General features: G+C 73.3%; 103 protein-coding genes and 1 pseudogene (2 of these 104 only partly in view). 53 read left to right on the top strand and 51 right to left on the bottom strand.

What is annotated here, in order from left to right:
• A protein-coding gene (gene valS, locus FB554_RS03775) for a valine--tRNA ligase (protein WP_142004698.1) crosses the window boundary here: on the bottom strand, positions 1-1598 show its 5' portion. Its footprint begins 1048 nt before the window's first position; only the first 1598 of its 2646 coding nucleotides appear in the window; its start codon is at positions 1596-1598; its stop codon lies off the left edge, out of view.
• 112 nt (positions 1599-1710) lie between these two features.
• Between valS and FB554_RS03780 the strand changes: the two genes are divergently transcribed.
• On the top strand, positions 1711-2442 hold the full coding sequence (locus FB554_RS03780; protein ID WP_170206770.1) for a GAD-like domain-containing protein: 732 nt from the start codon (positions 1711-1713) through the stop codon (positions 2440-2442).
• 53 nt (positions 2443-2495) lie between these two features.
• Here the strand turns inward: FB554_RS03780 and FB554_RS03785 are convergent, their stop codons facing one another.
• Entirely contained in the window at positions 2496-3857 is a 1362-nt protein-coding gene (locus FB554_RS03785; RefSeq protein WP_142004700.1) for an FAD-binding oxidoreductase, read from the bottom strand.
• Between the two features lie 386 nt (positions 3858-4243).
• On the opposite strand from FB554_RS03785, the gene ileS reads away from it, so the two are divergent.
• The 6 genes from ileS to ndk are packed head-to-tail and all read left to right on the top strand — an operon-like array spanning position 4244 to position 11127.
• Positions 4244-7531: an isoleucine--tRNA ligase gene (ileS, locus tag FB554_RS03790; protein ID WP_142004701.1), complete on the top strand. Its 3288-nt coding sequence runs from the start codon at positions 4244-4246 to the stop codon at positions 7529-7531.
• A complete protein-coding gene (locus FB554_RS03795) occupies positions 7528-8040 on the top strand; it encodes a GNAT family N-acetyltransferase (RefSeq protein ID WP_142004702.1) in 513 nt (170 codons plus the stop codon). The genes ileS and FB554_RS03795 overlap by 4 nt, the downstream gene beginning before the upstream one ends.
• A complete protein-coding gene (locus tag FB554_RS03800) occupies positions 8037-9440 on the top strand; it encodes a bifunctional folylpolyglutamate synthase/dihydrofolate synthase (RefSeq protein ID WP_142004703.1) in 1404 nt (467 codons plus the stop codon). Before FB554_RS03795 ends, FB554_RS03800 begins: the two co-directional genes overlap by 4 nt.
• Positions 9437-9835: a DUF4233 domain-containing protein gene (locus FB554_RS03805; protein WP_236022254.1), complete on the top strand. Its 399-nt coding sequence runs from the start codon at positions 9437-9439 to the stop codon at positions 9833-9835. Before FB554_RS03800 ends, FB554_RS03805 begins: the two co-directional genes overlap by 4 nt.
• Positions 9832-10671 (top strand): undecaprenyl-diphosphate phosphatase, encoded by an 840-nt coding sequence (locus tag FB554_RS03810; RefSeq protein WP_142004704.1) that lies wholly within the window; start codon positions 9832-9834, stop codon positions 10669-10671. The genes FB554_RS03805 and FB554_RS03810 overlap by 4 nt, the downstream gene beginning before the upstream one ends.
• 27 nt (positions 10672-10698) lie before the next feature.
• On the top strand, positions 10699-11127 hold the full coding sequence (gene ndk, locus FB554_RS03815) for a nucleoside-diphosphate kinase (protein WP_142004705.1): 429 nt from the start codon (positions 10699-10701) through the stop codon (positions 11125-11127).
• Between the two features lie 49 nt (positions 11128-11176).
• On the opposite strand, the gene FB554_RS03820 is transcribed toward ndk, so the two are convergent.
• Positions 11177-11728: a MarR family winged helix-turn-helix transcriptional regulator gene (locus tag FB554_RS03820; protein WP_142004706.1), complete on the bottom strand. Its 552-nt coding sequence runs from the start codon at positions 11726-11728 to the stop codon at positions 11177-11179.
• Positions 11729-11814: 86 nt separating this feature from the next.
• On the opposite strand from FB554_RS03820, the gene mreB reads away from it, so the two are divergent.
• The 4 genes from mreB to mrdA are packed head-to-tail and all read left to right on the top strand — an operon-like array spanning position 11815 to position 16222.
• Positions 11815-12843, top strand: a complete 1029-nt coding sequence (gene mreB, locus FB554_RS03825) for a rod shape-determining protein (RefSeq protein ID WP_142004707.1) — start codon at positions 11815-11817, stop codon at positions 12841-12843.
• Between the two features lie 3 nt (positions 12844-12846).
• The gene (gene mreC / locus FB554_RS03830; RefSeq protein ID WP_142004708.1) at positions 12847-13689 is read left to right on the top strand and encodes a rod shape-determining protein MreC; all 843 of its coding nucleotides are present in this window, start codon (positions 12847-12849) and stop codon (positions 13687-13689) included.
• Positions 13686-14186, top strand: coding sequence for a rod shape-determining protein MreD (locus FB554_RS03835; protein ID WP_142004709.1), 501 nt, complete (start codon positions 13686-13688; stop codon positions 14184-14186). Before mreC ends, FB554_RS03835 begins: the two co-directional genes overlap by 4 nt.
• On the top strand, positions 14183-16222 hold the full coding sequence (mrdA, locus tag FB554_RS03840) for a penicillin-binding protein 2 (protein WP_142004710.1): 2040 nt from the start codon (positions 14183-14185) through the stop codon (positions 16220-16222). Before FB554_RS03835 ends, mrdA begins: the two co-directional genes overlap by 4 nt.
• A 70-nt stretch (positions 16223-16292) precedes the next feature.
• On the opposite strand, the gene FB554_RS03845 is transcribed toward mrdA, so the two are convergent.
• From FB554_RS03845 to FB554_RS03855, 4 genes are read right to left on the bottom strand one after another with little or no spacing between them, the layout of a single operon-like run.
• The gene (locus FB554_RS03845) at positions 16293-17009 is read right to left on the bottom strand and encodes a nitroreductase family protein (protein WP_142004711.1); all 717 of its coding nucleotides are present in this window, start codon (positions 17007-17009) and stop codon (positions 16293-16295) included.
• A 7-nt stretch (positions 17010-17016) separates the two neighbouring features.
• On the bottom strand, positions 17017-18234 hold the full coding sequence (locus FB554_RS17045) for a YcaO-like family protein (protein ID WP_211344524.1): 1218 nt from the start codon (positions 18232-18234) through the stop codon (positions 17017-17019).
• Between the two features lie 35 nt (positions 18235-18269).
• Complete coding sequence (locus tag FB554_RS17050; protein ID WP_170206772.1) at positions 18270-19151, bottom strand: hypothetical protein; 882 nt, start codon at positions 19149-19151, stop codon at positions 18270-18272.
• Positions 19148-19825, bottom strand: a complete 678-nt coding sequence (locus FB554_RS03855) for a hypothetical protein (RefSeq protein ID WP_142004713.1) — start codon at positions 19823-19825, stop codon at positions 19148-19150. The genes FB554_RS17050 and FB554_RS03855 overlap by 4 nt, the downstream gene beginning before the upstream one ends.
• A gap of 183 nt (positions 19826-20008) precedes the next feature.
• Between FB554_RS03855 and rpsO the strand changes: the two genes are divergently transcribed.
• The 5 genes from rpsO to FB554_RS03880 all read left to right on the top strand — a co-directional run bounded on the left by rpsO (position 20009) and on the right by FB554_RS03880 (position 27403).
• A complete protein-coding gene (rpsO, locus tag FB554_RS03860) occupies positions 20009-20278 on the top strand; it encodes a 30S ribosomal protein S15 (protein ID WP_142004714.1) in 270 nt (89 codons plus the stop codon).
• A 146-nt stretch (positions 20279-20424) separates the two neighbouring features.
• Positions 20425-22980: a polyribonucleotide nucleotidyltransferase gene (locus tag FB554_RS03865; protein ID WP_142004715.1), complete on the top strand. Its 2556-nt coding sequence runs from the start codon at positions 20425-20427 to the stop codon at positions 22978-22980.
• A gap of 349 nt (positions 22981-23329) precedes the next feature.
• Complete coding sequence (locus FB554_RS03870; RefSeq protein ID WP_142004716.1) at positions 23330-24400, top strand: hypothetical protein; 1071 nt, start codon at positions 23330-23332, stop codon at positions 24398-24400.
• 99 nt (positions 24401-24499) lie between these two features.
• Positions 24500-25489: a YihY/virulence factor BrkB family protein gene (locus FB554_RS03875; RefSeq protein WP_142004717.1), complete on the top strand. Its 990-nt coding sequence runs from the start codon at positions 24500-24502 to the stop codon at positions 25487-25489.
• A gap of 162 nt (positions 25490-25651) precedes the next feature.
• On the top strand, positions 25652-27403 hold the full coding sequence (locus FB554_RS03880; protein ID WP_142004718.1) for an alkaline phosphatase D family protein: 1752 nt from the start codon (positions 25652-25654) through the stop codon (positions 27401-27403).
• On the opposite strand, the gene FB554_RS03885 is transcribed toward FB554_RS03880, so the two are convergent.
• The 3 genes from FB554_RS03885 to FB554_RS03895 all read right to left on the bottom strand — a co-directional run bounded on the left by FB554_RS03885 (position 27329) and on the right by FB554_RS03895 (position 29452).
• Positions 27329-27826: a DUF2306 domain-containing protein gene (locus FB554_RS03885; RefSeq protein ID WP_142004719.1), complete on the bottom strand. Its 498-nt coding sequence runs from the start codon at positions 27824-27826 to the stop codon at positions 27329-27331. The two genes, FB554_RS03880 and FB554_RS03885, sit on opposite strands and share 75 nt — an antisense overlap.
• A gap of 1 nt (position 27827) precedes the next feature.
• Positions 27828-28241, bottom strand: a complete 414-nt coding sequence (locus FB554_RS03890; protein ID WP_142004720.1) for a MarR family winged helix-turn-helix transcriptional regulator — start codon at positions 28239-28241, stop codon at positions 27828-27830.
• A gap of 164 nt (positions 28242-28405) precedes the next feature.
• Complete coding sequence (locus FB554_RS03895) at positions 28406-29452, bottom strand: M14 family zinc carboxypeptidase (RefSeq protein ID WP_142004721.1); 1047 nt, start codon at positions 29450-29452, stop codon at positions 28406-28408.
• Positions 29453-29543: 91 nt separating this feature from the next.
• Here FB554_RS03895 and dapB point away from each other — a divergent pair, with 91 nt between their 5' ends.
• Positions 29544-30290, top strand: a complete 747-nt coding sequence (dapB, locus tag FB554_RS03900) for a 4-hydroxy-tetrahydrodipicolinate reductase (protein WP_142004722.1) — start codon at positions 29544-29546, stop codon at positions 30288-30290.
• Positions 30291-30475: 185 nt separating this feature from the next.
• Positions 30476-31264, top strand: a complete 789-nt coding sequence (locus tag FB554_RS17790) for a DedA family protein (RefSeq protein WP_211344525.1) — start codon at positions 30476-30478, stop codon at positions 31262-31264.
• 92 nt (positions 31265-31356) lie between these two features.
• On the opposite strand, the gene FB554_RS03915 is transcribed toward FB554_RS17790, so the two are convergent.
• The gene (locus FB554_RS03915) at positions 31357-33402 is read right to left on the bottom strand and encodes a DUF222 domain-containing protein (RefSeq protein ID WP_142004723.1); all 2046 of its coding nucleotides are present in this window, start codon (positions 33400-33402) and stop codon (positions 31357-31359) included.
• A gap of 478 nt (positions 33403-33880) precedes the next feature.
• On the opposite strand from FB554_RS03915, the gene FB554_RS03920 reads away from it, so the two are divergent.
• Positions 33881-34447, top strand: coding sequence for a P-loop nucleotide/nucleoside kinase family protein (locus FB554_RS03920; RefSeq protein ID WP_170206773.1), 567 nt, complete (start codon positions 33881-33883; stop codon positions 34445-34447).
• A 112-nt stretch (positions 34448-34559) separates the two neighbouring features.
• On the opposite strand, the gene FB554_RS03925 is transcribed toward FB554_RS03920, so the two are convergent.
• The 4 genes from FB554_RS03925 to FB554_RS03940 are packed head-to-tail and all read right to left on the bottom strand — an operon-like array spanning position 34560 to position 39263.
• A complete protein-coding gene (locus FB554_RS03925) occupies positions 34560-35192 on the bottom strand; it encodes a LutC/YkgG family protein (protein ID WP_142004725.1) in 633 nt (210 codons plus the stop codon).
• Complete coding sequence (locus FB554_RS03930) at positions 35189-36736, bottom strand: LutB/LldF family L-lactate oxidation iron-sulfur protein (protein ID WP_211344642.1); 1548 nt, start codon at positions 36734-36736, stop codon at positions 35189-35191. The genes FB554_RS03925 and FB554_RS03930 overlap by 4 nt, the downstream gene beginning before the upstream one ends.
• Positions 36737-36750: 14 nt before the next feature.
• A complete protein-coding gene (locus tag FB554_RS03935) occupies positions 36751-37536 on the bottom strand; it encodes a (Fe-S)-binding protein (protein ID WP_268885474.1) in 786 nt (261 codons plus the stop codon).
• Complete coding sequence (locus FB554_RS03940; protein WP_142004727.1) at positions 37521-39263, bottom strand: L-lactate permease; 1743 nt, start codon at positions 39261-39263, stop codon at positions 37521-37523. The genes FB554_RS03935 and FB554_RS03940 overlap by 16 nt, the downstream gene beginning before the upstream one ends.
• A 128-nt stretch (positions 39264-39391) precedes the next feature.
• On the opposite strand from FB554_RS03940, the gene FB554_RS03945 reads away from it, so the two are divergent.
• Positions 39392-40183 (top strand): FadR/GntR family transcriptional regulator, encoded by a 792-nt coding sequence (locus tag FB554_RS03945; RefSeq protein WP_142004728.1) that lies wholly within the window; start codon positions 39392-39394, stop codon positions 40181-40183.
• A gap of 15 nt (positions 40184-40198) precedes the next feature.
• Here the strand turns inward: FB554_RS03945 and FB554_RS03950 are convergent, their stop codons facing one another.
• Genes FB554_RS03950 through FB554_RS03960 form a run of 3 tightly spaced genes read right to left on the bottom strand, consistent with a single transcriptional unit; the run spans position 40199 to position 41741 of the window.
• Positions 40199-40513, bottom strand: a complete 315-nt coding sequence (locus FB554_RS03950) for an AzlD domain-containing protein (protein WP_142004729.1) — start codon at positions 40511-40513, stop codon at positions 40199-40201.
• Positions 40510-41202 carry an AzlC family ABC transporter permease gene (locus tag FB554_RS03955; protein WP_142004730.1) on the bottom strand — a complete coding sequence of 231 codons (693 nt, stop codon included), beginning with the start codon at positions 41200-41202 and terminating at the stop codon, positions 40510-40512. The genes FB554_RS03950 and FB554_RS03955 overlap by 4 nt, the downstream gene beginning before the upstream one ends.
• Positions 41199-41741, bottom strand: a complete 543-nt coding sequence (locus FB554_RS03960; RefSeq protein ID WP_142004731.1) for a GNAT family N-acetyltransferase — start codon at positions 41739-41741, stop codon at positions 41199-41201. Before FB554_RS03960 ends, FB554_RS03955 begins: the two co-directional genes overlap by 4 nt.
• 83 nt (positions 41742-41824) lie before the next feature.
• Here FB554_RS03960 and paaA point away from each other — a divergent pair, with 83 nt between their 5' ends.
• The 6 genes from paaA (at position 41825) to FB554_RS03990 (ending at position 46716) form a co-directional block, all read left to right on the top strand.
• Positions 41825-42868, top strand: coding sequence for a 1,2-phenylacetyl-CoA epoxidase subunit PaaA (paaA, locus tag FB554_RS03965; protein ID WP_142004732.1), 1044 nt, complete (start codon positions 41825-41827; stop codon positions 42866-42868).
• Positions 42869-42912: 44 nt separating this feature from the next.
• Positions 42913-43200 carry a 1,2-phenylacetyl-CoA epoxidase subunit PaaB gene (gene paaB / locus FB554_RS03970; RefSeq protein WP_142007413.1) on the top strand — a complete coding sequence of 96 codons (288 nt, stop codon included), beginning with the start codon at positions 42913-42915 and terminating at the stop codon, positions 43198-43200.
• Between the two features lie 209 nt (positions 43201-43409).
• A complete protein-coding gene (gene paaC / locus FB554_RS03975; RefSeq protein WP_236022255.1) occupies positions 43410-44153 on the top strand; it encodes a 1,2-phenylacetyl-CoA epoxidase subunit PaaC in 744 nt (247 codons plus the stop codon).
• Positions 44147-44638 (top strand): 1,2-phenylacetyl-CoA epoxidase subunit PaaD, encoded by a 492-nt coding sequence (gene paaD / locus FB554_RS03980; protein ID WP_420809459.1) that lies wholly within the window; start codon positions 44147-44149, stop codon positions 44636-44638. The genes paaC and paaD overlap by 7 nt, the downstream gene beginning before the upstream one ends.
• Positions 44638-45759: a 1,2-phenylacetyl-CoA epoxidase subunit PaaE gene (gene paaE, locus FB554_RS03985; protein WP_142004734.1), complete on the top strand. Its 1122-nt coding sequence runs from the start codon at positions 44638-44640 to the stop codon at positions 45757-45759. The genes paaD and paaE overlap by 1 nt, the downstream gene beginning before the upstream one ends.
• Positions 45760-45774: 15 nt before the next feature.
• Entirely contained in the window at positions 45775-46716 is a 942-nt protein-coding gene (locus FB554_RS03990) for a DUF3626 domain-containing protein (protein WP_142004735.1), read from the top strand.
• Between the two features lie 83 nt (positions 46717-46799).
• Here the strand turns inward: FB554_RS03990 and FB554_RS03995 are convergent, their stop codons facing one another.
• Positions 46800-47189 (bottom strand): VOC family protein, encoded by a 390-nt coding sequence (locus FB554_RS03995; protein ID WP_142004736.1) that lies wholly within the window; start codon positions 47187-47189, stop codon positions 46800-46802.
• A gap of 114 nt (positions 47190-47303) precedes the next feature.
• Here FB554_RS03995 and FB554_RS04000 point away from each other — a divergent pair, with 114 nt between their 5' ends.
• Positions 47304-48353, top strand: coding sequence for a YdcF family protein (locus tag FB554_RS04000; protein ID WP_142004737.1), 1050 nt, complete (start codon positions 47304-47306; stop codon positions 48351-48353).
• Between the two features lie 6 nt (positions 48354-48359).
• Here the strand turns inward: FB554_RS04000 and FB554_RS04005 are convergent, their stop codons facing one another.
• Positions 48360-49448, bottom strand: a complete 1089-nt coding sequence (locus FB554_RS04005; RefSeq protein WP_142004738.1) for a dihydrofolate reductase — start codon at positions 49446-49448, stop codon at positions 48360-48362.
• Positions 49445-50257, bottom strand: coding sequence for a thymidylate synthase (locus FB554_RS04010; RefSeq protein WP_142004739.1), 813 nt, complete (start codon positions 50255-50257; stop codon positions 49445-49447). Before FB554_RS04010 ends, FB554_RS04005 begins: the two co-directional genes overlap by 4 nt.
• A gap of 107 nt (positions 50258-50364) precedes the next feature.
• Between FB554_RS04010 and dapA the strand changes: the two genes are divergently transcribed.
• The gene (gene dapA, locus FB554_RS04015; protein ID WP_142004740.1) at positions 50365-51252 is read left to right on the top strand and encodes a 4-hydroxy-tetrahydrodipicolinate synthase; all 888 of its coding nucleotides are present in this window, start codon (positions 50365-50367) and stop codon (positions 51250-51252) included.
• Complete coding sequence (locus FB554_RS04020; RefSeq protein WP_142004741.1) at positions 51249-52931, top strand: ribonuclease J; 1683 nt, start codon at positions 51249-51251, stop codon at positions 52929-52931. Before dapA ends, FB554_RS04020 begins: the two co-directional genes overlap by 4 nt.
• Before the next feature lie 228 nt (positions 52932-53159).
• Here FB554_RS04020 and FB554_RS04025 read toward each other — a convergent pair whose 3' ends face one another.
• From FB554_RS04025 to FB554_RS04035, 3 genes are all read right to left on the bottom strand, one after another.
• Entirely contained in the window at positions 53160-54137 is a 978-nt protein-coding gene (locus FB554_RS04025) for a helix-turn-helix domain-containing protein (RefSeq protein WP_142004742.1), read from the bottom strand.
• A gap of 181 nt (positions 54138-54318) precedes the next feature.
• Positions 54319-54723, bottom strand: coding sequence for a hypothetical protein (locus FB554_RS17055; protein WP_170206774.1), 405 nt, complete (start codon positions 54721-54723; stop codon positions 54319-54321).
• Positions 54724-54771: 48 nt separating this feature from the next.
• A complete protein-coding gene (locus tag FB554_RS04035; protein WP_170206775.1) occupies positions 54772-55419 on the bottom strand; it encodes a SatD family protein in 648 nt (215 codons plus the stop codon).
• A 213-nt stretch (positions 55420-55632) separates the two neighbouring features.
• Between FB554_RS04035 and FB554_RS04045 the strand changes: the two genes are divergently transcribed.
• From FB554_RS04045 to FB554_RS04065, 5 genes are all read left to right on the top strand, one after another.
• Positions 55633-56604, top strand: coding sequence for an endonuclease/exonuclease/phosphatase family protein (locus FB554_RS04045; RefSeq protein ID WP_170206776.1), 972 nt, complete (start codon positions 55633-55635; stop codon positions 56602-56604).
• 82 nt (positions 56605-56686) lie between these two features.
• A complete protein-coding gene (locus tag FB554_RS04050; RefSeq protein WP_142004747.1) occupies positions 56687-57421 on the top strand; it encodes a CPBP family intramembrane glutamic endopeptidase in 735 nt (244 codons plus the stop codon).
• Between the two features lies 1 nt (position 57422).
• On the top strand, positions 57423-58478 hold the full coding sequence (locus FB554_RS04055; protein WP_142004748.1) for an NAD(P)H-binding protein: 1056 nt from the start codon (positions 57423-57425) through the stop codon (positions 58476-58478).
• A gap of 337 nt (positions 58479-58815) precedes the next feature.
• Entirely contained in the window at positions 58816-61413 is a 2598-nt protein-coding gene (locus tag FB554_RS04060; protein WP_236022442.1) for a DNA translocase FtsK, read from the top strand.
• A complete protein-coding gene (locus FB554_RS04065; RefSeq protein WP_236022257.1) occupies positions 61386-62207 on the top strand; it encodes an ion channel in 822 nt (273 codons plus the stop codon). Before FB554_RS04060 ends, FB554_RS04065 begins: the two co-directional genes overlap by 28 nt.
• Before the next feature lie 160 nt (positions 62208-62367).
• Here FB554_RS04065 and FB554_RS04070 read toward each other — a convergent pair whose 3' ends face one another.
• From FB554_RS04070 to FB554_RS04105, 8 genes are read right to left on the bottom strand one after another with little or no spacing between them, the layout of a single operon-like run.
• On the bottom strand, positions 62368-63063 hold the full coding sequence (locus FB554_RS04070; RefSeq protein ID WP_142004750.1) for a response regulator: 696 nt from the start codon (positions 63061-63063) through the stop codon (positions 62368-62370).
• Positions 63060-65561, bottom strand: a complete 2502-nt coding sequence (locus tag FB554_RS04075) for a DUF4118 domain-containing protein (protein WP_142004751.1) — start codon at positions 65559-65561, stop codon at positions 63060-63062. Before FB554_RS04075 ends, FB554_RS04070 begins: the two co-directional genes overlap by 4 nt.
• A gap of 25 nt (positions 65562-65586) precedes the next feature.
• Positions 65587-66171 carry a potassium-transporting ATPase subunit KdpC gene (gene kdpC / locus FB554_RS04080; protein ID WP_142004752.1) on the bottom strand — a complete coding sequence of 195 codons (585 nt, stop codon included), beginning with the start codon at positions 66169-66171 and terminating at the stop codon, positions 65587-65589.
• 5 nt (positions 66172-66176) lie between these two features.
• Positions 66177-68189 (bottom strand): potassium-transporting ATPase subunit KdpB, encoded by a 2013-nt coding sequence (gene kdpB, locus FB554_RS04085; protein WP_142004753.1) that lies wholly within the window; start codon positions 68187-68189, stop codon positions 66177-66179.
• Positions 68186-69823, bottom strand: a complete 1638-nt coding sequence (kdpA, locus tag FB554_RS04090) for a potassium-transporting ATPase subunit KdpA (protein ID WP_142004754.1) — start codon at positions 69821-69823, stop codon at positions 68186-68188. Before kdpA ends, kdpB begins: the two co-directional genes overlap by 4 nt.
• Complete coding sequence (gene kdpF / locus FB554_RS17920; protein WP_142007416.1) at positions 69823-69909, bottom strand: K(+)-transporting ATPase subunit F; 87 nt, start codon at positions 69907-69909, stop codon at positions 69823-69825. The genes kdpA and kdpF overlap by 1 nt, the downstream gene beginning before the upstream one ends.
• 52 nt (positions 69910-69961) lie before the next feature.
• Entirely contained in the window at positions 69962-71005 is a 1044-nt protein-coding gene (locus FB554_RS04100) for a MauE/DoxX family redox-associated membrane protein (protein ID WP_142004755.1), read from the bottom strand.
• Between the two features lie 48 nt (positions 71006-71053).
• The gene (locus FB554_RS04105) at positions 71054-72244 is read right to left on the bottom strand and encodes a dipeptidase (protein ID WP_142004756.1); all 1191 of its coding nucleotides are present in this window, start codon (positions 72242-72244) and stop codon (positions 71054-71056) included.
• A 35-nt stretch (positions 72245-72279) separates the two neighbouring features.
• Here FB554_RS04105 and rimO point away from each other — a divergent pair, with 35 nt between their 5' ends.
• From rimO to FB554_RS04120, 3 genes are read left to right on the top strand one after another with little or no spacing between them, the layout of a single operon-like run.
• The gene (gene rimO / locus FB554_RS04110) at positions 72280-73755 is read left to right on the top strand and encodes a 30S ribosomal protein S12 methylthiotransferase RimO (RefSeq protein WP_142004757.1); all 1476 of its coding nucleotides are present in this window, start codon (positions 72280-72282) and stop codon (positions 73753-73755) included.
• Positions 73755-74390, top strand: a complete 636-nt coding sequence (pgsA, locus tag FB554_RS04115) for a CDP-diacylglycerol--glycerol-3-phosphate 3-phosphatidyltransferase (protein ID WP_236022258.1) — start codon at positions 73755-73757, stop codon at positions 74388-74390. The genes rimO and pgsA overlap by 1 nt, the downstream gene beginning before the upstream one ends.
• 36 nt (positions 74391-74426) lie before the next feature.
• A complete protein-coding gene (locus FB554_RS04120; protein ID WP_142004758.1) occupies positions 74427-74897 on the top strand; it encodes a CinA family protein in 471 nt (156 codons plus the stop codon).
• A gap of 20 nt (positions 74898-74917) precedes the next feature.
• On the opposite strand, the gene FB554_RS04125 is transcribed toward FB554_RS04120, so the two are convergent.
• Positions 74918-75199: a type II toxin-antitoxin system antitoxin gene (locus FB554_RS04125; RefSeq protein ID WP_236022259.1), complete on the bottom strand. Its 282-nt coding sequence runs from the start codon at positions 75197-75199 to the stop codon at positions 74918-74920.
• On the bottom strand, positions 75145-76386 hold the full coding sequence (locus FB554_RS04130) for an SPFH domain-containing protein (RefSeq protein ID WP_338070552.1): 1242 nt from the start codon (positions 76384-76386) through the stop codon (positions 75145-75147). Before FB554_RS04130 ends, FB554_RS04125 begins: the two co-directional genes overlap by 55 nt.
• 256 nt (positions 76387-76642) lie before the next feature.
• Here FB554_RS04130 and FB554_RS04140 point away from each other — a divergent pair, with 256 nt between their 5' ends.
• Positions 76643-76945, top strand: a complete 303-nt coding sequence (locus FB554_RS04140) for a helix-turn-helix domain-containing protein (RefSeq protein ID WP_142004761.1) — start codon at positions 76643-76645, stop codon at positions 76943-76945.
• 136 nt (positions 76946-77081) lie between these two features.
• Here the strand turns inward: FB554_RS04140 and FB554_RS04145 are convergent, their stop codons facing one another.
• From FB554_RS04145 to FB554_RS04155, 3 genes and pseudogenes are all read right to left on the bottom strand, one after another.
• Positions 77082-77936, bottom strand: a complete 855-nt coding sequence (locus FB554_RS04145; protein WP_142004762.1) for a DNA-formamidopyrimidine glycosylase family protein — start codon at positions 77934-77936, stop codon at positions 77082-77084.
• A 175-nt stretch (positions 77937-78111) separates the two neighbouring features.
• A pseudogene (locus FB554_RS04150) lies at positions 78112-82920 on the bottom strand (ATP-dependent helicase); the annotation flags it as partial.
• 65 nt (positions 82921-82985) lie between these two features.
• The gene (locus tag FB554_RS04155) at positions 82986-83951 is read right to left on the bottom strand and encodes a M20/M25/M40 family metallo-hydrolase (RefSeq protein ID WP_142004764.1); all 966 of its coding nucleotides are present in this window, start codon (positions 83949-83951) and stop codon (positions 82986-82988) included.
• A gap of 110 nt (positions 83952-84061) precedes the next feature.
• On the opposite strand from FB554_RS04155, the gene FB554_RS04160 reads away from it, so the two are divergent.
• Positions 84062-86449 (top strand): glycoside hydrolase family 3 C-terminal domain-containing protein, encoded by a 2388-nt coding sequence (locus FB554_RS04160; protein ID WP_142004765.1) that lies wholly within the window; start codon positions 84062-84064, stop codon positions 86447-86449.
• Here the strand turns inward: FB554_RS04160 and FB554_RS04165 are convergent.
• The 4 genes from FB554_RS04165 to FB554_RS04180 all read right to left on the bottom strand — a co-directional run bounded on the left by FB554_RS04165 (position 86446) and on the right by FB554_RS04180 (position 90023).
• Positions 86446-87105 (bottom strand): carboxymuconolactone decarboxylase family protein, encoded by a 660-nt coding sequence (locus FB554_RS04165; protein WP_211344527.1) that lies wholly within the window; start codon positions 87103-87105, stop codon positions 86446-86448. The two genes, FB554_RS04160 and FB554_RS04165, sit on opposite strands and share 4 nt — an antisense overlap.
• A complete protein-coding gene (locus tag FB554_RS04170; protein ID WP_142004766.1) occupies positions 87102-87959 on the bottom strand; it encodes an SDR family NAD(P)-dependent oxidoreductase in 858 nt (285 codons plus the stop codon). Before FB554_RS04170 ends, FB554_RS04165 begins: the two co-directional genes overlap by 4 nt.
• A 64-nt stretch (positions 87960-88023) precedes the next feature.
• Positions 88024-89064 carry an agmatine deiminase family protein gene (locus FB554_RS04175; RefSeq protein WP_236022260.1) on the bottom strand — a complete coding sequence of 347 codons (1041 nt, stop codon included), beginning with the start codon at positions 89062-89064 and terminating at the stop codon, positions 88024-88026.
• A complete protein-coding gene (locus FB554_RS04180) occupies positions 89061-90023 on the bottom strand; it encodes a nitrilase-related carbon-nitrogen hydrolase (protein ID WP_142004767.1) in 963 nt (320 codons plus the stop codon). The genes FB554_RS04175 and FB554_RS04180 overlap by 4 nt, the downstream gene beginning before the upstream one ends.
• Before the next feature lie 48 nt (positions 90024-90071).
• Between FB554_RS04180 and FB554_RS04185 the strand changes: the two genes are divergently transcribed.
• The 3 genes from FB554_RS04185 (at position 90072) to FB554_RS04195 (ending at position 92233) form a co-directional block, all read left to right on the top strand.
• Positions 90072-90302: a DUF3046 domain-containing protein gene (locus FB554_RS04185; protein WP_142004768.1), complete on the top strand. Its 231-nt coding sequence runs from the start codon at positions 90072-90074 to the stop codon at positions 90300-90302.
• Positions 90303-90546: 244 nt separating this feature from the next.
• On the top strand, positions 90547-91635 hold the full coding sequence (gene recA, locus FB554_RS04190; protein ID WP_142004769.1) for a recombinase RecA: 1089 nt from the start codon (positions 90547-90549) through the stop codon (positions 91633-91635).
• 4 nt (positions 91636-91639) lie between these two features.
• The gene (locus FB554_RS04195) at positions 91640-92233 is read left to right on the top strand and encodes a regulatory protein RecX (RefSeq protein ID WP_142004770.1); all 594 of its coding nucleotides are present in this window, start codon (positions 91640-91642) and stop codon (positions 92231-92233) included.
• A gap of 9 nt (positions 92234-92242) precedes the next feature.
• Here the strand turns inward: FB554_RS04195 and FB554_RS04200 are convergent, their stop codons facing one another.
• Both FB554_RS04200 and FB554_RS04205 read right to left on the bottom strand, forming a co-directional pair.
• Positions 92243-94774, bottom strand: coding sequence for a bifunctional FO biosynthesis protein CofGH (locus FB554_RS04200; protein WP_142004771.1), 2532 nt, complete (start codon positions 94772-94774; stop codon positions 92243-92245).
• Positions 94775-94899: 125 nt separating this feature from the next.
• A complete protein-coding gene (locus FB554_RS04205) occupies positions 94900-95769 on the bottom strand; it encodes a LysR family transcriptional regulator (protein WP_142004772.1) in 870 nt (289 codons plus the stop codon).
• A 72-nt stretch (positions 95770-95841) separates the two neighbouring features.
• On the opposite strand from FB554_RS04205, the gene FB554_RS04210 reads away from it, so the two are divergent.
• The 4 genes from FB554_RS04210 to FB554_RS04225 all read left to right on the top strand — a co-directional run bounded on the left by FB554_RS04210 (position 95842) and on the right by FB554_RS04225 (position 99829).
• Positions 95842-96654, top strand: coding sequence for a class I SAM-dependent methyltransferase (locus tag FB554_RS04210; RefSeq protein ID WP_142004773.1), 813 nt, complete (start codon positions 95842-95844; stop codon positions 96652-96654).
• 75 nt (positions 96655-96729) lie between these two features.
• A complete protein-coding gene (locus FB554_RS04215) occupies positions 96730-97143 on the top strand; it encodes a VOC family protein (protein ID WP_142004774.1) in 414 nt (137 codons plus the stop codon).
• A gap of 5 nt (positions 97144-97148) precedes the next feature.
• Positions 97149-97574 carry a VOC family protein gene (locus FB554_RS04220; protein ID WP_142004775.1) on the top strand — a complete coding sequence of 142 codons (426 nt, stop codon included), beginning with the start codon at positions 97149-97151 and terminating at the stop codon, positions 97572-97574.
• 251 nt (positions 97575-97825) lie between these two features.
• The gene (locus FB554_RS04225; RefSeq protein ID WP_142004776.1) at positions 97826-99829 is read left to right on the top strand and encodes an HNH endonuclease signature motif containing protein; all 2004 of its coding nucleotides are present in this window, start codon (positions 97826-97828) and stop codon (positions 99827-99829) included.
• Positions 99830-99892: 63 nt separating this feature from the next.
• On the opposite strand, the gene FB554_RS04230 is transcribed toward FB554_RS04225, so the two are convergent.
• Entirely contained in the window at positions 99893-100246 is a 354-nt protein-coding gene (locus FB554_RS04230) for an antibiotic biosynthesis monooxygenase family protein (RefSeq protein ID WP_142004777.1), read from the bottom strand.
• A 65-nt stretch (positions 100247-100311) separates the two neighbouring features.
• Here FB554_RS04230 and miaB point away from each other — a divergent pair, with 65 nt between their 5' ends.
• The 3 genes from miaB (at position 100312) to FB554_RS04245 (ending at position 104023) form a co-directional block, all read left to right on the top strand.
• The gene (miaB, locus tag FB554_RS04235) at positions 100312-101844 is read left to right on the top strand and encodes a tRNA (N6-isopentenyl adenosine(37)-C2)-methylthiotransferase MiaB (RefSeq protein WP_142004778.1); all 1533 of its coding nucleotides are present in this window, start codon (positions 100312-100314) and stop codon (positions 101842-101844) included.
• Between the two features lie 190 nt (positions 101845-102034).
• Positions 102035-103132: a tryptophan--tRNA ligase gene (trpS, locus tag FB554_RS04240; protein ID WP_142004779.1), complete on the top strand. Its 1098-nt coding sequence runs from the start codon at positions 102035-102037 to the stop codon at positions 103130-103132.
• Positions 103133-103198: 66 nt separating this feature from the next.
• The gene (locus FB554_RS04245) at positions 103199-104023 is read left to right on the top strand and encodes an aminoglycoside phosphotransferase (protein WP_142004780.1); all 825 of its coding nucleotides are present in this window, start codon (positions 103199-103201) and stop codon (positions 104021-104023) included.
• Here FB554_RS04245 and FB554_RS04250 read toward each other — a convergent pair.
• The 5 genes from FB554_RS04250 to FB554_RS17065 form a co-directional block, all read right to left on the bottom strand.
• Entirely contained in the window at positions 104010-105182 is a 1173-nt protein-coding gene (locus FB554_RS04250; RefSeq protein ID WP_142004781.1) for an RtcB family protein, read from the bottom strand. The two genes, FB554_RS04245 and FB554_RS04250, sit on opposite strands and share 14 nt — an antisense overlap.
• 161 nt (positions 105183-105343) lie before the next feature.
• The gene (locus FB554_RS04255; protein WP_142004782.1) at positions 105344-105700 is read right to left on the bottom strand and encodes an ArsC/Spx/MgsR family protein; all 357 of its coding nucleotides are present in this window, start codon (positions 105698-105700) and stop codon (positions 105344-105346) included.
• Positions 105701-105746: 46 nt separating this feature from the next.
• On the bottom strand, positions 105747-106037 hold the full coding sequence (locus FB554_RS04260; protein ID WP_142004783.1) for a hypothetical protein: 291 nt from the start codon (positions 106035-106037) through the stop codon (positions 105747-105749).
• The gene (locus FB554_RS04265) at positions 106034-107077 is read right to left on the bottom strand and encodes a DNA polymerase III subunit beta family protein (RefSeq protein ID WP_142004784.1); all 1044 of its coding nucleotides are present in this window, start codon (positions 107075-107077) and stop codon (positions 106034-106036) included. Before FB554_RS04265 ends, FB554_RS04260 begins: the two co-directional genes overlap by 4 nt.
• Positions 107078-107261: 184 nt before the next feature.
• The gene (locus FB554_RS17065) at positions 107262-107408 is read right to left on the bottom strand and encodes a hypothetical protein (protein ID WP_170206777.1); all 147 of its coding nucleotides are present in this window, start codon (positions 107406-107408) and stop codon (positions 107262-107264) included.
• Between the two features lie 79 nt (positions 107409-107487).
• On the opposite strand from FB554_RS17065, the gene miaA reads away from it, so the two are divergent.
• A complete protein-coding gene (gene miaA / locus FB554_RS04270; protein ID WP_142004785.1) occupies positions 107488-108447 on the top strand; it encodes a tRNA (adenosine(37)-N6)-dimethylallyltransferase MiaA in 960 nt (319 codons plus the stop codon).
• The gene (gene dapF, locus FB554_RS04275; RefSeq protein WP_142004786.1) at positions 108444-109313 is read left to right on the top strand and encodes a diaminopimelate epimerase; all 870 of its coding nucleotides are present in this window, start codon (positions 108444-108446) and stop codon (positions 109311-109313) included. The genes miaA and dapF overlap by 4 nt, the downstream gene beginning before the upstream one ends.
• Here dapF and FB554_RS04280 read toward each other — a convergent pair.
• Positions 109288-109932 (bottom strand): class I SAM-dependent methyltransferase, encoded by a 645-nt coding sequence (locus tag FB554_RS04280; RefSeq protein ID WP_142004787.1) that lies wholly within the window; start codon positions 109930-109932, stop codon positions 109288-109290. The two genes, dapF and FB554_RS04280, sit on opposite strands and share 26 nt — an antisense overlap.
• A gap of 11 nt (positions 109933-109943) precedes the next feature.
• On the bottom strand, positions 109944-110918 hold the full coding sequence (gene ligD / locus FB554_RS04285; RefSeq protein ID WP_142007421.1) for a non-homologous end-joining DNA ligase: 975 nt from the start codon (positions 110916-110918) through the stop codon (positions 109944-109946).
• Between the two features lie 122 nt (positions 110919-111040).
• Between ligD and hflX the strand changes: the two genes are divergently transcribed.
• Both hflX and FB554_RS04295 read left to right on the top strand, forming a co-directional pair.
• Entirely contained in the window at positions 111041-112510 is a 1470-nt protein-coding gene (hflX, locus tag FB554_RS04290; protein ID WP_142004788.1) for a GTPase HflX, read from the top strand.
• Positions 112511-112543: 33 nt separating this feature from the next.
• Positions 112544-113326, top strand: partial view of an MGH1-like glycoside hydrolase domain-containing protein gene (locus FB554_RS04295; protein WP_211344528.1) — the 5' portion only. The gene runs 1851 nt beyond the window's last position; 783 of the gene's 2634 nt are visible here — the first part of the coding sequence; its start codon is at positions 112544-112546; its stop codon lies beyond the right edge, outside the window.

Raw genomic sequence — 113326 nt, forward strand, 5'->3', positions numbered from 1 at the left:
TGCGGCGTCAGCGACGAGGTCGCCCAGGTGTCCATCACGTCGGGGTCGGCGACGAATCCGCCTGGTACGCCTCGCTGCTCGGCGGTGTAACTCTCCGGCACGTCGGTGGTCGGGTCGACCGGGAGCGACTCCTCGGCCGCGAAGATCGGGTTCTCGTGGTCGGGCTCGCCCTCGGCGTCGAGGGGGTACCAGACCGGGAAGGGCACGCCGAAGAACCGCTGCCGCGAGATCAACCAGTCGCCGTTCAGGCCGGCGATCCAGTTGGCGTAGCGGCTGCGCATGAACGAGGGGTGGAAGTCGATGTCGTCACCGCGCGCGATGAGTTGCTCGCGCAGCTGCTCGTCGCGGCCGCCGTTCTTGATGTACCACTGGCGGCTGGTGACGATCTCGAGCGGCTTGTCGCCCTTCTCGAAGAAGTTCGCCTTGCGCTGGGTCGGCCTGGGGTCGCCGACCAGGTCGCCCGACTCGCGCAGCGCCTGCACCGTGCCCTCGCGCGCGGAGTGCACCGTCTTGGTGGCGAGCTGGTCGGCGTACAGGCCGGCGCCGGGGCCACCGGCGATCCACTCGGGCGTCTCCTCCTGGAACCGCCCGTTGCGGGTGATGACCGAGCGGGTCGGCAGCTGCAGCTCGCGCCACCACATCACGTCGGTCAGGTCGCCGAAGGTGCAGCACATCGCGATGCCCTTGCCCTTGTCGGGCTCCGCCGCGGGGTGCGCCAGCACCGGCACCTCGACGCCGAACAGCGGTGTGGTCACAGTGGATCCGAACAACGACTGGTATCGCTCGTCGTCGGGGTGAGCGATCAGCGCGACGCACGAGACGACCAGCTCGGGGCGGGTGGTCTCGATCTCGACGACCTCGCCGCCGGGGCGGTGGAAGGTCAGCGTGTGGAACGCGCCGGGGTAGTCGCGGGCCTCGAGCTCGGCCTGCGCGACGGCCGTCTGGAACGTGACGTCCCACAGCCCCGGCGCGTCGGCCTGGTAGGCCTCGCCGCGGCGCACGTTGCGCAGGAACGCCTGCTGCGACACCGCCCGGGAGCGGTCGTCGACGGTGCGGTAGGTCTGGGTGAAGTCCACGGACGCGCCGAGCGTGCGGAAGAGCGACTCGAACGAGACCTCGTCGGCCTCGGTCAGCTCCTCGCACAGCTCCACGAAGTTCGCGCGCGAGATCGGCTGCTGCGCGGACGCCTTGCTGGACTTGCCCTCTCCGCCGCGCTGCGGCGGGGAGTAGTCACGGACGTACGGCTGGCTGTTGTCGCCGCGCACGCCGTAGTAGTTCTGCACGCGGCGCTCGGTCGGCAGGCCGTTGTCGTCCCAGCCGATCGGGTAGAACACCTCCTTGCCGCGCATGCGCATGTAGCGGGCGAGGCAGTCGGTGTGCGTGTAGGAGTAGACGTGACCCACGTGCAGGCTGCCGCTCGCGGTCGGCGGGGGAGTGTCGATCGCGAACACCTGCTCGCGCGGCAGCGACAGCGCCCGCTCGCGGTCGAAGCGGTAGGTGCCCTCGTCGTGCCATACCTGTCCCCACTTGTCCTCGAGCCCGTCGACGGTCGGCTTGTCGGGGACCCGCGCGGAGCGCGGTTCGGGGGTCGCAGTCATAGGCGTCATGGTCCCAGACGTGGCGGGGCGGACCGAACCGGGTTTCGCACCCGTCGAGTACCGTCTTACCTCGGCATCGACGACCATCGGCGTGCAGCGCGCAGGAGGAACCATGAGCGACCAGTTCGGCGGATACCCCCAGCAGGGGCAGCAGCCGGGCTACGCGCCCGCCCAGGGTGGCTACGGCCAGCCGGGCAGCTACCAGCCGCAGCCGGCGTACGGCCAGCAGCAGGGCGGGTGGGGCGAGCAGCCCGCGCAGCGCGGCGGGGCCTCCGGCGGCCAGCTCGCGGCCTTCGTCCAGCAGTACGCCCCCGACCAGGGCACCGAGGTCCCGGGCGAGGAGTTCCTGCGCTACGCCGAGGGCAAGGCGCCGGCCGCGCTCGTCGAGCTGTGGCGGACGTACGGCATCGGCTTCTACGGCGAGCAGCGGCTCGCCGTCGTCGACCCGGGCGAGTGGATCGACGTCCTGCAGACCTGGCTCGGCGAGGACGTCACGTCGTTCCCGATCGCGGTGACGAGCTTCGGGCACGTCTACCACTACGACAACCAGGGCGGCCGCGAGCGGATCCAGTGCCTCGACCCGCACTTCCAGACCAACACCGTGGTCGGCGACGACCTGGTGGCCTTCTTCAACCAGCACCTGCCCTCGCCGCAGTCGCACGTGTCGGACCTGGAGGGGCCGCGCGGCGGCGCCCGCGCCAAGCTCGGCCCGCTCGCTGAGGGGGAGCTGTACTACTTCGAGCCGATCCTGGCGCTCGGCGGCACGGTCAGCCCCGACACGCTGGCCAAGGGCGACGGCCCCACCCACCTGAAGCTGATCCACGAGCGGGTCCTCGCGGCCTGAGGGAGGGGCGCAGGGCCGGCTCGGCGACGACGGAGGAGCTGAGCCCAAAGGGATCAGTACGGGCGGCCGGGGTTGAGGATGCCCAGCGGGTCGAAGAGCTGCTTGATCGCCCGCTGCCGCGCCATCTCTGTCTCGCCGAGCTCCTGCGGCAGCCAGCGGCGCTTGAGCGACCCGACCCCGTGCTCGCCGGTGACGGTGCCGCCCATGTCGAGCGCGGTGCGCACGATCTCGGCGAACGCCTCCTCGGCGACCTCGCGGCTGTCGTCGCCCTCGGTGAAGAACAGGCACGGGTGCAGGTTGCCGTCGCCGCCGTGCCCGGACAGCACGATCGGCACGTCGCGCCGCGCGCAGATGTCGCGTGCGGTGGCGATCAGGTCGCCGAGCCGCGTCACCGGCACGCAGACGTCCTCGATGAAGTGCGGCCCCTTCAGCTCCAGCGCCGGGGCGAGCGCCCGGCGGCCGGCCATGAGCGCGTCGGCCTCCTGCGCGTCGTCGGCGACGGCGACCTCTCCGGCGCCGCAGGCCTCGAGCAGCTCGGCATACCGCTGTACGTCCTCGCCGGCGTGACCAGGCCGGTCGGACTGGACGAGCAGCACCGCCTCGGCCTCCTCCGGGAAGCCGAAGTCCTCCATCGCCTGGATCGCCTGCAGCGACGTGCGGTCGAGCACCTCGATCAGGTTGGGGCCGTTGCGCTCGGCCCGCAGCTGCACCATCGCGCGCGTGGCGTCGTCGAGCGAGTCGAACGTCGCGAGCACGGTGAGCGCCGGGTCGGGCGCCGGCACCAGCCGCGCCACCACCTCGGTCACGACCCCGAGCTGCCCCTCGGACCCGACGAACAGCCCGGTCAGGTCGAGGCCGGCGACGCCCTTGGCGGTGCGGTGCCCGGTGCGGACGACCTCGCCGCCGGCGAGCACCACCTCCAGGCCGCGCACGTAGTCGCCGGTGACGCCGTACTTCACGCAGCACAGGCCGCCGGCGTTGGTGGCGACGTTGCCGCCGATGGTGCTCATCGGGCCTGACGCCGGGTCGGGCGGGTAGTACAGGCCCTCGGCCGCAGCTGCCCGCTTCAGGTCCGCGTTGATCACGCCGGGGCCGACGACGGCGTACTTCTCGGCGGTGTTGATCTCCAGCGCCTTCAGCGCCTCGACGTTGAGCACGATGCTGCCCTCGAGCGCGCTCGCGGCGCCGCACAGCGACGTGCGCGCGCCCTGCGGCACGACCGGGATGCGGTGCGCCTGCGCGTGCTCCAGCACCGCCACCACGTCGTCGCGGTCGCGGGCGCGCACCACCACGAACTCCTCGGGTGCGGCGGAGCCGAGCGAGGCGTCGGTGGCGTACGACGTCGCGACGTCGGGGTCGGTGACCACCCGGCCGTCGGGCAGGGCGGGCAGCGGGACGGCTGCGGTGGTGCTCATGGAGTCATCTTGCCTCCGACGACCCGGGGCATTCGTACATTCGGACAGGACGAAGCCCCGCCTGCCGGCGCCGTTGCGCGCGATGCGGGGGTGCCGATCTCGTTCGTCCTGTCCAGATGCACGCCGGCTGGGCCATGACGGCTGGGGCATAACCGGGTGGCGCCGCGGTGGCGTCCGGCGCGTAGAATCGGCGTACAGGCGCCTGAGCCGTCATCAGCGGCGAGCCTCCGGAAGAACGGTGCGTCAGCACTCACTAGACCCGGACGGGACGAGCCCGTCACAGCTCACGATCGAGCGGTCGCGCGAGCGGCAAGCGAGGTGGTACCGCGGTGCATCCCGGAGCGGGGGCACCGTCCTCGTGGCAGGCACGAGACAGGAAGCCACCGATGCCCTACCCCCAGGTCGACACCAGCGCAGGAGACGAGCGCGCCCACGGCGTGCCGCAGACCCCTGACCTGCCGCGCATCGAGCAGGGCGTCCTGGACTACTGGGACCGCGACGACACCTTCCGCGCCTCGGTCGAGCAGCGCGCCGCCGGCACCGACGGGGACAACGAGTTCGTCTTCTACGACGGCCCGCCCTTCGCGAACGGGCTGCCGCACTACGGCCACCTGCTGACCGGCTACGTCAAGGACCTCATCCCGCGCTACATGACGATGCGCGGCAAGCGGGTCGAGCGCCGCTTCGGCTGGGACACCCACGGGCTGCCGGCCGAGCTCGAGGCGATGCGCCAGCTCGGCCTGAAGACCAAGGACGAGATCCTCGAGATGGGCGTCGACCGGTTCAACGCGGCCGCCCGCGAGTCGGTGCTGCGCTACACCCAGGAGTGGGAGGCCTACGTCCGGCGGATGGGGCGCTGGGTCGACTTCGAGAACGACTACAAGACGCTCAACCCCGACTTCATGGAGTCGGTCCTTTGGGTGTTCAAGAGCCTCTACGACAAGGGCCTGGTCTACGAGGGCTTCCGCGTCCTGCCCTACTGCTGGAACGACGAGACCCCGCTGTCCAACCACGAGCTGCGGATGGACGAGGACGTCTACCAGATGCGGCAGGACCCGGCGGTCACCGTCGGGCTGCGCGCGACCGACGGCGACCTGGCGGGGGCGTTGCTGCTGATCTGGACCACGACCCCGTGGACCCTGCCGAGCAACCTCGCGATCGTCGTCGGCCCCGACATCGACTACGTCGTCGTGGAGTCGGACCTGCCGACCGGCACCACCGAGCGGTACGTCCTCGCGGAGTCGCGCGTGCCGGCGTACGCCCGCGAGCTGTTCGGCGACCCGAAGGCCGACTGGTCCGGCCGGGTCGTCAAGCGGCTCAAGGGCGCTGAGCTCATGGGCACGCACTACGACCCGCCGTTCTCCTACTACGCCGGGCGCGAGAACGCCTTCCGCGTCGTCGACGGCGACTTCGTCACGACCACCGACGGAACGGGTCTGGTGCACACCGCGGGCGCATTCGGTGAGGACGACCTCGTCGTGACCAACCGCGAGGGCATCGAGGCCGTGATGCCGGTCGGGCCCGACGGGCGGTTCACCGAGCCGGTCGTGGAGTACGAAGGCATGCAGGTGTTCGACGCCAACCTGCACATCATCGACCACCTCAAGGCCGCCACGAAGGGCGAGCCGGCGGGGTCGGTCACGCCCGGCACGGTGCTGCTCAAGCGGGAGAGCTACGACCACTCCTACCCGCACTGCTGGCGGTGCCGGAACCCGTTGATCTACAAGGGCGTCAGCTCCTGGTTCGTCGCGGTCACCCGGATCAAGGACGCGATGCTGCGCACCAACCAGGAGATCACCTGGGTGCCCGACAACGTCAAGGAAGGGCAGTTCGGACGCTGGCTGGAGAACGCCCGCGACTGGTCGATCACGCGAAACCGCTTCTGGGGCAGCCCGGTTCCCGTGTGGGTGTCCGACGACCCGGCCTTCCCGCGGGTCGACGTCTACGGCTCGTTCGCCGAGCTGGAGCGCGACTTCGGCCGCCTGCCGCGCGGCGAGGACGGCGAGCCGAACCTGCACCGGCCGTACGTCGACGAGCTGACCCGGCCGAACCCCGACGACCCGTCGGGGAAGGCGACCATGCGTCGCGTCGAGGACGTGCTCGACGTGTGGTTCGACTCCGGGTCGATGCCCTACGGCCAGGTGCACTACCCGTTCGAGAACGCCGACTGGTTCGAGCACCACTTCCCGGCCGACTTCATCGTCGAGTACATCGGGCAGACCCGCGGCTGGTTCTACACGCTGCACGTGCTCGCGGCGGCGCTGTTCGACAAGCCGGCGTTCGGCTCGGTGATCTGTCACGGCATCGTGCTGGGCTCGGACGGGCAGAAGATGAGCAAGTCGCTGCGCAACTACCCCGACGTGTCGGAGGTCTTCCAGCGCGACGGCGCCGACGCGATGCGCTGGTTCCTCATGCAGAGCCCGATCCTGCGCGGCGGCAACCTGGCCGTGACCGAGGAGGGCATCCGGCAGGGCGTGCGCCAGGTCGTGATCCCGCTGTGGAGCAGCTGGTACTTCTTCAGCCTGTACGCCAACGCCGAGGGATACGAGGCGAACTGGTCGACCCGTTCGACGGATCCGCTCGACCGGTACGTCCTCGCCAAGCTTCGTGACCTCGTCGTCGACGTCGAGGGCCGGCTCGACCGGTACGACATCGCCGGCGCGTGCGACAGCGTGCAGGGCTTCGTCGAGGTGCTCACGAACTGGTACATCCGTCGCTCCCGCGAGCGGTTCTGGTCGACGGGCGGCGACGGCGCGGCGGAGGGCGCCTTCGACACGCTCTACACCGTGCTGGAGGTGCTGAGCCGGGTCGCGGCGCCGCTGCTGCCATTCACCACCGAGCAGATCTGGCGCGGGCTGACCGGCGCCCGGTCGGTGCACCTGACCGACTGGCCCGACGCCACCGACCTGCCGGCCGACGCCGAGCTGGTCGCGGCGATGGACCAGGTTCGCGCGGTCTGCTCGGCCACCCTCGCGCTGCGCAAGGCGGAGCGCCTGCGGGTGCGTCTGCCGCTCGCCGACCTGACGGTGGTGACGACGGATCCCGTTGCGCTGCAGCCGTTCTCGGACCTCATCGCCGACGAGGTCAACGTGCGTCAGGTGCGGTTGCTCGACGTCAACGACCCCGACGCCGACGAGTTCGGGGTGCAGCAGCGACTGACCGTCAACGCGCGCGCGGCCGGCCCGCGGCTCGGCAAGGACGTGCAGCAGGCCATCAAGGGCTCCAAGTCCGGCGACTGGGCGGTCGACGCCGAGGGCGTGGTGACCTCCGGCGGGCTGACGCTCGAGCCCGGCGAATTCACCCTCGAGACGGTCGTGGGGGAGCAGGCCAGCGCGGGACGCGCGGTGCAGATGCTGCCCGGCGGCGGGTTCGTCGTGCTCGACACCCGGGTCACCGAGGAGCTGGCCCGCGAGGGTCTGGCGCGCGACATCGTGCGCGCCGTGCAGGACGCGCGCCGCGGCGCCGGGCTCAGCGTGGGCGACCGCATCTCGCTCAGCCTGGTCGGCGACGACGAGGTGTGGCAGGCCGCGGTGACCCACCAGGCGCTGATCATGACCGAGACCCTCGCGGTGCAGTTCGGCGCGGGCGGCGAGGGCCACCAGCTGGAGGGCGTGACCACGGCGCTGGGCGACGGCCGGAAGGTGACGATCGCGATCAGCAAGGTGGGCTCATGAGCGGCGAGCCGGACGTGGTCGTACGCCGGGCGGACGGGGACGATCTGGTCGCCGTCGTCGACATCGGGCGGCGCACCTGGCCGGTGACGTTCGGGCCGATCGCGGGGGAGGACTACGTCGCGATGGGCCTGGCGAAGTGGTGGACGCAGGAGGCGACGATCCCGGCGATCCGGCAGGGGCGGGTGAGCGTGGCCGAGCTCGGTGGCGAGGTCGTCGGGATGAGCAGCGTCGGGATGAACGACCACAAGCTGTGGATGTGGAAGCTGTACGTGCTGCCCGAGCACCAGGGGGCCGGTGTCGGGGGCGCGCTGATGCGCGCCGCGGTGCACAAGGCGGCCGCCGACGGCTACGACGAGCTGTGGCTGTCCTACCTCAAGGGCAACGACCAGGCCGCAGCGTTCTATCGTCACCACGGCTTCACCGAGGTCGAGGAAGAGCACGGTGGGTCGGGTCTGCCCGACAGCATCGTGGCCCGCCGCCCCATCACACCGGAGGACGCGACCGCATGACCCCCCGCCCCGACGCCGCCCAGCAGGAGGCGGCGCGCCAGCTCGAGCTGCGTCAGCGGATGCGCGAGATCGAGGAGGCCATCCTCGCCCGCACGCCGGAGAGCAACCCCGAGCCGACGCTGCACCGGGTGGCCCGCTGCATGGAGCTGCTCGGCGACCCGCAGCGCAGCTTCCCGCTGGTGCACCTCACCGGCACGAACGGCAAGACCACGACGGCGCGCATCATCGAGCAGGTGCTGCGCGAGACCGGCCTGTCGACCGGTCGGTTCACCAGCCCGCACCTGCACGACATGCGCGAGCGAATCTCGTTGAACGGCAACGCGATCAGCCGCGAACGGTTCATCGACACGTGGGAGGACGTGCTCCCGTTCATCGAGATGGTCGACGCGGAGTCGGTCGCCGACGGCGGCCCGCGGATGACGTACTTCGAGGTGCTGGTGGTGGTGGCCTACGCCGCGTTCGCCGACGCCCCGATCGACGTCGCGATCGTCGAGGTCGGGCTCGGTGGGGTCTGGGACGCCACCAACGTGGCCGACGCCGCCGTCGCCGTCATCACGCCGGTCGCGATCGACCACGAGCGGCTACTCGGTGACTCCCTCGAGCTCATCGCGACCGAGAAGCGGGGCATCATCAAGCCCGGCAGCATCGCCGTCGTGGCGCGGCAGGAGCCCGAGGTCGAGGAGCTCGTTCTGGAGCGCGCCGAGGAGGTCTCCGCGGTCGTACGCCGGGAGGACCGGGAGTTCGGCGTCACCGAGCGCGAGCCGGCCGTGGGCGGCCAGCAGATCACGGTGCAGGGGCTCGCGGCGACGTATCCCGACCTGTTCCTGCCGCTGTTCGGCGAGCACCAGGCGCACAACGCGGCCCTGGCCGTCGCGGCGGTCGAGGCCTTCCTCGGCGGGGGAGAGCAGCCGCTCGACGACGAGGTGCTGCGCGCCGGCCTGGAGGCGGTGACCTCGCCCGGGCGTCTGGAGATCGTGCGGCGGTCGCCGACGGTGCTGGTCGACGCCGCGCACAACCCGGCGGGCGCACGAGCCCTGCGCGACGCGATCAACGACTCGTTCACCTTCAACCGGCTGGTCGGTGTGCTCGCGGTGCTGCAGGACAAGGACGCCGTGGCCATGCTCGAGATCCTCGAGCCGGTGCTCGACCACGTGGTGGTCAGCCGCACGACCTCGCCGCGGGCGCTCGACCCGCAGGTGCTCGGCCGCGAGGCCGAGGAGATCTTCGGCGAGGACCGGGTCACGGTCGTGCGCGACCTGCCCGACGCGCTGGACCGGGCCGCCGAGCTCGCCGACGAGGGCGGCGTCGGCGGCGGTGTGCTGGCGACCGGGTCGGTGGTCACCGCGGCCGAGGTGCGGATGCTGCTCGGGGCCGACCCCGAGCGCGGGGCCGACGCGTGATCGGTCGGCTGCGCCTGGTCGGCGTCGGCGAGAAGATGACGCGGCGGCTCGCCGCCGTCGTGCTCGCCGGTCAGGCGTTCGCGCTGTTCTTCGGAGCGCTGTCCGCGTGGGGGATGAGCCGCACCCAGGAGGGGGAGCCCGCGACGGCGTACCTGCTCGTGGGGCTGGGCCTCGCGATGCTGTGCGTCGCGGTGGCCGGGATGCAGCGCCGGCCGTACGGCGTGACGCTCGGCTGGCTGCTGCAGGCAGCCACCCTCGCGAGCTCGTTCGTGGTGCCTGCCATGCTGTTCGTCGCTCTGATCTTTCTCGCCCTGTGGGTGACCGCCCTGTTCCAGGGGCACAAGATGGACGAGCTCACCCGACGTCACACCCCCTCTGACAGGAGTACTGCATGAGCTGGCTGGAGGCCGTCGTCCTCGGCATCGTCCAAGGACTCACCGAGTTCCTCCCGATCTCCTCGTCGGCGCACCAGCTGCTCGTCGCCCGGTTGTTCTTCGGCAACGACGGCGGTGGTTCGGCGTTCACGGCGATCAACCAGCTCGGCACCGAGGCCGCGGTGCTGGTCTACTTCCGGCACGACATCGTGCGGATCATCAAGCAGTGGTCGCTGTCGCTGGTCGGGCGGACCGACCGCAACGACCCCGACGCCCGGATGGGCTGGCTGGTCATCATCGGCACCATCCCGATCGGCCTGCTCGGCCTGCTGTTCCAGGACGCCATCGACTCCACGCTGCGCAACATGTGGATCACCGCGTCGATGCTGCTGCTGTTCGCGCTGGTCATCGCCGTCGCCGACTCCACCGCCAAGCAGCGCAAGGAGCTGGACCGCCTCGACGTGAAGACCGGTGTGGCCTTCGGTTTCTGGCAGGCGCTCGCGCTGATCCCCGGCGTCTCCCGCTCCGGCGGCACCATCGCCGGTGGTCTGTTCATGGGCTTCACCCGCGAGGCAGCCGCCCGCTACTCCTTCCTGCTGGCCATCCCGGCCGTGCTGGCGTCCGGGCTGTTCAAGGTCGCGACGATCTCCGAGACCGACCCCAACCCGCCGTGGGGCCAGATCCTGGTGGCGACGGTGCTGGCGTTCGTCATCGGCTACGCCGTGATCGCGTGGCTGATGCGCTACATCTCCACCCACGACTTCAAGCCGTTCGTGATCTATCGCATCGTGCTGGCGCTGGTGATCTTCGCGCTGCTGGCGTTCGGCGTGGTCGACGCGGCAGCCCCGCCGGTCTGATCTGCACCCCTGGATACAGTTGGCGCCGTGACCGACCAGATCGAGCGTTCCCTCGTCATCGTCAAGCCCGACGGCTACCGCCGTGGACTCACCGGGGAGGTGCTGCGGCGCATCGAGGCCAAGGGCTACACCCTGGTCGCGCTGCAGGTGCGGACCCCCGACCGTGAGCGCCTGGCCCAGCACTACGCCGAGCACGAGGGCAAGCCGTTCTACGAGCCGCTGGTGGAGTTCATGTCCTCCGGCCCGGCGACCTTCGCGATCATCGAGGGCCAGGGCTGCATCCCCGGCTTCCGCTCGCTCGCCGGCGCCACCAACCCGACCGAGGCCGCGCCCGGCTCCATCCGCGGCGACCTCGGCCGTGACTGGGGCCTGAAGGTGCAGCAGAACATCGTGCACGGGTCCGACTCGCCCGAGTCGGCCGCGCGCGAGATCGGGATCTGGTTCCCCGAGGCCTGAGCGGCGAGCGGGCTTGCGAGCCCCGCCCCCGACGTACGTCCGCGCGGGCTCAGCCCGCCTGCGCGGGCTCCGCGCGCTCGGCCATCGCGTCGTCGAGCCCGGCGATCGCGAGCTCCAGCAGCGAGGCGAGCTGAGCCTGCTGGTCGCGGCTGAGCCGGTCGAGCACGTTGCTCTCCATGACGTCGCTGCCGCGGATGACCCGGCGGAAGACCTGCCAGCCCTCCTCGGTGAGAGCGACCAGCACGCGGGTTCGGTTCTCCTCGTCGGGGGTGCGCGTCACCAGCTCGCGCTCGGTCATCCGGTCGAGCCGGTGGGTCATCGACGACGGCGCCACCGACAGCGCGTTCGCGAGCTGGCTCGGCGTGACCGACTGACCCGCCGGCGCGATCGCCAGGTGGGCGATGACGCCCCACTCGCCGGCGCTGAGGCCGACGTCGGTGAGCTGGTCGGTGTACCACTGCGACAGCCGCCGGGCGAGCGCGTTGACCGCGGTCACGACGCGCTGCACCGACTCGCTGCCGCCCGCTGAGACGTACGCCGCCACCTCGGCGTCGTAGCGGTCGCGGGAGCTTTCTCGGTCGGCCTTCGGGGCGCGGCTCATCCCCCTAGCGTGCCAGTGCGCGCGGTCGAGCTCCCGTGCACCCCCGCCTGCCCGCCGCAGCGCGGCCACGCCGTTACCATCGCCGGGTGGCGGGCACAGCGAGCTTCACCGGGCGGGACCTGGCGATCGATCTCGGCACCGCCAACACCCTCATCTACGAGCGCGGCAAGGGCGTCGTGCTCGACGAGCCGTCGGTCGTGGCGCTCGAGGTCGGCACTGGGCGGTTGCTGGCCGCCGGGAGCCGCGCCAAGGAGATGCTCGGCCGCACGCCCGGGCACGTGCACGTCGTGCGCCCGCTGCGCGACGGCGTGATCGACGACGCCGAGACGGCCGAGCGGATGCTGCGCTACTTCATCGCGCAGGTACGCCCGTCGCGGCTCGTGCGCCCGCGCATGGTCGTGTGCGTGCCGAGCGAGGTGACCGGCGTCGAGCGCCGGGCCCTGGAGGACGCCGCGACGCGGGCGGGTGCCCGCAAGGTCTACGTCGTCGAGGAGGCGATGGCGGCCGCGCTCGGCGCCGAGCTTCCCGTCGAGGCGGCGGCCGGCTGCATGGTGGTCGACGTGGGCGGCGGCACCAGCGACGTCGCGGTGCTCAGCCTCGGCGGCATCGTCAACGCTCGCTCGGTGCGCATCGGCGGCGACGAGATCGACGAGGCGATCGTGTCGCACGTCAAGAGCGAGTACGCCCTGCTGCTCGGCGAGCGCAGCGCCGAGGACATCAAGACCACCGTCGGCTCGGCGTTCCCGATGCGCGAGGAGCTGTCGATGCGGGTGCGCGGCCGCGACCTGATCAGCGGCCTGCCCAAGACGGTCACCATCACCTCCCAGGAGGTGCGGCGGGCCATCGAGGGACCGCTGCTGCAGATCTGCGAGCTGGTGCGCGCCACCCTCGACGTGTGCCCGCCCGAGCTCGCCGGCGACGTGCTCGACAGCGGCATCGTGCTGACCGGTGGCGGCGCCCAGCTGCGCGGCCTGGCCGAGCGGATGGGCCACGAGCTCGGTGTGCCGGTGCGGGTCACCGACGACCCGCAGCGCTCGGTCGCCCTCGGCGCGGGCCGCTGCGTCGAGGACTTCGCCGAGCTGCAGCGGGTGCTCGTCGACTCCAAGCGGTACTGACCCATGGCCCTGACCCCGCGCACCCGGCGGCGCCTGGTCGTCGGCGGAGTGGTGGCCTCGCTCGCCGTCCTCGCGGTCGACACCGCGGCGCCCACGGTCACCGACCCCGTGCGCTCCGCCGTCGCCCGGGCCGTGACGCCGGTGCAGGAGCGGCTCACCCTGCCCGCCGACAACGAGGCCGGCCGGCTGCGCCGGCAGCGCGACGAGGCGCGGCGCGCCCTGGCCCGGCGCGGCGACGACGAGCAGCTGCGCCGCGGGCTCGGCGACCTGCTCGGCTCGTCCGCGGCGGCCGACCGTCGGGTGGTCCCGGCGCGGGTCGTGGGCTTCACCCCGGCGACCGCTGCCGGGGAGCGCCAGCTGGTGACGATCGACGCGGGGTCCCGCGACGGCATACGGGCTCATCAGACGGTGATCGCGACGCAGGGCCTCGTGGGCCGCACCGTCACCGTGCGCCCGACCAGCGCCGACGTGGAGCTGGTGACCTCGCCCGGCGCCGTCGTGGGTGCCCGGGTGACGCGCAGCCGCGCCATCGGGTCGGTCGCGGCGACGCCCGGGCCGGCGGTGCCGGCGCGGCGGCCGGGGGAGGTGACGCTCACGCTGGTCGAGCTCGGCGACGTGCGCACCGGCGACCAGGTGCGCACGCTCGGCAGCGTCGACGACCGGCCGTACGTGCGTGACGTCGTGATCGGCCGGGTCGTCGGCGTCGACCCCGACCGCGGGCAGCTGGGGCGCACCGCCCGGGTCGAGCCGGCGGTCGACGTGGGGAGCCTCGACGTGGTGGGCGTCGTGCAGCCCGCGCCCGCCGACGGGCCGCGGCCGGCGGCGACCGGGACGGGGCCGTCGTGACGCTTCGGCTGCCGTCGCGGCTGGCCACGGTGCAGGCCCTGCTGCTGGTGCTCGCCGCGCTGCTCGCGGCGGTCGTGCTGCCGCGGCTCGGCCCGGTGCAGCCCGACCTGCTGGTGCCGTTCGTCGTGGCCGGGGGACTGCGCGGGGGTCGCACCACCGGGCTGCTGCTCGGTCTCGCGGCCGGCTGGCTGGTCGACCTCGTCCCGCCCGGCACCGGTGCGCTGGGCCTCAGCCCGCTGACCTACGCCGGTGCCGGCCTGGTCGCCGGCGCCGCCCACCGCTCGTCGCGCCACTCGGCCGCCCTGCCCGCCGCGACGGTGCTCGCGGCCGCCGCGGTGGTGCTCGGGGTGCGGCTGGTGGTCACCCTGCTCGACGGGCGGCCGCTGGACCTGGTGGGGGCCGGCCTCAGCCTGCTCGCGACCACGGTGATCGGCGCGGCCCTCGTGCCGCCGCTCGTGCACCACCAGCGGCGGCTCGTCCACCGGGGGCGGGCATGATCGCCCGCTGGCGGCTGCGGCGGCGCTATCGGCGTCGTGACCGGCCCTCGCGACCGGCCCGGGTGACCCGGCTCGCGGTGCTGCTCGGGCTCAGCGTGGTCATGGTGCTGGCGATGCTCGGCCGCCTCGTGCAGCTGCAGGTCGTGCAGGGCGACGACTTCGCCGACCGGGCAGCGGCGCTCGGCACGCGCACGATCTCCACCCCGGCCATCCGCGGGCGCATCTTGGCCGCTGACGGAAAAGCGTTGGTGGCCAACGGTTCTCGTGCTGTGCTCACGCTGGACCCGACGACGCTCGCCGACCAGGACGACGACGGTGCGGGGCTGCTGCGCCGCGTGGCGCCGCTGGTCGGCCGCACCCCGGAGCAGCTGCTCGAGCGCACCCGGCCGTGCGGCACCGCGGGTGCGCCCCGCCCGCCGGTGTGCTTCAGCGGCGCGCCGTACGAGCCCATCCCCATCGCCGACGACGTGCCCGTCGAGCGCGCGCTCACCCTGCTCGAACGACCCGAGGAGTTCCCGGGGCTGGGGGTGGTGGCCGAGCCGACGCGGACGTACCCCGCGCTGGGGCAGCTCAACGCCGCGCAGGTGCTGGGCTACCTGGGGCGCACCAACGCCGACGACATCCGGCGCGACCCCACGCTGACCGCCCGCGACGGCCTCGGCCGGGCCGGGCTCGAGAAGCAGTACGACGCCGCGCTGCGCGGCACGCCCGGTCGCACGGTGGTGGCGGTGGACGCGCGCGGGCTGCCGCAGCGCACGCTGCAGAACGTCGCGCCGGTCCCGGGTCAGGACGTCGTCACCAACCTCGACCCCACCGTGCAGACGGCGGCCGAGCGCGCACTCGGCTCGGCCATGAGCTCCGCTCAGGCGCAAGGGAATCCGGCCACCGCCGGCGCGATGGTGGTGCTCGACGCGAGCGACGGTTCGGTCGTCGCGATGGCGTCCGCGCCGACGTACGACCCGAACGTGTGGAGCGGCGGGATCAACAGCCTGGAGTACGCCCGGCTCACCGACCCCGCGTCCGGTGCCCCGCTGCTCAACCGGGGGACGACGTTCGCGACGGCGCCGGCGTCGACGTTCAAGGCGGTGTCGGTGCCGGCGGCCATCGCGATGGGCAACGACCCGGACGCGAGCTACGACTGCGGCCCGTCGGTGCGCATCGGCGACCGCACCTTCCGCAACTTCGAGTCGGTCGCCTTCGGGCAGATCGACATGCGCAGGGCGCTGGAGGTCTCGTGCGACACCGTCTTCTACCGCTGGGCCTACAACGCCTGGCAGCAGTCGGGCGGGCTGCGCGCGCCGGTGACCGCCACCGACCCGTTCGTCGACACGGCCCGCTCGTTCGGCCTGGGCCGGCGCACCGGCATCGACCTGCCCGACGAGGCGGCCGGGCGCATCCCCGACCGGCAGTGGAAGCGGCAGCGCTGGCTCGACACCCGCGCCACCAGCTGCCAGCGGGCGCGCACGGGCTATCCGGAGGAGACCGACCAGGCGCGCGCGAGCTATCTGCAGCGCATCGCGCAGGAGAACTGCCGCAGCGGCTACGTCTACCGCGCCGGTGACGCGGTGAACTTCTCGATCGGGCAGGGCGACGTGGCGGTCACGCCGCTGCAGCTGGCCGTGGCCTACTCCGCCGTCGCCAACGGCGGCACGCTGTGGGCCCCGCAGGTGGCGGCGGCCACCCAGCGGCCGGGCGGCGGCGCCCGGCAGGACCTCGCGCCGCGGCGGATGGGGACGGTCGACTTCCCGGGCGACTCGCTGGCCGTCGACCGGGAGGGGATGGCCGCGGTGACCCGCACCGGCACGGCCGCCGCCGCCTTCCGGGGCTTCCCGCTGGACAGCTACGGCGTCTCGGGGAAGACGGGCACCGCCGAGATCTTCGGCAAGGAGGCGACCAGCTGGTTCGCGTCCTACGGCCCGCGCACGGCCTCGGGCAAGCAGTACGTCGTCGTCGCCATGATCACCGAGTCCGGCACCGGCGCGACCTACGCTGCTCCCGCCGCCCGCAAGGTGTGGGACGTGCTGCGCACCCGGTGATGCACCGGCCGGCCCGCGATGGCGTACGGGCTCGGCTGGGTCAGCGGCTCCTGGGGCGCTGGGTCTCGGCTCAGCGGCCGCCGAGCAGCAGCACGGCCAGCGGGAGCGCGCCGGTGCGCGCGTGACCGCAGACCGCCCGCAGCCGGGAGTCGAAGGCGCCCCCGGTGGCGTACGCCGGCAGCCGGCGCTCGGCGGCCGCGAGGGACAGGCTCTGCAGCGCCGCCCCGGCCTCGAGCAGCAGGAAGCGGCCGCCGCGCTCGCCGTACTTCTCGACCACGGCGGCCGGGTCGCCGAGCAGCACCACGGCCGCCGCGGGCGGGGTGGTCGTGTCCAGGCCGCCGAGCGCCTGCTGCTCCGCCTGCCAGTCGGGGGCGGGCCCGACGTCGGTCAGCGTGTGCCGCTCGGGGTCGTGCTGGGCGACGCGGCCCGCGAGCGGGTGGTCGGTGCGCCACAGGATCACGCTGCCGCGCACCGCTCGCAGGTCTCCGGCCGACGGGTGACCCCAGCCGGAGTCGGTGCGGGCGAGGGTGCCGAGGAGGGCGGACAGGTCGCCGCGGCGCAGCGGCCGGGCGCCGAGGTCGCGGTCGGAGCGGCGCCGCCGCAGCAGCGACGTGAGCCGGCCGCGGGGGTGGCCGAGCGGGTGAGCGGGGCCGGTGCGCTGCCAGGGGTGGACGGCGGGCGGGGCGGGGTCGAACCGGCCCAGCCGCTCGGCGAACCGGCCGACGGTGAGCGGGCCGAGCTCGGAGGCCCGCCAGAAGTCGTCGAAGTGCTCGGCGGGGTCGCTCATCGCGGCATCATCCCAGCGGGTGCGGGAACGGGCTGGGGAACGCCGTCGACGGCTCCGCCCCCGGGAATCGCTCGGCGACGGGCACGCAGGCGGCGGCCAGGTGCGGCCACCGGTGGTGCCCGTGGATCGGGACCAGGTCGGGGGAGAGCACGCGCACGACCCGCACGCCGCACGCCGCGACGTCGAGCGTCGTCAGGTCGCGGTAGAACAGACGAATCCCGTTGCGGTGCAACGACATCACCAGCTCGTGCAACTGCCCGGCCGCGCCGGTGGCGGTGCTGCTCGCGGGTGGTTCGGCGGGCGTGCCGCGGTGGATCGGGAGGGCGTCCCAAAGGTCCGGCCGCAGCGAGTAGAACCGGGCGTGCTCGTCGAAGGAGACCACGTCGTGCGGCTCGGGGCGAGGGCGTCCGCCCGCCGTGACTCCGACGTACGTCATTGCCTGGGCCCACTCGAGCGTCGCCTTCTCGACGGCCCCGGCCCAGGTGGCCCGGCAGGCGATGCCGGCGCCGTGCCGCGGCCGGTCGGGCAGGGGTGCCGACCCGACGACCATCGCCACGGGGTGCGGGCTGTGCCGCGGGGTGAGGTCGAGCACCGTTGCGCCGCCGTCGATCTCGCCGACCAGCTCGGAGACGCGCGCCGGGGCCGGGGTGGTGCGCGGCCGCAGCCCGTGCAGCCAGGTGACCATCAGCGCGTCCCGCTCGACCAGCTCCTGGGTGGCGCGCAGCAGCGCCGTGGTGACTGAGGCGCCGGCGGCGAGCCCGCTGGAGGTCGCGATGGCCCCGAAGCCCGGGTCGTTGCTGACGAGCGCCGCCGGCACCCACGCCGGCCGCTGGTCGATCAGCGAGAACGTGCGGGTGAACCGGTCCTGGGCGTAGGTCGACGCGGCGGGGAAGCCGGGGTCGGCGCGCTGCTCGGGAGAGTGCAGCAGGAAGTCGTCGAACCCCAGCACCGTTGCGGTGGAAGGGATCCCCGCAGTGGAAGGGATCTCGTCGCGTGGGACGGTCAAAAGCGGGCAGTGGACGGCGGCGTAGCGCTCCAGCAGCTCGCCGACGGCGGCGCCTCGCGCAGCGTCCCGTTCCCAGCCGGCACCGCCGGCCACCGCACTCTCACCGACCGGGCGGTCCGACGCCGCGGCCTGGTGCACCGGCGGGTCGGCGGTGGTGAGGGGAGGCTCGGACAGGGTCACGCCGACCCCGGTGCGCCAGCCGATCGCCTTGTCCAGCAACGCTTCTCGTGACGGGATCCGCGCCGGTCCCGCTGTCACCACGGGAGCTCGACCCGGCCGTCGGTGACCAGCTCGCTGCACGGGCACCGAGGCGTGCGCAGGCACGGGCTCGTCGTCGGGCTCGCCGTGCGCAGGTCGACGGCGGCCGTGCGGTCGACCAGCGGGAAGTCGCCCCGGGTCGCCTGCTCGAGCTGGCTCGCGACGAGCCCGGCCGCGACGCTCAGCCCGGCGGGCCGGGTCGCGCCCGGGCGGGCAGGAGGCTCGGGATCGCCCCAGCGGGCCATCACCCGGGCGGCGAGGCAGCCGGCGCAGGCGGTGTGGCCGGGAACGCAGAACGGGCCGACCGCGACCGTGTGCGCCGCGGCGAGGTCGACGACCAGGTGCAGCCGCCCGGTGCGCACCCAGGCGGCGGCAGCCTCGGCCACCTGCGCCCAGCGGGCGGTGGTGCGCACGGCCACGAGCACGTCGGCTGCGTCGGCCCCTCCGGCGGCGCCGGGTTCGTCTGTGGGGCCGGGTCCGCCGACGGCGCCGGGCTCGCCCGAACCTGCGCCGCCCGCTCCGGGTTCCGTTGTGCGCCAACCGGTCTCGCGCAACGCCGCCTCCAGGGCGGCGTCCCAGCCAGGTGCCGGTGCGCCGAGCACGACGGTCGCGACCTGGGCCTCGGCCGGCAGCTCGACGCGCGGAGCGAGCGCGCCCACGGACCGCAGCTGCTCGACCGCGAGGCGCGCCTGCGGCGACAGCTGATCGGGCAGCGGCGGGGTCGGACCCCAGCAGGCCGCGAGCTCGGTGAGCACGGTGCCCGGGGCGTCGTCGACGACCCACACCTCGTCGCTCCCGGCGGTCGCGACGAGCCGTCCGTCCTGCTCCAGCAACCGCCAGGCCGGGTCGCCCACGACCGGACGGGAGGGGCCGCTCACGGGGTCCCCGCCGGCCCGCCCGTCGCGCCCGGACCGCTCGGTCCGTTCGGCCCGTTCGGTCCGTCAGGCTCGCGCACCGGGCTCGGCCCGCCCGGACCCCCGGCCCCATCCGGCGGCACCCGGGGCGAACGGTCCCAGGACAGCAGCCAGCCCAGCGTGACCATGGTGACGAAGCAGGCCGCGGCGGCGAGGACGTACCTGCCCGTGCCGGTCGCCTCGTCGGAGTCGAACAGCGGCCCGCTCAGGTTCAGCTCGACGACGGCGACCAGCGCGGCCAGCACGAGCAGCAGGATCGCCACGCCCACCGCGCGCGGCCGGGCGCGGCACAGGCGCAGTCCCGCGGCGAGGCAGCCCACCCAGACCGCACCGCCGAGGAGCAGGGCGATCCGTCCCGCGACGGTCAGGACGTCGGAGAGCAGCTCTTGCGCGGTGATCGCGACGAGCGCGCCGAGCAGCGGCGCCAGCGCTACCAGCCCGAGGCCCCACGGGCGCCCAGCCCGCGTCGGTGCGGGCCTGGCCGGGTCGGGGCTCAGCCGGGCGACCGCGAGCGGCACCGCCACCGTGAAGCCGACCGCGGTGCCGACGCAGCAGCAGCAACAGCTGCAGCAGGTCGGGGTGGCGACGCCGTGGGTGACGCCAGGTCGGAACTGGTCGGGTGCCCGGGTGATCGCCACCTGCGTCATCGTAGGGAGGCGCGGGCCAGGCCCAGGGCGACTTGCGCCAACCTGGCGATTAGGCCCGGACTGACGGGCGCTGCTAGCCTGTGGGGTGCCGTGAACCGGCCGCGGATCCAGAGCGCCCTGGTGAACATGCCCAGGAGCACCGCGCAACGACCATCAGGATGGAGTCGCCCCCGTATGCCTCTCGACACTGCCACCAAGCAGAAGATCATGACCGAGTACGCCACCCACGAGGGCGACACCGGCTCGCCCGAGGTGCAGATCGCGATGCTGACGCAGCGCATCAAGGACCTCACCGAGCACTCGCGGCAGCACCCGCACGACCACCACAGCCGTCGCGGCCTGCTGCTCCTGGTCGGCCAGCGCAAGCGGATGCTGCGCTACCTGGAGTCCGTGGACATCGAGCGCTACCGCGCGCTGATCAAGCGGCTCGGTCTGCGGCGATAAGACTTGCGACCATCGAGGCGGTCACCTCATCGGAGGTGACCGCCTCGTGGCGTAGGAGGGGTGCGCCAGGCGTACCCCGCCAGAAGAAACCGCGCACGGGCAACGACGATCCGGGCGCGACAGATGAGACAGAACAGGAGGGCCCGATGGAGGGTCCAGAGATCACTTTCGCCGAAGCCGTCATCGACAACGGCAGCTTCGGCAAGCGCACCGTCCGCTTCGAGACGGGCCGGCTGGCCAAGCAGGCCGCCGGCGCTGTCGTCTGCTACCTCGACGACGACACGACGCTGCTGTCCACCACGGCCGCGGGCAAGTCGCCCAAGGACCACTTCGACTTCTTCCCGCTGACGGTGGACGTCGAGGAGCGGATGTACGCCGCGGGCAAGATCCCCGGCAGCTTCTTCCGTCGCGAGGGTCGCCCCTCGACCGACGCGATCCTCACCTGCCGACTGATCGACCGTCCGCTGCGCCCGGCCTTCGTCAAGGGGCTGCGCAACGAGGTCCAGGTCGTCATCACGGTGCTGTCGCTCAACCCCGACCACCAGTACGACGTGCTCGCCATCAACGGCGCGTCGGCCTCGACCCAGATCTCGGGCCTGCCGTTCAGCGGCCCGATCGGCGCCACCCGCATGTCGCTGATCGACGGTCAGTGGGTCGCGTTCCCCAACTTCTCCGACATCGAGCGCTCGACGTTCGACATGGTCGTCGCCGGCCGCATCGTGGGTGACGACGTCGCCATCATGATGGTCGAGGCGGAGTCGACCGAGTCCACCTGGGACCTGGTGACCAACCAGGGCAAGCAGGCGCCGACCGAGGAGGTCGTCGCCCAGGGGCTCGAGGAGTCCAAGAAGTTCATCCGGGTGCTCTGCGAGGCGCAGCAGGAGCTCGCCGGGCAGGCCGCCAAGGAGGTCCAGGAGTTCCCGCTGTTCCTCGACTACGAGGACGACGCCTACCAGGCGGTCGAGCAGGCCTCCGAGGGCAAGCTGCGCGAGCTGCTGTCGATCGCCGACAAGCAGGACCGCGAGAGCCAGCTCGACGCGTACAAGGACGAGCTCAAGGCCGACCTGGCCGGCGAGGGCACCTCGTTCGAGGGTCGCGAGAAGGAGATCTCGGCGGCCTACCGCGCGGTGCAGAAGAAGCTCGTGCGTGAGCGGATCCTGCGCGAGCAGGTGCGCATCGACGGCCGCGGCCCCAAGGACATCCGGGCGCTGTCGGCCGAGGTCGAGGTGCTCCCGCGGGTGCACGGCTCGGCGATCTTCGAGCGCGGCGAGACCCAGATCCTCGGCGTGACCACGCTGAACATGCTCCGCATGGAGCAGCAGCTCGACACGCTGTCGCCGGTCACCCGCAAGCGCTACATGCACAACTACAACTTCCCGCCCTACTCCACCGGTGAGACCGGTCGGGTCGGGTCGCCGAAGCGGCGCGAGGTCGGTCACGGGGCGCTCGCCGAGCGCGCGCTCGTGCCGGTGCTGCCGACGCGCGAGGAGTTCCCGTACGCCATCCGCCAGGTCTCCGAGGCGCTCAGCTCCAACGGGTCGACCTCGATGGGTTCGGTCTGCGCCTCGACCCTGTCGCTGCTCAACGCCGGTGTGCCGCTGCGCGCGCCGGTCGCCGGCATCGCGATGGGTCTGGTGTCCGCCGAGATCGACGGTGCGACGCAGTACCTCGCGCTCACCGACATCCTCGGTGCCGAGGACGCGTTCGGCGACATGGACTTCAAGGTCGCCGGCACCCGCGAGTTCGTCACGGCGATCCAGCTCGACACCAAGCTCGACGGCATCCCCGCCACCGAGCTGGCGACGGCGCTGACCCAGGCCCACGACGCGCGGATGCACATCCTCGACGTCATGAACGAGGCCATCGACGCGCCCGACGAGATGAGCCCGTACGCCCCGCGCGTCATCGCGGTGAAGGTGCCGGTCGACAAGATCGGCGAGGTCATCGGCCCCAAGGGCAAGATGATCAACCAGATCCAGGAGGACACCGGCGCCGACATCTCGATCGAGGACGACGGCACCGTCTACATCGGCGCCACCGACGGCCCGTCGGCCGAGGCCGCGCGTGCGGCGATCAACGCGATCGCCAACCCGCAGATGCCCGAGGTCGGCGAGCGCTTCCTCGGCACCGTGGTGAAGACGACGACCTTCGGGGCGTTCGTCTCGCTGCTGCCGGGCAAGGACGGCCTGCTGCACATCTCCGAGGTGCGCAAGCTGGTCGGTGGCAAGCGGATCGACGCGGTCGAGGACGTCCTCGGCGTCGGCCAGAAGGTCCAGGTCGAGCTCAAGGAGATCGACCCCCGCGGCAAGCTCTCGCTCGCCGTGGTGCAGGACGAGTCGGCCGCGCAGGGTGAGGGCGACGCCGCCGCTCCCGCGCAGGACCAGGCCCCGGCCGGGGACGCGCAGGAGTCCGGCGAGTCCGACGACTCCGACGGCTCCGGGGCGTCGGCTGACTCCGGCGAGTCCGGCGAGTCCGGCGACAAGCCGCGCCGCGAGCGCTCGCGCGACGACGAGGGCGGCGAGCGTCCGCGCCGTCGTCGCCGCGGTGGCCGTGGCCGTGGCCGCGGTGAGGGCAACGGCGAAGGCAACGTCTCCGCCGACGACTCCGCGGACGACAGCGACCGCCCGGCGGTCAGCTCCGACGACGTCGAGCCCGGCTCCGAGCCGGCCAACGTCGGCGGCGCCTCGTCCGAGGACGCCTGAGCCACCGGCACAGCGCACACCGGCGACCCGGTCCTTCCTTCGGGAGGGGCCGGGTCGTCGGCGTTCTCGGGGCGGGCGTGATCGGTCACGGTTCGGCGGTGGTCCGGCGGAGGGTGCGCTGGGGCGCACGGTTCGGCGGTGGTCCGCGAGGGCGTACGGCGTCGGGGGGCTTGTTCACGGTGCGGCGGTGGTCCGGCGGAGGGTGCGCTGGGGCGCACGGTTCGGCGGTGGTCCGCGAGGGCGTACGGCGTGACATTCGGCGAATTCGTGCCTGTGGACAACGTTTTCGACCCCTTCGGGCGTGCCACGGTGAAGCTGCGTCACCCCGTCACCGACCCGAGGAGTCACCGTGCCCCGCGCCGTACGCCTGCTGTCCGTCCCCCTCGTCCTCACCCTGGCCGCGTGCTCGGCCGGCGGGGGAGACCCGACCGCGCCCGCCGAGAGCTCGACCACCGTCGCGACGACGACGACGCCGGCCGGGCCAGGGCTGACCGTCCCGCAGGCGGCGGCGATGATGCGCGACTACGACGCGCGCAACAACCCCGCGATCGCGGCTGCGGGCGCGCCGAGGTTCGACGAGCGGCCGTGGGCGCGGGCCGACGTGGGTCCGGTGCTGGAGCAGGACGTGTTCCTCACCCGGGTGAGCCGGGCCGACCCGCCGAAGTCGGCCGAGGACGACCGCGCCCTCACCAGCCGCGCCACGGCCGTGGTCGGCGCAGCCCGGCACCGGTCGGGCACGGTCGCGGTGATCGACTCGCCGGTGCAGGAGCAGGCCGGCACCTCGTCCGCGTCCGGCTCGTCGACCACCTCCCCGTCCACCACCTCCCCGTCCGGTGACCAGGCGTCGCGCACCGTGCTGCGGGTGATGCGCCGCGAGGGCACCGGCCCGTGGAAGCAGTGGGGCGCCGTCGACGCCCCGCGCGGCGCGCTCCCCGCACCGCTGCCGGCGACGACCGACCCCACGCCGACGCCGGCCCAGGTGCGGGCGAGCCAGACGCTGGTGCCGCAGGTCGTCGGCAGCCTCCGCGAGGAGAAGGGCGCACCGTTCGCCCAGGCGAGCCCGACGCGCGACTTCCTCGAGGGGCTCTGGCCCGGGAAGCCGAACCCGTCGATCAAGCGCACGCTGCAGTGCGAGCCGTACGCCACCCGCGGCTCCTCGGACGTCGCCGACGCCCTGCTGGTGCTGCGGGCCCAGCGCGCGACGCTGAACGTGGTGAGCCTGCGCTGCCGGGTCGACTGGCTCGCCGGTGAGGGCCGGGCGATCTTCTTCTCCAAGGGCTTCGCGCAGGTCAACCGGGTGTCGACCGAGGGCAGCCAGCAGGCGACCCTGTCGCTGGTGGTGACCGCGGTGGTGCAGCAGCCCGACGGCGGACGCCCGCAGCTGCTGGGCCTCGGCGGGGGATACGTCGTGCCCGACTGAGCCGCGAGCCGCCCGCACGAGGCGTGACCTCGGTCGCAGCGCAGCGCGTCGCCGGAGTGCCTTCAGCCGGTTCGGAGGCGCGGGCGGCAAACTGTTGCGGTGACTCTCGTCGACCGCGTGGACGGCTTCCAGCGCAGGCATCCCGTCGTGGGGTTCCCGCTCGGTGTGGTCTACAAGTTCCTCGACGACCAGGGCGCCTACCTCGCCGCGCTCATCACCTACTACGGCCTGCTGTCGATCTTCCCGCTGCTGCTGCTCATGACCTCGATCCTGGGCTTCCTGGTGCAGGACAACGCGGTGCTGCGCGAGTCGCTCATCAACGGCGTGCTGGCCCAGGTGCCGGTCATCGGTGATGAGCTGCAGAGCCCGAGCGGTCTGCAGGGCAACCTCGTCGCGGTCATCGTCGGTTCGCTGACCGCGGCCTACGGTGGTCTCGGGGTGGCGCAGGCGCTGCAGCACGCGATGAACACCGTGTGGGCCGTGCCGCGCCACCGCCGCCCCAACCCGATCCTGGCCCGCGCCAAGAGCGCCGGCATCCTGGCCTTCCTCGGCATCTCGCTGATCGCCGCCGGCGTGATCCCGCGCGTGTTCGACTGGCTGGCCGGCCCGCCGTGGACGATCCTCAACACCGTGCTCGCCGTGCTCATCTTCTGGGTCGTGCTGCACGTGTCGACCCACCGCAGCCACGGCTGGTTGTCGCTGCTGCCGGGGGCGATCATCGTCGGCATCGTGTGGCAGCTGCTCGAGACTCTCGGTGCTGCCGTGGTCACCAGCATCATCGCCCGCAGCAGCGGGTCCTACGGCGTGTTCGCGGTGGTCATCGGTCTGATCGCCTGGATCTACCTGCTGGCCGTCACCGTGGTGATGGCGGCCGAGCTGAACGTCGTACGCGCTCGCCACCTCTACCCACGGGCGCTGCTCACCCCGTTCACCGACGACGTCGACCTGACCCGCGCCGACCACGAGGCGTACAGCCACCTGGTCGAGATGAACCGGCTCAAGGGCTATCAGCACGTGAGCGTGACGTTCGACAAGAACGAGGACGGCGTGCCCGACGAGCCGTGGGAGGACCGGCAGCCACCGGCCTGACGCCGGCCTGACGCCGGCCCGGCGCCGGGCTGATCCGGGCGCGGCCGGAGCGGCCCGCACAGCGTGCGCTCGGGGAACCACCAGGAAGCGGTCCGCGGGAGGTCATAGGCTGTCTCGTCGGGCACTCCCCGGTGCCCGCCGTCGTACGAAGGAGACCGTGCCGTGCCTGATCTGGTGCTGGGACCGCTGCTGCGCCACGTGGGGGAGCGCACCGCCAGCGTGTGGGTGGAGACCGCCGACTTCTGCACGGTGACGGTGCGCGCGGGGGAGCAGTCGTGGAGCATGCGCACGTTCCGCGTGCAGGACCACCACTACGCGCTCGTCCAGGTCGACGGGCTCGAGCCGGGCAGCGTGCAGGACTACACCGTGGAGATCGACGGGGAGCAGGTCTGGCCGCTCGCCGACTCGCCCTACCCGCCGTCGCGGATCGCGACGATCGAGCGCGACAAGCCCACCCGGCTCGCGTTCGGCTCGTGCCGCACGAGCGTGCCGCACGACGCCGAGCACACGCGCACGCACGGGGTCGACGCGCTGCGCGCGACCGCCGTCCACCTGGCGAACCACCCGGACAGCTCGCACTGGCCCGACATGGTCGCCTTCCTCGGCGACCAGGTCTATGCCGACGAGACCTCCGAGGAGATGCGCGCCTACATCGAGCAGCGCCGCGGCCTGGAGGAGCCGCCGGGGGAGGAGCTGAAGGACTTCGAGGAGTACGCCCACCTGTACTGGCTGGCGTGGACCGACCCGGCCAACCGGTGGCTGCTGTCGACGCTGCCGAGCGTGATGATCTTCGACGATCACGACGTGCGTGACGACTGGAACACCAGCGACGCGTGGCACGAGGAGATGAACGCCACCGACTGGTGGCACGAGCGTCTGATGGGGGCGCTCATGTCGTACTGGGTCTACCAGCACGCCGGCAACCTGTCGCCGGAGGCGCTGGCCGAGGACGAGGTGTGGCAGCGCGTGCTGGCGCACCAGGACTCCGAGGTCACCCACGAGCTCGACCTCACCGAGGTGCTGCACGACCTGTCGTACGAGGTCGACCGGCACCCGGAGCGGTACCGGTTCTCCTTCGCCATCGACCTCGGTGACGCGCGGCTGCTGATGATCGACTCGCGCGCCGCGCGCGAGCTGGAGCCCGGCAAGCGCAACATGCTCGACCCCTCCGAGCTGGAGTGGCTCGACGAGAACATGCGCGGCGACGTGGAGCATCTGCTGATCGGCACGTCGCTGCCGTTCCTGCTGCCGCCGGGCATCCACGACCTCGAGGCGTGGAACGAGGCGATGGCCGAGGGGGCGTGGGGCGAGCGCTTCGGGCGCCTCGGCGAGAAGCTGCGCCAGGCGGTCGACCTCGAGCACTGGGCGGCGTTCGAGCACGGCTTCGACCAGATGACCGACTTCACGATGTCGGTCGCGCGGGGCGAGCGCGGCCGCCCGCCGGCCACCATCACGTTCCTGTCCGGCGACGTGCACAACTCCTACGTCACGCGCATCGACGACCCGGAGCAGTACGGCGCGCGCTCGCTGATCGTGCAGGCGGTGTGCTCGCCGATCCGCAACCCGCTGCCGCGGCACGTGCGCGTGCTGCAGGCCTCGCTGGCCCGGCAGCTGGCGCGGCCGATGCGGGCGCTCGCGGCCAGCTCGGAGAAGGTGCCCGACCCGCCCTACCCCTGGTCGATCACCGACGGCCCGTGGTTCGACAACAACCTGGCGGTGCTGCAGGTCGACGGCCCGCAGCTGGAGCTGACCTGGCACACCGGTGACATCTCGGCCGGCGACCCGCAGGAGCCCGAGCTGCGCACCGTGGCCACGGTGATCATCGACCGGCCGGGTGCCTCACCCGGCCCGGACCCGACCGGGCTCGTCGGCGCCGCGGACGCTCGCGCGGGCGACGGCCACGATCAGGGCTGAGACCACGAGCACGGTGGCGGTCGCCGCGGCGAAGCCTGCGGGGTTGGTGACGGCGAAGGTCGGCAGCAGCCGGTCGGGCACGGCGACCGCGCCGACGAACGCCCCGATCGAGCCGAGCCACGACCCGCGCATGGCGCCGAGGTGGGTGCGCACGTCGCCGCGTCTGACCGCCCAGATGCCGATCACCAGGCTGACGACGGTGACGGTCGACAGGATGTGCAGCAGGCTGAGCTGGCCGGGGCGGATGTCGCGAATCGCGTACGAGCTCAACGCCGTCCACATCATCAGCCCCGCCCAGACGCGGCCGACGATGCGGTGCTGCAGGTCGCCGCGGGGGCGCCGCCACAGCTGATAGGCGCCGAGCGGCATCGACACCGAGGCGGCGAGCACGTGGCTGACCAGCAGCGGGGTCCAGCCCGACATGTCAGGCCCCCAGACCTTCGCGCACGGTGCGCACCTCGGCGGCGAGCCGGTCGGGATCGAGCCCGAGCGAGCGTACGAGATCGTCGAGCTGGTCGCCGAGCGTGGCACTGGCGCGGTCGACCAGGTCGCGGCCGTCGGCGGTGAGCCGGACGAGCTTGCGGTGGCCGTTGCCGGCGTCGGGGGCGATCGTCACCAGCCCCTCGCCGGCGAGGGCGCCGAGCATGCGGCTCATCGCGGCCTCGCTGGTGTCGACCGTCTCCGCCACCTGGCGCTGGGTGCCGCCGTCGAGCTCGCCGACGAGCAGCAGGGTGAGGTAGCGCCGGTAGCTCAGGCCGAGCGGGACCAGCAGCCGGTCGGCCTCGCGGTCGAGACGGCGGACCAAGGTGTGCAGGTCGTAGGCGAGCGTGCTTCCCATGAGGAGAACATTAACACTGCAACTTAATAATGCAAGTAGGGGCGGGTCGCGGGCGGCCGGGCTGGAGGCCCGGCCGCCCGCCGTCGGTGGGGAGCGCCTGGCGCCGTCACGCCGGCGCGGTGCCTGCCGGCCGGCTCACTCCCGGTCCCTCGCTCCCGGTCCGCTCACTCCTGGCGGGTCTGCTGCTCGGGGAGGGTGTTCCAGAAGTCGGTGGAGGTCGTGTCGATCGAGCCGTCGCCGATCGCGGTGCTGACGGCGGTGAGAGTCAGGAACGTCTGCTTGATGAGGTAGCCGTTGCTGCGCTGCCCGAGCACGTAGGAGGCGTACTCGTGGTCGCTCATGCCGCGCATCTCGAACAGCAGCGTGGCGATGCCGTACTGCGCCGCGATGCCGTTGCGCGCGATGGTGTCGGCGCTGCCGCCGACGTACTTGCCCAGGTGGCCCCAGCCGGTCGGCTCGATCGCGTTGTAGACCACGCCGCCGAGCCGCTGCGAGCGCTGCACCAGGTCGGGGCTGACCGAGCCGGTCGTCGGGTAGAGGATCGAGCCCGACACCAGCTCGCCGCCCGCCTCGCTGCGCGTGCCCTGGTGGTGCAGGTCGACGGCATAGTCGATGGGGTACGCCTGCAGCACGTTCTCGTGCACCGCGCGCGTCTCGGGCTGGCTCTTGGCGACGTGGTCGCGGTTGAGGTCGACACCGCGGGCGTTGTAGCGGGTGAGGTTGCGGCCGCCGGAGGCGATGTAGTCGTCGAGCGGGAAGTCGACGTCGCCCATCGCGCCGTCGGGGTTGACCATCGGCACGATGAGGATGTTCACCTTGTCGAGGATGCGCTGGTTCTTGCCCTGACCGAGGGACTTGATGAAGTCGAGGGCGCCCTCGGTGGTGAGCGCCTCGTTGCCGTGCTGCTGGGTCATGAACAGCACCGTCGGGTTGGCGGGGTTGCCGACGTACTTCACCAGCTTCAGGTCGCGGCCCTTGACGCTCTGGCCGATGGTCTCCAGCTGCATGCGCGGCTGGCGGGCGTCCTGCTTCTCCAGCTCCTTCACCATCGAGTCGTAGGTGTGCAGGATCGAGGTGTTGACGGTTCCGTTCGTGCAGCACCGTGGCCCCTCGCCGACGGCGGTGGCGGTCGGGGCGCTGGTGAGCGCGAGGCCGGTGGTGCAGGCGGCGGCGAGCACGGTGACGGCGGCACGGGTGCGCAGGGAGGGCATCGGGGCTCCTTCGGGTCGGGGGGATGCCACAGCCTGGCAAGCGCAGGGGGTGCTACGGCGCAGTAGCGCGCAGGGTTCGTAACCTGGCGCGGTGAGCAATCGGATCAAGGTGGCAGTGGTCGGCGCGTCGGGGCGGATGGGCAGTGCGGCGTGCGACGCCGTCGAGGGTGCCAACGACCTCGAGCTCGTCGCGCGGATCGACTCCGGGGACGACCTCGGCGACCTCGGTGGTGCGCAGGTCGCGGTCGACCTGACCGTGCCCGACGCGTCGCCCGGCGTCGTGGCGCACTGCGTCGACCGCGGCGTGCACGCGGTGGTGGGCACGACCGGCTGGGACGACGCGCGGCTCGCGACCCTGCGCGAGCAGCTGGCCGAGCACCCCGACGTGGGGGTGCTCATCGCCCCCAACTTCGCCATCGGCGCGCTGCTGATGATGTCGTTCGCGCGGCAGGCGGCGCCGTTCTACGAGTCGGTCGAGATCGTCGAGACCCACCACCCCGACAAGGTCGACGCGCCCTCGGGCACCGCCGCCCGCACCGCGCGCATCGTCGCGGCCGCGCGCGAGGAGGCCGGGCTCGGCGAGCTGCCGGACGCGACCACGAGCGACCCGGACGGTGCCCGCGGTGCGTCGGTCGAGGGAATTCCGGTGCACGCGTTGCGGATTCGCGGTCACGTGGCGCACCAGGAGGTCACCTTCGGCGCGGTCGGGGAGGCGCTCACGATCCGGCACGACAGCTTCGACCGGGTGAGCTTCATGCCGGGAGTCTTGGAGGGCGTACGGCGGGTCGGGGGGCACCCGGGACTCACTGTGGGGCTGGAGCAGTACCTCGGGCTGTAGTCGGTGGAGTGCCGAGGCGGGGCGCGCGTGCGGTTGTCGTTCCTGCTCGGGCGGTCCGTGCTCGGGGCGGCCGGGCGTACGTGCTCGTGACGCCGTGCTCCCAGGCTCGGCACGGCCTCGCGACACCGGCTGTTCAACTCGGCGTCGCCGACCGCGCCTAGCGTGTCGCTGATGGAAGAGGCGATGTGATCGATCAGGTGCTGCTCTGGCTGGAGCACCTCATGGGCTCGCCGTGGGTCTATGCGGCGCTGTTCTCGATGTCGCTCGTCGACGCGGTGATCCCGGTGTTCCCGAGCGAGGCGCCGATCATCATGGCGGGGGTCTACGCCGCCTCGACCGGCACCCCGAACCTCGTCGGCGTCTTCGTCGCCGCCGCGCTGGGCGCGTGGATCGGCGACCACGTGACCTACTTCATCGGCCGCCGGCTCTCCGGCCGGGTGGACCGGTGGCCGCTCGAGACGCGACGGGGGAGGGCAGTCGAGGCCTCGCGGAGGCTGCTCGCGAAGCGCGGTGGGATGGCGCTGGTCGTCGCGCGGTTCATCCCGTGGGGCCGGATCGCGACGGCCATGGTGATGGGCGCGACGCGCTATCCGCTTCGCTCGTTCTCGGCGTACGACGCCCTCGGCACGACCGTGTGGGCGCTGCACGGCACGCTGCTGGGCTACATCGGGGGAGCGGCGTTCCAGGACCAGCCGCTGAAGGGCATGCTGCTCGGGCTGGGGCTCGCCTTCCTGGTGTCGGTGCTGATCGAGGCGGGCCGGTGGTGGTGGGAGCGGCGCCGCACGCGGCGCGCAGCTGCGGGGCGGTCGACGTCCGCCGGGCCCGACGGGGTCGATACCCCCGATGGGGCTGGCGGGGTCGACCGGGCTGGCGGGGTCGACCGGGCTGACGGGGCCGACCGGGCTGACGGGGCGGGTGGTGCGGGCGGCGGTGCAACCGGCCCGGTGTCCGCCCGGGGCGGGGTCGCGCGGTAGTCGTCACACCACGGTGGCGCCTGCGCGCAGAACGGCGGGGGTCATGCGGTAGTCGTCGCAGCACGGTGTCGCCTGGGCGCCGAACGGCGGGGTCATGCGGTGTCGCTCAGGCGGGGTTGTTGGGGCATGCGGCCGGGGGTGAGGTCCCAGTGGATGCGGCCGTTGGTCAGGGTGCCGTGCAGGAGCTGGGTGTGGACGATGGTGTGGTGGCGGGCGCACAGCAGTGCGCCGTTGTCGAGGGTGGTGGGGCCGCCGGCCCACCAGGGCGTCAGGTGGTGCACGTCGCACCAGTCGGGGGGTCGGTCGCAGCCGGGGAAGGTGCAGTGCTGGTCGCGCAGTACGACGGCGGTGCGCAGGTGGCCGGTGTAGAGGCGTTCTTCGCGGCCGAGGTCGATCAGCTGGCTGTTGCTGTCCAGGACGGCGGGGATGATCCCGGCGCTGCAGGCGATGGTGCGCAGGGTGGCGGGGGCGAGGAGCTCGCCGGTGAGGGTCCGTCCGGTGCCGGGCAGGGTCCCGGCTTGGCGAGGCGGGGCGCCGCTGCCGGGCGGTCGCAGCTTGTCCGGGACGAGGATGTCGGGTGGGTCGGCGTGGGCTTGCAGGGTGGCCAGGTCGAGGATGACGACGGCTTTGCTGCTGCCGGTGATCGATCCGCGGGCGGGTCGGGGGAGCTGGTCGGTGGCGTGCTGGATGAGTTCCATCAGGGCGTCGGCGCGGCGCTTGCCGGGGGTGCGGTCGTCGTAGAGTTTCGCCCCGGCATCGATAGCTGCTTGCGGCATCCGCACCAGCGGCTGCAGCCCGGTCCCCGGCTCGGGCACGGTGCCGCCCGGCCGCCCAGTGGTGAACGCGCCCGAGACCGGCTCGGCGACTGCCTCGGCCGCGGTTTCGCCCGACTGCGCGGCGGTGAACCTCGCAGAATCAGGCCCAGCGACCGCCTCGGTGTTGTCGTCCGGCTGCGCAGTGGCGAACGTGCCCGGGTCAGGTTCGGTGGCTGTCTTCCTCTCGGGCTCCGGCTCGGCGCCTGTCGGCTGCTGGTCGGTTGTCTCGCCCGTGTCGCGTGACGGCTTCTTCTGTCGTCGCTGTTCGTGCTCCGGCGTGCTGGCCCGCTCCGGGCGGGGCCCCGTCGTGCGAGGCGGCTGCCCCGCGTTGTCCTTCGTGTCCACGTGGTCGCAAGGGGTCGGGCGGGGTGCGGCGAGGTGGCTGATGGCTTGTTGCACGATCGCGGCATTGCCGGGAGACAGCTCAGCGACGAGCCGGACGAGCCCGTTGGGCAGGTGCTGGAAGGTCAGGGTCTCCCGGGCCTGGGCGGCGGCTTCGGAGCGGTCGAGGTCGCCGGGTTCGAACCGGGCGATGAGCCGCCGGGTCAGGGCGCGGCGGTCCTTGTCGGTCGCGTCATCACCCAGGGCGAGGTACCAGGACAGGGTCTCGGCCCGGGTCGCGGTCGGGATGAGGCGCTGCAGCCGGGGCGCGTGGTCCAGCGCGTGCGCGACGGCCCGGATGTTGACCAGCCCGGTGCGTACGACCTCGCGGATCAGGGCCCTGCCGGAAGGGTCACCCTCGACCAGGGCCGACCCTTCGCCCCCTTCACGGCCGTGGCCCGAGTCACCGGCGTGACCGTCACCGGCACCAGCGTCACTGTCGTCGTCGGCGTGCTCGCTGGCGGCGGCCTGGCTCTGCGGCCCTGAGTCTGCGGTGGCGTCGAAGGGGACCAGGGTGGCGTGCTGGGCCAGCTCGGTCGCGACGGTCGCGACACGGTGCGCTTGGGCGGGTTCGATCCCCGAGCCCAGCTCGCGGACCCAGTGGGTGGGCGAGGCCGCGGTAGAGCCGGCGATCGTGCCGCGGGTCAGGGCCTCGGTGGTGACCTCGACCGCGAGGGACTCCCCGGCCCGGGTCAGGGCGATCGCGGCCCGGCCGAGGTCGACCAGCTCGTCCTCGCCGAGCTGGTGCAGCACCGAGGGGGCGGCCCGCAGCGCGGTCAGGGTGTCACGGACCTGGCCCAGCAGCGCGGCACCGGCCCCGGGCTGCGCCGTTGCGAACGCGCCCGCCCCGTCACCGCCGTTCCTGGCGTTGGCGGCTGCGTGGGTCAGCTGGGTGGTGATCGGCTGGTCCGGCGGTGTCGCGGTGTGCTCGATGCTCGACATCGTGGTCTTCCCCCTCTCGAGCCTCGCTCTGTCCCTGCCACCCATACTCGTACACGTGTTCGATCAAGTCAAGGGGTTCGGGGGGTGAATTGTGTTTGCTGTCAGCGGAATTCGCCGACCGGCGGCCCATACCATCGACCACCGACAACGCCTCAAACTCCCACGCGTCGCACGGTGTGCCGGACCTCCGCCGAAGGGTGCGCTGCGGATGGTCACGGTGTGCCGGACGTCCGCCGAACAGTGCGGCAGAGCGCACGTCCCAACGGTCCTCCGCCGAAGGGTGCGCTGCGGATGGTCACGGTGTGCCGGACCTCCGCCGACGGGTGCGCGGTGCGCCGGTTACGAGGTGCCGGTGCTCCGCCGAACAGTGCGGCAGAGCGCACGTCCCAACGGTCCTCCGCCGGGCAGTGCGCTGCGGCCGTCACGGGGCGCCGGTGCTCCGCCGAAGGGTGCGGTGCGGCGGGCGTACGGTCGAGGCGTGCCCACCCTGCTGCTGCTCAACGGCCCCTCGGGCGTCGGCAAGTCCACCCTTGCCGCGCTGTGGGCGCGGGAGGCGGACGCTGCCTGCCTCGATCCGGACCGGCTGCGTGCAGACCTGCCGGAAGCCGCCTCCACCGCCGCGATGCAGGCCGCTCGGGCTCGCACCCTTGAGCTGGCGGCGACCGCGCTGTCCAACGGTCGGGACGTGGTGGTCGCCCAGCTGTGCGCGCGCCCGGAGTTTCCGGATGCGTTGCGGGAGACGGCGATTCGCGCGCAGGCGAACTACGTGGAAGTGCTCCTGGTCGACAGCGTGGCGCATCTGCGCCGGCGGCTGGCCCAGCGTGCGACGAGCGCCGAGGCGCACCACCGGCTGGCCCACGCGGCGCTCGATCTCGACGAGCTGGAGAGCGTCCACGCGGCTCTGGTCGACCGCGCGGCTGCCGACCCGCGCGTCGAGGTGCTGCGCTGCGGGGAGGGGCAGGAGGACATCACGCTGCGCGCGATCGATCAGCTGGTCACGACGGCAGCTGTGCCCCACGCGCCGACGAAGCGCGCGCCGGGCTGATCGCGCACGCCTGGCCGATTCGCACGCACGCTCCCCGGGGCGCAGCCGTCGCCGCCTCGGTCAGCCCTTGCCGCCTCGGTCGGCCACGCCGCCTCAGTCGTCCGTCGCCGCCTCAGTCGTCGCTGAGCACGACGTGCAGCGTGCGCGGGCCGTGCACGCCCTCGACCCGGTCGAGCTCGATGTCGCTCGTGGCGCTCGGGCCACTGATCCAGGTCAGCGGTCGGCGCTCCCGCGCAGCGGCGTGCAGCGCGGCCACCGCGTGCGGCACGTCCGGCACGACCTGGCCGGCCCGCACGACGCACACGTGCACGTCCGGAACCAGGCTGATCGCGCGGCGCCCCTGGTCGGGCTGGTGGTCCAGCACGATCGTCCCCGTCGCCGCGATGCCCACCGCTGCGGCGGTGACGACGGCGTCGAGCCGGTCGAGGTCGTACGCGCTCAGTCCCTCGTCGACCACCACCTCCCCGGCGTACGCCGTCAGCCAGTCCGCGGGCAGGCCCGGCGGGCTGACGACGCGGCGGGCGGCGTAGCGCTCCAGGGCGGCGGCGACCCGGGCCGGGACCTCCGCCGCGGGGCAGCGCTCGACCACCGCCCGATAGTCGGCCGTGGTCTCCAGGAACTCCTCGAGCATCGCTGCCGGGTCGACCGTGGCGAGCGCCGGCTGGGTGGCCACCGGTACGTCAGGACGGTCGGGCTCGAGCGCGCTGCGCACCCGCGCCAGGATCTCCTCGCGAGCCTCGCTCACCGCACACCCCCTGCAGCTCCAGGACCGCCGGATCCGGTTGTGCCTGTTGCAGATTCGCCGTGCGTGCGCACCCACCACTCGCGGAAGGTCTCGCGCGGCGGGACCGGCGCGTTGCGTGCCTCGGTCCAGGCCGACGCCGGCCACGGAAGCCGGTGGATCGACGTGCGCCGTCCGAGCAGCAGCGACCCGAGCGTCGCCGCGTCCTGCGCCTTCTCGAACCGGCGGTGGTCGGCGAACATCCATGCAGCCGACCGCATCGCGGCGCCCTCGGCCGTCGGCAGACCGCCGCGCTTGCCGTCGATCACCTGCGTGCGCAGCCGCACCAGCAACCGTGGGATGTCGATGCGCACCGGACACACCTCGAAGCACGCGCCGCACAGGCTCGACGCGTACGGCAGGGACTGGTCGAGCTTGCTCGACGTCCCCCGCAGCTGAGGCGTGAGCACGGCGCCGATCGGCCCGGGATAGACCGAGCCGTACGCGTGCCCGCCCGCGCGCTCGTACACCGGGCAGACGTTGAGGCAGGCCGAGCAGCGGATGCAGCGCAGCGCCTGCCGGCCGACCTCGTCGGCGAGCACCGACGTGCGGCCGTTGTCGAGCAGGATCACGTGCACGTCCTGCGGGCCGTCGCCGGCGGCAGCACCGGTCCACATCGTCGTGTAGGGGTTCATCCGCTCGCCGGTGCTGGACCGGGGGAGCAGCTGCAGGAACGTCGACAGGTCCGACCAGCTCGGCAGCACCTTCTCGATCCCGACCACCGAGATCAGCGTCTCGGGGAGCGTCAGGCACATGCGCCCGTTGCCCTCCGACTCCAGAACCACCAGCGAACCCGTCTCGGCGATCGCGAAGTTGGCGCCGGAGATCGCGACCTTCGCGCGCAGGAACTTCTCGCGCAGGTGCAGCCGCGCCGCGTCGGCGAGCTGGGTCGGCTCGTCGGTCAGACCCTCCGGCGCAGGACGGCCCGCGCGCGCCATCTCGCGACGGAAGATGTCGCGAATCTCGCTGCGGTTGCGGTGGATCGCCGGCACCAGGATGTGACTCGGCCGGTCGTGCCCGAGCTGCACGATGAGCTCGGCGAGGTCGGTCTCCCAGGCCGCGATGCCCGCGGCCTCGAGCGCTTCGTTGAGCTCGATCTCCTGGGTGGCCATCGACTTGACCTTGACCACCTCGTCGACGCCCTCGGCGCGCACCAGGTCGATGGCGATGCGGTTGGCCTCGTCGGCGTCGCGCGCCCAGTGCACCGTCGCGCCGGCCTCGACGAGGTTCTCCTCCAGCTGCAGGAGGTAGTCGTCCAGGTGCGCGAGCATGTGGTCCTTCGTCTGAGAACCGTTCAGCCGCAACGCTTCCCACTGCGGGACCTCACCGACCACAGCCGCCCGCTTGGTGCGGATCGTGTGCGTCGCGTGCGCCAGGTTGCGCCGCTGCTGGGTGTTGTCGAGCGCCTCCCGCGCCATGCTCGGGAACGCGGGCATCCCCACGAACGTCGCCGTGGTCTCCGCCCGCGGCAGCCGCGTACGTCCTCGCGCGCGCCCCTCGCCGCTCATGCTTCCTGTCGCGCTCATGCTGACTCCTCCGTCGCCGCCAGCACCTCGGCCAGGTGCATCGTGCGCACCCCGGCGCGCTCGCGCCCGAGCAGACCCCCGATGTGCGCCAGGCACGAGTTGTCGCCGGCGACGAGCACCTCGGCGCCGGTGTCGCGCACGTGACGGGCCTTGTCGGCTCCCATCGCGACCGACACGTCGGCGTTCTTGACCGCGAACGTCCCTCCGAAACCACAGCATTCGGCCGCAGCAGGCAGCTCGACGAGGTCGATCCCGCGCACCTCGCGCAGCAGCCGCAGCGGCCGGTCGCCGACGTGCAGCATCCGCAGGCTGTGGCACGTGGGGTGATAGGTCACCCGGTGCGGGAAGTAGGCGCCGACGTCGGTGATGCCGAGCACGTCGACGAGGTACTCCGACAGCTCGTAGACCCGCGGCGCGACCTCACCGACGGCTTCCTGCAACCCGCTGTCGCCGGAGCGGGTGGCGAGGTCGGCATACTGCTCGCGCACCGACCCCGTGCACGACCCCGAGGGGGCCACGACCGCGTCGTACCGACCGAACACCTCGACGAACGAGCGCACCAGGGGGATGGCCTCGTCGGCGTACCCGGTGTTGGTGAACATCTGTCCGCAGCAGGTCTGCTCGACCGGGAACTCCACGGTGACCCCGAGCCGCTCCAGCAGCCGCACGACCGCCTTGGGCGTCTCGGGCCACATCGTGTCGTTGAAGCACGTCGCGAGCAGCGCCACCCGGGTGCCGGGCGGGGCCTGGGTGCGGGCGCCGGCCGTCACGGGAGCATCCACGACAGGACGGTGCTCTGCAGGCCGACGAGCAGGCACATGACGGCGACCAGGCCGATGCTCCACAGCACCACCCGCCGGAAGATGTCGGACTCGCGCCCGAGCAGCCCCACCGCCGTCGCGGCGATCGTGAGGTTCTGCGGGCTGATCATCTTGCCGACCACGCCGCCGCTGGTGTTGCCCGCGACGAGCAGCGTCGGGTCGATGCCGGCCTGCTGACCGGCCGTCTGCTGCAGCGTCGCGAACAGCGCGTTGGCGCTGGTGTCGGAGCCGGTGACGGCCGTGCCCAGCCAGCCGAGGATGGGCGACAGGAACGCGAACGCCGCGCCGGTGCCCGCGATCCACGTGCCGATGGTGATCGTCTGGCCCGACAGGTTCATGACGTACGCCAGCGCCAGCACCGACGCCACGGTCAGGAAGGCGAAGCGCAGCTTCACGGCGCTGCCGGCGAACTCCTTGGCCCAGGCGCCGAGCGAGACCTTGTAGATCATCGCCACGACGAGCGAGCACAGGATCAGCAGGGTGCCGGGGGAGGACAGCCACTGGAAGTTGTAGACCGTCGAGCTGTTCGGCTTGCCCGCGTGGTTGAGCACCTCCCCGTCCAGCCCCGGCCAGGGGATCTTGCGGTCGGTGCCGGCGAGCCAGTCGGTGATGGGCGTGACCAGCTTGGCCGCGGCGAACACGGCGATGACCAGCAGGTAGGGCAGCAGCGCCATCCCGATCCGGCCCGGGGTGAGCGAGCGGGCCCGCTCCTCCAGCTCGGCCCGCGAGGTGTGCGCGGGGTCGCCCGCCTGCGCGTCGTCGGCGTCCGTGCCGGCGCTCCCGCCGACCGGTGAGCCGTCGGGCCCGACCGTGGCCAGCTCCTTCTCGCGCTCGGCGGCCAGCGACTCGTGGGCGGCGTCCTTGCCCTCCGGGCTCCAGAACCGCAGCAGGATCACGGCGGCGGCCAGACCCACGAGCGAGGCGACGATGTCGGTCAGCTCGACGGTCATGTACGTCGCGGCGAACCACTGCGCGATCGCGAACGCGATGCCGACGACGAGTGCGACCGGCCAGGTCTGGCGTACGCCGCGCCAGCCGTCGACGAGGAAGACCAGCAGCAGCGGCACGATGAACGCGATGATCGGGGTCTGGTGCCCGACGTAGGCGCCGATCTCCTGGTAGGGGATGCCGGTCAGGCGGCCCGCGGTGATGATCGGGGTGCCGACCGCGCCGAACGCGACGGGGGCAGTGTTGGCGAGCAGCACCACGGCCGCGGCGCGCAGCGGGGCGAACCCGAGCGCCATCAGCATCACGCCGGTGATGGCGACGGGGGCGCCGAACCCGGCGAGCGCCTCGAGCAGGCCGCCGAAGCAGAACGCGATGATGATCGCCTGCACGCGCGGGTCGTCGGAGATCAGGTGGAAGCTGGCGCGCAGGTCCTCGAACCGGCCGCTCACCACGGTGATCTGGTAGAGCACGATCGCGCCGAAGACGATCCACATGATCGGGAAGAGGCCGAACACGGCGCCCTCGGTGGCGCTGAGCAGGGCGAGGTCGGCGGGCATCCCGAAGGGCAGCACCGCGACGAGGATGGCGACGGCCAGCGCCGCGAGCCCGGCCCAGTGCGCCTTCCAGCGCAGGGCGCCGAGCGTGACGAAGATCGTGAGCAGGGGGAGCATCGCGACCAGGGAGGACAGCACGAGCGAGTTGCCGACCGGGTCGATGTCTGGGCGGAAGACGGTGGGCATGTGACGGCTCCGGTGGGGGAAGAGAGCGCTAAAGGTCTGACCAAAAGGTGACCCACACCATAGCGGCGTCGCCACCCCTGGATGGGCGAGTTCGGCCGACCGGGCGCATCGGCGTCTACAGTCGCGAGGTGACCAGCGCGACCGCCGGGCAGGAGCCCGGGTCCTCCGACTCACCCGCCACCGCGGGCGGCTCCCGCAGCCTGCGCGCCTGGGAGCAGGTCGTGGAGTGGGTCGAGCAGCGCATCCTCAGCGGCCAGATCCGCGTGGGTGACCAGCTGCCCGCCGAGCGCGAGCTGGCCGCGCAGCTGGGGCTGAGTCGCTCGGCGGTCCGCGAGGCGGTGCGCACCCTGCAGGCCAACGGCGTCGTGCGCTCCTCGGTCGGCGCCGGCCCCTCCGGCGGCACCACCGTCACCGCGGTGCCGCACCACGCCCTCACCCGGCTGCTGCGCCTGCACGTGGCGCTCGCGAACTTCCCCATCGACGACGTCACCGAGGTGCGCGTGGTGCTCGAGCGTCTGTCGGCCAGCCTCGCGAGCCGGCACGCCGGGCTGACCGCGCTGCGCCGGATGCGCGAGACCGTTGAGCGGATGGACGCCGAGGGTCTCAGCCGCGAGGACTTCAACGCCCTCGACACCGACTTCCACGTCGCGATCGCCGAGGCGGCCGGCAACTCGCTCGCGACCGACCTCACCGTCGCGATCCGCGAGTCGCTGCGGCTACCGATCCTGGCCGGCTTCAAGGCGTCCGACGACTGGGACTCCCTCAACGCGATGCTCCGGCGCGAGCACCACGCGATCCTCGACGCGGTCGAGGCCCGCGAGCCCGACCGCGCCGCCGAGCTGGTCGAGCAGCACATCCGCTCGGCGTACGAGCGCATGCCCTCGCTGCACGGACAGTGGCGGGGCGTGGCCGACGCCTGAGCCTGACGCCGCGAGTCAGCCGATCCCGAACGCGCGCAGGGCGGCCGCGGTCGCGGCGGCCAGGACCACCACGACGATGAACGGCGCCCGCAGCGCGATCGCCACGATCGCGACGGCCAGGGCGGCGGTGCGCGCGTCGACCACCAGCGCCCCGCCCTCGCCCGCGAACGTCTGCACCGCGACCAGGGCGGCGAGCAGCGCGACGGGCAGCAGGCGCACCATGCGCGACACGACGGGGCCGTCGAGCAGGTGCTGGGGCACCAGGAAGCCGAGCAGCTTGAGCAGGTAGGCCAGCCCGCTCGCGAGCAGCACGGTGGTCCAGGTGCTCATGCGGCGGCCGCCCGTCGACGTGTCGGGATCGCGCCGGCGACCAGGGCCGCGCCGGCCGCGGCCAGCACCGGCACGCCGGGCGGGCTGAGCGGCGAGAGCACCAGGGCGACGAGCGCGGCGGCCACCGCGACGACCCGCGTGACCGGCCGGTCCAGCCGCGGCCACAGCAGCGCGCAGAAGGCGGCGACCGCCGCAGCGTCCAGGCCGTACGTCCGCGGGTCGCCCATCGCCGAGCCCACCAGCGCCCCGACGAGGGTGGTGAGGTTCCACAGGGCGAAGACGCCGAGACCGGTGGCCCAGAAGCCGACCCGCGCCAGGCGCGTCTCGGGCTGGCCGACGGCGACGGCCGTCGACTCGTCGATCGTCAGCTGGGCCGCGACGAGCCGCCGCCACCCGCGCGCCTCGAGCAGCCGGGCGACCTGGAGGCCGTACAGCCCGTTGCGCACGCCGAGCAGCGTCGAGGTGGCGACGGCCGCGGCGCCGCCACCGCCGGCGCCCAGCACCCCGGCGAGCGCGAACTGCGACCCGCCGCTGAACAGCAGGAGCGACAGCAGCACCGTCTGCGGGAGCGTGAGCCCGGCGGCGACGGCGAGGGCGCCGAAGCTGATGCCGTACGACCCGGTCGCCAGCGCGACCGACAGCGCCTGCCGCAGGACGGCCGTGCGTCTGGGGTCGTCGGGCTCGCTCACTCGTCGACGATGCCGGCGACGAGGCGCACCTCGCGCAGCAGGTCCGGGGAGCTCCCGAGCTCGCGGTCGCGGAACGCCCCGTCGGGGGCGACCCCGGCGGCCTGCAGGAAGGTGCGGGTCTGCTCGTCGGTCGCCGGGACCCACGCGCGGATCTCGCGAAAGTCGTTGGCGCGCAACGTGTCCACGGCCGCGTTGAGCAGGCGCGAGCCGTGGCCGCGACGCCGGGCGGACGGGTCGACGGTCAGCACGAGGAGCTCGCCCACGCCGGGCTCGTCGGTGGGGCCGATGGCCGCGAGGCCCACGACGCGATCGGCCTCGGTGGCGACCAGCGCACGGTGGACGGTGCTCGGCGGGTCCTGCAGCGAGGCCTGCCAGGTGGCGGTGAACAGGTCGGGGGACAGCTCGGCGAGCACGTCCTGCGGGAGGGTGCCGGAGTAGTCGTGGTGCCACGCCTGCGCCTGGAGCACGCCCATGTCGGGGGCGTCCGTGACGCGCGCCGTGCGCACGGCCGCGTCGGGGGTCGGGGTGACGTCGCTCATCCGTCGAGTCTCCCAGCGATCGCGGCGTGTGACACTCTGGCTGCAGATTTGCAGGATCGTGTAACAGTCGGCATCCTGGTGCCATGTACGGCAACGACTTCGTCGACCCCGACGTGCCGCTCAACGCGGCCGAGACCGCGGACCTCGACGGGCTGTCCGCGACGGGTGATCCGCGGCGGGGCGCGGCGGGCGACTTCGACGCGCTGATCGCGGCCGAGCAGCGCATCGAGCCGCGCGACGCGATGCCGCAGGACTACCGCCAGACGCTGATCCGGCAGATCGCCCAGCACGCGCACTCGGAGATCATCGGGATGCAGCCCGAGGGCAACTGGATCAGCCGCGCGCCGTCGCTGCGCCGCAAGGCGATCCTGATGGCCAAGGTGCAGGACGAGGCCGGTCACGGGCTCTACCTCTACTCCGCGGCCGAGACGCTCGGGGTGGACCGCTCCGAGCTGCTCGACAAGCTGCACACCGGCAAGCAGAAGTACTCCTCGATCTTCAACTACCCCACCGTCACCTGGGCCGACGTGGGCGCGATCGGCTGGCTGGTCGACGGCGCCGCGATCATGAACCAGGTGCCGCTGTGCCGCTGCTCCTACGGGCCGTACGCCCGCGCGATGATCCGCGTCTGCAAGGAGGAGTCGTTCCACCAGCGGCAGGGCTTCGAGATCCTGTGGACCCTCGCGCGCGGCACCGACGCGCAGCGCGCCATGGCCCAGGACGCCGCCGACCGCTGGTGGTGGCCGGCGCTGATGATGTTCGGCCCGCCCGACAGCGGCGAGGCCGCGACCAGCGGGCACACCGCCCAGTCGATGGCCTGGGGCATCAAGCGGTTCAGCAACGACGACCTGCGGCAGAAGTTCGTCGACATGACCGTGCCGCAGGCCGACAAGCTCGGCCTGGTGCTGCCCGACCCCGACCTGCGGTGGAACGAGGAGCGCGGGCACTACGACTTCGGCGAGATCGACTGGGACGAGTTCTGGCGGGTGCTCAAGGGTGACGGCGCCTGCAACAGCCAGCGCATGGCGCACCGGGTCGGTGCGCACGAGGAGGGGGCGTGGGTGCGAGAGGCCGCGACGGCGTACGCCGGGAAGCAGGCCGAGCGGGCGAAGGGGGCCGTGGCGTGAGCGAGAACGAAGCTGGTCGAGTAGCCGCGAGGGACGAGCGGCGTATCGAGACCCAGGGCTGGCCGCTGTGGGAGGTGTTCGTGCGGGCCAAGCGGGGTCTGTCGCACGTGCACGCCGGGTCGCTGCACGCCCCCGACGCGCAGCTCGCGCTGCGCAACGCGCGCGACCTCTACACCCGCCGCCAGGAGGGCGTGTCGCTGTGGGTGGTGCGCGCGGACGACATCACCGCGAGCAGCCCCGACGAGCGCGACTCCTTCTTCGACCCGGCGGGCGACAAGGTCTACCGGCACCCGACGTTCTACGACGTGCCGGACGACGTGGAGTATTTGTGAGCGGCAAGGAGCGCGTAGCGCAGGTTGCGGGCGAGGAACGAGCCCGCGGCCGGAGCGGAGTGCGACCGAGCGCGACAGAAGGCATGAGCGGCGAGGAGCGCGTAGCGCAGGTTGCGGGCGAGGAACGAGCACGCGGCCGGAGCGGAGTGCGACCGAGCGCGACAGCGGGCACGAGCGGCGAGGTTGCGGGCGAGGAGCGCGTAGCGCAGGTGGCGGCGTACTGCCTGGGTCTGGGCGACGACGCGCTGGTCTACGCACAGCGGCTGGGGGAGTGGATCTCGCGGGCGCCGCAGATCGAGGAGGACATGGCCCTCGGCAACGTGGGGCTGGACCTGCTCGGGCAGGCGCGGGCGCTGCTGACCCACGCGGGTGAGCTCGACGGCGGCGGCCGCAGCGAGGACGACCTGGCCTACTTCCGCGACGAGCGGGAGTTCCGCAACGTGCATCTCGTGGAGCAGCCGCGCGGGGACTTCGGGTTCGAGATGGCGCGGCTGCTGTGGTTCGCCTCCTACCAGTGCGAGCTGTACGCCCGGCTCACCACGTCGAGCGACCCGGTGCTCGCCGGGGTGGCCGAGAAGGCGGTCAAGGAGACCACCTATCACCGTGACCACGCGGAGCAGTGGGTCGTGCGGCTGGGCGACGGGACTGACGAGTCGCACCGCCGCATGCAGGATGCGCTTGTCGCGGTATCCCCTTATGTCGCAGAGCTTTTCGACGACGATGACGTGTCGGTGGCGGCGGCCGAGGCGGGCGTCGGCGTGCTCCCTTCGACCCTGCGCGAGCCGGTGCTCGACCGCGTCACGCAGGTCGTCGAGCTGGCCACGCTGACCATGCCCGAGCAGTCGCGCTGGCGCTCTCGCGGCGGCCGCGAGGGCATCCACTCCCAGGTCATGGGCTACCTTCTGGCCGAGATGCAGCACATCGCCCGCTCCCACCCGGGGGCGACGTGGTGAGCGCGCAGCTGGCCACGAGCCCGCTGCAGGAGGTGGCGCAGATCCCCGACCCCGAGGTGCCGGTCGTGACGATCGCCGACCTCGGCATCCTGCGCGAGGCGAGCGTGGCCGACGGGGTGCTGCGCGTGGTGATCACCCCGACCTACTCCGGCTGCCCGGCGATGGACGCCATCCGCGGCCGCATCGAGCACGTCGCCCGCAAGCACGGTCTGGGCGCCGAGGTCGAGACCCGGTTGAGCCCGGCGTGGACCACCGACTGGATGAGTGACGATGGGCGAGAAGCGTTGTCGCGCTTCGGGATCGCGCCTCCCGGCGCGAAGCCGGGCGGGCCGGTGGCCCTGTCGCTGAGCGTACGTCGGGTGGTGTGTCCGCAGTGCGGGGGCGACGACACCGAGGAGCTGTCCCGGTTCAGCGGAACCGCGTGCAAGGCGCTGCGGCGCTGCCGGTCCTGCCGTGAGCCGTTCGAGGAGTTCAAGGCCATCTGATGTCGCTGCTGAGCACTGCGCCGAAGCGCACCCGTCCCCGTTTCCACGACCTCACGGTGGTCGACAAGCAACCGTTGACCGACTCGGCCGTCGCGGTCACCTTCGCCGTGCCCGACGACCTGGTCGAGGCCTTCGCGTTCGAGCCGGGCCAGCACCTCACGCTGCGCGCGCAGATCGGCGATCGCGAGGAGCGCCGGTCGTACTCCATCTGCCTTCCTCGCTCAGAAGCGTTGCGCCGCAACGTCGTTCGCGTCGGGGTGGCGAAGGTGCCCGGTGGTGCGATGTCCACCTGGGTGCACGACGAGCTGCAGGTCGGCGACACGGTGCAGGTGATGGCGCCGCTGGGGGGCTTCACCTGCCCGACCCGGCCCGACCTGGCGCGCCACCACGTCGCGATCGCCGCCGGCTCGGGCATCACGCCGGTGCTGTCGCTGCTCGCGACGGCGCTCGAGGAGGAGCCGCGGTCGCGGGCGACGCTGCTGTTCGGCAACCGGCGCACCGACTCGGTGATGTTCCTCGAGGAGCTCGAGGACCTCAAGAACGCCTACCCCGGCCGCTTCCACCTGATCCACGTGCTGTCCCGCGAGCCGCAGGACGTCGAGCTGTTCACCGGCCGCATCGACCGGGAGCGCCTCGAGCGGATCACCTCGCTGCTGGTGCCGGTCGAGTCGGTCGACGAGTGGTACCTGTGCGGCCCGTTCGGGATGGTCGAGGACGCCCGCGGGCTGCTCGAGGACCGGGGCGTGCCGCACGAGCACGTGCACCACGAGATCTTCCACGTCGACGACGCCGGGCTGCCCACGGCGCCGCCGCCGGTGGTCGAGGACCCGTCCGCACCGCCCGAGGCGACGGTCACGGTCAACCTGGACGGACGGCGTACGACCATCCCGATGCCCTCGAAGCAGGAGACGATCCTCGCGGCCACGCTGCGCGAGCGCCCCGACGCGCCGTTCTCGTGCACCGGCGGGGTGTGCGGCACGTGCCGGGCGCGCGTGGTCGACGGCGAGGTGCGGATGGATCGCAACTACGCCCTCGAGCCGGAGGAGGTCGACGCCGGCGTCGTGCTCGCCTGCCAGTCGCACCCGGTCAGCGAAAAGGTGACGCTCGACTACGACGCCTGACGGCACACTGGCGCGGTGACCGCCGCCCAGGACCGCGCGCTCGAGGCCGTCCGCGCCCGCGCGGCCGACGCCGACGCGGCCGTGCCCGGTGCGCCGACGCTGACGATCAACCTGCACCCCGACCGGCTCGACCGGCGGGGACGCCCGGTGCTGGAGGCGCTGGTCGCCGACGGCGAGGTGCACAACCAGTTCGTGACGGGTATCTCCGCCGGCGGGCTCGACAGCGTCATGCGCGGCGCCCGAACCCGTTGGGAACAGGCGATGTTCGGCGACGCGTACGACCACGCGGACCCGCACGAGCGGCCCCGTTATGCCGGTCTCAGCCTGGTGCGCGACCCGTGGGGTGCCTGCCCGCGGTTCGGGTCGGGGCACCTGCGGCTGCGCCCCGAGCTGCTGGAGCGCACGACCTTCACCTGGGGCGACAGCGTGACCGACCCGACCGCCGCCGGTGTCTGGGGGCGGATGGGCGCGGTGCTGCGGGCTGCCCAGGCGGACGGCTGGAGCGAGCTCACCGGTGCGCCGCGCCGGGCCGCCGACCTGCGCGACACCTACGTCGAGGCGCAGGTGCACGCGCCGGTGCGCCTGGCGGGCGACGTCGAGGCGCTGGTGCTGGACGAGTCGTTCCGGGGCAGCGCGGTCGAGCAGGTGGCCGGCGCCGCGGCGACCTCGTGCGGCTTCGACCTGGAGTGGGCGCCCGCCCGGTCGCTCGACCCGGACGCGCTCGACCCCGCGTTCCGCACCGGGCTCACGCCGCGGCTGGCACGCGAGGTGCACGCGCGGCTGGCGCGACCCGGGCAGCCGTTGGACGCCGAGCTGGTCGGCCGCGCCGCCCAGGAGGTGGTGCGCTCGCGCGGGGAGGGGTGGCAGGCGTACGGCGATGTCGGGCAGACGCTGCAGGAGGTGAAGTACCTCTGGCACCACCTGGTGCGGTTCGGCACTCCCGGCACGGATCGGTGAGCGGCATCGGTGAGCAGGCGTGCGGCTGAGCGCACGGGCGGTCACCGATGCGGGTCACCGATGCGAGCGGTGCGCCCCGGCGGTCACTCCCAGGTGGTGGCGTGCTGCGCGAAGGCGTCGCCGGTCTGCACCGGCACCACGCAGAACAGCAGGCCGCCCGGGTCGGCCAGGATCACGTAGCCCTCGCGCCGCTCGTGCACCGTCGCGCCGAGCGCGGTGACCCGGGCGACCTCGGCCTCGACGTCGTCGGTCTCGATGTCCAGATGCACGCGCGGGGGAGTGCCGGCTCCCGTGCGCTGCAGCTCCAGCATCACCTCGCCGGGCAACCGGTCCAGCGACTCGTAGGGCTCCGCGCCGGGGGCCTCGCTCGAGCGCCGCGCACCACCGCGCGCCCCGGCCCAGAACGCGGCCGAAGCGTCGTAGGAGGCGTCGGGGTGGTCGATGAGGACGACGCCGATGCGGGAACGGTGCATGGGGCGAGGCTAGGCCGCTCGTCGCGCCCGCGGGCCGGGACGGGCGCACTCGAGGGGCGGCGGGCGTACGCCTCCCGGGCGCGCGCCGAGGTCGATCGCGACAATGGTGCGGTGATGACTCCCTACGTGACCGGAGGCGCGGCGATCGCCTGCGCCGTGGCGCTGGTCGTGAGCTGGCGGCAGGACCCGCGCCGGCTGCGCAACGGGGTCTTCGCCGTGCTGGCGCTGGCCCTCGGGGCGATCGCGGTGCTCACCGCGCAGCAGGACGACCCCGGCCCGCTGGCCCAGCTGATCGCCGTCGTGGCGCTGGGCGTGCTGCCGCTGGGCTATCTCGTGCTGTCGGTCTTCCTGATCGCCAACGGGCTGGTCATGCTGCGCCGCGAGGGACGCTCGCTGGGCAACCTGATGTCCTTGCTGACCGGGCTCGCGATGGCCGCGCTGCCCGTGCTGCTCGTCGTGGTCACCCAGCGGGAACGGCCGACCTGGTTCGTCTCGTTCGTGCTCGCGCTGCTGCTGCTCGGGGGCTACGTCGGGTGGGTGTTCGCCTGCTTCGCGGCCTACTGCCTGACCTATCGGTTCGCGCCGCGCACGCGCCGCGCGGACGCCCTGGTGGTGCTCGGGTCGCGGGTCATCGACGGGCGGGTGCCGCCGCTGCTCGCCGCGCGCCTCGACCGGGCGGTGGGGATCTATCAGCGGCAGCGCGGCGAGGGGCATGCCCCGCTCGTGGTGCCCTCCGGCGGGCAGGGCCCCGACGAGTCGGTGCCCGAGGGCGTCGCCATGGCGGAGTACGCCCGCGGCAAGGGCGTCGACCCCGCCCACCTCGTCGTGGAGGACCGGGCGCGCACCACCGAGGAGAACCTGCTGCTCAGCCGTGCCCTGGTGCAGGAGCGTCGCCCCGGCGGCCGGATGCTCGTGGTCACGAACGACTACCACGTGTTCCGCACCGCGCTGCTCGCCCGGCGGCTGGGCACCGGCGCGCACGTCGTCGGGGCGCCGACGGCGAGGTACTACGTGCCGTCGGCCTACCTGCGCGAGTTCGTCGCGGTCGTGCGGGAGCACTGGCGGCTGCACGCCGTCGTCGCCGCGATCATCCTCGCGATCGTCGCCGCCGGCATGTGGGTGTCGCTGCAGGACACCGGCCTGGTCGACGCGCTCGCGGTCTGAGCCGCGTCAGCGCCGCACGTAGGTGACCCAGTCGAACCCCTCGCGCCGCTCGCGGGAGACCTCGCGCCACTGCTGCAGGTCGACCTCGGGGAAGGTCGTGTCGCCCTCGGGCTCCGCGTCGATCTCGGTGAGCTCGAGGGTGTCGGCGAGGTCGATCGTCTCGCGGTAGATCTGCCCGCCGCCCCCGATGAACACCTCGCCGTCGGGCGCCATCGTGAGCGCCTCGGCCAGCGAGTGCGCGACCAGCGCGCCCTCCGCCGACCAGTCGCGGTCCCGCGTCAGCACGATGCTGGTGCGGCCGGGCAGCGGGCGGCCGATGGCGTCCCATGTGCCGCGGCCCATGATCAGCGTGCCGCCGAGCGTCATCCGCTTGAACCGTTTGAGGTCCTCCGACAGGTGCCACGGCATGTCGCCGTCGGCGCCGATGATCCGGTTGCGGCCCATCGCCGCGACCAGGGTGAGGGACTGGGCGAAGCCGCGCGTGACGTACGCCGGGATGTCGCCGCCGGCCGCCACCAGCTCCAGCGCCTGACGCTCGTGCGGCACGGTGCGCTCGGGCAGCTCGTCCAGCGGGAACCAGCGGACCCCTGCGCTCTTCGCCGGCTCCATCACCCGCGGCTCGCCCGACCAGCGGCTGCACGTGAAGAAGATGTCGGCGCGCTGCTCGACCGGCAGCCGCGTCAGGCTGTAGCGCTGCAGCGTGGTCACCGGCACCAGGTCGCCCGGCGACACCTCGACACCGAGCTCCTCGCGCGCCTCGCCGACCGCCGCGTCGAACGCCGACTCACCGGCCTCGACGTGCCCGGCGGCGCCGCAGCCCCACCAGCCGTCCATGAACCCGGTGCCGCGCCGCTCCTGCAGCAGCACCTCGTGCCGGCCGCCCTGCTCGCGCAGCAGCGCGACGTACGCCGCCGGCACCAACGGCACCCGCGGCGCCCCGTCGCGCACGGCCGGGGAGCTCGCCGGCGTGGTCTCGATGCGTGGCTCGGCCAGCGCCTCGCCACCCCTCGACCGGCTTGGTGACTGCTCCTCGCCCGCACCCTGCGCCGCTCGTTCCTCGCCCGCACCCTGCGCTGCGCGCTCCTCGCCGCTCATACGGCGATCGGGGCCTTGATCGTCGGGTCGGCCACGTAGCCCTCGAGCGTGATGTCCTCCAGCTCGAAGGCGTCGAGGTCGCGCACCGCTGGGTTGAGCCGCAGCGTCGGCAGCGGCTTGGGGGTGCGGGTCAGCTGCTCGCGGGCCTGGTCGACGTGGTTGGAGTACAGATGCGCGTCGCCGAGGGTGTGCACGAACTCGCCGGGTGCCAGGTCGGTGACCTGGGCGACCATCGAGGTGAGCAGCGCGTAGGAGGCGATGTTGAACGGCACGCCCAGGAAGATGTCGGCCGAGCGCTGGTAGAGCTGGCAGGACAGGCGCGCCGGGCGGTCGCCGGTGGCCGGGCTGACGTAGAACTGGAACATCGTGTGGCACGGCGGCAGCGCCATGTCGTCGACGTCGGCGACGTTCCACGCGGACACGATGTGCCGGCGCGAGTCGGGGTTGGTGCGGATGCTCTCGACCACCCGCGCGATCTGGTCGACCGTGCCGCCGTCGGGCGTCGGCCAGCTGCGCCACTGGTGGCCGTAGACCGGGCCCAGGTCGCCGTTCTCGTCGGCCCACTCGTCCCAGATCGAGATGCGCCGATCGTGCAGCCACTGCACGTTGGTGTCGCCCCGCAGGAACCACAGCAGCTCGCCGAAGATCGACCGCAGGTGCAGCTTCTTGGTGGTCAGCACCGGGAAACCCTCGGCCAGGTCGAACCGCATCTGGTGCCCGAAGACCGACAGCGTGCCGGTGCCGGTGCGGTCGGACTTGGGGGTGCCCTCGTCGAGCACGCGCGAGAGGAGGTCGAGGTACTGGCGCATGCCGACGAGGGTAGAGGGGGCCACCGACAGCACCGCGCGCGACGGGACGCCTCGCCCGGGCCAGCCGGTCGGCGCGCGACCCGGGGTGACGGCTAGCCTTGAGCACCATGACCTCCACCCCGTTCGGCCGCGTCGTCACCGCGATGGTCACGCCCATGCGCGAGGACGGCCGGCTCGACCTGGACGGCGTGCAGCGCGTCGCCACCTACCTCGCCGACCACGGCCACGACGGGCTCGTGGTCAACGGCACCACCGGTGAGTCGGCCACGACCACCGACGAGGAGAACTTCGCGACGGTCAAGGCCGTCGTCGAGGCGGTCGGTGACCGCGTCCAGGTGACCGCGGGCGTCGGCACCAACGACACCGCCCACTCGGTGCGCGCCGCCGAGGCCATGGCCGGCCTGGGCGCCGACGCCGTGCTCATCGTGACGCCGTACTACAACAAGCCGACCCAGCCGGGCATCGTCGAGCACTTCCGCACGGTGGCGCAGGCGACGGGGCTGCCCGCGATGGCGTACGACATCCCGGGCCGCACGGCCACGGCGCTCGCCACCGACACGATCCGCCGGCTCGCTGAGATCCCCGAGATCCAGGCCGTCAAGGACGCCAAGGGCGACTTCTTCGAGGCCAGCCGCCTGATGGCCGAGACCGACCTGCTGTGGTTCTCCGGCGACGACGTGGTCAACCTGGCCCACCTCGCGCAGGGCGCGGTCGGCGTCGTCTCGGTCGTCGGGCACGTCGCGGGCGAGCAGTACGCCGCGATGGTCCGCGCCGTCGACGCCGGCGACCTGGCCACCGCCCGCGAGATCCACACCCGACTCATCCCCGTCGTCGACGCCGTGATGCACACCAGCCAGGGGGCCATCCAGGCCAAGGCTGCGATGAAGCTGCTCGGCGTCATCGACTCCGACTTCTGCCGGCTGCCGCTGCTGCCGGCACCCGACGAGCACCGCGCGCTCCTGCGCGATGCCCTGACCACCTCAGGACTGATGTGAGCCACCCGCACCCCGAGCTCGGACCGCCCCCAGCACTCGCGAAGGGGGGTGTGCGGGTCGTCGCCCTCGGCGGCCTCGGCGAGGTCGGCCGCAACATGACGGTCATCGAGTACGACGGGCGCCTGCTGATCGTCGACTGCGGCGTGCTCTTCCCCGACGACCACCCGGGCGTCGACCTGATCCTGCCGGACTTCGAGTACATCGCCGACCGGCTCGACGACATCGACGGCATCGTGCTGACCCACGGGCACGAGGACCACATCGGGGCCGTGCCCTACCTGCTGCGCATGAAGCGCGACATCCCGCTGATCGGCTCCCAGCTGACCCTCGCGCTCGTCGAGGCCAAGCTCAAGGAGCACAAGATCACCCCGCTGACCCTGCAGGTCAAGGAGGGGCAGCGCGAGCAGATCGGCCCGTTCGACTGCGAGTTCGTCGCGGTCAACCACTCGATCCCCGACGCGCTCGCGGTGTTCATCCGCACGCCCGGCGGCAACCTGCTGTGCACCGGCGACTTCAAGATGGACCAGCTGCCGCTGGACAAGCGGATCACCGACCTGCGCGCGTTCGCGCGGATGGGCGAGGAGGGGGTCGACCTCTTCCTCACCGACTCGACCAACGCCGACGTGCCCGGCTTCACCACGCCCGAGCGCAACATCCTCCCGGCGATCGAGACCGTCTTCGAGAAGGCGCAGCGCCGGATCATCGTCGCCTGCTTCTCGTCCCACGTGCACCGCGTGCAGCAGGTGCTGGACACGGCGTACGAGTTCGACCGCAAGGTCGCCATGGTCGGCCGGTCGATGGTCCGCAACATGACGATCGCCCAGGAGCTGGGCTACCTGAAGGTGCCCGACGGCGTGCTCATCGACGCCAAGAAGCTCGACCAGTACCGCGACGACGAGGTCGTGCTGATCTGCACCGGGTCGCAGGGTGAGCCGATGGCCGCGCTCTCGCGGATGGCCAACCGTGACCACAAGATCGACGTCGGCCCCGGCGACACGATCCTGATGGCCAGCTCGCTCATCCCCGGCAACGAGAACGCGGTCTACCGGGTGATCAACGGGCTGATGCGCCTCGGCGCCGACGTGGTGCACAAGGGCAACGCGCTGGTGCACGTCTCGGGGCACGCCAGCGCCGGCGAGCTGCTCTACTGCTACAACATCGTCAAGCCCAAGAACGTCATGCCGATCCACGGCGAGTGGCGTCACCTGGTCGCCAACGGCAAGCTCGCCGAGCAGACCGGGGTGCCCGCGAAGAACGTCGTGCTCGCCGAGGACGGCGTGGTCGTCGACCTGGTCGACGGCAAGGCCTCGATCGTGGGGGCGGTGCCGTGCGGCTACGTCTACGTCGACGGCTCGCTGGTCGGCACGACCGACGAGACGATGCTGAAGGACCGGCGCATCCTGCGCGACGAGGGCTTCGTGACGATCATCGTGGTGCGCGACGCCGCGACCGGGAAGATCGCCGCCGGCCCCGACATCCGCACCCGCGGTTTCGCCGAGGACGAGCAGGTCTTCGAGAAGGTGCTGCCCAAGCTGGAGGAGGCCCTGGAGGATGCGCGCCGCAAGGGCGTCACCGACTCCCACCAGCTGCAGCAGATCATCCGCCGCACGGTGGGCGGCTACGTCGGCGGGAAGCTGCGGCGACGGCCGATGATCATTCCGATGGTGATCGACGCCTGACGACGGCGCTGCCCGGTGGTGGGATCACGCGAAGCGTCGGCACCGGGCAGGGACGAGGAAGGCGTCGGGAGAGTGCGCGCCTGACGGCGGCGCTGCCCGGTGGTGGGATCACGCGCGCCTGAGGAGTTGCGTACATCTCGACAGGACGAACCCGTGGCGGCCACCGGGTTTGCGCCGTCTCCGGCGTCGGGGTCCTCGTTCTTCCTGTCCGTCTGCCCGCCGTACGCCTCACGCACCCTGGGAGCGGAACGCGCGCCGGTAGGCCGTGGGGCTGGTGCCCAGGCGGGCGCGGAAGTGGTGGCGCAGGGTGATGGGGGTCGCGAATCCCGTTGCGGCACAGATCTGTTCGACGCTCAGGTCGGTCGACTCGAGCAGCTCCTGGGCGCGGTGCACGCGTCGCTCGGTGAGCCACCGGGCGGGGCTGGTGCCGGTGGCGGCGGTGAACCGGCGCTGGTAGGTGCGCAGCGACATCGACGCCCGGGCGGCGAGGGTCGCGACGTCGATCGCCTGGTCGAGGTGGGCGGTGGCCCAGTCGATGCTGGCCGAGACGCGGTCGTCGTCGGGGTCGCGGGGGAGCGGCTCCTCGATGAACTGGGCCTGCCCGCCGGCGCGGTGCGGCGGCACGACCATCCGGCGGGCGATGCGGCCGGCGACCTCGGCGCCGTGGTCGAGCCGGACCAGGTGCAGGCACAGGTCGAGCCCGGCCGCCGACCCGGCGCTGGTGAGCACGTCGCCGTCGTCGACGAACAGCGGGGCGCGCTCGACGCGCACCCGGGGATAGGTGTCGCGCAGGCGGTCGGCGTACTGCCAGTGGGTCGTGGCGGGGCGTCCGTCGAGCAGCCCGGCGCCGGCGAGGGCGAACGCTCCGGAGCAGATCGAGACCATGCGTGCGCCGCGGCGCGCGGCGGTCTGCAGGGCGGCCACGACGGCCGGGGACGGTGGCTGGGTGACGTCGCCGACGCTGGGCACGATCACGGTGTCGGCGCGGGCCAGGTCGTCGAGGTCGTGGTCGGTGCGCAGCTGCCCGCCGCCGATCGTGCTCGCCCGCCTGCCCTCGGCGCACAGCCGCAGGGAGTACCACGGCTGCGGCAGGCCGGGCCAGGGGTAGCCGAACACTTCCATCGCCGCACCGGCCTCGAAGCCGGTCATGCCGTCGTAGGCCAGGACGGCCACGACGTGCGGGCGGGTGCGAGCGGTGCGCGCCATGGCGCGATCTTATCGAAGGTCGTCATTCATGCCACTCGTGCCCGGCCGTACGCCGGCGCAGGCTGGGCGCATGGACGAGACGAGGACGGGGCGCACCGGGTGGCGCGCGCTGCGGGAGCTGGTGGCCGACCTGGCGGCCGGGGTGCACGCGGGCCACGGCCTGCGGCACGGGATCGAGCCGTCAGCCGATGATCGTGCGCGCGAGCGCGGCGCAGGCGCAGGCCCACAGCACGCTGACGAACGTGCCGATGATGAACCGCTCGGCGACGGCGGGGTCGTCGCCCGACCGCAGCTCCGGATAGCGCCCGAGCCCCTTGATGGCCAGGGCGAGCGCGACCATCTCGCGCCAGCCCGCGACGACCGAGGCGTAGATCGCGACCCGCTCCAGCGACCCGATCCAGGCGCCGCCGCGCAACCGGTCGGCGGCGCCCTCGAGGGGGCCGCGGTGCAGGTCGGGGAAGGCCGGCGTCGGCCGTGGCTCCTCGGGGCGGCCCCGGTCGGCGAGCCGGAAGACGAGCACCGTCAGCGGTCCGCCGCCCAGGGTCGCGAGCACGCCGAGCGCGGCGACCACGAGGAAGTCAGGCATGGCGCCAGGGTAGGAGCGAGGTCGGACACCCGCCGATAGCCACGCGCGTCACGGCAGCGTGCGCAGCCGGCGGATCGCCGCTGCGGCCACCGCGAGGCCGTGGCCGCGCACCCGTTGCGACGCGGCGGAGGTGCTGATGCCGAGCTCGGCGGCCAGCTGCTGCTGGGGGACGTCGTCGACCAGCCCGCGCAGCAGTCGCCACGAGCGCTCGTCGAGCGGGCCGAGCAGCTGGTCGAGGCAGGCCAGGGCCGGGTCGACCGCTGCGGGCGGGGGAGCGGTCTGGTCGTCGGTGCGGTAGGAGAACCGGGCGTGCTTGGTGGCCGCGCGCGCGGCGCGCTCCTCGACGTGGACGATCGCGTCGCGGGCGGCCCACCAGGCCGGCCCGTCGGACGCCCCCGCCTCGTCGGAGAGGTCGGTCACCCCGCCGTAGCCGAGCCCGGCGCGCACCTCGACCTCGGGAGCCAGCGCCAGCCGCACGGCGAAGGCGACGCCGATCGCGTCGCCGAGCCGGGCGTACGTCGCCTGGAACTCGTCGCCCGCCGTCACCCCCGGCGCGCGCAGCGCGGGGAACTCTTCCCGGGTCTGCTCGAACGCGGCGACGAGCCGGTCGTGCAGCCCGGCGCGGTCGCGGTGGGTGCGGGAGCCGACGACGTCGACGATCAGGGCGGCGCACGACAGGGACGGGGACCGAGCCATGGAATGAAGCATAGAACTTCATTCACCAGAAGTGAAGCGGAACGCTTCACTGGCCCGGTCCCCGTGCGCAGCGGCGTCGCGGCGTCAGTGCGCGGCGCGCGCGACGTCGGTGCCCTTCGGCGTGAGCACGAAGGCCAGCGCCGCGACGGCGAGCATCAGGATGCCCCCGATGCTGGCGCTCAGGACGGCGAGCGGGTGTCTAGGCTCGTGACCGTGCGGCAGGCGGGGATGGTGCGACGGCCGTCCGCGCGCACCCGGCGCCTCGCCGCCGCCGGCCTGACCGTGCTGGTCGCGCTGCTGGTGAGCACCCGCTGGTGGGACACCCACCGCTTCCAGGTCCCCGTCCTGCAGGCAGCCTTCCCCGTCGTCGGGGCGCTCGCGGTGGGCTGGGCGGCGCTGCTGCTGGCGCTGCGGCACCGGACCGCCGCGACGGTGCTCGCGGTGCTGGCCGCGCTCGTACCGCTGCTGCTCGCCGGGGGTTCGCTGCGCAGCGACACGGTGCCGTCGCGCCCGGGCGACCAGGTCGTGATGAGCGCCAACCTGCAGTACGGCCGCGCCGACCCCGCCGCGCTCGTCACCCTGGTGCGCGAGCAGCGCGTCGACGTGCTCGTCCTGGTCGAGGTCACGCCCGACGCGGCCGCCGCGCTGCGCCGCGCCGGCCTCGACCGCCTCCTGCCGCAGTCGGCCGGCAGCCCGCGCACCGGCGCCGACGGCACCGTGATCCGCAGCCGCCACCCGCTCCAGACGCTCGAGAACGCCCAGGTGCCAGGCCTTTTCGGCTCACCTGTCGCGCGCGTGCGCGCACCCTCGGGCACGTACGTCGTCAAGGGCGTGCACCCGTACCCACCCGCCGGCGAGCTCGTCGCGGGGTGGCACCGACAGCTGCGCGACCTGGGGCGGTGGGTGCGCGCGCAGCCGACCGACGAGCCGCTGGTGCTGGCCGGCGACTTCAACTCCTCCTCGGCCCACCCGGCCTTCCGCGAGGCGACCGCCGGGCTCACCGACGCCCACGGCGCCGCCGGGAAGGGGTGGGTGCGCACCTGGCCGGTGGGGCAGCGGGTGCCGCCGTTCGTGCAGATCGACCACGTGCTGCAGCGCGGCGGTCGCGTGGTCGATGCCGGCAGCGCGACCGTGCCCGACACCGACCACGCGGTGGTCTGGGCGCGGCTGCGCGTCCCGGGCTGAGTGCCGCAGCGCCCGACCGGCCGCCCCGCGCGACCGCAGCGCCCCCAGGGCAGGCAGCGCCCCCAGGGCATACGGTGCGGTGGTGAGCGAGCGCGGTGGCGGGCCCTTCGGCGAGCTGGGACGGTTCGCCCGGGCGGCCCTGGTCGACCCGGTGCCGCGCGACCACCGTGAGTCGCGCGCCGCGATCCGCCGCCGCCAGGTCGTGGTGCTGGCCACCCTCGTCGTCGGCTTCGCGCTGCTGACCTGGGCGCTGCGTACGCCCCCTGGCAGCTCGGCCTTCTACGTCGCCACCCTCGCGCTCGCCGCGGTCTGGGTGGCCGGGGCGTTCGCCTCCGGGCCGCTGCACCTGGGCCGCGCGCGCACCCGCACCGGGCGCATCGACGCGCGCCCGGTCGTGCAGCCGGTCGTCCTCGGCGTCTCGCTGCTGCTGGTGTTCCTCGCCGGGGCGCTCGTGGTGGGCCGGATCCCGCTGCTGCGCGGCCCGGTGGAGGAGCTGCTCGACCACGCCCGCTTCGGCTCGCTGCTCGCCGTCGCGCTCATCACGGCGATCAACGGCATCGCCGAGGAGCTGTTCTTCCGCGGCGCGATGTATGCCGCGCTCACCCGCCACCCCGTCGCGGTCTCGACGATCGCGTACACCCTGTCGACCGTGGGCACGGGGGTGCCGCTGCTCGTGCTGGCCGCCGCCGCGCTCGGCCTGGTGACCGGCCTGCAGCGTCGGGTCACCGGTGGCATCCTCGCGCCGACGATCACCCATGTGGTGTGGTCGCTCGGCATGCTCCTGCTGCTTCCCCCCGCCCTCGCGATCGGAGACTGACATGGCCACGGACCAGACCGACCGGCCCGCCGGCGACGGGCCGGTGCTCGTCACCGGCGCCACCGGATACATCGGCGGGCTGCTCGTCCCCGAGCTGCTGCGTCGCGGCCGGACGGTGCGGGTGCTCTCGCGCAGCGCCGACCGCATCGCCGAGCTCGACTGGGGCGACGCGGTCGAGGTCGCCGAGGGCGACGCGTCCGACGCCGACGACGTGGCCGCGGCGCTCGAGGGCGTCGACGTGGCCTACTACCTGCTGCACTCGATGGCCGGCGGCGACGACTTCGAGGAGCGCGACCGCGAGCTGGCGCGCACGTTCGCGACCGCCGCGGCGCAGCAGGGCGTCCGGCGGCTGGTCTACCTCGGCGGCCTGCACCCCGACGGCGAGCTGTCGCCGCACCTGGCCTCGCGCGTCGAGGTCGGGAAGATCCTGCTCGACTCGGGCGTGCCGACCGCGGTCCTGCAGGCCGGGGTGGTGCTGGGCGACGGGTCGGCGTCGTTCGACATGCTGCGCTACCTCACCGAGCGGCTGCCGGTCGTCGTCGCGCCGCGCTGGCTGCGCAACCGCATCCAGCCGATCGCCGCGGACGACGTCGTGCACTACCTCGCCGAGGCCGCCGACCTGCCGGCCGACCTCAACCGCACCTTCGACGTGGGCGGCCCCGACGTGCTGACCTACGCCGAGATGATGGAGCGCTTCGCGGCCCTCACCGACCTCGGCCCGCGCTACATCGCGACCGTGCCGGTGCTCACCCCCGAGCTCGCCAGCCTGTGGGTGGGGCTCGTCACGCCGGTCGACTCCGGGGTGGCGCGGCCGCTGGTCGGCAGCCTGATCCACGACGCCGTGCGCTCCGAGGAGGACCTCGACGACCTGGTCCCGCCCCCGCCCGGCGGGGCCGCCGGCTTCGACGAGGCCGTGCGCCGGGCCACCCGCGACATGCACCTGTCGCTGTCGGCCCAGGGCGCCCGGCTCGGGGCGGGCGCGATCGGCGCGGCCGTCTCGCTCGGGTCGGCGGCGACCGCGCCGGCCCGGGGAGTGCTGCGCCGCCTGCGGTCCTGAGCCCCGGGCGTACGTCGGGGTCGGGGGCCGCCGGCAGCGGCGCCGGGGCGGGTCGCTCGGTCCGATCGGTGACGTGCCCTCCGGGCCTCGGCATCGCCGGCCCCCGCGTGTGACACGTGGTGCAGGTGGGACGAAGGGCTACCCTGCGGACGTGGCCACCCGTCAGTCCGCGTCGTCCCAGCGCGCCTCCGCGAGTCGCGGTCGCTCCACGCGACCGTCCTCGCGCACGTCCTCCCGCCCGCCCGCCAAGAAGAAGGCCGGCGCGGGTGGCAGCACGCGCGCCAAGACGACCAGCGGCGGGCTGCCCCTGCCGCTGCGCGCGCTGCGCGGCACCTGGATGGGCGTCGCGCACGTCGCCGGCGGCGCCGCCCGTCGGGTCGGGACGTCCGCGCGCGACCTCGACCCCGAGCACCGTCGCGACGGAGTCGGTTTCCTGCTCGTCGCGCTCTCGCTCGTCGTCGCCGCTCGCGAGTGGTGGGGCCTGAGCGGATTCTTCGGCGACGTCGTGCACGCGGTCGTCGCGGGCACGTTCGGCCGGGTCGGCCTGGTGCTGCCGCTCGTGCTGCTGCTGCTCGGGGTGCACCTGCTGCGCTCGCCGCGCGGCCACCAACCGACCAACCGGGTCGTCATCGGCCTGGTCATGCTGGCCTTCTCCGCCTGCGGCCTGGCCCACCTCGCCGACGGCATGCCCGCCCCGCCCGACGGCCAGGAGGCCATGCGCGAGGCCGGCGGCATCATCGGCTTCCTGGCCTCCAGCCCGCTCGAGGCGGCCGTCCGGGTCTGGGGCGCGGTGCCGCTGCTGCTCCTGCTCGGGGTCTTCGGCCTGCTCGTCGTCACCGCCACGCCGGTGCACCTGGTCGGGCAGCGGCTCGGCGAGCTGCGCGACCGGATCTTCGGCATGCCCGAGGCCTACGACGGCCAGGACGAGGAGCAGCTCGACGCCGTCGCGGCCGACCGGCACGGCGCCGACATCGACGGCACGGCGCCGAAGCGGCGCAGGCGCACCCGCAAGAAGGACGCCGAGCCCGAGTCCGACGACGAGGCCCGCGAGGGTGACGAGGCGTTCGAGCAGGCGGCCACGGTCGTACCCCGTCGGACCAAGGGCGGACGGGTGCTGCGCCCCGGCGAGAAGGCCCCCAAGGACGACCCCGAGCGCGCCGGCGGCGAGGTCTACGACGGCGAGGCGGCCGAGGCCGCCGAGGCGCTGGACCGGGCCAAGCAGGGCGCGGTCAAGCTGCCGACCGCCAAGGCGGGGGAGGCGGCCGCCGGCGAGAGCAGGTCCAAGCTGGAGGCCCCGCCCACCCAGCAGCTGCCGCAGCGCGTCGAGCAGCTCGCGCTGGCGGGCGACGTCACCTACACGCTGCCCGAGAGCACGCTGCTCGAGCCGGGCACCCCGCACAAGTCGCGCTCGTCGGCCAACGACCGCGTCGTCGAGGCGCTCACCGAGACGCTGGAGTCGTTCAACGTCGACGCCGAGGTCACCGGGTTCACCCGCGGCCCGACGGTCACCCGCTACGAGGTCGAGCTGGGCGGCGGCACCAAGGTCGAGAAGGTCACGGCGCTGTCGAAGAACATCGCCTACGCCGTCGCGTCGGCCGACGTTCGCATCCTCAGCCCCATCCCGGGCAAGAAGGCCATCGGCATCGAGATCCCCAACACCGACCGCGAGAAGGTCAGCCTCGGGGACGTGCTGCGCAGCCAGGCCGCTCGCGGCAACGAGCACCCGATGGTGATGGGCGTCGGCAAGGACGTCGAGGGTGGTTACGTCATCGCCAACCTCGCGAAGATGCCGCACATGCTGGTGGCGGGCGCCACCGGCGCCGGAAAGTCCAGCTTCGTGAACTCGATGATCACCTCGGTGCTCATGCGCGCGACGCCCGACGAGGTGCGCATGGTGCTGGTCGACCCCAAGCGGGTCGAGCTGACCGCCTACGAGGGCATCCCGCACCTGATCACCCCGATCATCACCAGCCCCAAGAAGGCCGCCGAGGCGCTGCAGTGGGTCGTGCGCGAGATGGACACCCGCTACGACGACCTCGCGGCGTTCGGCTACAAGCACATCGACGACTTCAACAAGGCGGTGCGTGCCGGACGGGTGCAGCCGCTGCCCGGGTCGGAGCGGGTGCTGCAGCCCTACCCCTACCTGCTCGTGATCGTCGACGAGCTCGCCGACCTGATGATGGTGGCGCCGCGCGACGTCGAGGAGTCGATCGTGCGCATCACCCAGCTCGCGCGCGCGGCCGGCATCCACCTGGTGCTCGCGACGCAGCGCCCCTCGGTCGACGTCGTCACGGGTCTGATCAAGGCCAACGTGCCGAGCCGTCTCGCCTTCGCCACCAGCTCGCTCGCCGACAGCCGCGTCGTGCTCGACCAGCCCGGCGCCGAGAAGCTCATCGGCCAGGGTGACGCGCTGTTCCTGCCCATGGGCGCCTCCAAGCCGATGCGTGTGCAGGGCGCGTGGGTCACCGAGACCGAGGTCCAGCAGGTCGTGGAGCACGTGCGCGAGCAGCTGAAGCCGACCTACCGCGACGACGTCGCCGTCTCGGCGCCCAAGAAGGAGATCGACGAGGACATCGGCGACGACCTCGACGTGCTGCTGCAGGCGGCCGAGCTGGTCGTCACCACGCAGTTCGGGTCGACCTCGATGCTGCAGCGCAAGCTGCGCGTCGGGTTCGCCAAGGCCGGTCGCCTGATGGACCTGCTGGAGTCGCGCGGCATCGTCGGCCCGTCCGAGGGCTCCAAGGCGCGTGACGTGCTGGTCAAGCCCGACGACCTGCCGACCACGCTCGCGCTGCTGCGCGGCGAGGAGGTCCCCGACCGGGCCGACGACGCCGGTGACGTGGGCGAGGAGCCGGCGCAGGCGTACCACGACGGCCATGACGGCGAGGATGAGTCCGGTGAGGACGCGTGGGAGCTGACCCAGCACGGCCGCTGAGGACCGGGTGCACCGCGGCCGGGGGTCCGCGGCCGCGGTGGCAGCGGTGGCGCTACTACCCCAACGCGGTGCTGCTCGGCGCCCAGCTGCTGGGGATCCTGGTCTACCCGTTCACCGACAGCGAGCTCGGGCGCGCGGTCTTCTCGCTCTTCCAGCTCGGGGTGCTGGTCATCGCCGTCGGCGCGGTGCGCGCCACCCCGGCGCTGAACTGGGTGTCGTGGGTGTTCGGCGTGCCGGCCGCGGTGCTGACCCTGGTCGAGGTCGTCGTGCGCGACAACAACACGATCTCGTTGCTGTCCAACGTGACTCACGCGGCGTTCTACTTCTACCTGGCCTATGCGCTGGTGCGGTACATGTTCGCCGACCGGCACGTCAGCACCGACGAGATGTTCGCGACCGGGTCGTGCTTCACGGTGGTCGCATGGGCGTTCGCGTACCTGTACGGCGCGGTGCAGAACGTCTGGGGGCCCGAGCAGTTCTCGCACGCCGGCGACGGGCCGCTGACCTGGATGCAGATGCTGTTCCTGAGCTTCACGACGATGACCGGCACGGGCCTGTCCGACATCTCGCCGGTCGGGGGACAGGCACGCTCCATCGTCATGCTGGAGCAGCTGGCCGGGCTCAACTACGTCGCGCTGGTGGTCGCCCGGCTGCTGGCCATGACGATGGCGCGTTTCCACGCCGAGGGTGACGCGGACGTACGGCGGTGGCGGGGTGACGCGGGCACGCCCCCCAGGAGCGACCGCGCCACCGACACCCGCACCGACACCGACACCGAGACCGACGAGGCGTGAGGCGTCAGTGCGTCAGGCGTGAGGCGTCAGGCGCGGCGCACACCTTCCCGCGCATGAAACCGGGTTACGTGCGTTTGACCCTGATGCATTGAGGTCAGTTACACGTAACCGGGTTTCATGCCTGGGGGTGCCGATGAAACCCGGTTTCATGCGGGGTGGTTCATGCGGGCGGGGTGGCCTCCAGGCGGTATCCCTGGCCCGGCTCGGTGACCAGCAGGCGCGGGGCGGCGGGGTCGTCCTCGAGCTTGCGGCGCAGCTGGGAGACGTAGACCCGCAGGTAGTGCGACTGCCGGTCGTAGCCCACGCCCCACACCCGCCGCAGCAGCTCCTGCTGGCTGACCAGGTGGCCGGGCCGCTCGGCCAGCACGTCGAGCATCGACCACTCGGTGGGTGTGAGGTGCACGTCCTGCCCGCCGCGGCGGGCGGTGCGCTCGGCGAAGTCGAGCTCGACGTCGGCGGTGCGCAGCGGGGCCGGCCGGTGCTCGCCGGGCTGCAGCCGCCGCTCGGCCACCCGGATGCGGGCGAGCAGCTCCTCGACGCCGAACGGCTTGGTGACGAAGTCGTCGGCGCCGGCGTCGAGCGCCTCGACCTTGTCGTCGGAGTCGTGCCGGGCCGACAGCACGATGACGGGGATCTGGGTACGTCCGCGCAGCCGGCGGATGACCTCGACGCCGTCGACGTCGGGCAGGCCCAGGTCGAGCACCACCAGGTCGGGCGGCTGGGGCGAGTCCAGTACCTCCTGCAGCGCCGAGCGTCCGTCGTGCACCTGCGCGACGGAGTAGCCGTGCGCCCGCAGCGTGATGCCGAGCGTGCGGACGATGGCGGCCTCGTCGTCGACGACCAGGACGTGGGTCACGGGGTCTCCTCGGGAGGATCGCTGGGGGTCGCGGGCAGCTGCAGCACCATGGTCAGCCCGCCGCCCGGGGTGTCCTCGGCGGTGAGGCTGCCACGCATCGTCTCGGCGAGGCCCCGGGCCACCGCGAGGCCCAGGCCGACGCCCGACCCGCGCGGCGCGTCGCCGAGCCGCTGGAACGGCGCGAACAGGCGCTCCTGCTGGTCGGCCGGCACCCCGGGGCCACGGTCGACGACCCGGATCTCGACGGCGGCGCCGACGCGCCCCGCGTCGATGCGCACGCCGTGCCGGCCGCCGTGCTGCACGGCGTTGTCGACGACGTTGCCGAGCACCCGCTCGGCAAGGCCCACGTCGGCGACGCACACCAGGTCGGGGGCCACGTCGACCTCCACGCGGCCGCGGCCCGCGAGGCCGGCGAGGGCCAGGTCGACCAGCTCGGACGCCTCGACCGGCACCAGGTGCGGGCGCACCGAGTCGGACTGCAGGCGCGACAGGTCGAGCAGGTTGCCGATCAGCCCGTCGAGCCGGTCGGCGGAGTCCTCGACGGTCTCCAGCAGCTCGGCGCGGTCCTGGGCGCTGAGGTCCACGTCGGTGAGCCGCAGCCCGCCGACGCCGGCCTTGATCGCGGCGAGCGGGGTGCGCAGGTCGTGCGACACGGCGGCCAGCAGCGCCCCGCGCGCCTTGTTGTCCTGGGCGAGCCGGCCGGCCTCCTGGGCCGCGGCCGCGAGCGCCCGGGAGCGGATCGCTGCCGCGGCGTGGCTGGCGACCGCCTCGACCAGCCGGCGCTCCCGCCCGCTCGGGGCCGGTGCGCGCAGCGCGAGCGCGTGCCGCTCATCGATGGTCGCGGTCGTCAGCTCGCCCGGACCGTCCAGGTCACCGACCGTCGCGACGGGCCCCTGCAGGGTGCCGCTCGCGGTGCGCCGCAGCACCCCCGCGCCCCGTGCGTCGAACAGCTCGCGGGTGGCGGTGAGCAGGTCGGTCAGCGGGTCGCGGGCGTCGATCAGCGTGTGCGCCAGGTCGGCGAGGAGGCGCGACTCGCGCTCGGCCGCCAGCGCGAGGCGGGCACGTTGCTCGGCCAGGTGCACGACCGAGGCCACCGCGACGGCCACGAGCACGAAAAGCGTGACGGCAGCGATGTTCTCGGGCTCGCTGATGGTCAGGGTGTATCTCGGGTCGGTGAAGAACCAGTTGATCAGCAGGCTCGACACGACGGCCGCGACCACGGCCGGCAGCAGCCCGCCGACGATGGCGACGAGCACGGTGAGCGCCAGGTAGAGCAGCATCTCCAGCGGCAGCTCGTGGCTGCCGCTGGTCAGCGTCAGCACCCAGGTGAGCAGCGCGGCGCCGAGCGTGGCGAGCAGCCAGCCGGCGAGCGTACGTCCTCGGCCGAGCGAGCCTGCCGAGCGCGGCCGTCGCACCGCTCGCGACTCCGGGTGGGAGACCATCAGCACGTCGATGTCGCCCGAGCCGCGCACCACCTGCTCGCCCACCCCCTGGCTGAGCAGGCTCTGCCAGGCCGACCGGCGGCTGGCGCCGATGACGATCTGCGAGGCGTTGATGCCGCGGGCGAAGTCGAGGATTGAGCGGGCCACGTCGGAGCCGGTGACGACGTGCATCTCGCCGCCGAGCTCGTGGGTGAGCTCCCGGGCGGCCGCGAGCGACTCGGCGGGGGAGTCGCGCAGGCCCGAGTCGGGAATCACCTTGACCGCGAACAGCTTTCCGCCCGCGCCGCGGGCGGCGATGCGTGCTCCGCGGCGCAGCAGCACCTCCTGCTCGGGGCCGCCGGTGAGCGCCACGAGCACCCGTTCGCGGGTGGCCCAGGTCTGCTCGATGCGCTGCTCGTCGCGGTAGTGCTCCAGGTGCTCGTCGACCCGGTCGGCGACCCACAGCAGCGCCAGCTCGCGCAGCGCGGAGAGGTTGCCGGGGCGGAAGTAGTTCGACAGCGCCGCGTCGACCCGCTCGGCGGGGTAGACGTTGCCGTGGGCGAGCCGGCGGCGCAGCGCCTCCGGGCTCATGTCGACCAGCTCGACCTGGTCGGCCGCGCGCACCACCTCGTCGGGCACCGTCTCGCGCTGCCGCACCCCGGTGATGCCGGCGACGGCGTCGTTGAGCGACTCCAGGTGCTGCACGTTGACGGTCGAGATCACGTCGATCCCGGCGTCGAGCAGCTCCTCGACGTCCTGCCAGCGGCGCCGGTGGCGCGAGCCGGAGGCGTTGGTGTGCGCGAGCTCGTCGACCAGGCACACCTGCGGTGCGCGGCGCAGCACCGCGTCGACGTCGAGCTCGTCGACGGTGCGGTTGCCGTGCGCGACAGCGACCCGGGGGAGCACCTCCAGCCCCGCGAGCGCGTCGGCCGTGCGGGCCCGCCCGTGGGTCTCGACGACGCCGACGACCACGTCGGTGCCCCGGTCGCGGCGGCGGCGCCCCTCGCCGAGCATGGCGACGGTCTTGCCCACACCGGGGGCAGCGCCCAGATAGATGCGCAGTCGTCCGCGAGCCACCCCGCGATTGTGCCCGGCCGCCACGTCAGCCCCGCGCGGCCACCCGCGCGAGGGCGAGGTTGAGCTGCAGCACGTTGACCCGTGGCTGCCCGAGGAAGCCCAGCGTCGGGTGCTGGGTCTGCTGACGTACGAGCGCGGCCACCTGGGTGCTCGGCAGCCCGCGGGCGGTCGCGACCCGGGCCACCTGCCCGTCGGCCGCCTCCGGCGTGATGTGCGGGTCGAGCCCGCTGCCGCTCGCGGTGAGCAGGTCGGGTGTCGCGGCGCCACCGAGCGCCGCGCGCCGCTGCGCCACGTCGGCCTGCAGGTCGGGGCTGGAGGCGGGCAGGTTGGACCCGCCGCTGGTGTCGCCCGCGTGGTCCGAGGCCGACGGTCGGGAGTGGAACCACTGCGCCCCGGTCCACCGCTGGCCCAGCAGCGAGGAGCCGACGACCCGCCCGTCGACCCGCACGAGCGACCCCTCGGCCTGGTCGCGCAGCCCGACCTGGCCGACGGCCCAGACGGCGCCGGGGTAGGCGACCCCGAGCAGGACGGTGAGCAGCAGCAGCACGCGCAGCGCGGCGGTGCCCTGCCGCACGACGGCGGCGGACCGGGAGGTGGTGCTTCGGAGCATGGCGATCACAGTCCTGGGAGTGCGGAGACGAACAGGTCGATGAGCTTGATGCCGACGAACGGCGTGACGACGCCGCCGAGGCCGTACACCAGCAGGTTGCGTCGGAGCAGCGCCCCGACCGGCATCGGTCGATAGCGAACGCCCTTGAGCGCCAACGGGATCAGCGCCACGATCACGAGCGCGTTGAAGATGACCGCCGAGAGCATCGCCGACTCCGGGGAGCCGAGCCGCATGATGTTCAGCGCCTCCAGGCCCGGGTAGGTCGCGACGAACATCGCGGGGATGATCGCGAAGTACTTCGCGAGGTCGTTGGCGATGGAGAACGTCGTGAGGGCGCCGCGGGTGATCAGCAGCTGCTTCCCGATGGCGACGATGTCGATCAGCTTGGTCGGGTCGGAGTCGAGGTCGACCATGTTGCCGGCCTCCTTCGCGGCCGAGGTGCCGGTGTTCATCGCCACGCCGACGTCGGCCTGGGCGAGCGCCGGCGCGTCGTTGGTGCCGTCGCCGGTCATCGCGACGAGCCGGCCCCCGGCCTGCTCCTGGGTGATGAGCCGCAGCTTGTCCTCCGGCGTCGCCTCGGCGAGCACGTCGTCGACCCCGGCCTCGGCGGCGATCGAGGCGGCGGTGCGCGCGTTGTCGCCGGTCACCATCACCGTGCGGATGCCCATGCTGCGCAGCTCGGCGAACCGGTCGGCGAGGCCGGGCTTGACCACGTCCTTCAGGTGCAGCACGCCTACGGCGACCGGGTGCTCGTCGACCCCGTGCACGGCGACGAGCAGCGGGGTGCCGCCCTGCTCGGCGATGCGGTCGGTGATCGCGTCCACGGCGTCGTCGCAGGTGCCGCCGTGCTCCACGATCCACGCGCGCACCGCGCCGGTCGCACCCTTGCGCACCTGGGTGCCGTCGGGCAGGTCGACGCCGCTCATGCGGGTCTGCGCGCTGAACGGCACGTCGACCGCGCCCCGGGGGCAGCGCGGCGCGGCGGGCAGCTGCGCCGCGCACCAGTCGACGATCGAGCGGCCCTCGGGCGTGGTGTCGGTCTGCGACGACAGGTGCGCCAGCTCCTGCGCGCGCCGGGCCGGCGTGCCGCCGAGCGGGTGGAGGGCGTACGCCTGGCGGTTGCCGAGCGTGATGGTGCCGGTCTTGTCCAGCAGCAGCGTGCCGACGTCGCCCGCGGCCTCGACCGCGCGGCCGCTCGTCGCGAGCACGTTGTGCTGCACGAGCCGGTCCATGCCGGCGATGCCGATCGCCGACAGCAGCGCCCCGATGGTCGTCGGGATGAGGCAGACGAGCAGCGCGACGAGCACGATCACCGACGGCGGCTCGCCGGTGAGGCCCGCGAGCGGCGGGACCGTCGCGACCGCGAGCAGGAAGATGATCGTCAGGACGATCAGCAGGATGCCGAGCGCCACCTCGTTGGGCGTCTTCTGCCGCGCGGCGCCCTCGACCAGGGAGATCATCCGGTCCAGGAACGAGCGGCCCGGCTCCGCGGTGACCCGCACGACGATCCGGTCGGACAGCACCGTGGTGCCGCCGGTCACCGCGCACCGGTCGCCGCCGGCCTCGCGGACGACCGGGGCCGACTCGCCGGTGATCGCCGACTCGTCGACGGTGGCCATCCCCTCGACCACGTCGCCGTCGCCGGGGATCACCTCGCCGGCGGTGACCACCACCCGGTCGCCGACCCGCAGGTCGGCGCCGGCGACCTCCTCCTCGCCGCCGGCCGGGAGCAGCCGGCGGGCCGTGGTCGTGGTGCGGGTGCGGCGCAGCGAGTCGGCCTGGGCGCGTCCGCGGCCCTCGGCGACCGCCTCGGCGAGGTTGGCGAACAGGATCGTCAGCCACAGCCACACCGTGACCGACACGCTGAAGACGCCGGGGTGCAGCACCGACAGCGCCGTGGTGAGCACCGCCCCGACCCACACGACGAACATCACCGGCGAGCGGAACAGGTGGACGGGGTTGAGCTTGCGCAGCGCCGCGGGGAGCTGGGCGGCGCCGAGGGTGAGCAGCTGGGTCATGACAGGGCCTCCGCGAGCGGACCGAGGGCGAGGGCGGGCAGGAAGGTGAGGCCGGCGACGAGCAGCGCAACCCCCACCATCAGCCCGGAGAACAGCGGGGTGTGCGTCGGCATGGACGACGCAGTGGCCGGCGAACGGCGTTGTGCCGCAAGGGATCCCGCGAGCGCCAGGACGAGCACCACGGGCAGGTAGCGGCCGAGCAGCATGCACGTCGCCAGGGCCAGGTTCAGCACCGGCTGGTCGGCGCTCAGCCCGGCATAGGCGCTGCCGTTGTTGTTCGAGGCCGACGCGAAGGCGTACAGCATCGTGGTGAGCCCGTGCGCGCCGTCGTCGGCGACGGCCGCCCGCGACGCCGGGACGACCAGCGCCAGGCCGGTGCCGAGCAGCACCAGCGCGGGGGCGGTGATGAGCGCGAGCGAGGTGCAGGTGATCTCCCGGCGCCCGATGCGCTTGCCGAGCAGCTCGGGCGTGCGGCCCACCATGAGGCCGGCCAGGAAGACGGTGAGGGTGGCGAGCAGGAACGCGCCGTACATCCCCGAGCCGACGCCGCCGGGCGACACCTCGCCGAGCAGCATGTTGAGCAGGAGGGTGCCGCCGCCGATGGGCGAGTAGCTCTCGTGCATCGAGTTGACCGCGCCCGTCGAGGTGCCGGTCGTGGAGGTGGCGAACAGCGCGGAGCCGAAGATCCCGAAGCGCACCTCCTTGCCCTCCATGCCGCCGAGCGGCCCTGTGGCTGCACGGGACTCGGCGATCGTCGTGATCGTCAGCGCGGCGGCCCAGAGGGTGACCATGAAGCCGAGCACGGCCCAGCCCTGACGGCGGTCGCCCACCATCAGGCCGTACGTCCTCGGCAGCGCGAACGGGATGAGCAGGATCAGGAAGATCTCGAGCAGGTTGGTGACGGCGTTGGGGTTCTCGAAGGGGTGCGCGGAGTTGGCGTTGAAGTAGCCGCCGCCGTTGGTGCCGAGGAGCTTGATGGCCTCCTGGCTCGCCACCAGGCCGCCGTTGATCTGCTGCTGCCCGCCGCCGAGCGTGCCGACCGTGGTGGGCGCGTCGAGGTTCTGGATCACCCCGCCGGCCAGCAGCAGCACCGCACCGACCGCCGCGACCGGCAGCAGCACGCGCACGGCGACCCGGGTGAGGTCGACCCAGAAGTTTCCGACCGTGCCCGACCCGTCGCGGGCCACGCCGCGGATCAGCGCCGCGCACACCGCGATGCCGACCGCCGCCGACACGAAGTTCTGGATCGTCAGGCCGAGCGTCTGCACCAGGCGCGAGGCGCCGGTCTCACCGCCGTAGCTCTGCCAGTTGGTGTTGGTGACGAACGAGACGGCGGTGTTGAGCGCGCCGGTGCGCGACTGCGACTCGCCGCTGCTCAGCGGCAGCCGGCCCTGCAGCAGCACCAGTGCGGTGAGCAGCGCGATGCTGACGACCGCGAGCGCCAGGCAGGCGATGGCATACGTCGACCAGCGTTGCTGCGACTGCGGATTCACGCCCGAGAGGCGATAGACGACGCGCTCGACGGCGAGGTGCCGGTCGCTGGTCAGCACCCGCGCGAGATAGCCGCCGAGGCTCAGGTGCGCGACGGCGAGCGCCAGCACCAGGGTCGCGAGGGTGAGCACCGCGCCCGGCATCAGAACTTCTCCGGGTGCAGGAGGGCGTACAGCAGATAGACGAGGAGGCCGGCAGCGACGACGCCGGCGACAAACAGCTCAGGCATGCGTGCAGCGTCTGCCCGACGCCGGTCACGCCCGCCCCGCTTGACGCGACCTTCACACGTCTTGACGGGATCTTGAGGTGTCCTCGGGGGAGTCCGCGGGGAGGGCGCCGGCGTCGGCGAGCTCGGCGCGGATGTCCTCGACCATCGCGCGCACGGCGGGCTCGCCCTCGACCGGGCCGCCGGCGAGCAGCCCGTCGGCGCCCAGCAGCACCGCGGAGGGGTTGGCGAACAGGCGCAGCACCCGGGCGACGTTGAGGTCCAGGTCGTAGAGGGCGTACGGCGCGGCGGCGGGCGCCAGCTCGGCCACCCGCTCGGGGTCGGCGTCGAACAGCGCCCGCACCGCGACGACTCCGCCGAGCTGCTCCTCCCAGACGCGCAGGTCGGGGGCGATGCGGGTGCACGGGCCGCAGCCGGGGCTCAGCGCCACGAGCAGCGCGGGACGCTCGGTGGCCAGCTCGTGCAGCGTGAGCTGGGTGCCTTCGGGCGTGCGGGTCTGGCCGTAGGGGATCGGGTGGCGGACGTAGTCGAGCTCGCCGGCGTCGTCGCCGGGCTCCGCGGCCGGTGCCGCAGCCGGTGCCGCCGGCTCGCCGCTGCCGCCGAGGCTGAGCGTGCAGACCGCCGCCGCCAGCGCGGCACCGAGCAGCCACAGCCACCACTGGTCGAGGTCGGCGAGCGCGGACGGCACGCTCACCCCGCGCAGCGCGCCGACCAGGGCCAGCACTCCCGCGAGCACCAGCAGCGTGTTGCGCACCAGGGTGCGGCCGGTGATCGTGTGCGCGCCGAGCCGGCCGAAGCAGCCGCAGCGCACCGGGTGCTCGAAGCGCAGGGCACGGGCCACGACCAGCCAGTACGCCAGCAGCAGCGCGAGCGTCGCGCTCGCCACCACGACGAGCAGCGGCGCCGGGCTCACCAGCAGCGCGACGCCGAGCACCAGCTCGGCGGGCGCGAGCAGCGCCGGCGCCCACGACGGCGCGTCGACACGCAGCGCGCCGAAGGCGTCGGCGGTGGCCTGGCGCTCGCGCAGCTTGGCCGCGCCGCTGACCAGCAGGATCAGCGCGCAGGTCAGGACCGGGAGGACGAGGGCGAGCTCGGGCACCGGGTCATCATCGCAAGGGCCCCGCCCCGTGGGTGCGAAGATCGCCGATCAGGCGGAGGCGTCGAGCTCCTCGATGGTGGCCAGGCTCGGCCCGCGGGTCTGCTGCAGGTCACGGGCCACGGCCTCGGCGTCGCGCAGCACCCGCAGCACGTTGCCGCCCGCGACCTTGGCGAGGTCGTCGTCGCTCCAGCCCCGCTCGCGCAGCGCCTCGAGCACCGCGGGGTAGCGGCTGACGTCCTCGAGGCCGACCGGCAGCCCCGGCACGCCGTCGTAGTCGCCGCCGACGCCGATGTGGTCGATGCCGGCCACCTCACGGATGTGCACGAAGTGGGCCACGACGTCGTCGATGGTGGCGGTCGGCATCGGGTGGGTGCGCTGGTACTCCTGCGCGAACCGCTCGAACGCGTCGAGGTCGCTGGGCTTGACGCCCTGGGCGCGGGCCGCCTCCGTCGCCTCGCGGCGGTACTCCGCGCACGCGGGCGAGACGAACGCCGGCACGAAGGTCGCCATGATCACGCCGTTCCGGTCGCGCAGCGTCTCGAGCACGTCGTCGGGGGCGTTGCGCGGGCTGTCGGCGACGGCGCGGGCGCTGGAGTGGCTGAAGATGACCGGCGCCTCGCTCGCGGCCAGCGCGTCGCGCATGGTGTCGGCGGACACGTGGGACAGGTCGACGAGCATGCCGGTGCGGTTCATCTCGCGCACCACCTCGACGCCGAACCGGGAGAGCCCGCCGAGCACCGGCTCGTCGGTGGCGGAGTCGGCCCACGGCACGTTGTCGTTGTGGGTGAGCGTGAGATAGCGCACGCCGAGGACGTACATCATGCGCAGGGTCGCGAGCGAGGAGCTGATCGAGTGGCCGCCCTCGGCGCCGAGCAGCGAGGCGATGCGCCCGGAGCGGAACACCTCCAGCACCTCGTCGGCCGTGCGCGCGATGCCGAGGTCGTCGGGGTAGCGACCGACCAGCTGGTGGACGGCGTCGATCTGCTCCAGCGTGGCGCTGACGGCGGTGTCGCCGGTGAGCGAGGCGGGGACGAACACCGACCAGAACTGCCCGCCGACGCATCCCTTGCGCAACCGCGGGATGTCGGTGTGCGTCCGGTCGCTGGTGTCGCCGGAGACGTCGAGCCGGTCGAAGTCGTACCGCACCGACTGGCGCGCGGCCCACGGCAGGTCGTTGTGCCCGTCGATCAGCGGGTGCTCGCGGAGCAGGTCGGTGATGTCGCGCCGGGTCTCGGTCATGGAGGCAATCAGACCACGCTCACTAGAGTGGCCGCGTGCCGAACCCCACTGACCGCCGCAGCGTCGCTGTGGTGACCCTCGGCTGTGCCCGCAACGAGGTCGACAGCGAGGAGCTCGCCGGCCGGCTGGCCGCCGAGGGCTGGAGCCTGGTCGACGACGCCGCCGAGGCCGACGTCGCCGTCGTCAACACCTGCGGATTCGTCGAGCAGGCCAAGAAGGACAGCATCGACGCGCTGCTGGAGGCGAACGACCTCAAGCAGACCGGGCGCACCCAGGCGGTGGTCGCGGTCGGCTGCCTGGCCGAGCGCTACGGCAACCAGCTCGCCGAGCAGCTCACCGAGGCCGACGCCGTGCTCGGCTTCGACTCCTACGCCGACATGTCGAGCCACCTCACCGCGGTGCTCCAGGGCCACCGGCCCGCGGCGCACACCCCCGGCGACCGACGTACGCTCCTGCCGCTCTCCCCGGTGGCGCGTCAGGAGTCCGCGGCCGGCGTGGCGACCCCCGGCCACGGGCAGGGCGCCGCCGAGACCTCCCGCCCCGACGACGTGGTCGTCGAGAGCCCCGTCGCGGGCGCGGGCCCGCGGGTCATCCGGGCCCGGCTCGACGGGCGGCCGTGGGCGCCGCTGAAGATCGCGAGCGGCTGCGACCGGCGGTGCGCGTTCTGCGCGATCCCGATGTTCCGCGGCGCCTTCGTGTCGCGGCGGCCCACCGACGTGCTCGCCGAGGCCCGCTGGCTGGGGGAGCGCGGGGTCAAGGAGGTCTTCCTCGTCAGCGAGAACTCCACCTCCTACGGCAAGGACCTCGGCGACCTGCGGCTGCTCGACACGATGCTGCCCGAGCTGGTCGCCGTCGAGGGCATCGAGCGGGTGCGGGTGAGCTACCTGCAGCCGGCCGAGATCCGCCCCGACCTGCTCGACGCCATGACCCAGGTCCCGGGCGTCGTACCCTACTTCGACATCTCCTTCCAGCACGCCTCCGGCCCGCTGCTGCGCCGGATGCGCCGGTTCGGCGACCGCCGCTCCTTCCTCGACCTGCTGCAGCAGGTGCGCGAGCGCTCGCCCGAGGCCGGCATCCGCTCCAACGTGATCGTCGGGTTCCCCGGCGAGACCGAGGACGACCTCGTCGAGCTCGAGGCGTTCCTCGCCGAGGCGCGGCTCGACGTGGTCGGGGTCTTCGGCTACTCCGACGAGGACGGCACCGAGGCCGAGACGTACGGCGACAAGCTCGACCCCGACGAGGTCGCCGAGCGGGTCGAGCGCATCCGCACGCTGGCCGACGAGCTGAACCTGCAGCGCGCCGAGGAGCGCGTCGGCGAGGTCGTCGAGGTGCTGGTCGAGTCGGTCGAGGACGGGCAGGCGACCGGCCGCGCGGGCCAGCAGGGTCCCGACGTCGACGGCGTCACCCAGCTGACGTCCGGCACGCATGCCGTCGGTGACCTGGTGCGGGCTCGGGTGATAGGGACGGAGGGCATCGATCTGCTCGCCGACCCCCTCACGGAGCCCGCCTGATGCACATCCCCGAAGAGCCCGACCCGATGGCCACCCCGAGCCGGGCGGTCAGCAACTGGAACGTCGCCAACCAGCTCACCGCCCTGCGCATCCTGCTGGTGCCGGTCTTCGCGGTGCTGCTGCTGACCGACGGGGGGAGCAACACCGGGTTCCGGTGGGCGGCCTTCGCCGTCTTCGTCCTGGCCAGCCTCACCGACCGCATCGACGGCGACCTCGCCCGCTCGCGCGACCTGGTCACCGACCTCGGCAAGGTCATGGACCCCATCGCCGACAAGGCGCTCGTGGGCATGGCGCTCGTCGGGCTGTCGATGATCGGGGAGCTGTGGTGGTGGGTGACCGTCGTGATCCTGGTGCGCGAGCTCGGCATCACGCTGCTTCGCTTCGCGGTCATCCGGCACGGCGTGATGCCGGCGAGCCGCGGCGGCAAGGCCAAGACGGTCCTGCAGATCGTGGCGATCGCGATGTTCGTCATGCCGCTGCCCGAGTGGCTCCACGTCGTCGCGATGATCGTGATGCTCGCCGCCGTCGCGGTGACGGTCGTGACGGGAATCGACTACTGCGCCAAGGCCGTACGCCTTCGCCGGGCGAGCCTGCGCGGTCGCCCCGGACCCTCCGACGACGCGCGAGGCGGATAGCGGTGCCGGCCAGCCTCGCGGCGTCCTGAGGCCGTCGTGCGGGAGCCGGCGGCGCGCGACGTCGTGCACGTCCTGACCGAGCGGGGCCGCACCGTCGCCACGGCCGAGTCGCTCACCGGCGGACTGGTGTGCGCCGCGCTCACCGAGGTCCCGGGGTCCAGCGCGGTCGTGCGCGGTGGGGTCGTGGCCTACGCCACCGAGGTCAAGGCGGCGGTGCTCGGCGTGGACGGCGAGCTGCTCGCCCGGGGCGGCGCGGTCCAGGGCGAGGTCGCTGCTCAGCTGGCCGAGGGCGTACGGCGGGTGCTGGGTGCCGACGTCGGTCTCGCCACCACCGGGGTGGCCGGTCCGGCCGAGCAGGACGGGCAGCCGGTCGGGCGGGTGTTCGTCGCCGTCGCGCGGCCCGAGGGCACCACCCTTCGGCAGCTGGACCTGAGCGGGGACCGCGCGGCGATCCGCGAGCAGACCGTGTCTGCCGTGCTGGCCCTGACGCACTCGCTCGAGGGCTGAGCCGCGGCCCCGGCCGGGCGCTAACCGTCCTTGCTGGGGCGGCCCCGCCTGCGGATCGGCGCCGCGTCGCGGGGGAGCCGGCCCGCCTTGCGCAGCGCGTCGCGCAGCACCGTCTCGACCTGGGCGTTGACGCTGCGCAGGTCGTCCGCCGCCCACCGCTGCAGCGCGTCGTGGACGGCAGGGTCGAGCCGGAGCAGGACGGCCTTGCGCTGGCCGCCCCGCCCCGACGTCGAGGGCTGGTCGGAGGTCAGTGGTAGAGGCTTCCCGTGTTGACGAGCGGCGTGGCGCGCTGGTCGCCGCACAGCACGACGAGCAGGTTGCTGACCATCGCGGCCTTGCGCTCCTCGTCGAGCTCGACGACCGACTCGCGCTCGAGCCGCTCGATGGCCATCTCGACCATCGTCACCGCGCCCTCGACGATCCGCTCGCGCGCGGCGATGATCGCGCTGGCCTGCTGCCGCTGCAGCATCGCCTGGGCGATCTCCTGGGCGTAGGCGAGGTGGCTGATGCGCACCTCGAGGATCTCCACGCCGGCGATGGCCACGCGCGCCGCGACCTCGTGGGCCAGCTCCTCGGAGACCTGGTCGGTCGAGCCGCGCAGCGAGGTGCCGCGGCCGTCGGGGTCGTCGTAGGGGTGGGTGGTCGCGACGTGCCGCAGCGCCGCCTCGGACTGCACGCTGACGAAGTCGGTGTAGTGCTCCACCGCGAACGTCGCCTTCGCCGTGTCGGCGACCTGCCAGACGATGATCGCCGCGATCTCGACCGGGTTGCCGTCGGCGTCGTTGACCTTCAGCGCGTTGGTCTCGAAGTTGTTGACCCGCACCGACACGTTGCGGCGCGTGGTCAGCGGCATGACCCAGGTGAGGCCCGTGCGGCGGACCGTGCCGACGTAGCGGCCGAAGAACTGGATGACCCGGGTCTGCCCGGGCTGGATCACCACGAGCGGGGAGCCGACGAAGACCGCCAGCACCACCAGCGCGATCGCGACGGGTACGAGCCCGGCGAGCGCCGACAGCCCGGCGCCGACCAGCATCGCCAGCGCGACGAGCAGGGCGAGGAAGCCGTTCATCGCCCACGCCGGGTGCTCGGAGATGTCGACCCGCATCCCCTCGTGGCCCACGGGTCGGTGCGACGGCGGCTGCTCGTCGGGTCCGCGGCCGGAGTCGTCGGGTCCGTGCGGCCCGTTCGGGCCGTTCGGGCCGGGACCGCCGGGGCCGTTCTGGCCGTGGGGGCCGTTCGGGCCCTGGGGTCCGCCGGGGCCGGGAGGCACGCCGGGGCCGGGAGGCAGGCCGGGGCCGGTGGGCGCGCCGCCGGGTGCGTCGATGCCTGCCGGCCCGTTCTGGCCGGGCATCGGGCCGGGACGACCCTGCTGCTGCGCGGGCAGCGGGTGCCGGGTGGACGGGCCCGACGGTGCGTCGCGTCCGGGTCCCTGCGGCGTCGGGGGCAGGCCCCCTGCCGGAATCGCGCCGGTCTCCTCGTTGTTGCTCATGTCGATCGCTCCTGCCCTCGTGGCGGGTGGGTGGCGGAATCGCACCCCCGAGTTCCCGCGATATCAAAGTGATAGCACTTTAACCCGTGTCGTGCCCGCACGTCGAGATGCCTGTGGGTGCCGCGAGGTACGGTGTTGTCAGCGCTGGTGATCCGCTCACCTGCACCACGGGAGGGTGGTCCGCAGCCGCCCCCCGAGACCGTTAGAGACCGTCCGACCGCGACCTGACGCCGCACGACCTGCACGAGGAGGCCCGATGATTCTGCTTCGCCGAGAGCTGGGTGACGTGCTGCGCGAGCAGCGTCAGGACCAGGGCCGCACCCTGCGCGACGTGTCGTCGTCGGCCAAGGTGTCCCTCGGCTACCTGAGCGAGATCGAGCGCGGCGAGAAGGAGGCATCCTCCGAGATGCTCGCCGCGATCTCCGCCGCGCTCGGGCTGCAGCTGTCCGAGACGCTTGAGCTGGTGTCGCAGCGCGTCGCCGTGGCCGAGGCCATCGCCGCGCCGGTGCGCCTGCCCGTGGGGCAGCGCGAGCACGCCTCGGTCGTCCACGCCGCCTGAGCGGCGCGTCCGGCCTGCACCGCGGCGCCTCCACCTTCCGCACGCACTTCGTCGCACGCGCCCGGCGGGTTGCCACCGCACGCCGCGCGCTCAGCCGCGCAGCTTCGTGGTGGTCGGGCCACCGCACGCCGCGCGCTCAGCCGCGCAGCTTCGTGGTGGTTGGGCGGAGCCGCCCCTGTGGTCGTCCGTCGTCGTGCGCGGCCAGCCCGCCCTGGCACGTGGGGCAGTAGCACAGCACCCGCTGCTGCGGCGGCTCGCCGACCGTCGCCATCCGCACCATCCCTCCGCACCGGCGACAGGGCAGGCCGCGCCGGGCGAAGACGTACGCCGGTTCGCGGCTGTCCCCGGTCGACACCGGCCGGCCCGACGCGACGCTCTGGCGCAGCAGCCGCCGAGCCCGACGTACGACCCCGCGCAGCTGCTCCTGCGACAGCTCGCCGACGGCGGTCCACGGGTTGAGCCCCTCCAGGAAGAGCGGCTCGCTGGCGAAGATCGTGCCGAGCCCGGCGACGTTGCGCTGGTCGAGCAGCGCCTCCGCGAGCAGGCGGTCGGGCTGGGCGGCCAGGTTCGCGACCGCGAGGTCCTCGTCGAGGCCGGGGCTGAGCAGGTCGGGGCCGAGGTGCCCGACGACCCGGTGCTCGTGGGCGGTCGGCACCAGGTCGACCATGCCGAGCTGCCAGCCGAGCGCCGCGTGCTGCCCGGTCGCCAGCAGCACCCGCAGCTTCGGCGAACGCCGTTGCGCCGCAGTCACTCTCGCGGTCGGACTGGTGCGCCAGCGGCCCTCCATGCGCAGGTGGGTGTGCAGCGTGACGCCGCGGTCGACCCGGTGCAGCAGGTGCTTGCCGACGCTCACGACCTCGAGCGTGGTCGCGCCCTGCAGCGGGGTGGCGTCCAGGTCGCCCCAGCGGATCTCGGCGTGCCGCAGCACCTCACCCGCCAGCGCACGGTGCAGCCGGCGAGCAGCCAGCAGCACGGCATCACCTTCGGGCACGGCACGACGCTACCCACCCGCCGCCACCCTGCCGAAACCGCGTTTGAGCCCCGGGCGTGGGGTGGGTGCCCGATGTGCTGAAACCGCGTTTGAGCCTTCTGACCGTGCTGCAGTGGAGTCAAAGCGCTGGAACCGCGTTTCAGAGCCGGGGCGGGCAGGGGTCAGCCGCGCAGACTCACCCGCGCAGGCGGAGGCCGCGGGGGGTGGCGTGGAAGCCGCTGGCCTCGAGGGCGGCGGCGACCGGGTGCTCGGAGCCGAGCAGCTTGTCGCCGTCGGCGGTGGTGACGGTGAGCTGGCCGAGCGCTCCTTCGCGGACCGCCAGGGCCAGGGCGTCGGCGGCCGCGCGCAGCGTGGCCTCGTCGTCGCTCCACGACAGCAGGGTCTTGCCGCCGCGCTCGACGTAGAGCACGAGGGCGCCGTCGACGAGCACGACCAGGGAGCCGGACTTGCGCCCCGGCCGGTGACCCGTGGTGGCTGCACCCGCGGCCGTGCCACCCGTGGCCGCTGCACCGCTGGTCGCACCGTCGGTGCTCGCCCCGTCGGGGGAGGTCGGGCGGTCCGGCCAGGGGAGTGCCGCGCCGTACGGGTTGGCCGGGTCGGCGGCCGCGAGCACCTGGGCGGTCGAGGGCTCCGGCTGCGGTTGCTCCCACAGCGAGTCGGTCGCGGGTGCGGTCGGGCGGCCGACCGCACGCAGCCGGTCCACGGCCCCCGCGGTGCCGAACTGGGCGGCGCCGAGCCCCTCGACGAAGTACCCCCGGCGCACCCGGCCGGACTCCTCGGCGGTCGAGAGCACCCGATAGACGCCGGCGAACCCGTCGGGCACGCCCTCGGCCATCACCGACCCGCGGGTGACGATGCCGTAGCGGTCGAGCAGCACCTCGGCCGTGGCCAGCGCCCGCTCGGTCGGGGAGTCGGCCGCGGGCGGCAGCAGCGACCAGCGGCCGCCGACCTTGCCGGGGGTGGCGACGCGCGAGGTGCCGGCGCCGGTGACGCCGCGGCGTCCGACGGGCACGCCGCCGAGCGACGTGCGCGCCCGGCCGTAGCGGCTGCGGGCCGGGCCGGTGCGGCGCGCCCGGTGCGCGGGCCGCCCACCGCCGACCAGCGCGCGCAACGGAGCCAGCGTGTCGCCGGTGACGAGCCCGCCCCAGACGAGGTCCCACAGCGCCTCGGTGAGCCGGTCGTCGCCGACGACCTCGCCCGCGGACAGCGCCGCCACCCGCTCGCTCAGCGTGCTGAAGAAGAACGCGCCGCCGCCCTCGAGCGCCTGCAGCACCCGCTCGTGCAGCGGCCCCAGCTCGAGCTCGGCGTCGGGCGGGGTGAGCGTCAGGTGGGCCGAGTCGGCGAGGTGCAGGGACACCCAGCCGTCGTCGCCGGACAGCGCGCCCCGCCCCTGCCAGAGCACCTCCCCGCCGGCCATCAGCTCGTCGAGCATCGACGGGCGATAGCTCGCGACCCGCGCGGGCAGCACCAGCGACTCCAGACCGCTGGCCGGCAGCGCCACCCCGGCGAGCTGCTCGACGGCGCGCAGCAGACCGTCGAGCCCGCGCTGCCCGGAGCCCACCCCCTGCCACGCCGGCAGGAAGCGGGCGAGGTCGCGCGCCGGCACCGGCTCGACCTCGGCGCGCAGCGAGGCGAGCGAGCGACGCTTGAGCACCCGCAGCACCTCGGCGTCGGCATATTCCACCGACTCGCGTCCGCCGCCCAGCGACAGTGGGCGCAGCTCGCCGGCGACCAGCCGTCCGGCACCGACCAGGCGCTGCAGCCCGGCGTGCACGACCGCGCGGCCCAGCCCCAGCTCGGCGGCGACCGCGGGCTCGTCGAACGGGCCGTGCGTGCGGGCGTAGCGCGCGAGCAGGTCGCCGAGCGGGTCGTCGACCGGCTCGAGGAAGACCGCCGGCACCCCCATCGGGAGCGAGACCCCCAGCGCGTCGCGCAGCCGCGCGGCGTCGTCAACCAGGGCGAAGCCGTCGCGGCCGGCCACGCGCACGGCGATGACCTGTCGGTCGCTCACCAGCGACTCGAGCCACGCCGGCATCTGGTCGCGCACGTCGGGGCGGGTGCGCTCGGTGACGGCCTCGGTGGTGAGCGGGCCGAGCCAGCGCAGCAGGTCGGCCACGTCGTCGCGGTCGCGGGCCAGGCGCTCCTCGGTGGTGCGCTGCAGCTCGGCCTCGGTCGCGGCGACGACCTCGGGGTCGAGCAGGTCGCGCAGCGCGGTGCCCTCGTCGCGTCCGAGCAGCTCGCCCAGCAGCACCGGGTCGAGCGCCAGCGCGGCCGCGCGGCGCTCGGCGAGCGGGCTGTCGCCCTCGTAGAGGAACTGGGCGACATAACCGAACAGCAGGCTCTTGGCGAACGGCGACGGGGTCTTGGTCTCGACCTCGACCACGCGGATGCGCCGGGCCTGCACATCGCGCATCAGGTCGACCAGACCGGGCACGTCGAAGACGTCCTGGACGCACTCGCGGACCGCCTCGAGCACGATGGGGAAGGACGGGTAGCGACTCGCCACCTGCAGCAGCTGCGAGGAGCGCTGCCGCTGCATCCACAGCGCCTGCCGACGCCCCGGGTTGCGCCGGGGGAGCAGCAGCGCTCGCGCCGCGCACTCGCGGAAGCGTGAGGCGAACAGCGCCGACCCGCCGATCTCGTCGGTGACGACCCGCTCGACGTCGTCGGGGTCGAGCAGCAGCAGCGCCGACAGCTCGCGGTCGAGCTCGACCCCCTGGTCGACCTCGAAGTCGAGCAGCCGCAGCACGATGCCGTCGTCGCCGTGCAGCGCCTGCACCTCGGTGCCGAACCGCTCGCGCAGCCGCGCCGCCAGCCCCAGCGCCCACGGCGCGTGCACCGGTGAGCCGAACGGGGAGTGGATGACCACCCGCCAGTCGCCGAGCTCGTCGCGGAACCGCTCGATGACGATCGACCGGTCGTGCGGCAGGTGGCCGGTGGCCTCGCGCTGCTCGCCGAGATAGGCGAGGAGGTTGTCGGTGGCCCACTCGTCGAGCCCGGCCCGGCGTACGCGATCGCGGGCCTCGGCGTCGTCGAGCCCGCCGAGCTCACGCACGAACGAGCCCACCGCGCGCCCCAGCTCGGCCGGCCGGCCGGGGGAGTCACCCCGCCAGAACGGCAGCCGCCCGGGCTGGCCGGGCGCGGGCGTGACGAGCACCTGGTCGTGGGTGATGTCCTCGATGCGCCAGCTGCTCGTGCCGAGCGTGAACACGTCGCCGACGCGCGACTCGTAGACCATCTCCTCGTCGAGCTCGCCGACGCGCCGGCCGGGCCCTTCGCCGGTGGCGAGGAACACCCCGAACAGCCCCCGGTCGGGGATGGTGCCGCCGGAGGTGACCGCGAGCCGCTGCGCGCCGCGGCGACCGCGCAGCACCCCCTCGATGCGGTCCCACTCGATGCGCGGGCGCAGCTCGGCGAACTCGTCGCTGGGGTAGCGCCCGGAGAGCATGTCGAGCACCGACTCCAGGACCGACCGCGGTAGGGAGGTGTACGGCGCGGCTCGCCGGACCAGTCGCTCCAGCTCGTCGACGGTCCAGTCGTCGAGCGCGCACATCGCCACGACCTGCTGGGCGAGCACGTCGACCGGGTTGCTCGGGACCCGCAGCTCCTCGATCGCGCCCGCGCGCATGCGCTCGACGACCACCGCCGTCTGCACCAGGTCGCCACGGAACTTGGGGAACAGCACGCCGCGCGAGACCGCACCCACCTGGTGCCCTGCCCGACCCACCCGCTGCAGACCGCTCGCCACGCTCGGGGGGCTCTCGACCTGCACCACCAGGTCGACCGCGCCCATGTCGATGCCCAGCTCCAGCGAGCTGGTGGCGACCACCGCGGGCAGCCGCCCGGCCTTGAGGTCGTCCTCGATCTCGGCCCGCTGCTCCTTGCTCACCGAGCCGTGATGGGCGCGCGCGAGGACGCCGGGCGCCCCCGCCGCCTGCCCCGCCTGACCCATGAGCTGGGCCGGTGGGCGCGGCGGCACCGCGGGCGGCGCGTCCTCGGGTGCGTCGTCGATGTCGTCGGCGTCGGCATCGGCGTGCTCGGCCACCGCCGCCTCGGCGCGCTCGGCCCAGATCTCGTTGAGCCGCGAGGTCAGCCGCTCCGCGAGCCGGCGGGAGTTGGCGAACACCAGCGTCGAGCGGTGCCCGGCGACCAGGTCGACGATGCGCTCCTCGACGTGCGGCCAGATCGAGGCGCGCTCCTGCGGGTCGGCGTCGTCGGCCGGGCTGGCGCCGCCCAGCTCGCCGAGGTCGGGCACCGGCACCACGACGTCCAGGTCCCACTCCTTGGTCGACGGCGGCTGCACCACGCTCACCGGCGAGCCCCCGGCCAGGAACCGCGCGACCTCCTCGACCGGCCGCACGGTCGCGGACAGGCCGATGCGCTGCGCCGGCTTCTCGAGCAGCTCGTCGAGCCGCTCGAGGCTGAGGGCCAGGTGGGCGCCGCGCTTGGTGCCGGCGACGGCGTGCACCTCGTCGACGATCACGGTCTCGACCCCGCGCAGCGCCTCGCGCGCGGAGGAGGTCAGCAGCAGGAACAGCGACTCGGGCGTCGTGATCAGCACGTCGGTGGGCGTGCGCTGGAACGCCCGACGCTCCTGCGCCGGCGTGTCGCCCGAGCGGACCGCGACCGTGACGTCGGGCTCGGGCAGCTCGAGCCGGCTCGCGGCGTGGCGGATGCCGACCAGGGGTGCGCGCAGGTTGCGCTCGACGTCGACCGCGAGCGCCTTCATCGGCGAGACGTAGAGCACCCGGCAGCGCGCCGCCGGGTCGTCCGGCGGCCCCTCGCTCGCCACCCGGTCGAGCGCCCAGAGGAAGGCCGACAGCGTCTTGCCCGACCCGGTGGGCGCGACGACCAGGGTGTGCTGCCCGTCGCTGATCGCCTCCCAGGCGCCGGCCTGGGCGGCCGTGGGTTCGGCGAAGCTGCCCTCGAACCACGCGCGCGTGGCGGGGGAGAAGCGGTCGAGCACCGAGGCCATGGCGCAAGCCTGCCACCGACGTACGACATCGCCGGCCGGGCGGTGCCCTCACCCCACGGCGGTGGTCGTTCCGGCTACGCCGCGGGGCGCTGCGCCGAGGTCGTGAAGGCCTGACCGGCGTACTTCCACAGGATGCCGCCGAGGACGTCGCTGTGCCGGTCCAGCGCGGTGGGGTCGATGTTGCTGGAGTCGTCGCAGGAGCGGTGGTAGCACGGGTCGAACGAGGCCCCGGCCGTGCCGCCCCAGCTGTTCGCCTGCGCCGCCGACTTCGGCTCGGAGCCGCCGCTGTAGAGACCCCCGGTGGGGATGCCGTACCGCAGGAAGGCGGCGTGGTCGCTGCGGCCCTGCACGTCGACGTACTCGGCCGGCACGCCCTCGGCGCTCATCAGGCTGGTGAGGTCGTCGCGCACGAACGTGCCGGCGGGGTTGTCGTCGTAGACGAAGTAGCCCGGGTTCACCGACCCGATCATGTCCGCGTTGACGTACGCCTTGATGCGCGAGCGCTCGGTGCTGGTCAGCGACTGCACGTAGTAGCTCGAGCCGACCAGGCCGATCTCCTCGGCGCCCCAGAACGCGAATCGCAGTGTGTTGCGGGGCTTCTCGCCGCTCGCGGCATAGGTGAGCGCGGTCTCGAGCACGCCCGCGGTGCCGGACGCGTTGTCGTTGATCCCGGGGCCGGCGGTGGCGCCGTCGAGGTGCGAGCCGAGCATCACGACGCCGTTCGGGTCGCTGCCGGGCACCTCCGCCACGAGGTTGTACGTCGTCCCGCGCGAGGTCGGGACCTGCTGCACGGTCGTGCTCAGGCCAGCCGCCTCGAGCCGCCCCTTCACGTAGTCCAGCGACCGCTGGTATCCCGGCGTCCCCACCGCCCGGTTGCCCCCGTTGGCGTCGGCGATCTGCTGCAGCGCCGAAACGTGCCCCTGCACCTCGGTCAGCGAGATGTCCGGGGCGACCGCGGCGTCGGCCGGTGCGGCGAGCAGGGGAGCGGCGACGAGCGCCACGGTGGCGGCGAGGGCGTGCGGGCGGCGGGTGGCTGTCATGCGACGACCATCGCGGCTGGGCGCGTCGGAGGGAAGGCGGCTTGACCAAGTCCGGAGCAAGGCTTGGCCGTTCGCTTGCCCGCCGCCGACATGCGGGTGAGGATCGAGCAATGGTCTCCGCCTCCGACCTCCCGCTCGAGCAGCAGGTCGCGCTGCTGTCCGGCGCCACCTTCTGGCGCACGGAATCCTTTCCCGACCAAGGGATTCCGTCGGCGGTGCTCAGCGACGGTCCGCACGGGCTGCGCGCGCAGAACCCCGACCTGAACAGCTTCGGGCTGTCCGACAGCCGGCCGGCGACCTGCTTCCCGCCGGCGGTCACGATGGCGACCACCTGGGACGAAGAGCTCGTCGAGGTCGTCGGTCGCGCGGTCGGCGTGGAGGCGCGGGCGCTCGGCGTCGACGTGGTGCTCGGGCCGGGGCTGAACATCAAGCGGCACCCGTGCGGCGGGCGCAACTTCGAGTACTACAGCGAGGATCCGCTGCTCAGCGGCCGGTTCGCGGCGGCCGCCGTGCGCGGCATCCAGAGCGCGGGCGTCGGCGCCTGCGTGAAGCACTTCGCGTTGAACAACCAGGAGTCGCACCGCATGGTCGTCGACGCCGTCGTCGACGAGCGCACGCTGCGCGAGATCTACCTCGCCGGCTTCGAGCACGTCGTCACCGAGGCGCAGCCCTGGGCGGTGATGGCGGCGTACAACAGTGTGAACGGCGAACCGGCCACCGCCAGCCCCCGGCTGCTGCGCGAGATCCTGCGCGAGACATGGGGATTCGAGGGTCTGGTGATGAGCGACTGGAGCGCCGTGGGCGACCGCGTCGCGGGTGTCGCGGCGGGCATGGACCTCGAGATGCCGAGCAGCCGGGGGCTGTCCGACGGCGACGTCGTCGCTGCCGTACGCCAGGGCCGGCTCCCCGAGGCGGCCGTCACCGCGTGCGCGCAGCGGGTGCTCGACCTGGCCGCGCGGGGCCCGGGTGAGGCGGCGGGGAGCATCCCGGTCGACGTGCACGACGCGCTCGCCCGCCGCGCGGCGGCCGCCGGCACCGTGCTGCTCACCAACGACGGCACCCTGCCGCTGGACCCGACGGCCTCGGTCGCGCTGATCGGGGCGATGGCCGAGCACCCGCGCTTCCAGGGCGGCGGCAGCTCGCAGGTCAACCCGACGCGCGTCACGACGGCGCTGGCCGCGCTGGAGAGCCGGGGCGCGACGTTCACCCATCACCCCGTCTACGACCCGCAGACCGGCGAGGCGGGCCGCGCCGAGATCGCCGCCGCGGCCGACGCCGCGCGCGCCGCCGACGTCGCGGTGGTGCTGGTCGGCCTCCCGCCGGTGGTCGAGAGCGAAGGCTTCGACCGGGCCGACCTCGCGCTGCCGCCGCAGCACGACGCGCTCGTGACCGCCGTCGCCGCCGCGAACCCGCGCACCGTCGTGGCGCTGTCCAACGGGTCGCCGGTGACGCTGCCGTGGGCCGACGACGTGGCGGCGGTGCTCGAGTGCTATCTCGGCGGTCAGGCGAGCGGTGGGGCGCTCGTCGACGTGCTGTACGGCGACGCCGACCCGGGCGGGCGGCTCGCCGAGACCTTCCCGCGGGCGCGCGCCGACGTGGCCGCCGACCCGTTCTTCCCCGGCCGGCCGCACCAGGTCGAGCACCGCGAGGGGCTGTTCGTCGGCTATCGGCACCACGTGACCGCCGAGGTGCCGCCGGCGTTCGCCTTCGGGCACGGGCTCAGCTACGCGGCGTTCGACTGGAGCGACCCGCGCCTGTCGACCGACGCGATCGCCGCGGGCCAGGACGTCGAGCTCACGGTCACGGTGACCAACGTGGCGCGCCGGGCCGGGTCGGACGTGGTGCAGGTCTACCTGGCCGACCGCACCGGCGTGGTGCTGCGCCCGGCGCGCACGCTCGCCGCCTTCGCCAAGGTGCACCTGGACCCCGGGGAGTCCCGCGACGTCACGGTCGTGGTGCCCGCCCGGGCGTTCCAGTTCTTCGACGTCGCGCAGCAGCGGTGGCAGACGCCCACCGGCGAGTTCGGCGTCGAGGTCGCCCGCTCCTCGGTCGACGTGGTGGCGACCCTGCCGGTCACGGTGAACGGCGGGGTGAGCACCAGCAGCGAACCGGCCGACGGTCCCGCGGTGGCCGCGAGCGACGCCGACTTCGAGCGGCGCCTCGGACGCCCCGTCCCGACCCCGCGGCCGGTGCGGCCGTTCAGCCGCGACTCCACGATGTCGGAGATCGCGCAGACGCGGGTCGGCGCGGCCTTCCGCGCGACGCTGTGGCGCCTCGGCCCGGGCCGGGCCGGGGAGACCGACCCCACGACGCAGGAGGCCGTCACCCGCGCCTTCGAGGAGCTGCCGCTGCGGGCCGCAGCCGCGCTGTCCGGCGGGCGGCTGCGCTGGCCGGCGGTCGACGCCCTCCTGGACCTGGCCAACGGGCGCCCGCTGCAGCTGCTCGGGGGCGCGGCGCGCGGCGCGAACGGGCTGCTGCGTCGGTGGGGTGGCCGCTAGGTCGGGCCGAGCGCCTGCGAGGAACCGCCCGCCGAGTGGTCACTTCTGGCTGGTGCCGCGCCCCGTTCATCGGCAACAACTGACCTTTCGACGCGCGCGGCGGGCCTGTCGGCGCCGTTGCGGGCCCGCGGCGGGTCGGGCTGCAGCCGCAGCACGTGCAGCGTCGTCGCCAGCATCGTGTAGTTCCCGACGAGCAGCAGCAGCTCGAGGCGCTCGCGCTCGTCGAGGTGCCGGCCGAGGGCGGTCCACGTCTCGTCGGACAGGTCGGACGTGCCCACCAGCTCGTCGACCGCACGCAGGATCGCCGCGTCGCGCACCGGCCACTGGTCGTCGAGATCCGTTGCGGTGCGGTCGATCTCGGAGGTCGTCAACCCGGATCGGCGGCCGATCCGCTCGTGGTGGGCGCGCTCGTACGCACTGTCCCTGAGGTGGGCCACGCGCAGGATGACCAGCTCGCTCTCGCGCCGCGGCAGGTGCCCGAACGGCATCAGCGAGGCGGCGAACCCCAGCCACCCCCAGTACGTCCGGCGCGCCCGGCCGAGCACCGTGAACACCGCGGGCGGCGCGGTGCCCATGACGCGACCGGCCGCCCGGCTGAAGGCGTACGCCGTCGGCCCCAGCTCGCGCAGACCACCCGGGCGGACGCGCGGCGTCACGACCGCTCCACCCGCTCCGGCTGGGCGGTGGTGAACGGCACGTCCTCGGTGCGGGCGAGCTCGAGGGCGCGCTCGAGCTGGGGGAGCGGCTTGAGCTCGACCACGCGCTGGGCGAGCGCGCGGGCGGGCAGCACGGCCCGACCCCACACCGGCGCGGCGATGGTGCGCGACCGGCGGGCGATGCCGCGCTCGAGCGTGTCGATGGCGCGGGGGAGGGAGGAGACGCCGCTCAGCGAGGTGTGCCGCCCGAGCAGGGCCTTGGCCGCCTCGGTGCCGAAGCCACGGCTGGTCATCTCGGTGTCGAGCTCGGAGTAGAACGCGACCCCGACCCGGGCACCGCTCGGGCGCAGCTCCTGGCGCAGCGTGTTGCCCATCGCCTCGACGGCGGCCTTGGAGGCGGAGTAGGCGCCCATCAGCGGCAGGTGCACGGCGGCGCCGAGCGAGGCGGTGAGCAGCGCGTAGCCGCCGGGGTGCGCGACGTGCGGCCCGGCCGCGCGCAGCGTGTAGTAGGTGCCGAGCGCGTTGACCGCCAGCGTGCGCTCCATGACCTCCGGGTCGCCGCCGATCATGGCCAGCTGCCTGGCGATCCCGGCGTTGGCGACGACCACGTCGAGCCCGCCGAGCTCGCCGACCAGCTCGGCCACGGCGGTGTCGACCTGCGCCCGGTCGCTGACGTCGCACTCGCGCCAGACGGCGCCGGTGCGCTCGGCCACCTGCCGCAGCAGGTCGGGCTCGAGCCCGAGCAGGGCGAGGCGGGCCCCGCGGGAGGCGAGGCGCGCGGCCAGCGCCGCACCGATGCCGCGCGCGGCCCCGGTGATCAGGACGCGTCGTCCGGTGAGTGGTTCGGCTGCCATCCCGCGAGCGTACCTACGCGCGGGTAGGTGTGGCGTGCGTACGCCGTCGATGGCGGCAGTGAGCTCAGCCGGGTTGCTGCTGGGTGATGCAGTGGATGCCGCCACCGCGGGCGTACAGCTCGCGGGCGTCGACGCCCACGACCCTGCGGCCGGGGTAGACCTGCTCCAGCACGGCGAGGGCGCGCGCGTCGTTCGGGTCGTCGAAGGTGCACGCGATGACCCCGCCGTTGACGACGAGGTGGTTGACGTAGCTGTAGTCGACCGGGCCCTCGTCGTCGAATCCCGTTGCAGGAGCAGGGATCCGGACGATCTCGAGCGTGCGTCCGGCGGCGTCGACGGCGTTGCTCAGCACCTCGATCAGCTCGCGGCTAACCGCGTGGTCGGGGTGCTCGGGGTCCTCCTGGTCGTGCACCAGCACGACGCCGGGGGAGGGGAAGGTCGCGACGATGTCGACGTGGCCGCGGGTGCCGAACTCCTCGTAGTCGCGGGTCAGCCCGCGGGGGAGCCAGATGCAGCGGGTGACCCCGAGCGTACGTCGGAGCTCGGCCTCGATGTCCTCGCGCGTCTTCCCGGGGTTGCGTCCGGGGTCCAGCTGCACCGTCTCGGTGAGCAGGGCCGTCCCCTCGCCGTCAACGTGAAAACCCCCACCCTCGTTGACGATCGGCGAGTCGAGCACCTCGGCGCCGGCGAGCCGGCCGACGAGCTCGCCGACCTCGGCGTCGTGCTCCCACGAGGCCCACGACTGGGCGCCCCACCCGTTGAAGACCCAGTCGACCGCGCCGAGCGCCCCCGAGGCGTCGCGCACGAACGTCGGGCCGATATCGCGCATCCACGCGTCGTCGAGCGGGGCGGTGGTGCGCTCGACCCGGTCGTCGAGGAAGCGGGCCGCGACGTCGTCCTGGCCCGGCGCGACGAGCATCGTCACGGGCTCGAACTCGACGACGGCGTTCGCGACCGCGGCCCAGGTGCGCCGCGCCGCGTCGGCCTCGTCCTCGGTGTCGCCGAGGGTGTAGCCCGACGACGGCCAGGCCATCCAGACGCGCGACTGCGGAGAGGTCTCGGCCGGCATGCGCCAGCCGCGAGAACCGTTGTCAGCGTTGGTCATTCGGAGACCTGGCGCTGGTGCTCGGGGCGCACCGGCTCGCTCAGCGCGGCGTAGCTGTCGGGGCGCCGGGTGGCGAGGAACGGGAACAGGTCGAGCCAGTCCTTGCGCTGCGACAGGTCCAGGTCGGTGACCAGCACCGCCTCGGTCTCGCGCGGCGCCTGCACGAGGATCCGGCCGTAGGGGTCGGCCACGAACGAGGTGCCGTAGAACGTGATGAGCCCCTCCGTGCCGGTGCGGTTCGGCGCGACGACGAACAGGCCGTTGGCGATCGCGTGGCCGACGATGGTGTGCTGCCACAGCGGCTGGGTGTCGAACTCGGGGTGGTCGGGCTCGGACCCGATCGCGGTGGGGTAGACGAGCACGTCGGCGCCGCCGATGGCGTACAGCCGGGCGACCTCGGGGAACCACTCGTCCCAGCAGGTCGGCAGACCCAGCCGCACGTCCTGGCCGGGCACGTCGACGACGGGGTAGGCGTCCTCGGGCGGGCCGGGGCGGAAGTACTTGTCCTCGTAGTAGCCGGCGGTCACCGGGATGTGCGTCTTGCGGGTGCGCGCGACGAGCGTGCCGTCCGGCGCGACGAGCACGGCGGTGTTGAAGCCCAGGCCGTCGGCCTGGTCGGCCTTCTCGTAGAGCGAGGCGTGGACGTAGACGTCGTGGGCCTTGGCGGCCTCGCGCGCGAACGTGATCGTGGGGCCGGTCTCGAGGTCCTCGGCGGTGGCCGACGGGGTGCCCTCGGGGAGGGTGTCGGCGGGGTAGCGCGACAGCGTCAGCTCGGGCAGGAACACCGCCGTCGCGCCCGCCTCGGCGGCCTGGCCGATCGCCTCGGACAGCACCGCGCGCAGCTCGTCGGCGTCCTCGCGCCAGTGGTGCTGCACCACCCCGATGCGCAGGGGCGGCGCGCTCGGCTCGTCGACGCGGGCCGGGGACGTCGGGACGGACGTGGTGGTGATCAGCTCCATGCCGGCCAGTATGCCCAGAACTTCGAAATCGTATGAGACCGTCTCCGAGTGCGAGTCAGTGAGCTGTGGCGATTGATCGACGAGGAGTTCGGGCGGGCGTACGGCCGGCACCTCGCCAGGACGCACGTGCTGCGCGCGCTGCAGGACCGCACGGTCGAGCAGGCGCTGGCCGCGGGCGTCGAGCCGCGCGCGGCGTGGAAGGCGCTGTGCGTCGACCTGGACGTGCCGCCCGAACGGTGGCTGGGCCGCGACATCCCGCTGAGCGACCACCCCGACTGAGCCCGCGTCGAGCGCGTGGGCGACGTCACCGGCGTGTCGTGCGATCTCGTACGCCTGTTCGGATAGTGTCGTCCACAGGTCCGGTCCGACGACCCGCTCCGTCCACAGCGTGCGTGGCACCTCTGGGTGAGTGTCGGTGCCGGCACCTAGCGTCTGACGCACGCTCGTCGCCCCCGTGCACGCAGGGGTGAGGGGCCCGTCGCCGGGAGGCGCGCTCACCACGATCCGACAGGAGCACCCACGCATGGCAGGCAACCTGAAGTCCGTCGGCGGCGGCGACAAGGAGAAGTCGCTCGACGTCGTCCTCGCCCAGATCGAGAAGTCCCACGGCAAGGGCGCGGTGATGCGCCTCGGTGACGACGTGCGCCCGCCGGTGCAGGTGATCCCGACCGGGGCGATCGCCCTCGACGTCGCGCTCGGCGTGGGCGGTCTGCCCCGTGGCCGCGTCGTGGAGGTCTACGGGCCCGAGTCCAGCGGAAAGACCACGGTCGCGCTGCACGCGGTCGCCAGCGCCCAGAAGAACGGCGGCATCGCGGCGTTCATCGACGCCGAGCACGCGCTCGACCCGGAGTACGCCAAGAAGCTCGGCGTCGACACCGACGCGCTGCTGGTCAGCCAGCCCGACACCGGTGAGCAGGCGCTGGAGATCGCCGACATGCTGATCCGCTCCGGCTCGCTCGACATCATCGTCATCGACTCGGTGGCCGCGCTCGTGCCGCGCGCCGAGATCGAGGGCGAGATGGGTGACAGCCACGTCGGTCTGCAGGCGCGGCTGATGAGCCAGGCGCTGCGCAAGATCACCGGTGCGCTCAACTCCACGGGCACCACCGCGATCTTCATCAACCAGCTGCGCGAGAAGATCGGTGTGATGTTCGGTTCTCCCGAGACCACCACGGGCGGCAAGGCGCTGAAGTTCTACGCCTCGGTGCGGCTCGACGTGCGCCGCATCGAGACCCTCAAGGACGGCTCCGACCCGGTCGGCAACCGCACCCGGGTCAAGGTCGTCAAGAACAAGGTCTCCCCGCCGTTCAAGCAGGCCGAGTTCGACATCCTCTACGGCCAGGGCATCTCCCGCGAGGGCGGCCTGATCGACATGGGCGTCGAGCAGGGCTTCGTGCGCAAGTCCGGCGCTTGGTACACCTACGAGGGCGACCAGCTCGGGCAGGGCAAGGAGAACGCCCGCACCTTCCTCAAGGACAACCCCGACCTGGCCGACGAGCTGGAGCGCAAGATCAAGGCGAAGCTCGGCGTCGGCCCGGGGCTGCCCGAGGACGCCGCGGCCGGTGAGCCGGCCGGCGCGACCGAGCCCGACCAGGTGCCGGTCGACTTCTGATCGGATGACCGCTTCCCAGCAGCACCCTGCGGCGCCGTCCACGTCCCCCCGTGGGCGGCGCCGCGGGCGTGCGTCCGAGCCACCGGCCACCGGTGCGGCGGCTGCCGACCGCGAGCCCGACGCCCACGAGGTGGCCCGCACCATCGCCCTGCGGCAGCTGACCATGGGTCCGCGCAGCCGCTCCCAGCTCGAGGACAAGCTGCGCCAGCGCGGCTGCGACGACCAGGTCGCCACCGAGGTGCTCGACCGGCTCGAGGAGGTCGGGCTGATCGACGACACCGCCTACGCGCAGATGCTGGTGCGCTCCCAGCAGGCCACCCGCGGCCTCGCCCGTCGCGCCCTGCGGCACGAGCTGCGCAAGAAGGGCGTCGACGACGACACCGCCGCCGAGGCCCTCGACCAGGTCAGCGACGAGGCCGAGGTCGAGCAGGCCCGCGAGCTGGTCGCCAAGAAGCTGCGCAGCATGCACGGTCTCGACGCCACCGTGCAGGCGCGGCGGCTGGCCGGCATGCTCGCCCGCAAGGGTTACGGCGGCGACGTCGCCTGGCGCGTCGTGCGGGAGGCGGTCGACGAGGCCGAGGAGCACCGGCGCGACTGAGCGCGCAGGTCAGGCGCTTTGGTCCTGGGCGACCCGGTCGTACGTCGTGTGCCGCTGGGCGGCGGGACGGCCGGCCAGCGTGGCCATCTGCTCCAGCTCGGCGATCGACTTGCGCGAGCCGTTCGTGCTGCCCGCCATCCGCGAGATGGTCTCCTCCATCAGCGTCCCGCCGAGGTCGTTGACCCCGCCGTTCAGCACCTGGGTGCACACCTCCGGTCCGAGCTTGACCCACGAGCACTGGATGTTGTCGATCAGCCCGTGCAGCATGATCCGCGCGACGGCGTGCACCGCGCGGTTGTCGCGCACGGTCGGACCCGGGCGCGCCACGCCGGCGAGGTAGACCGGCGCGTTCTGGTGCACGAACGGCAGCGGCACGAACTCGGTGAACCCGCCGGTGCGGCGCTGGATCTCGGCGATCGTGCGCAGGTGCCCGACCCAGTGGCGCGGGTGGTCGACGTGCCCGTACATCATCGTCGAGGTCGTCGGCAGGCCCACCTCGTGCGCCGTCGTGATCACCTCGATCCACTGCTGCGCCGGCAGCTTGCCCTTGGTCAGCACCCAGCGGATGTCGTCGTCGAGGATCTCCGCGGCGGTCCCGGGCAGCGAGTCGACGCCGGCGGCGCGCAGCTCGGTGAGGAACTCCCGCAGCGGCAGCCCGGTTCGCGACACCCCGTTGATGACCTCCATCGGGGAGAAGGCGTGGATGTGCAGCGACGGGGCGGCCGCCCGGATCTCGCGCGCGATGTCGAAGTACGCCGTCCCCGGCAGCTCCGGGTGGATGCCGCCCTGCACGCAGACCTCGGTCGCGCCCACCTGCACCGCCTCCGCGGCGCGCTGGGCGACCTCGCCCATCGACAGGGTGTAGGCGTCGGCGTCGGTCTTGCGCTGCGCGAACGCGCAGAAGCGGCAGCCGGTGTAGCAGACGTTGGTGAAGTTGATGTTGCGGTTCACGACGTACGTCACGACGTCACCCACCGCGTCGCGGCGCAGGTCGTCGGCCAGGCGGGTGACCGCCTCCAGGGCCTCGCCGTCGGCGGTGATCAGCGTCAGCGCCTGCTCCTCGGTCACGCCCGCCGGGTCGTGCTCGGCGGCCGCGAGGGCCTCTCGCGCAGCGGAGTCCAGGCGGGCGGGGGCGGTGTCGCGACCGTCCGGCTGCGCGGCCTCGCTCGAGACCTTCTCCCGCAGGGCCTGCCAGTCGCCGTAGACCGCGTCGAAGTCGCCGCGACGGTCGGTGCGGCGCCCTTCGTCGTCGATGGCGGTGTGCAGGTCGGTGCGGCCGCTGTCGTCCCACCCGCCGTCGGGCTCCTGCCACGGCAGACCCGTCGCCCGGGCGCCGGCGCGGGCCAGGCCGTCGTCACCGCGCAGGGCGTCGACGTGCGGCCGCAGCCGCGGGTCGACCCACGGGAGGTCGAGATACTCCGGGTGGGCCGTGAGCCGCTCGCGCAGCTCGAATCCCAAGGAATCGCAAAGGGATCCGAGCGCGTCGACCTGCGGCCAGGGTCGCTCGGGGTTGACGTGGTCGGGCGTGACCGGGCTGATGCCGCCGAAGTCGTCGACGCCGGCCTGCAGCAGCCGACGGCACTCCTCGAGGTCCACGAGGTTCGGCGGCGCCTGCACCCGTGCGCCCGGCCCCAGCACCACCCGGGTGGTCGCGATCGCGGCGAGGTACTCCTCCAGCCCGAGGTCGGGCACCGACCGCATCGCCGTGTCGGGCTTGGCGCGGAAGTTCTGCACGATCACCTCCTGGAGGTGCCCGTGCTCGCGACCGACCCTGCGCAGCGCGAAGATCGTCTCGGCGCGCTCGGTGAGGGTCTCGCCGATGCCCACGAGCAGTCCGGTGGTGAACGGGACTGCCAGGCGACCGGCGTCCTCGAGGGTGCGAAGGCGTACGGCGGGGTCCTTGTCGGGCGACTTGTGGTGGGCGAGGCCGGGCTGCTCGAACAGCCGCGTGCTGGTCGTCTCGAGCATCATGCCCATCGAGGGCGCCACCGGCTTCAGGCGCATCAGCTCGCCCCACGACATGACGCCGGGGTTGAGGTGGGGGAGCAGGCCGGTCTCCTCCAGCACGCGCACGGCCATCGCCCGCACGTAGTCGAGGGTGGAGTCGTAACCGGCCTCGTCGAGCCACTGCCGCGCCTCGGGCCAGCGGTCCTCGGGGCGGTCGCCGAGCGTGAAAAGCGCCTCCTTGCAACCCTGTTCGGCGCCCGCGCGGGCGATCTCGAGCACCTCGTCCGGCGTGAGGTACGGCGCCGGCAGCTTCCCGGGGACCGTCACGAACGTGCAGTAGTGGCATCGGTCGCGGCACAACCGGGTCAGCGGGACGAACACCTTGCGCGAGTAGGTCACGGTCGCGGGGCGGCCCGCCTCCTGCAGACCGGCGTCGCGCACCCGGCCGGCGACGGCCAGCAACCGCTCCAGCTGCTCACCTCGCGCCGCGAGGAGCGCGGTGGCCTCCGCGACGTCGATGCTGCGCGCGGACTCGGCGCGGCCGACCGCTCGGGCGATCTCACGCTCGGTCGGTGCCTGCGACAGATCAGTCATGCCTCGATCCTCACCGATGACCAGGGCGTTTCGTGGCTCGGGGCGGCGTGTGTCTCGAAGGCCAGGAGGAATCCGCGCGCGGGTCCGTTCGTAGGGGTGTGCGCGAGCGGCGAGAGGCGGTGAGGTCAGCGCCGGGCGATGGTCAGGTGCAGGGCTCGGCGCAGCTCGCCGCGCCCTGCCACGAGCCGGGGGTCCGCCGCGCGCGGCGTGACCAGCGACAGCCGGATGCGCTGCCGGAACGGCAACGGGTCGAGCACCTCGTCCTCGGTCGTCTGGTGGGCGAGCGCGCTGCGCGGGACCACCGCGAGGCACCCCACGCGCCTGGCCATCGCCACCGCGGTGGGGAGCGTCGCGGCCAGCTCGACCTCGGCGCCCAGCCGCGCCAGGCGAGCCGCCACGTCCGGGCCCGTGCTGTCGTACGTCGCGACGAGAACCCGGCGACCGGCGTACGGCGTGCGGCCGCGTCCCCTCCCCGGCGTGCTTCTGCGGCGGAAGACCTCGAGCACGTCCTCCCCGAGCGGGTGCACGCGCGCCTGCCGGGGGAGCGTCATCTGCTCGGCGATGCCCACCACGGCGGCGTCGAGACTGCCCTCCGAGACCAGGTGCACCAGCTCGGGTCCGTGCGACACCGTCGGCAGCACCGGCTGCCGCAGCAGCTGCTCGACGGACGGGAACACCGACGGCGCCAGCGACGCGAACGTGCCTATGCGCAAAGGCTTCTCGCGGGATGCGGCGTGTGCCGCGCGATAGATGCCGTCGAGATGGCCGAGCAGGTGCTCGGCCTGCCGGGCCACCTCCTGCCCGGCGGGTGTCGGCCGCGCGCCCGTCGTGTCGCGGGTGAACAGGGGCAGGCCCAGCCGGCGCTCCAACGTCGACAGCCGTGCGCTGGCGGACGGCTGGCTCACGTGCAGGCGGCGCGCTGCAGCTCCGATCGACGCCTCCTCGGCGATCGCCAGCACGAGGCGCAGATCATCGACGCTGGGATCATTCGCCATAGGGCAACCCTATGACCCGCCGTACGCCCTCGCCGGCTACCGCAGGCACGGCCGGCCGACCACGGTGGAGCCATGACGAACCAGGCGCACACCCACCCCGAACGGACCCTCCCGACCCCCGACCAGGCGCGCGCCTGGCTGCAGCGCTGGGACGACCAGCAGGCGACGTACTTCTCCGACCGTGACGAGCGCTTCGAGGTGATCTGCGACGTGCTGGTGGAGACGGTGCAGCGGCCCGACCCGCTGGTGGTCGACCTGGGGGTCGGCCCCGGTTCGCTCGCTCGCACGGTGCTGCAGCGCATCCCCGGCGCGACGGTGGTGGGCGCCGACATGGATCCGCTGCTGCTGGGGCTGGCGAGCGCGGCGTACGGCGAGGAGCGGTTCCGCCTGGTGCAGGTCGACCTGCGGCGCGACGGCTGGCTGGCCGAGCTCGACCTGCCGCGGGCACCGGACGCCTTCATCAGCACCACGGCGCTGCACTGGCTCGAGCGCGCACCGCTGCAGCGGCTCCTGCGCACGGCCGCCGAGTCGCTCGCCGACAGAGGGGTCTTCGTCGACGGCGACCACCTGTTCGTCGCAGCCCGGGACAAGAATCGCGTCGTGCGGTCCGACCTCGACCAGCTCGCCCAGGCCGTCGCCGACCGGGCCGCGGTGCGAGCCGGCGGGCAGGAGGCAGAGGACTGGTCGCATTGGTGGGACGCCGCGGCGACCGCTCCCGAGCTCGCCGGCCTGTGGCAGCAGCGTGCGGCCATCGACCTGTCGCACGACGTGGCCGACGCGGCGACCCTCGCGGACTACCTCGACGCGCTGCGCCAGGGCGGCTGCCGCGAGGTCGGGACGGTCTGGCAGGTGGGGCACGACCGCGTCGTCGTCGGCCTGCGCTGACCCGCCGCAGATCGGCCGGGTCGGCTGATCGGTCCCGGCAGCGGAGCGTCCGGGATGGTCGTTACCGTCGCCGCCATGAGCGAATCGACGACCCCGAAGCCCAAGCTGGACCTGGTGATCCTCGACTGCCCCGACGCGCTGGCCCTAGGCCGCTTCTACGCCGAGGTGCTCGGCTGGGAGCTGGAGGAGGGCTCCGACCGCGACTGGTCCACCCTCGTGCCGCCCGGCGGCGGTCTCTCGCCGGACAACCCCGACGGCCGAGCGACGTTGGCGTTCCAGCGGATCGACGACTGGGTCGAGCCGACCTGGCCGGGCGGGGCGCACCCGCAGCAGTTCCACCTAGACCTGGCCACCGGAGGCAGCATCGAGGCGGCCGAGCCGGGCGTCCTCGCCGCCGGCGCCCGGGTGCACGAGCACCAGCCGTCGGACGACGGGCACTTCAAGGTCTACCTCGACCCGGCCGGCCACCCGTTCTGCCTCATCAAGTGAGCGGCGTGAGCGACGGCAGCGGCCTGCGGGCGGTCCACCACATCGACCTGTGGGTGTCGGCGCTGAGCCGCGGGCGCGAGAGCTGGGGCTGGCTGCTGGGCGAGCTGGGTTGGTCCGAGGAGTTCTCCGACGACGACGGCTGCGCATGGACGCACCCCGACGGCACGTACGTCTTCATGCAGACCGCGCTGGTGCACGCCGAGTACGTCCGCACCGGCATCGGCATGAACCACCTGGCGCTGCTCGTGGACGGTCGCGACCGCCTCGACGCGCTGCGCGCCGCCGCGCCGGAGCGCGGGTGGAGCGAGCTGTTCGCCGAGAAGTACCCCCACGCCGGCGGCGAGCAGCACGTCGCGCTCTACCTGGAGGACCGCGACGGCCTGGAGGTCGAGGTGGTGACGCCGCCGGCCACCGCAGAGCCGGTCGAGTAGGAGCTCGCCCAAGCCGGTCGAGTAGGCGCAAGGCGCAAGTCGAGTGGCGTACCGAGACCACGCCGGCACCCAAGCTGGTCGAGTAGGCTCGAGGCGCTAGCCGAGCGGCGTATCGAGACCACGCCGGCACCCAAGCTGGTCGAGTAGGCGCGAGGCGCTAGCCGAGCGGCGTATCGAGACCACGCCGCCGACACTCCTGGGCTACCCGTGCCTTCAGAGTGGTTGTCAGAGGGCACTCCTACTATGGGTACATGAGTTCGAACACCGCTCCCGGCGCTGGGTCGTGGGAGCCGGACGCGCCGCTCGGTGACCAGGTCACCGGGCCGGCCGAGGTGTTCGAGTCGATGCTGCTGGAGGACGGGGTCCTGGGCGCGATCGAGACCGTGCTGAGTGGACTGCAGGTCGCTGGCACCGACCCGGTCACGCTGCAGCTGGAGGGGATGAAGCTGCTCGCCGCGGACGTGGCGCGGCGGATGACCCGGCCTGACCCGTTCGCGGTCGCGGAGCACGACGACGGCTGGTTCGTTCCGTCCGACCTGCCCCTGGGCCAGGCCACCGAGCCGGGCGCCGACGTGGAGGCCGCCGGGAGCGATACCTGCGGTGCCGGCCTGGCCCCTGAGGCTGCTGCCGCGGCGCCGGCGTCGGGCTCGCTCGACACGACGGCGGACGATGCTGCTTCGGCCGGCACGTCCGCTGCGGAGCTGCCGCAGGCGTGGCGGGATGCGGATGCGGCCGCGGCGCGGTTGGCGCGGTTCGAGGACGCCACAGTGGCGGCGCACCAGGTGATGAACCAGGCGGGTGCGGTCGCGGCCGAGCGGTGCGCCCGGTTCGACACCGCTTCGGACTCGACGCCCTGGTCGGCCGCGGACTGCCTGACCGGGGACGCCCCTCGCCCCGGAGACGTGACCGAGCATCCGCCCGGTCACCGGGGCCGGTTCACCGGTGACCTGCTCGCCCCGTCGCTGCGACTCGGGCCGCAGGCCGCGGACTCCGTGGTCGATGCGGCGGTCTGGTTGACCCAGCGCACCCCGGCGCTGCTGGCTGCGGTCGCCCGCGGCGAGGCCAACCTGGACACCGCTGCCGCGATCGCCCGTGAGCTGCAGGACGCTCGCCCCGACACCTGCGAGCTGGTCGAGGACGCGGTCCTCGGGCGCGGGGTGCACCAACGGTCCTTGTCCCCGGCGCGGCGCTCGGCCCGGGTCCTGGTCGAACGGTTCGAGGCCACCGCCGCCCGGACCACGCTGCAGCGGACGCAGGCCCAGCAGACCGGGGTCTGGCTCGACCCGCACATCACGCCCGGGCTGTCCTCCCTCACTGCGGTCATGCCCACCGGGCAGGCCGCCTCCGTGATGGACGCGGTCGACCAGCGCGCCCGCCAGACCCAGCACGCCACCGCTGCCGGCGGCAGCGGCGAAGAAGGCGACGCCAGCGGCGGCGGGGCATTGTTGCTCGGGCAGCATCGCGCCAACGCCCTGCACGATCTGATCCTGGGCAACGTCGACCTGACCGCCCACCTCCAGCTCGTCGTCCCGCCCCGCACCGGCCCCGGCCCTGGTGGCGGCAGCGGACCCGGCCAGGGGTCTGGCGGAGACAACGGCCATGGCTCGGGCAGCTGCAGCGATCACGACAGCGATCTTGGCGGCGACAGCGATCCCGGGACAGCAGCCGGGCCCGAGCCCAACAGCGGAGATCCTGGACACGGAATGGCAGACCCCGAAGCGGCGCGTAGGCGCGCGGTCGTGACGCCGCGACAGGCCGCCCGGATCCTGGCCGACGCAGCGGTCGTCGTGATCCACGACCGTGCCGGGCCCGTCCCGACCGACCAGGTCATCGAGCTCCTGACCACCCGCGCGCACCGAGTCACGGTCGAACACGTCGACCCGTGTGCCAGAGCCCGTGGACCAGACGACCCGGTCGGCCGCGACGGGCCCGACAGCTACCGACCGGGCGCCCGGCTCAGGCGCGCGGTCAAACGCCGCGATCAGACGTGCCGGTTCCCCGGCTGCGACCGGCGCACCCTGTTCACCGACCTCGACCACGTCGACCCCTGGCCGAGGGGACGCACGCGTGCGACCAACCTGCAGAACCTCTGCCGGCATCACCACGGCACCAAGCACGAAGCCGGGTGGCTCGTGACCATGACCGCAGACGGCGTGTGCACCTGGACCAGCCCCACCGGCCGCACCCACACCACCCAGCCAGGTCTGCTCGAGCTCCTCGACGACCTCGCCTACCCCGTGACGCTCGACCGGTGAGCTAGGCCCGACGTCCCTGGGGTCATCGCACGCTGGCGGGCTATTCGACCAGCGTTGGGGCGGCTACTCGGCCTGGCCCGACGAACCCGTGGCGACGGCGTACGACCACAGCTCGGCCGACATACCGACCGGGCCCTTGCCCGGCTCACCCGAGCCGCCGCCCGGCTGCCCGCCGGACTCGCCCTGCCCGTGCGCGCGGCCGAACGCCGACCCGTCGCGCCAGGCCTCGAACGAGGCCTCGTCGGCCCACCGGGTCACCACGAGCCAGGTGTTGCGGCCGTCGGTCGGCTGCAGCAGCTCGAACCCCTCGAAGCCGGGCTGCCCGTCGACGGCGCCGGCGCGCGCCGCGAAGCGCTGGGCCAGCTCGTCGCCGCTGCCCTCGGGGACCGTGATGGCGTTGATCTTCACGATGCTCATGCCTCGATCCTGCGCCACTCGCGGTTTCCGGCGCGCACCGGCCCGGACGTACCCTGGGCAGCGCGATGGAGACGAGCGCGATGAAGACGTACGAGGTCCGCACCCACGGGTGCCAGATGAACGTCCACGACTCCGAGCGGATCAGTGGTCTGCTGGAGTCGGCGGGCTATGTCGACCTGGCCGGGCTGGCTGCGGACGAGCGACCCCAGGCGCCGGACGTCGTCGTGTTCAACACCTGCGCGGTGCGCGAGAACGCCGACAACAAGCTCTACGGCAACCTCGGCCACCTGCGCCCGGTCAAGCAGGACAACCCCGGCATGCAGATCGCGGTCGGCGGCTGCCTCGCCCAGAAGGACCGCGCCACCATCGTCGAGAAGGCCCCCTGGGTCGACGTCGTCTTCGGCACCCACAACGTCGGCTCGCTGCCGGTGCTGCTCGAGCGCGCGCGGCACAACGCCGAGGCGCAGGTCGAGATCCTCGAGTCGCTCGAGACCTTCCCGTCCACGCTGCCGACCCGGCGCGACTCGGCCTACAGCGGCTGGGTCTCGATCTCGGTGGGCTGCAACAACACCTGCACGTTCTGCATCGTGCCGAGCCTGCGCGGCAAGGAGAAGGACCGCCGCCCCGGCGAGATCCTCGCCGAGATCGAGGCCCTGCTGCAGCAGGGCGTCGTCGAGATCACCCTGCTCGGTCAGAACGTCAACAGCTACGGCGTGGAGTTCGGCGACCGGCTCGCGTTCGGCAAGCTGCTGCGCGCGTGCGGCGACATCGAGGGGCTCGAGCGGGTGCGGTTCACCAGCCCGCACCCGGCTGCGTTCACCGACGACGTCATCGACGCGATGGCCGAGACGCCCAACGTGATGCCGTCGCTGCACATGCCGCTGCAGTCGGGCTCGGACCGGGTGCTGAAGGAGATGCGCCGGTCGTACCGCTCGACCAAGTTCCTCGGCATCCTCGACCGGGTGCGCGAGCGCATCCCGCACGCGGCGATCACGACCGACCTGATCGTGGGCTTCCCGGGCGAGACCGAGGAGGACTTCCAGGACACGCTCGACGTCGTGCGCGCCTCGCGCTTCTCGTCGGCCTTCACCTTCCAGTACTCCGTCCGGCCCGGTACGCCCGCCGCCACCATGCCCGACCAGCTCCCCAAGTCCGTGGTCCAGCAGCGGTTCGACCGGCTCATCGAGCTGCAGGAGGAGATCTCCTGGAGCGAGAACCGCACGGTCGAGGGCCGCACCGTCGAGGTGCTGGTCGCGCCCGGCGAGGGCCGCAAGGACGCCGAGACGCAGCGGCTCTCGGGTCGCGCGCAGGACAACCGGCTGGTGCACTTCGCCGTGCCCGACGGGGCCGAGCGCCCCCGCCCCGGTGACATGGTCGAGGTCGACGTCACCTACGGCGCGCCGCACCACCTGGTGGCCGACGGCGCGCTCACCGGCGGCACCTACCGCGTGCGCCGCACGGCCGGCGGCGACGCCTGGGAGGCGCTGCAGGCGGGTGCCACACCCGGCGCCAGCCCCAAGCCCGCGGTCAGCCTGGGGATGCCGAGCATCGGCAAGCCCGCCACGCCGCCGCCGAGCACGCCGGCCTGCTCGCTGTGACGAGCCCGCGGCTCCGCGCGCGACCGGCGCGTACGATCGTGCGCATGTCTCGTCCCACGCGCCTGATCCAGTGGTGGCTGCCCTGACCGGCGGCCGCTGACGAGACCCTTCCCACGACGCGCCGCCCCCGGGCGGCGTTCGTCATGCGTGGACCCTGCTCGGTGGTGACGCCCGAGCACCAGGAGCACCCATGACCCCGACCACGCCCACCGCGCCGGCGACCGCCGACGCGTCCCTGACGGCGGCCCGCGCCCGCAGCGACCTGCTCGCCGCGACCATCGACGACCCGAGCGCTCCCGGCCGGGCGGGCCTGCGCGTTCTCACCGGCGACCGCCCGACCGGAGACCTGCACATCGGTCACTACCTCGCCAGCCTTCGCAGCCGAGTCGCGTTGCAGGACAAGGGGATCGAGACATACGTCATCGTCGCCGACTACCAGGTCATCACCGACCGCGACGCGATCGACAACGTCCGCCGCGACGTCCTGAGCGTGGTGACGGACTACCTCGCTGCTGGGATCGACCCGCGCCGCAGCACCGTCTTCGCCCACTCGGCCCTTCCGGAGCTGAACCAGCTGATGCTGCCGTTCCTGTCGCTCGTCACCGACGCTGAGCTGCGCCGGAACCCGACGGTCAAGGACGAGCTCCTCGCGTCCGACCGACCGCTCTCCGGTCTGCTGCTGACCTATCCGGTGCACCAGGCCGCGGACATCCTCGGGGTGCACGGCACGGTCGTGCCGATCGGGGCCGACAACCTCCCGCACGTCGAGCAGGCCAGAGTGGTCGCACGGCGGTTCAACCGGCGCTACGCCGCGGGGCAGGAGGTCTTCACCGAGCCGACCGCGCTGCTCACCGACGTGCCCCTGCTCGCCGGTCTCGACGGGCGCAAGATGAGCAAGAGCCGGGGCAACACGATCCCGCTGCGGGCGAGTGCCGACGAGACGGCCGCGCTGGTGCGGGGCGCGCGCACCGACAGCGAGCGGCTGATCACCTTCGAGCCGGAGCGACGGCCGGAGGTGGCCAACCTGCTCCGGATCGCCGCCGGGTTCCTCGACCGGCCGGCGGAGTCGCTCGCCGAGGAGATCGGCGACGGGGGAGCGGCAGCGCTGAAGCGGGTCGTGACCGACGCGATCAACGACGGACTGCGCGACCACCGTCGGCGCCGGGCCGAGCTGGTGGCCGACCCGGCGTACGTCCTGGGTGTCCTGCGCGAGGGCAACGCGCGGGCGCGCTCGGTCGCCACCAGCACCCTCGCGACCGTCCGGGCCGTGATGGGCATGGCCTACTGACCCGGTCGGTCGGCACGCCGCAGCCGGAGGGGGAGTCGGGCGGGCAGTCGAACTAGCGTTGGCCGGGTGCTGCCCGCCGACCACGTGCTCGACCTGTTCGCGGTGCCGGGTGACGTGCGCCCGCTGCCCGGCGGCCGGGGCGGCAGCGTGCTCGCCGGCGACCTGGTGCTCAGCCCGGGCCGCGACGCGCGGGTCGCCGACCTGCTCGACCCGACGCTGGCGCGGCTGGCCGTCGCGCTCGACACCCGCCCCGGTCGGCGCGCGCAGGACCTGCGCATCGCCGTGCCGGTGCCTGCGCGTGACGGGTCGTGGGTGGTCGACGGATGGGGCGCGAGTCGCTTCGAGCCCGGCACCCGGGCGTGCACCGACCTCCCGGTGCTGCGCGCCACCGGCGCCGTGCTGCACGCCGAGCTGGCCCTGGCCGTGCGCTCGTGGCCGCCCGCCCAGCAGCCGCCGCGCCACCGGTGGGACGTCGCCGAGCGGGTGGCGTTCGGAGCGGCGGACCGCCTCGACGAGACGCCGGTCGGGTCGGACGAAGTTCCCTCTGCCACAGCCGATCTCGTGCACGAGTTGCTGCGCGCGCGCACCGATCACCCGATCGGCCCCGACCAGCTGGTGCACGGGGACCTCGCCGGCAACGTGCTGATCGACCCGGCGGGCGCACCGGTCGTGATCGACCTCTCGCCCTACTGGCGGCCGGCGCTGTGGGCGGAGGCCGTGTGCGTGCTCGACGCGGTGATGTGGCTGGGCGTCGTGCAGGAGTGGACGTCCGGCGCGCAGCGCGAGGCGATGCTACGGGCCGGGATCTTCCGGCTGGTCGCCGACCAGCCGGAAGACCCCGAGCCCTACCGCCGCGCCCTGGGCGCGCTGCTGTCGCTCAGTCGCCCTTGACGTTGACGATCTGCCGCAGCGTGTGCCGGACCTCGACCAGGTCCGCGGCGTCGGCCATGACCACGTCGATGTCCTTGTACGCCTGCGGGATCTCGTCGACGAACGCGTCGGTGTCGCGATACTCGATCCCGACCATCGCCTCCCGCAGCTGGTCCTGGGTGTACGCCTTGCGCGCCTTCGTCCGCGACAGCGCCCGTCCGGCGCCGTGCGGCGAGGAGTTCAGCGACACCGGGTTGCCCAGCCCGGAGACCACGTAGGACGCGGTGCCCATCGACCCGGGGATGAGCCCCGGGCGACCCCGCTCGGCGTTGATCGCGCCCTTCCGGGAGACCCACACCTGCTTGCCGAAGTGCTTCTCCTGCTCGGTGTAGTTGTGGTGGCAGTTGATCCGCTCGGCCTCGACCAGCGAGTCGAGACCGACCCACCGCCGCACCTGCTCGGCGACCCGGTCCATCATCTCCTCCCGGTTGAGCAGCGCGAACTGCTGCGCCCACCGCAGCTCGCGCACGTAGGCCCAGAACTCCTCCGACCCCTCGACGAGGTAGGCAAGGTCCTTGTCCGGCAACGAGATCCACCACTTCTCGCACATCCGCTGCGCGACCTTGATGTGGTGCTGGGCGATCTTGTTGCCGACGCCCCGCGAGCCCGAGTGCAGGAACAGCCACACCCGGTCCTCCTCGTCGAGACTGATCTCGATGAAGTGGTTGCCCGAGCCGAGCGTGCCCAGCTGCAGCCGCCAGTTCTTCGCGTAGGACTCCGGGTCGAACCCGGCCTGCTCCGCCGCGGCGGCCAGCCGGTCCAGCCGCTCCTGGGTGTGCTCGCGGCTGATCTTCCGGTTGTAGCCACCGGCGGACAGCGGGATCGACCGCTCGATCTGCTCGCGCACCGCCGCCCGGTCCTGCGGCAGGTCGGTCGCGGTCAGCTCGGTGCGGACCGCGATCATGCCGCAGCCGATGTCGACGCCGACGGCCGCCGGCATGACCGCGCCCAGCGTCGGGATCACCGAGCCCACCGTCGCGCCGAGCCCCAGGTGCGCGTCGGGCATCAGCGCCAGGTGCGGGTGGATGAACGGCATCGTGGCCGTGCGCTCCGCCTGCTCCCGGGTCGCGGGCTCGAGCACGCTCGCCCAGCTGAGCAGCTTGTCGTTGATCTTCTCCATCGTCCGCTCCTTCCCGTGAGCAGTCTCGGGTGTGCCGCCGGTTCGGCGGCGACCGAGAGTGACACGCGGGAGATGCTGGCCGCCAACGGTTTTCGGCGGTTCCTCGCCGAGACCGACTCGGGCGCCGGGGCGGTCGTGCAGGCGTCAGCGGGCGGCGCGGATCAGTCCCGCAGGAACTGCGGCACCCGGTCCTTCGGCCGGCCGATGATCGCCCGGTCGCCGCGCACCAGCACCGGCCGCTGCATCAGGCGGGGGTGCTCGGCGAGCACGTCGGCGACCTGCTCGGGCGTCTGCACGTCGGCGTCGGTCAGGCCGAGCTCGGTGAACAGCTTGTCGCGCCGCACCAGGTCGCTCGGCTCGTCCTCGAGCTTGCCGAGCAGGTCGAGCAGCGCCGCGCGGTCGAGCGGCTCGCTGAGGTATCGCACCACGTCGGTGTCGACCCCGGCCGTCTCGACCTCCTCCAGCGCCGCGCGCGACGTGGAGCAGCGGGGGTTGTGCAGCAGCGTGAAGTCAGCCATGCCGGCAGGCTAACGGGCTGCTCGGCGGGGCTCGGCCGGTCGCGGCTCAGCCGGCCGCGCTCTCGCCCTGCTGCAGCCGGTCATACGCCGCCCGGCAGGCGCCGCAGTCGCACGTCGTCGACGCATGCATGGTGCCCGAGTTGCGTGTGCTGCCAGGCGGATACAGCGGCTCGGGTCTGCCCCCGGGATGGCCGTACGTCTGCTGCAGCTGCGGGGCCGGGTCCGCCTGCGCCGCTCCCCGGTTGCAGCAGCTGCACGAGGAGTAGCCGCGCGAGCGCGGCTCGTGCCACCCGGTCGCGTGGCCGCAGGCGCGGCAGCGGTGCATCAGCACGCTCATCGCGGCGCGCCACCTTCTGGACGGATCGGCATCAGCAGCGACAGCGCACCGTCGCCGCCGCGGACCGCGAGCGGGGAGATCGGGCCGTCGAGGCGCAGCACCGGGTCGTCGCCCGCGGCCGTGACCGCGTCGAGCAGGAACTCGTGCCGCACCGTGATGCCGGGGGCGCCCGGGCCCGCACCGGTGGACGAGGCGGGAACGATGGTCGCGGTGCCGGACCGTTCGTCGATCTCGAGATCCGTTGTCTGCCAACGGGACTCGACGGCTGATCCGGAACTCTGGTCCTGCCCCTCCAGCAGCCGTCGGTAGTCCGGGAAGTCTCCGTCGACCAGCCCTGCCGAGCAGCCGGCGGTCCCGACCTGCAGCGAGACCTCGTCCTCGACCAGCGCCAGGCTCACCGCCGTCGACCCGTCGGTGCCGCGCAGCAGGTCACCCACCTCGGCCAGCCAGGCTGCGGGCACGACGCCCCGGGCGTACCCCTGCCCCGCCCGGCCATCCTCCGGCTGCCACACCTCGACCTCGTGCACCGCCAGCCGGTAGCGATCGGTCGCCACCATCCGCAGCAGCCCCGGCTCGATCTCGCACAGCGCGCTGTGCAGCACGGGAAGGTCCGGGTCCCGGCCCACGGCGAAGGCCACGGCCTCGATCAGCCGGCGCAGGCCCGCGGCGGCGACGGAGACGCGCACGGCCGCGGACTCGCCCTGGTCGCCCAGCCCGGCGCGCAGCCGCGCGATCTCGCGACGGGCGTCCTCGAGGCCGCCCTCCAGCCGGCGCAGGTGGGCGGTGAGCAACCCGTCGACCAGCTCGACGTCGTGGTGCTGCTCCACGGCCTCGCGGATCTCGGCCAGCGGGAGACCGACCCGGCGCAGACCCGCGACCAGGTGCGCCACCGCGACCTGGCCGGGCGCGTACCGGCGATAGCCGCTGGTGGAGTCGACGGCCTGGGGGCTCAGCACGCCGGCCCCGTCGTAGAAGCGCAGCGCGCTCACCGTGAGGCCGCTGCGGCGGGCCACCTCACCGATGGGGAGCAGATCGGTCATGGGGCTACTCCACACCCTCGACCGGGTCGAGGGTCCATCCGCAGCGACGACGCGTCCGCGCCAGGCAGGCCGCCGGGGAGCGCAGCAGAACCCACCGATGAAAAAGCTGCAGCGCGCGACGGCGGACCGTCACGCGCTGCAGCCGGGGGAGCGAGTCGGCTCCGAGAGGCGCGGCTGCGCCTGCTCAGCTGCCGATCGCGCCGCTCTCGTCCTCGGGGTCACGCTCGGGCGGAAGCGGCATGCCCTCTTCGGTGGCCGTGCTCTCCTCGTCCTCCTGATAGACCTCGTCCGTGTGCTCGCGCTCTGTGTCGGGATCAGGCTGCGTCGTCATGGCACCAGGTTAGAGGGCTCGCGCCGGCGCTTCACCCGAGCCTGGCCGCCAGGCCGGCAGGGGTGGCACGATGCCCGCGATGAGTGACGACGTCGCGTCTCGGTCGGATCGCCGGCACCCGGTGGTCGCGGTGGTCGGACCCACCGCGACGGGCAAGTCCGACCTCGGGGTCGAGCTGGCCCTGGCGCTCGGGGGAGAGGTCGTCAACGCCGACGCGTCCCAGCTCTACCGCGGCATGGACATCGGCACGGCCAAGCTGAGCCCCGGCGAGCGGCGCGGGGTCGTCCACCACCAGCTCGACGTCATCGACGTGACCGACGAGGCGAGCGTCGCCGCCTACCAGCAGGCCGCCCGCGCCGACATCGACGCGATCAGCGACCGCGGCGCGGTCCCGGTCGTCGTCGGCGGGTCCGGGCTCTACGTGCGGGCAGCGCTCGACCGGTTGGAGATCCCGCCCACCGACGCCGCCGTGCGCGCCCGCTGGGAGTCGCGCCTGGCGGCCGAGGGCCCAGCCGCGCTGCACGCCGAGCTCGCCGCTCGCGACCCCGCCGCCGGCGCCGCGATCCTCCCCAGCAACGGCCGTCGCGTCGTGCGGGCGCTCGAGGTCGTCGAACTGACCGGCCGGCCGTACAGCGCGACCATGCCGACCCGCGAGCTCGTCCGTCCCACCGTCATGCTCGGCCTCCGGGCCGACCGCGACACCCTTGACCGACGGGTCGAGGCCCGCGCCCGGAGGATGTACGACCAGGGCCTGCTCGACGAGGTCCGCTCGCTCCTCCCGCACGGGCTTCGCGACGGGCGCACGGCCAGCCGCGCCATCGGCTACGCCCAGGCGCTGCGCGTGCTCGACGGCGCCCTGACGCCCGAGGAAGCCGTCGCCGAGACCGCGCAGGCCACCCGCCGGCTCGTCCGGCGGCAGGAGTCGTGGTTCCGCCCCGACCCGCGCATCCACTGGCTCGACGCGACGGCGCCCGACCTGCTCCAGCAGGCGCGACGACTCGTGGAACGCCCAGCAGACTCTGCGACGATGGGCCGGTGACCACCACCATCCCGTTCGCCAAGGGCCACGGCACGCACAACGACTTCGTGCTCGTGCCCGACCCCGACGGCCGGCTGCCGCTCGAAGCCGGCACCGTCGCCTTCCTGTGCGACCGCCGCGGCGGCATCGGCGGGGACGGTCTGATCCGCATCACCCGCGCGGCCCACGTCGACGACGCCCCGGAGGGCCTCGACCCGCAGGCGTGGTTCATGGACTACCGCAACGCCGACGGCAGCGTCGCGGAGATGTGCGGCAACGGCACCCGGGTGGTCGCCCAGTGGCTCACCGAGGCCGGCGAGATGCGCGACTCCGTCGACCTCGCGACCCGCGCCGGGGTGAAGCGGATCGTCAAGACCGACAACGGTTTTGCGGTCGACCTCGGCCCCTGGGGGCTCAGCCGCGCCGACGAGGCGCAGCAGCGCGGCATGGACAGCGTGGTGCAGGTCGTCGGCGCGCCCGACCCCCTGCCCTCGCTCAGCCTCGACCTGGGCAACCCGCACACGGTGGTCGCGCTCCCGCCGGAGTTCGACCTGCAGGCCCTCGACCTGACCGCCGCACCCCACGTCGACCCGCACCCCCCGCACGGCACCAACGTCGAGATCGTGCGCGCGATCGGCACCGGTCACATCGCCATGCGGGTGCACGAGCGTGGCGTCGGCGAGACCCAGTCGTGCGGCACCGGGGCGGCGGCCGCGGCCCTCGCGACCTGGTGGTGGGCCGGCCAGCCGCAGGACCAGCTCGACTGGCGGGTCGACGTGCCCGGCGGCACGGTCGGCGTGCACATCGCTCGTGACCGGGTGACCCTGTCCGGCCCGGCGGTCATCGTCGCCCGGGGCGAGGTCAGCCTCCCGGCTCCTCGCGGCTGACCCGCAGCACCCGGAAGCCCTTCGAGCTGGCCAGCCGCGCGGCGGTCAGGCCGGGCAGCTCCCGCCCGATCCAGCTCTGCAACGAGTCGGCCCCGAGGTTCTTCTGCACCACGAGGTATGCCCGCCCGCCCGGCGCGAGCCGGGGCAGCCAGGTGCGCAGCAGCTCGTGCAGCACCGCCTTGCCGACCCGGATCGGCGGGTTGGACCAGATCTCGTCGAACACGACGTCGGCCGGCACCTCGTCGGCGGTCACCGCGCGCACGCCGTCGCAGCCGAGCCGAACGGCGTTGCGCCGCAACAGGTCCAGCGCCCGCTGGTTCACGTCGACGCCCCACACCACGGCCTGCGGCTGGGCCAGCGCGAGCGACAGCGAGATCGGTCCCCAGCCGCAGCCGAGGTCCAGGAAGGTGCCGGCCGACTCAGGCGGCTCGACCTGGCGCAGCAGCACGGACGTCCCGGCGTCGATCCGCCCGGGGGAGAAGACGCCGGGGGCCACCTCGACCTCGCGCGGGGCGCCGGCGAGCTCGACGCTGAGCGTGCGGCGCTCGTCGGCGCTGGCCGGCTCGGCGGTGAAGTAGTGGTCGCCCGGCTCGTCGGGCCCGGGCCGCTCGGGGGTCACGTCGCAGGAGCCTAGGAGTCGTCGTCGCCGGGCACGTCGAGACCCTCCCGCTCGTCGCGGTCGGCCCACTCCAGCAACGGGGTGAGGTCGTGCTCGACGTCGTCGATGCCGGCGTGCAGGTCGCCCAGCTCGGCGAACCGCGCGGGCACGGTGGCCATGGTCAGCTCCTGCGGCTCGACGTCGGCGATCTCGTCCCAGCGGATCGGGGTCGACACGGTGCCGCGCGGGTTGCCGCGCACGCTGTAGGCCGAGGCGATCGTGTGGTCGCGCGTGTTCTGGTTGTAGTCGACGAAGACCGCTGCAGGGTCGCGGTCCTTGCGCCACCACGTCGTGGTCGTGTCCTGCGGTGCCCGCCGCTCGACCTCGCGGGCGAAGGCCAGGGCCGCCCGGCGTACGTCCGCGAACCCCCAGTCGGGCCGGATCCGCACGTAGACGTGCAGCCCGTCGCCGCCGGAGGTCTTCGGGAAGCCGGTGATCTGCAGCTCGTCGAGCACCTCCTGCGCGACGCCCGCGACGCGGCGCACCCGGTCGAAGCCGGCCTCGGGCATCGGGTCGAGGTCGATGCGCCACTCGTCGGGGCGCTCGGTGTCGGCGCGGCGGCTGTTCCACGGGTGGAGCTCCACGGTCGACATCTGCACCGCCCAGATCACCGACGCCAGCTCGGTGACGCACAGCTCGTCGGCCGTGCGGTCATACCTCGGGAAGGTCACCCGCACCGTCTCCAGCCAGTCGGGTGCCCCGCGCGGGACCCGCTTCTGGTGCACCTTCTCGCCGGCGAGGCCCTCGGGGTAGCGGTGCAGCATGCACGGCCGCTCGTAGAGCGCCCGCACGATGCCCTCGCCGACCGCGAGGTAGTAGTCGGCGAGGTCGCGCTTGGTCGCCCCCGTCTCGGGGAAGTAGACCCGGTCAGGGCTGGAGAGGCGTACGACTCGCTCACCGACCGTCAGCTCCACCGGTTCGCCGTGCTCGGACTTCTTGCCCGCCATCTCGCCTCCGCCGTTGCGCCGCGACGCCGCCCCGGACGCCGCGACCCAGGCTGCCACCTCGGGCTCCCGCGGGGAGTAAACAACTCGCCCGCGGCGTTGACGGGTGAGAACCTATGGAGAACATGACTGAACGAGACGAGCTGCTGAGCGGCCGCGCCGAGGCGCTGGCCGCCACCAACGACACCGACCCGCGCTACGACGAGTCCGGCTTCCTCATCGACGGTTACGACGGCGAGCAGCTGGACCGTCAGGAGCGTGCTGCGCTGCGCCGGGTCGAGGGCCTGAGCACCGAGCTGCAGGACATCACCGAGGTCGAGTACCGCCAGCTCCGCCTGGAGCGGGTCGTGCTGGCCGGCGTCTGGTCCGAGGGGACCGCCGAGGACGCCGAGAACTCGCTGCGCGAGCTGGCCGCGCTGGCCGAGACGGCCGGTTCGACCGTGCTCGCCGGCGTGATCCAGCGCCGCAGCCGGCCCGACCCCGGCACCTGGATGGGGTCCGGAAAGGCCGAGGAGCTGCGCGAGGTCGTGATCGCCGAGGGCGCCGACACCGTCATCGCCGACAGCGAGCTCGGCCCGAGCCAGCGCCGCGCGCTGGAGGACATCGTCAAGGTGAAGGTCATCGACCGCACCGCGCTGATCCTCGACATCTTCGCCCAGCACGCGAAGTCCAAGGAGGGCAAGGCGCAGGTCGAGCTGGCCCAGCTGAGCTACCTCCTCCCGCGCCTTCGCGGGTGGGGTGAGTCCATGTCGCGCCAGGCCGGCGGTCAGGCCGCCGGCGGCCAGGGCATGGGGTCGCGCGGTCCGGGTGAGACCAAGATCGAGCTCGACCGGCGTCGCATCAACAGCCGGATGGCCAAGCTCCGCAAGGAGATCGCCACGATGAAGACCGCCCGCGACACCAAGCGTCACTCCCGGCGGTCGAACCACGTGCCGAGCGTCGCGATCGCGGGCTACACCAACGCCGGCAAGTCCTCCCTGCTCAACCGGCTGACGGGTGCGGGCGTGCTGGTGCAGAACCAGCTGTTCGCGACCCTCGACCCCACGGTGCGTCGCGCCGAGACCCCCGACGGCCGCCTCTACACGTTGGCCGACACGGTCGGGTTCGTGCGCGCGCTGCCGCACCAGCTGGTCGAGGCGTTCCGCTCCACGCTGGAGGAGGTCGCCGACTCCGACCTGCTGCTGCACGTGGTCGACGGTTCCCACCCCGACCCCGAGTCGCAGATCTCCGCGGTGCGCGCGGTGCTCGCCGACGTGGGCGCGACCTCCGTCAAGGAGATCATCGTCGTCAACAAGGCCGACCTCGCCGACCCCGAGGTCGTCGACCGGCTGCTGCGCAGCGAGAAGCACGCCATCGCGGTGTCGGCCCGCACCGGCGCCGGCATCGACGAGCTGCGCCGGCTGGTCGCCGACGAGCTGCCGCGGCCCGACATCCGGGTCGACGTGGTGCTGCCCTACGACCGCGGCGACCTGCTCTCCCGCCTGCACGACGAGGCCGAGATCATCTCGACCGAGCACGAGGCCGACGGCACCCACGTCCACGCGAAGGTGACCCCGACCCTGCAGGCCGAGCTCGAGGCGTACGCCCGCGTCTGAGCGAGCGGTTCGCGCGCCCCTATCCTCGGGCGCGTGAGCACACCGAAGCCCACCGCCGAGCACGCCCGCCTGGCCGAGTCCGAGGACGACCTCGCCCCGTGGCGCGTCTGGGGTCCCTACCTCAGCGCGCGGCAGTGGGGGACCGTGCGCGAGGACTACTCCGTCGACGGGAACGCCTGGGACTCCTTCCCGTTCGAGCAGGCGCACACCCGGGCCTACCGCTGGGGTGACGACGGGATCGCCGGCCTCACCGACCGCTACGGCTTCCTCAACGTCGCGGTGGCGTGCTGGAACGGGCGCGACGACCGGCTCAAGGAGCGGCTGTTCGGGCTCACCAACGGGCAGGGCAACCACGGCGAGGACGCCAAGGAGTACTGGTGGCACCTGGACGCCACTCCGACCCACTCGTTCGCGCAGTACCTCTACCGCTACCCGCAGGCCGCGTTCCCCTACGCCCGGCTGGTCGAGGAGAACGCCCGGCGCGGCCGGGACGAGGACGAGTTCGAGCTGTCCGACACCGGCGTGCTCGAGGGCGACCGGTTCTTCGACGTCGTGACCACCCACGCCAAGAACGGTCCGTTCGACGTGGTGGTGCGCATCGAGGCGACCAACTGCGGACCCGACCCCGCGCCGCTCGACCTGGTGCCGCAGGTGTGGTTCCGCAACACCTGGTCGTGGGGTCGCGACGACCGGCGGCCGTCCCTGCGCCGCGACGGAGACGGGTTGCTGCTGCAGCACGACTGGCTCGGCGAGTATCGGCTGACGCTCGATCCTGTTGCCCGAATCTTGTTGTGCGACAACGAGACCGACGTCATG

Source organism: Barrientosiimonas humi, assembly GCF_006716095.1.
Taxonomy (GTDB): domain Bacteria; phylum Actinomycetota; class Actinomycetes; order Actinomycetales; family Dermatophilaceae; genus Barrientosiimonas; species Barrientosiimonas humi.

Excerpts from the sequence above, each read along its gene's own strand:
- FB554_RS03780 (WP_170206770.1), top strand. The coding sequence starts at position 1,711 with ATGAGCGACCAGTTCGGCGGATACCCCCAGCAGGGGCAGCAGCCGGGC.
- FB554_RS03785 (WP_142004700.1), bottom strand. The coding sequence starts at position 3,857 with ATGAGCACCACCGCAGCCGTCCCGCTGCCCGCCCTGCCCGACGGCCGG.
- ileS (WP_142004701.1), top strand. The coding sequence starts at position 4,244 with ATGCCCTACCCCCAGGTCGACACCAGCGCAGGAGACGAGCGCGCCCAC.
- FB554_RS03795 (WP_142004702.1), top strand. The coding sequence starts at position 7,528 with ATGAGCGGCGAGCCGGACGTGGTCGTACGCCGGGCGGACGGGGACGAT.
- FB554_RS03800 (WP_142004703.1), top strand. The coding sequence starts at position 8,037 with ATGACCCCCCGCCCCGACGCCGCCCAGCAGGAGGCGGCGCGCCAGCTC.
- FB554_RS03810 (WP_142004704.1), top strand. The coding sequence starts at position 9,832 with ATGAGCTGGCTGGAGGCCGTCGTCCTCGGCATCGTCCAAGGACTCACC.
- FB554_RS03820 (WP_142004706.1), bottom strand. The coding sequence starts at position 11,728 with ATGAGCCGCGCCCCGAAGGCCGACCGAGAAAGCTCCCGCGACCGCTAC.
- mreC (WP_142004708.1), top strand. The coding sequence starts at position 12,847 with ATGGCCCTGACCCCGCGCACCCGGCGGCGCCTGGTCGTCGGCGGAGTG.
- mrdA (WP_142004710.1), top strand. The coding sequence starts at position 14,183 with ATGATCGCCCGCTGGCGGCTGCGGCGGCGCTATCGGCGTCGTGACCGG.
- FB554_RS03845 (WP_142004711.1), bottom strand. The coding sequence starts at position 17,009 with ATGAGCGACCCCGCCGAGCACTTCGACGACTTCTGGCGGGCCTCCGAG.
- rpsO (WP_142004714.1), top strand. The coding sequence starts at position 20,009 with ATGCCTCTCGACACTGCCACCAAGCAGAAGATCATGACCGAGTACGCC.
- FB554_RS03865 (WP_142004715.1), top strand. The coding sequence starts at position 20,425 with ATGGAGGGTCCAGAGATCACTTTCGCCGAAGCCGTCATCGACAACGGC.
- FB554_RS03885 (WP_142004719.1), bottom strand. The coding sequence starts at position 27,826 with ATGTCGGGCTGGACCCCGCTGCTGGTCAGCCACGTGCTCGCCGCCTCG.
- FB554_RS03890 (WP_142004720.1), bottom strand. The coding sequence starts at position 28,241 with ATGGGAAGCACGCTCGCCTACGACCTGCACACCTTGGTCCGCCGTCTC.
- FB554_RS03895 (WP_142004721.1), bottom strand. The coding sequence starts at position 29,452 with ATGCCCTCCCTGCGCACCCGTGCCGCCGTCACCGTGCTCGCCGCCGCC.
- FB554_RS03915 (WP_142004723.1), bottom strand. The coding sequence starts at position 33,402 with ATGTCGAGCATCGAGCACACCGCGACACCGCCGGACCAGCCGATCACC.
- FB554_RS03930 (WP_211344642.1), bottom strand. The coding sequence starts at position 36,736 with ATGAGCGGCGAGGGGCGCGCGCGAGGACGTACGCGGCTGCCGCGGGCG.
- FB554_RS03940 (WP_142004727.1), bottom strand. The coding sequence starts at position 39,263 with ATGCCCACCGTCTTCCGCCCAGACATCGACCCGGTCGGCAACTCGCTC.
- FB554_RS03950 (WP_142004729.1), bottom strand. The coding sequence starts at position 40,513 with ATGAGCACCTGGACCACCGTGCTGCTCGCGAGCGGGCTGGCCTACCTG.
- FB554_RS03960 (WP_142004731.1), bottom strand. The coding sequence starts at position 41,741 with ATGAGCGACGTCACCCCGACCCCCGACGCGGCCGTGCGCACGGCGCGC.
- paaA (WP_142004732.1), top strand. The coding sequence starts at position 41,825 with ATGTACGGCAACGACTTCGTCGACCCCGACGTGCCGCTCAACGCGGCC.
- paaE (WP_142004734.1), top strand. The coding sequence starts at position 44,638 with ATGTCGCTGCTGAGCACTGCGCCGAAGCGCACCCGTCCCCGTTTCCAC.
- FB554_RS03995 (WP_142004736.1), bottom strand. The coding sequence starts at position 47,189 with ATGCACCGTTCCCGCATCGGCGTCGTCCTCATCGACCACCCCGACGCC.
- FB554_RS04000 (WP_142004737.1), top strand. The coding sequence starts at position 47,304 with ATGACTCCCTACGTGACCGGAGGCGCGGCGATCGCCTGCGCCGTGGCG.
- FB554_RS04005 (WP_142004738.1), bottom strand. The coding sequence starts at position 49,448 with ATGAGCGGCGAGGAGCGCGCAGCGCAGGGTGCGGGCGAGGAACGAGCG.
- FB554_RS04010 (WP_142004739.1), bottom strand. The coding sequence starts at position 50,257 with ATGCGCCAGTACCTCGACCTCCTCTCGCGCGTGCTCGACGAGGGCACC.
- dapA (WP_142004740.1), top strand. The coding sequence starts at position 50,365 with ATGACCTCCACCCCGTTCGGCCGCGTCGTCACCGCGATGGTCACGCCC.
- FB554_RS04025 (WP_142004742.1), bottom strand. The coding sequence starts at position 54,137 with ATGGCGCGCACCGCTCGCACCCGCCCGCACGTCGTGGCCGTCCTGGCC.
- FB554_RS17055 (WP_170206774.1), bottom strand. The coding sequence starts at position 54,723 with ATGCCTGACTTCCTCGTGGTCGCCGCGCTCGGCGTGCTCGCGACCCTG.
- FB554_RS04035 (WP_170206775.1), bottom strand. The coding sequence starts at position 55,419 with ATGGCTCGGTCCCCGTCCCTGTCGTGCGCCGCCCTGATCGTCGACGTC.
- FB554_RS04055 (WP_142004748.1), top strand. The coding sequence starts at position 57,423 with ATGGCCACGGACCAGACCGACCGGCCCGCCGGCGACGGGCCGGTGCTC.
- FB554_RS04060 (WP_236022442.1), top strand. The coding sequence starts at position 58,816 with ATGGGCGTCGCGCACGTCGCCGGCGGCGCCGCCCGTCGGGTCGGGACG.
- kdpC (WP_142004752.1), bottom strand. The coding sequence starts at position 66,171 with ATGCTCCGAAGCACCACCTCCCGGTCCGCCGCCGTCGTGCGGCAGGGC.
- kdpB (WP_142004753.1), bottom strand. The coding sequence starts at position 68,189 with ATGACCCAGCTGCTCACCCTCGGCGCCGCCCAGCTCCCCGCGGCGCTG.
- kdpA (WP_142004754.1), bottom strand. The coding sequence starts at position 69,823 with ATGCCGGGCGCGGTGCTCACCCTCGCGACCCTGGTGCTGGCGCTCGCC.
- kdpF (WP_142007416.1), bottom strand. The coding sequence starts at position 69,909 with ATGCCTGAGCTGTTTGTCGCCGGCGTCGTCGCTGCCGGCCTCCTCGTC.
- FB554_RS04105 (WP_142004756.1), bottom strand. The coding sequence starts at position 72,244 with ATGACCGAGACCCGGCGCGACATCACCGACCTGCTCCGCGAGCACCCG.
- pgsA (WP_236022258.1), top strand. The coding sequence starts at position 73,755 with ATGCACATCCCCGAAGAGCCCGACCCGATGGCCACCCCGAGCCGGGCG.
- FB554_RS04130 (WP_338070552.1), bottom strand. The coding sequence starts at position 76,386 with ATGAGCAACAACGAGGAGACCGGCGCGATTCCGGCAGGGGGCCTGCCC.
- FB554_RS04140 (WP_142004761.1), top strand. The coding sequence starts at position 76,643 with ATGATTCTGCTTCGCCGAGAGCTGGGTGACGTGCTGCGCGAGCAGCGT.
- FB554_RS04155 (WP_142004764.1), bottom strand. The coding sequence starts at position 83,951 with ATGACAGCCACCCGCCGCCCGCACGCCCTCGCCGCCACCGTGGCGCTC.
- FB554_RS04160 (WP_142004765.1), top strand. The coding sequence starts at position 84,062 with ATGGTCTCCGCCTCCGACCTCCCGCTCGAGCAGCAGGTCGCGCTGCTG.
- FB554_RS04170 (WP_142004766.1), bottom strand. The coding sequence starts at position 87,959 with ATGGCAGCCGAACCACTCACCGGACGACGCGTCCTGATCACCGGGGCC.
- FB554_RS04175 (WP_236022260.1), bottom strand. The coding sequence starts at position 89,064 with ATGACCAACGCTGACAACGGTTCTCGCGGCTGGCGCATGCCGGCCGAG.
- FB554_RS04180 (WP_142004767.1), bottom strand. The coding sequence starts at position 90,023 with ATGGAGCTGATCACCACCACGTCCGTCCCGACGTCCCCGGCCCGCGTC.
- recA (WP_142004769.1), top strand. The coding sequence starts at position 90,547 with ATGGCAGGCAACCTGAAGTCCGTCGGCGGCGGCGACAAGGAGAAGTCG.
- FB554_RS04195 (WP_142004770.1), top strand. The coding sequence starts at position 91,640 with ATGACCGCTTCCCAGCAGCACCCTGCGGCGCCGTCCACGTCCCCCCGT.
- FB554_RS04200 (WP_142004771.1), bottom strand. The coding sequence starts at position 94,774 with ATGACTGATCTGTCGCAGGCACCGACCGAGCGTGAGATCGCCCGAGCG.
- FB554_RS04205 (WP_142004772.1), bottom strand. The coding sequence starts at position 95,769 with ATGGCGAATGATCCCAGCGTCGATGATCTGCGCCTCGTGCTGGCGATC.
- FB554_RS04210 (WP_142004773.1), top strand. The coding sequence starts at position 95,842 with ATGACGAACCAGGCGCACACCCACCCCGAACGGACCCTCCCGACCCCC.
- FB554_RS04215 (WP_142004774.1), top strand. The coding sequence starts at position 96,730 with ATGAGCGAATCGACGACCCCGAAGCCCAAGCTGGACCTGGTGATCCTC.
- FB554_RS04225 (WP_142004776.1), top strand. The coding sequence starts at position 97,826 with ATGAGTTCGAACACCGCTCCCGGCGCTGGGTCGTGGGAGCCGGACGCG.
- FB554_RS04230 (WP_142004777.1), bottom strand. The coding sequence starts at position 100,246 with ATGAGCATCGTGAAGATCAACGCCATCACGGTCCCCGAGGGCAGCGGC.
- miaB (WP_142004778.1), top strand. The coding sequence starts at position 100,312 with ATGGAGACGAGCGCGATGAAGACGTACGAGGTCCGCACCCACGGGTGC.
- trpS (WP_142004779.1), top strand. The coding sequence starts at position 102,035 with ATGACCCCGACCACGCCCACCGCGCCGGCGACCGCCGACGCGTCCCTG.
- FB554_RS04250 (WP_142004781.1), bottom strand. The coding sequence starts at position 105,182 with ATGGAGAAGATCAACGACAAGCTGCTCAGCTGGGCGAGCGTGCTCGAG.
- FB554_RS04255 (WP_142004782.1), bottom strand. The coding sequence starts at position 105,700 with ATGGCTGACTTCACGCTGCTGCACAACCCCCGCTGCTCCACGTCGCGC.
- FB554_RS04260 (WP_142004783.1), bottom strand. The coding sequence starts at position 106,037 with ATGAGCGTGCTGATGCACCGCTGCCGCGCCTGCGGCCACGCGACCGGG.
- FB554_RS04265 (WP_142004784.1), bottom strand. The coding sequence starts at position 107,077 with ATGACCGATCTGCTCCCCATCGGTGAGGTGGCCCGCCGCAGCGGCCTC.
- FB554_RS17065 (WP_170206777.1), bottom strand. The coding sequence starts at position 107,408 with ATGACGACGCAGCCTGATCCCGACACAGAGCGCGAGCACACGGACGAG.
- miaA (WP_142004785.1), top strand. The coding sequence starts at position 107,488 with ATGAGTGACGACGTCGCGTCTCGGTCGGATCGCCGGCACCCGGTGGTC.
- ligD (WP_142007421.1), bottom strand. The coding sequence starts at position 110,918 with ATGGCGGGCAAGAAGTCCGAGCACGGCGAACCGGTGGAGCTGACGGTC.
- hflX (WP_142004788.1), top strand. The coding sequence starts at position 111,041 with ATGACTGAACGAGACGAGCTGCTGAGCGGCCGCGCCGAGGCGCTGGCC.